The 113463-nt window shown below is 70.4% G+C and carries 109 protein-coding genes, 1 tRNA gene and 1 pseudogene (2 of these 111 only partly in view); 64 read left to right on the forward strand and 47 right to left on the reverse strand.

Going from position 1 to position 113463, the window contains the following annotated elements; translation table 11 throughout:
* The 10 genes from V5E28_RS17435 to V5E28_RS17480 form a co-directional block, all read left to right on the forward strand.
* Window positions 1-235, forward strand: the end of a protein-coding gene (locus tag V5E28_RS17435) for a Ppx/GppA phosphatase family protein (protein WP_336207972.1). 710 nt of this gene lie to the left of the window's left edge; the window shows 235 of its 945 coding nt (coding positions 711-945); the start codon falls outside the window, past its left edge; the stop codon is at window positions 233-235.
* 175 nt (window positions 236-410) lie between these two features.
* Window positions 411-1826, forward strand: coding sequence for a hypothetical protein (locus V5E28_RS17440; RefSeq protein ID WP_336207973.1), 1416 nt, complete (start codon window positions 411-413; stop codon window positions 1824-1826).
* Window positions 1827-1925: 99 nt separating this feature from the next.
* The gene (locus V5E28_RS17445; RefSeq protein WP_336207974.1) at window positions 1926-2720 is read left to right on the forward strand and encodes a uracil-DNA glycosylase; all 795 of its coding nucleotides are present in this window, start codon (window positions 1926-1928) and stop codon (window positions 2718-2720) included.
* A gap of 96 nt (window positions 2721-2816) precedes the next feature.
* Window positions 2817-4133 carry an NAD(P)/FAD-dependent oxidoreductase gene (locus tag V5E28_RS17450; RefSeq protein ID WP_336207975.1) on the forward strand — a complete coding sequence of 439 codons (1317 nt, stop codon included), beginning with the start codon at window positions 2817-2819 and terminating at the stop codon, window positions 4131-4133.
* 83 nt (window positions 4134-4216) lie between these two features.
* Window positions 4217-4729 (forward strand): glycine cleavage system protein R, encoded by a 513-nt coding sequence (locus tag V5E28_RS17455; RefSeq protein WP_336207976.1) that lies wholly within the window; start codon window positions 4217-4219, stop codon window positions 4727-4729.
* Between the two features lie 84 nt (window positions 4730-4813).
* Complete coding sequence (locus V5E28_RS17460; RefSeq protein ID WP_336207977.1) at window positions 4814-5350, forward strand: peptide deformylase; 537 nt, start codon at window positions 4814-4816, stop codon at window positions 5348-5350.
* Window positions 5351-5399: 49 nt separating this feature from the next.
* Window positions 5400-5472, forward strand: a tRNA-Leu gene (locus V5E28_RS17465).
* A gap of 172 nt (window positions 5473-5644) precedes the next feature.
* Complete coding sequence (locus V5E28_RS17470) at window positions 5645-6433, forward strand: Bax inhibitor-1/YccA family protein (protein WP_336207978.1); 789 nt, start codon at window positions 5645-5647, stop codon at window positions 6431-6433.
* Between the two features lie 164 nt (window positions 6434-6597).
* Window positions 6598-6831 (forward strand): DUF4287 domain-containing protein, encoded by a 234-nt coding sequence (locus tag V5E28_RS17475; protein ID WP_336207979.1) that lies wholly within the window; start codon window positions 6598-6600, stop codon window positions 6829-6831.
* 108 nt (window positions 6832-6939) lie between these two features.
* Entirely contained in the window at window positions 6940-7350 is a 411-nt protein-coding gene (locus tag V5E28_RS17480) for a PPOX class F420-dependent oxidoreductase (RefSeq protein ID WP_336207980.1), read from the forward strand.
* Window positions 7351-7413: 63 nt separating this feature from the next.
* On the opposite strand, the gene V5E28_RS17485 is transcribed toward V5E28_RS17480, so the two are convergent.
* The 3 genes from V5E28_RS17485 to V5E28_RS17495 all read right to left on the reverse strand — a co-directional run bounded on the left by V5E28_RS17485 (window position 7414) and on the right by V5E28_RS17495 (window position 11116).
* Window positions 7414-8631, reverse strand: a complete 1218-nt coding sequence (locus V5E28_RS17485; protein ID WP_336207981.1) for an acetyl-CoA C-acetyltransferase — start codon at window positions 8629-8631, stop codon at window positions 7414-7416.
* A 99-nt stretch (window positions 8632-8730) separates the two neighbouring features.
* A complete protein-coding gene (locus tag V5E28_RS17490) occupies window positions 8731-10071 on the reverse strand; it encodes an outer membrane protein assembly factor BamB family protein (RefSeq protein ID WP_336207982.1) in 1341 nt (446 codons plus the stop codon).
* A 61-nt stretch (window positions 10072-10132) separates the two neighbouring features.
* Entirely contained in the window at window positions 10133-11116 is a 984-nt protein-coding gene (locus V5E28_RS17495; RefSeq protein ID WP_336207983.1) for an SGNH/GDSL hydrolase family protein, read from the reverse strand.
* Window positions 11117-11240: 124 nt separating this feature from the next.
* On the opposite strand from V5E28_RS17495, the gene V5E28_RS17500 reads away from it, so the two are divergent.
* Entirely contained in the window at window positions 11241-12611 is a 1371-nt protein-coding gene (locus tag V5E28_RS17500) for a cystathionine beta-synthase (RefSeq protein WP_336207984.1), read from the forward strand.
* Window positions 12612-12796: 185 nt separating this feature from the next.
* On the opposite strand, the gene V5E28_RS17505 is transcribed toward V5E28_RS17500, so the two are convergent.
* Window positions 12797-13936, reverse strand: coding sequence for a sensor histidine kinase (locus tag V5E28_RS17505; RefSeq protein ID WP_336207985.1), 1140 nt, complete (start codon window positions 13934-13936; stop codon window positions 12797-12799).
* Between the two features lie 137 nt (window positions 13937-14073).
* Here V5E28_RS17505 and V5E28_RS17510 point away from each other — a divergent pair, with 137 nt between their 5' ends.
* Together V5E28_RS17510 and V5E28_RS17515 are read left to right on the forward strand one after the other, a co-directional pair.
* Entirely contained in the window at window positions 14074-14280 is a 207-nt protein-coding gene (locus tag V5E28_RS17510; RefSeq protein WP_336207986.1) for a hypothetical protein, read from the forward strand.
* Between the two features lie 102 nt (window positions 14281-14382).
* Window positions 14383-15522 carry a cystathionine gamma-synthase gene (locus V5E28_RS17515; RefSeq protein ID WP_336207987.1) on the forward strand — a complete coding sequence of 380 codons (1140 nt, stop codon included), beginning with the start codon at window positions 14383-14385 and terminating at the stop codon, window positions 15520-15522.
* Here the strand turns inward: V5E28_RS17515 and V5E28_RS17520 are convergent.
* Window positions 15519-15950, reverse strand: a complete 432-nt coding sequence (locus V5E28_RS17520) for a hypothetical protein (protein ID WP_336207988.1) — start codon at window positions 15948-15950, stop codon at window positions 15519-15521. The genes V5E28_RS17515 and V5E28_RS17520 overlap by 4 nt on opposite strands.
* Window positions 15951-15959: 9 nt before the next feature.
* A complete protein-coding gene (locus V5E28_RS17525; RefSeq protein WP_336207989.1) occupies window positions 15960-16082 on the reverse strand; it encodes a hypothetical protein in 123 nt (40 codons plus the stop codon).
* 140 nt (window positions 16083-16222) lie between these two features.
* Between V5E28_RS17525 and V5E28_RS17530 the strand changes: the two genes are divergently transcribed.
* Complete coding sequence (locus V5E28_RS17530) at window positions 16223-16645, forward strand: DUF6292 family protein (protein ID WP_336207990.1); 423 nt, start codon at window positions 16223-16225, stop codon at window positions 16643-16645.
* Window positions 16646-16661: 16 nt separating this feature from the next.
* On the opposite strand, the gene V5E28_RS17535 is transcribed toward V5E28_RS17530, so the two are convergent.
* From V5E28_RS17535 to V5E28_RS17545, 3 genes are all read right to left on the reverse strand, one after another.
* Window positions 16662-18629, reverse strand: a complete 1968-nt coding sequence (locus tag V5E28_RS17535) for a vWA domain-containing protein (RefSeq protein ID WP_336207991.1) — start codon at window positions 18627-18629, stop codon at window positions 16662-16664.
* Window positions 18630-18656: 27 nt separating this feature from the next.
* Window positions 18657-19400, reverse strand: a complete 744-nt coding sequence (locus V5E28_RS17540; protein WP_336207992.1) for a hypothetical protein — start codon at window positions 19398-19400, stop codon at window positions 18657-18659.
* Window positions 19401-19463: 63 nt separating this feature from the next.
* Window positions 19464-20885, reverse strand: a complete 1422-nt coding sequence (locus tag V5E28_RS17545) for a sigma 54-interacting transcriptional regulator (RefSeq protein ID WP_336208191.1) — start codon at window positions 20883-20885, stop codon at window positions 19464-19466.
* A 140-nt stretch (window positions 20886-21025) separates the two neighbouring features.
* Here V5E28_RS17545 and V5E28_RS17550 point away from each other — a divergent pair, with 140 nt between their 5' ends.
* Window positions 21026-22204: an FIST signal transduction protein gene (locus V5E28_RS17550; protein ID WP_336208192.1), complete on the forward strand. Its 1179-nt coding sequence runs from the start codon at window positions 21026-21028 to the stop codon at window positions 22202-22204.
* Window positions 22201-23157: an ROK family protein gene (locus V5E28_RS17555; protein ID WP_336207993.1), complete on the forward strand. Its 957-nt coding sequence runs from the start codon at window positions 22201-22203 to the stop codon at window positions 23155-23157. The genes V5E28_RS17550 and V5E28_RS17555 overlap by 4 nt, the downstream gene beginning before the upstream one ends.
* Before the next feature lie 8 nt (window positions 23158-23165).
* Here the strand turns inward: V5E28_RS17555 and V5E28_RS17560 are convergent, their stop codons facing one another.
* Both V5E28_RS17560 and hppD read right to left on the reverse strand, forming a co-directional pair.
* A complete protein-coding gene (locus tag V5E28_RS17560) occupies window positions 23166-24572 on the reverse strand; it encodes a M1 family metallopeptidase (protein ID WP_336207994.1) in 1407 nt (468 codons plus the stop codon).
* Window positions 24573-24645: 73 nt separating this feature from the next.
* A complete protein-coding gene (gene hppD / locus V5E28_RS17565; RefSeq protein WP_336207995.1) occupies window positions 24646-25755 on the reverse strand; it encodes a 4-hydroxyphenylpyruvate dioxygenase in 1110 nt (369 codons plus the stop codon).
* A 103-nt stretch (window positions 25756-25858) separates the two neighbouring features.
* On the opposite strand from hppD, the gene V5E28_RS17570 reads away from it, so the two are divergent.
* On the forward strand, window positions 25859-26344 hold the full coding sequence (locus V5E28_RS17570; protein WP_336207996.1) for an Lrp/AsnC family transcriptional regulator: 486 nt from the start codon (window positions 25859-25861) through the stop codon (window positions 26342-26344).
* Between the two features lie 100 nt (window positions 26345-26444).
* Window positions 26445-28547, forward strand: coding sequence for a transglycosylase domain-containing protein (locus V5E28_RS17575; protein ID WP_336207997.1), 2103 nt, complete (start codon window positions 26445-26447; stop codon window positions 28545-28547).
* Here V5E28_RS17575 and V5E28_RS17580 read toward each other — a convergent pair.
* The gene (locus V5E28_RS17580; protein WP_336207998.1) at window positions 28533-30503 is read right to left on the reverse strand and encodes a thioredoxin domain-containing protein; all 1971 of its coding nucleotides are present in this window, start codon (window positions 30501-30503) and stop codon (window positions 28533-28535) included. The genes V5E28_RS17575 and V5E28_RS17580 overlap by 15 nt on opposite strands.
* An 80-nt stretch (window positions 30504-30583) precedes the next feature.
* Between V5E28_RS17580 and V5E28_RS17585 the strand changes: the two genes are divergently transcribed.
* Window positions 30584-31735, forward strand: a complete 1152-nt coding sequence (locus V5E28_RS17585; RefSeq protein WP_336207999.1) for a hypothetical protein — start codon at window positions 30584-30586, stop codon at window positions 31733-31735.
* Here V5E28_RS17585 and V5E28_RS17590 read toward each other — a convergent pair.
* Genes V5E28_RS17590 through mca form a run of 3 tightly spaced genes read right to left on the reverse strand, consistent with a single transcriptional unit; the run spans window position 31721 to window position 33107 of the window.
* Complete coding sequence (locus V5E28_RS17590; protein ID WP_336208000.1) at window positions 31721-32014, reverse strand: GNAT family N-acetyltransferase; 294 nt, start codon at window positions 32012-32014, stop codon at window positions 31721-31723. The two genes, V5E28_RS17585 and V5E28_RS17590, sit on opposite strands and share 15 nt — an antisense overlap.
* Window positions 32004-32180 carry a hypothetical protein gene (locus V5E28_RS17595; RefSeq protein ID WP_336208001.1) on the reverse strand — a complete coding sequence of 59 codons (177 nt, stop codon included), beginning with the start codon at window positions 32178-32180 and terminating at the stop codon, window positions 32004-32006. The genes V5E28_RS17590 and V5E28_RS17595 overlap by 11 nt, the downstream gene beginning before the upstream one ends.
* A 42-nt stretch (window positions 32181-32222) precedes the next feature.
* Complete coding sequence (mca, locus tag V5E28_RS17600) at window positions 32223-33107, reverse strand: mycothiol conjugate amidase Mca (protein WP_336208002.1); 885 nt, start codon at window positions 33105-33107, stop codon at window positions 32223-32225.
* Between the two features lie 135 nt (window positions 33108-33242).
* On the opposite strand from mca, the gene V5E28_RS17605 reads away from it, so the two are divergent.
* From V5E28_RS17605 to V5E28_RS17625, 5 genes are all read left to right on the forward strand, one after another.
* Window positions 33243-33659 carry a DUF4307 domain-containing protein gene (locus tag V5E28_RS17605; protein WP_336208003.1) on the forward strand — a complete coding sequence of 139 codons (417 nt, stop codon included), beginning with the start codon at window positions 33243-33245 and terminating at the stop codon, window positions 33657-33659.
* Between the two features lie 107 nt (window positions 33660-33766).
* Window positions 33767-34267, forward strand: coding sequence for a transcription elongation factor GreA (gene greA, locus V5E28_RS17610; RefSeq protein ID WP_336208004.1), 501 nt, complete (start codon window positions 33767-33769; stop codon window positions 34265-34267).
* 134 nt (window positions 34268-34401) lie between these two features.
* Window positions 34402-35520 carry a C40 family peptidase gene (locus V5E28_RS17615; RefSeq protein WP_336208005.1) on the forward strand — a complete coding sequence of 373 codons (1119 nt, stop codon included), beginning with the start codon at window positions 34402-34404 and terminating at the stop codon, window positions 35518-35520.
* A gap of 67 nt (window positions 35521-35587) precedes the next feature.
* A complete protein-coding gene (locus V5E28_RS17620; protein ID WP_336208006.1) occupies window positions 35588-36109 on the forward strand; it encodes a hypothetical protein in 522 nt (173 codons plus the stop codon).
* Window positions 36110-36356: 247 nt separating this feature from the next.
* Window positions 36357-38150: a phosphoenolpyruvate carboxykinase (GTP) gene (locus tag V5E28_RS17625; RefSeq protein WP_336208007.1), complete on the forward strand. Its 1794-nt coding sequence runs from the start codon at window positions 36357-36359 to the stop codon at window positions 38148-38150.
* Window positions 38151-38276: 126 nt separating this feature from the next.
* Here V5E28_RS17625 and V5E28_RS17630 read toward each other — a convergent pair whose 3' ends face one another.
* Window positions 38277-38489: a hypothetical protein gene (locus V5E28_RS17630; protein ID WP_336208008.1), complete on the reverse strand. Its 213-nt coding sequence runs from the start codon at window positions 38487-38489 to the stop codon at window positions 38277-38279.
* A gap of 53 nt (window positions 38490-38542) precedes the next feature.
* On the opposite strand from V5E28_RS17630, the pseudogene V5E28_RS17635 reads away from it, so the two are divergent.
* The 5 genes and pseudogenes from V5E28_RS17635 to V5E28_RS17655 all read left to right on the forward strand — a co-directional run bounded on the left by V5E28_RS17635 (window position 38543) and on the right by V5E28_RS17655 (window position 42862).
* Window positions 38543-39096, forward strand: a pseudogene (locus tag V5E28_RS17635) (multinuclear nonheme iron-dependent oxidase).
* Window positions 39093-39932, forward strand: a complete 840-nt coding sequence (locus tag V5E28_RS17640) for an amidohydrolase family protein (protein ID WP_336208009.1) — start codon at window positions 39093-39095, stop codon at window positions 39930-39932. Before V5E28_RS17635 ends, V5E28_RS17640 begins: the two are co-directional and overlap by 4 nt.
* Window positions 39933-39960: 28 nt before the next feature.
* Window positions 39961-40518, forward strand: a complete 558-nt coding sequence (locus V5E28_RS17645; RefSeq protein ID WP_336208010.1) for a hypothetical protein — start codon at window positions 39961-39963, stop codon at window positions 40516-40518.
* 55 nt (window positions 40519-40573) lie between these two features.
* Window positions 40574-41335, forward strand: coding sequence for an isoprenyl transferase (locus tag V5E28_RS17650; protein ID WP_336208011.1), 762 nt, complete (start codon window positions 40574-40576; stop codon window positions 41333-41335).
* A gap of 207 nt (window positions 41336-41542) precedes the next feature.
* On the forward strand, window positions 41543-42862 hold the full coding sequence (locus tag V5E28_RS17655; RefSeq protein ID WP_336208012.1) for a PhoH family protein: 1320 nt from the start codon (window positions 41543-41545) through the stop codon (window positions 42860-42862).
* A 1-nt stretch (window position 42863) separates the two neighbouring features.
* Here the strand turns inward: V5E28_RS17655 and V5E28_RS17660 are convergent, their stop codons facing one another.
* From V5E28_RS17660 to V5E28_RS17670, 3 genes are read right to left on the reverse strand one after another with little or no spacing between them, the layout of a single operon-like run.
* On the reverse strand, window positions 42864-43361 hold the full coding sequence (locus V5E28_RS17660) for a hypothetical protein (protein WP_336208013.1): 498 nt from the start codon (window positions 43359-43361) through the stop codon (window positions 42864-42866).
* Complete coding sequence (locus V5E28_RS17665) at window positions 43358-44770, reverse strand: HAMP domain-containing sensor histidine kinase (RefSeq protein ID WP_336208014.1); 1413 nt, start codon at window positions 44768-44770, stop codon at window positions 43358-43360. Before V5E28_RS17665 ends, V5E28_RS17660 begins: the two co-directional genes overlap by 4 nt.
* Complete coding sequence (locus V5E28_RS17670; protein WP_336208015.1) at window positions 44767-45441, reverse strand: response regulator transcription factor; 675 nt, start codon at window positions 45439-45441, stop codon at window positions 44767-44769. Before V5E28_RS17670 ends, V5E28_RS17665 begins: the two co-directional genes overlap by 4 nt.
* 285 nt (window positions 45442-45726) lie before the next feature.
* On the opposite strand from V5E28_RS17670, the gene V5E28_RS17675 reads away from it, so the two are divergent.
* Together V5E28_RS17675 and V5E28_RS17680 are read left to right on the forward strand one after the other, a co-directional pair.
* Window positions 45727-46419, forward strand: a complete 693-nt coding sequence (locus V5E28_RS17675; RefSeq protein WP_336208016.1) for a lytic transglycosylase domain-containing protein — start codon at window positions 45727-45729, stop codon at window positions 46417-46419.
* Between the two features lie 70 nt (window positions 46420-46489).
* Window positions 46490-48487, forward strand: coding sequence for a glycosyltransferase family 2 protein (locus V5E28_RS17680; RefSeq protein WP_336208017.1), 1998 nt, complete (start codon window positions 46490-46492; stop codon window positions 48485-48487).
* Here the strand turns inward: V5E28_RS17680 and V5E28_RS17685 are convergent.
* From V5E28_RS17685 to V5E28_RS17705, 5 genes are read right to left on the reverse strand one after another with little or no spacing between them, the layout of a single operon-like run.
* On the reverse strand, window positions 48477-49625 hold the full coding sequence (locus tag V5E28_RS17685; protein ID WP_336208018.1) for an alpha/beta hydrolase family protein: 1149 nt from the start codon (window positions 49623-49625) through the stop codon (window positions 48477-48479). The two genes, V5E28_RS17680 and V5E28_RS17685, sit on opposite strands and share 11 nt — an antisense overlap.
* The gene (locus V5E28_RS17690) at window positions 49622-50620 is read right to left on the reverse strand and encodes an alpha/beta fold hydrolase (protein WP_336208019.1); all 999 of its coding nucleotides are present in this window, start codon (window positions 50618-50620) and stop codon (window positions 49622-49624) included. Before V5E28_RS17690 ends, V5E28_RS17685 begins: the two co-directional genes overlap by 4 nt.
* Window positions 50617-51888 (reverse strand): MFS transporter, encoded by a 1272-nt coding sequence (locus V5E28_RS17695; protein ID WP_336208020.1) that lies wholly within the window; start codon window positions 51886-51888, stop codon window positions 50617-50619. Before V5E28_RS17695 ends, V5E28_RS17690 begins: the two co-directional genes overlap by 4 nt.
* A gap of 54 nt (window positions 51889-51942) precedes the next feature.
* On the reverse strand, window positions 51943-53778 hold the full coding sequence (locus V5E28_RS17700) for a helix-turn-helix domain-containing protein (RefSeq protein WP_336208021.1): 1836 nt from the start codon (window positions 53776-53778) through the stop codon (window positions 51943-51945).
* Window positions 53778-54530 (reverse strand): 3-hydroxybutyrate dehydrogenase, encoded by a 753-nt coding sequence (locus V5E28_RS17705; protein ID WP_336208022.1) that lies wholly within the window; start codon window positions 54528-54530, stop codon window positions 53778-53780. The genes V5E28_RS17700 and V5E28_RS17705 overlap by 1 nt, the downstream gene beginning before the upstream one ends.
* 268 nt (window positions 54531-54798) lie before the next feature.
* Here V5E28_RS17705 and trpD point away from each other — a divergent pair, with 268 nt between their 5' ends.
* Entirely contained in the window at window positions 54799-55845 is a 1047-nt protein-coding gene (trpD, locus tag V5E28_RS17710; RefSeq protein WP_336208023.1) for an anthranilate phosphoribosyltransferase, read from the forward strand.
* Between the two features lie 15 nt (window positions 55846-55860).
* On the opposite strand, the gene V5E28_RS17715 is transcribed toward trpD, so the two are convergent.
* From V5E28_RS17715 to V5E28_RS17725, 3 genes are read right to left on the reverse strand one after another with little or no spacing between them, the layout of a single operon-like run.
* Complete coding sequence (locus V5E28_RS17715) at window positions 55861-57249, reverse strand: class II fumarate hydratase (RefSeq protein ID WP_336208024.1); 1389 nt, start codon at window positions 57247-57249, stop codon at window positions 55861-55863.
* A gap of 60 nt (window positions 57250-57309) precedes the next feature.
* Window positions 57310-59028, reverse strand: coding sequence for a serine/threonine-protein kinase (locus tag V5E28_RS17720; protein WP_336208025.1), 1719 nt, complete (start codon window positions 59026-59028; stop codon window positions 57310-57312).
* Window positions 59029-59063: 35 nt separating this feature from the next.
* Window positions 59064-60173 (reverse strand): serine/threonine-protein kinase, encoded by a 1110-nt coding sequence (locus V5E28_RS17725; protein ID WP_336208026.1) that lies wholly within the window; start codon window positions 60171-60173, stop codon window positions 59064-59066.
* Window positions 60174-60779: 606 nt separating this feature from the next.
* Here V5E28_RS17725 and V5E28_RS17730 point away from each other — a divergent pair.
* A complete protein-coding gene (locus V5E28_RS17730) occupies window positions 60780-60968 on the forward strand; it encodes a DUF5999 family protein (protein WP_336208027.1) in 189 nt (62 codons plus the stop codon).
* Entirely contained in the window at window positions 60965-61471 is a 507-nt protein-coding gene (locus V5E28_RS17735; RefSeq protein WP_336208028.1) for a GNAT family N-acetyltransferase, read from the forward strand. Before V5E28_RS17730 ends, V5E28_RS17735 begins: the two co-directional genes overlap by 4 nt.
* A gap of 4 nt (window positions 61472-61475) precedes the next feature.
* Here V5E28_RS17735 and V5E28_RS17740 read toward each other — a convergent pair whose 3' ends face one another.
* On the reverse strand, window positions 61476-63128 hold the full coding sequence (locus tag V5E28_RS17740) for a fumarate hydratase (RefSeq protein ID WP_336208029.1): 1653 nt from the start codon (window positions 63126-63128) through the stop codon (window positions 61476-61478).
* 86 nt (window positions 63129-63214) lie between these two features.
* Window positions 63215-64189, reverse strand: a complete 975-nt coding sequence (locus V5E28_RS17745; protein WP_336208030.1) for a DMT family transporter — start codon at window positions 64187-64189, stop codon at window positions 63215-63217.
* A 68-nt stretch (window positions 64190-64257) separates the two neighbouring features.
* Between V5E28_RS17745 and pdxR the strand changes: the two genes are divergently transcribed.
* Window positions 64258-65637, forward strand: a complete 1380-nt coding sequence (gene pdxR / locus V5E28_RS17750; protein ID WP_336208031.1) for a MocR-like pyridoxine biosynthesis transcription factor PdxR — start codon at window positions 64258-64260, stop codon at window positions 65635-65637.
* Window positions 65638-65686: 49 nt separating this feature from the next.
* Window positions 65687-66634: a Gfo/Idh/MocA family protein gene (locus V5E28_RS17755; protein WP_336208032.1), complete on the forward strand. Its 948-nt coding sequence runs from the start codon at window positions 65687-65689 to the stop codon at window positions 66632-66634.
* Window positions 66635-66647: 13 nt separating this feature from the next.
* Here V5E28_RS17755 and V5E28_RS17760 read toward each other — a convergent pair whose 3' ends face one another.
* Complete coding sequence (locus tag V5E28_RS17760; RefSeq protein WP_336208033.1) at window positions 66648-67817, reverse strand: MFS transporter; 1170 nt, start codon at window positions 67815-67817, stop codon at window positions 66648-66650.
* An 86-nt stretch (window positions 67818-67903) separates the two neighbouring features.
* Window positions 67904-68593 (reverse strand): DUF998 domain-containing protein, encoded by a 690-nt coding sequence (locus V5E28_RS17765; protein ID WP_336208034.1) that lies wholly within the window; start codon window positions 68591-68593, stop codon window positions 67904-67906.
* A gap of 100 nt (window positions 68594-68693) precedes the next feature.
* Here V5E28_RS17765 and V5E28_RS17770 point away from each other — a divergent pair, with 100 nt between their 5' ends.
* Window positions 68694-69239, forward strand: a complete 546-nt coding sequence (locus tag V5E28_RS17770; RefSeq protein WP_336208035.1) for a TetR/AcrR family transcriptional regulator — start codon at window positions 68694-68696, stop codon at window positions 69237-69239.
* Window positions 69240-69318: 79 nt separating this feature from the next.
* On the forward strand, window positions 69319-69954 hold the full coding sequence (locus tag V5E28_RS17775) for a DUF1707 SHOCT-like domain-containing protein (protein WP_336208036.1): 636 nt from the start codon (window positions 69319-69321) through the stop codon (window positions 69952-69954).
* 3 nt (window positions 69955-69957) lie between these two features.
* On the opposite strand, the gene glpX is transcribed toward V5E28_RS17775, so the two are convergent.
* Complete coding sequence (gene glpX, locus V5E28_RS17780) at window positions 69958-70992, reverse strand: class II fructose-bisphosphatase (protein ID WP_336208037.1); 1035 nt, start codon at window positions 70990-70992, stop codon at window positions 69958-69960.
* Between the two features lie 80 nt (window positions 70993-71072).
* Between glpX and V5E28_RS17785 the strand changes: the two genes are divergently transcribed.
* Genes V5E28_RS17785 through V5E28_RS17795 form a run of 3 tightly spaced genes read left to right on the forward strand, consistent with a single transcriptional unit; the run spans window position 71073 to window position 72514 of the window.
* Window positions 71073-71684: a TetR/AcrR family transcriptional regulator gene (locus tag V5E28_RS17785; protein WP_336208038.1), complete on the forward strand. Its 612-nt coding sequence runs from the start codon at window positions 71073-71075 to the stop codon at window positions 71682-71684.
* 11 nt (window positions 71685-71695) lie between these two features.
* Window positions 71696-72232, forward strand: a complete 537-nt coding sequence (locus V5E28_RS17790; protein WP_336208039.1) for a DUF4245 domain-containing protein — start codon at window positions 71696-71698, stop codon at window positions 72230-72232.
* A 48-nt stretch (window positions 72233-72280) separates the two neighbouring features.
* Complete coding sequence (locus V5E28_RS17795) at window positions 72281-72514, forward strand: exodeoxyribonuclease VII small subunit (RefSeq protein WP_336208040.1); 234 nt, start codon at window positions 72281-72283, stop codon at window positions 72512-72514.
* Between the two features lie 15 nt (window positions 72515-72529).
* On the opposite strand, the gene V5E28_RS17800 is transcribed toward V5E28_RS17795, so the two are convergent.
* On the reverse strand, window positions 72530-72937 hold the full coding sequence (locus tag V5E28_RS17800) for a nitroreductase family deazaflavin-dependent oxidoreductase (RefSeq protein WP_336208041.1): 408 nt from the start codon (window positions 72935-72937) through the stop codon (window positions 72530-72532).
* A gap of 85 nt (window positions 72938-73022) precedes the next feature.
* On the opposite strand from V5E28_RS17800, the gene V5E28_RS17805 reads away from it, so the two are divergent.
* On the forward strand, window positions 73023-73625 hold the full coding sequence (locus V5E28_RS17805; protein WP_336208042.1) for a TetR/AcrR family transcriptional regulator: 603 nt from the start codon (window positions 73023-73025) through the stop codon (window positions 73623-73625).
* A 39-nt stretch (window positions 73626-73664) separates the two neighbouring features.
* On the opposite strand, the gene xseA is transcribed toward V5E28_RS17805, so the two are convergent.
* Window positions 73665-74924: an exodeoxyribonuclease VII large subunit gene (gene xseA / locus V5E28_RS17810; RefSeq protein ID WP_336208043.1), complete on the reverse strand. Its 1260-nt coding sequence runs from the start codon at window positions 74922-74924 to the stop codon at window positions 73665-73667.
* A 26-nt stretch (window positions 74925-74950) separates the two neighbouring features.
* The gene (locus tag V5E28_RS17815; protein ID WP_336208044.1) at window positions 74951-75928 is read right to left on the reverse strand and encodes a hypothetical protein; all 978 of its coding nucleotides are present in this window, start codon (window positions 75926-75928) and stop codon (window positions 74951-74953) included.
* Window positions 75929-76029: 101 nt separating this feature from the next.
* Between V5E28_RS17815 and V5E28_RS17820 the strand changes: the two genes are divergently transcribed.
* Window positions 76030-76995 carry a 4-hydroxy-3-methylbut-2-enyl diphosphate reductase gene (locus V5E28_RS17820; protein WP_336208045.1) on the forward strand — a complete coding sequence of 322 codons (966 nt, stop codon included), beginning with the start codon at window positions 76030-76032 and terminating at the stop codon, window positions 76993-76995.
* A gap of 4 nt (window positions 76996-76999) precedes the next feature.
* Here V5E28_RS17820 and V5E28_RS17825 read toward each other — a convergent pair whose 3' ends face one another.
* The gene (locus V5E28_RS17825; RefSeq protein ID WP_336208046.1) at window positions 77000-77509 is read right to left on the reverse strand and encodes a DUF6542 domain-containing protein; all 510 of its coding nucleotides are present in this window, start codon (window positions 77507-77509) and stop codon (window positions 77000-77002) included.
* A gap of 14 nt (window positions 77510-77523) precedes the next feature.
* Complete coding sequence (locus V5E28_RS17830; RefSeq protein ID WP_336208047.1) at window positions 77524-78780, reverse strand: DNA recombination protein RmuC; 1257 nt, start codon at window positions 78778-78780, stop codon at window positions 77524-77526.
* A 111-nt stretch (window positions 78781-78891) separates the two neighbouring features.
* Between V5E28_RS17830 and ychF the strand changes: the two genes are divergently transcribed.
* The 13 genes from ychF to V5E28_RS17895 all read left to right on the forward strand — a co-directional run bounded on the left by ychF (window position 78892) and on the right by V5E28_RS17895 (window position 95637).
* Window positions 78892-79968 (forward strand): redox-regulated ATPase YchF, encoded by a 1077-nt coding sequence (gene ychF / locus V5E28_RS17835; RefSeq protein WP_336208048.1) that lies wholly within the window; start codon window positions 78892-78894, stop codon window positions 79966-79968.
* A gap of 41 nt (window positions 79969-80009) precedes the next feature.
* Window positions 80010-80738, forward strand: a complete 729-nt coding sequence (locus V5E28_RS17840) for a class I SAM-dependent methyltransferase (RefSeq protein WP_336208049.1) — start codon at window positions 80010-80012, stop codon at window positions 80736-80738.
* Window positions 80739-80864: 126 nt separating this feature from the next.
* Window positions 80865-81164 (forward strand): hypothetical protein, encoded by a 300-nt coding sequence (locus V5E28_RS17845; protein ID WP_336208050.1) that lies wholly within the window; start codon window positions 80865-80867, stop codon window positions 81162-81164.
* A 663-nt stretch (window positions 81165-81827) separates the two neighbouring features.
* Window positions 81828-82550: a conjugal transfer protein gene (locus tag V5E28_RS17850; protein WP_336208051.1), complete on the forward strand. Its 723-nt coding sequence runs from the start codon at window positions 81828-81830 to the stop codon at window positions 82548-82550.
* Between the two features lie 61 nt (window positions 82551-82611).
* A complete protein-coding gene (locus V5E28_RS17855) occupies window positions 82612-82878 on the forward strand; it encodes a hypothetical protein (RefSeq protein WP_336208193.1) in 267 nt (88 codons plus the stop codon).
* A 54-nt stretch (window positions 82879-82932) separates the two neighbouring features.
* A complete protein-coding gene (locus tag V5E28_RS17860) occupies window positions 82933-85839 on the forward strand; it encodes a TcpE family conjugal transfer membrane protein (protein ID WP_336208052.1) in 2907 nt (968 codons plus the stop codon).
* A 47-nt stretch (window positions 85840-85886) separates the two neighbouring features.
* Window positions 85887-88361 carry an ATP-binding protein gene (locus V5E28_RS17865; RefSeq protein WP_336208053.1) on the forward strand — a complete coding sequence of 825 codons (2475 nt, stop codon included), beginning with the start codon at window positions 85887-85889 and terminating at the stop codon, window positions 88359-88361.
* Complete coding sequence (locus tag V5E28_RS17870) at window positions 88358-90670, forward strand: type IV secretion system protein (protein WP_336208054.1); 2313 nt, start codon at window positions 88358-88360, stop codon at window positions 90668-90670. Before V5E28_RS17865 ends, V5E28_RS17870 begins: the two co-directional genes overlap by 4 nt.
* Window positions 90671-90672: 2 nt before the next feature.
* Window positions 90673-91299 carry a hypothetical protein gene (locus tag V5E28_RS17875; protein WP_336208055.1) on the forward strand — a complete coding sequence of 209 codons (627 nt, stop codon included), beginning with the start codon at window positions 90673-90675 and terminating at the stop codon, window positions 91297-91299.
* Window positions 91296-92387 carry a C40 family peptidase gene (locus V5E28_RS17880; protein ID WP_336208056.1) on the forward strand — a complete coding sequence of 364 codons (1092 nt, stop codon included), beginning with the start codon at window positions 91296-91298 and terminating at the stop codon, window positions 92385-92387. The genes V5E28_RS17875 and V5E28_RS17880 overlap by 4 nt, the downstream gene beginning before the upstream one ends.
* Window positions 92388-92780 (forward strand): (deoxy)nucleoside triphosphate pyrophosphohydrolase, encoded by a 393-nt coding sequence (locus V5E28_RS17885; RefSeq protein WP_336208057.1) that lies wholly within the window; start codon window positions 92388-92390, stop codon window positions 92778-92780.
* Window positions 92781-92845: 65 nt separating this feature from the next.
* On the forward strand, window positions 92846-94300 hold the full coding sequence (locus V5E28_RS17890) for a hypothetical protein (protein WP_336208058.1): 1455 nt from the start codon (window positions 92846-92848) through the stop codon (window positions 94298-94300).
* A 74-nt stretch (window positions 94301-94374) separates the two neighbouring features.
* Entirely contained in the window at window positions 94375-95637 is a 1263-nt protein-coding gene (locus V5E28_RS17895; RefSeq protein WP_336208059.1) for a hypothetical protein, read from the forward strand.
* A gap of 54 nt (window positions 95638-95691) precedes the next feature.
* On the opposite strand, the gene V5E28_RS17900 is transcribed toward V5E28_RS17895, so the two are convergent.
* From V5E28_RS17900 to V5E28_RS17930, 7 genes are all read right to left on the reverse strand, one after another.
* Window positions 95692-96444 carry a succinate dehydrogenase/fumarate reductase iron-sulfur subunit gene (locus tag V5E28_RS17900; protein ID WP_336208060.1) on the reverse strand — a complete coding sequence of 251 codons (753 nt, stop codon included), beginning with the start codon at window positions 96442-96444 and terminating at the stop codon, window positions 95692-95694.
* The gene (locus V5E28_RS17905) at window positions 96441-98330 is read right to left on the reverse strand and encodes a fumarate reductase/succinate dehydrogenase flavoprotein subunit (protein WP_336208061.1); all 1890 of its coding nucleotides are present in this window, start codon (window positions 98328-98330) and stop codon (window positions 96441-96443) included. The genes V5E28_RS17900 and V5E28_RS17905 overlap by 4 nt, the downstream gene beginning before the upstream one ends.
* 12 nt (window positions 98331-98342) lie before the next feature.
* Window positions 98343-99128 carry a hypothetical protein gene (locus tag V5E28_RS17910; protein ID WP_336208062.1) on the reverse strand — a complete coding sequence of 262 codons (786 nt, stop codon included), beginning with the start codon at window positions 99126-99128 and terminating at the stop codon, window positions 98343-98345.
* 195 nt (window positions 99129-99323) lie between these two features.
* Window positions 99324-99773, reverse strand: a complete 450-nt coding sequence (locus tag V5E28_RS17915; protein WP_336208063.1) for a response regulator — start codon at window positions 99771-99773, stop codon at window positions 99324-99326.
* Window positions 99766-100911, reverse strand: a complete 1146-nt coding sequence (locus V5E28_RS17920; protein WP_336208064.1) for a sensor histidine kinase — start codon at window positions 100909-100911, stop codon at window positions 99766-99768. The genes V5E28_RS17915 and V5E28_RS17920 overlap by 8 nt, the downstream gene beginning before the upstream one ends.
* Window positions 100908-102044 carry a PP2C family protein-serine/threonine phosphatase gene (locus V5E28_RS17925; protein WP_336208065.1) on the reverse strand — a complete coding sequence of 379 codons (1137 nt, stop codon included), beginning with the start codon at window positions 102042-102044 and terminating at the stop codon, window positions 100908-100910. Before V5E28_RS17925 ends, V5E28_RS17920 begins: the two co-directional genes overlap by 4 nt.
* A gap of 37 nt (window positions 102045-102081) precedes the next feature.
* Entirely contained in the window at window positions 102082-103011 is a 930-nt protein-coding gene (locus tag V5E28_RS17930; protein ID WP_336208066.1) for a LysR family transcriptional regulator, read from the reverse strand.
* Between the two features lie 134 nt (window positions 103012-103145).
* On the opposite strand from V5E28_RS17930, the gene V5E28_RS17935 reads away from it, so the two are divergent.
* The 3 genes from V5E28_RS17935 to V5E28_RS17945 are packed head-to-tail and all read left to right on the forward strand — an operon-like array spanning window position 103146 to window position 106560.
* On the forward strand, window positions 103146-103901 hold the full coding sequence (locus V5E28_RS17935; protein WP_336208067.1) for a succinate dehydrogenase cytochrome b subunit: 756 nt from the start codon (window positions 103146-103148) through the stop codon (window positions 103899-103901).
* Window positions 103898-105823, forward strand: a complete 1926-nt coding sequence (locus tag V5E28_RS17940) for a fumarate reductase/succinate dehydrogenase flavoprotein subunit (protein WP_336208068.1) — start codon at window positions 103898-103900, stop codon at window positions 105821-105823. The genes V5E28_RS17935 and V5E28_RS17940 overlap by 4 nt, the downstream gene beginning before the upstream one ends.
* Window positions 105820-106560, forward strand: coding sequence for a succinate dehydrogenase/fumarate reductase iron-sulfur subunit (locus V5E28_RS17945; RefSeq protein ID WP_336208069.1), 741 nt, complete (start codon window positions 105820-105822; stop codon window positions 106558-106560). Before V5E28_RS17940 ends, V5E28_RS17945 begins: the two co-directional genes overlap by 4 nt.
* Before the next feature lie 92 nt (window positions 106561-106652).
* On the opposite strand, the gene V5E28_RS17950 is transcribed toward V5E28_RS17945, so the two are convergent.
* Complete coding sequence (locus V5E28_RS17950) at window positions 106653-107306, reverse strand: TetR/AcrR family transcriptional regulator (protein ID WP_336208070.1); 654 nt, start codon at window positions 107304-107306, stop codon at window positions 106653-106655.
* Between the two features lie 140 nt (window positions 107307-107446).
* On the opposite strand from V5E28_RS17950, the gene V5E28_RS17955 reads away from it, so the two are divergent.
* Genes V5E28_RS17955 through V5E28_RS17965 form a run of 3 tightly spaced genes read left to right on the forward strand, consistent with a single transcriptional unit; the run spans window position 107447 to window position 110100 of the window.
* Window positions 107447-108628: an NAD(P)/FAD-dependent oxidoreductase gene (locus tag V5E28_RS17955; protein WP_336208071.1), complete on the forward strand. Its 1182-nt coding sequence runs from the start codon at window positions 107447-107449 to the stop codon at window positions 108626-108628.
* A gap of 34 nt (window positions 108629-108662) precedes the next feature.
* Window positions 108663-109877 carry a cytochrome P450 gene (locus V5E28_RS17960; RefSeq protein ID WP_336208072.1) on the forward strand — a complete coding sequence of 405 codons (1215 nt, stop codon included), beginning with the start codon at window positions 108663-108665 and terminating at the stop codon, window positions 109875-109877.
* A 25-nt stretch (window positions 109878-109902) separates the two neighbouring features.
* Entirely contained in the window at window positions 109903-110100 is a 198-nt protein-coding gene (locus V5E28_RS17965) for a ferredoxin (RefSeq protein WP_336208073.1), read from the forward strand.
* Between the two features lie 60 nt (window positions 110101-110160).
* Here the strand turns inward: V5E28_RS17965 and V5E28_RS17970 are convergent, their stop codons facing one another.
* Window positions 110161-111339, reverse strand: a complete 1179-nt coding sequence (locus tag V5E28_RS17970) for a DUF418 domain-containing protein (protein ID WP_336208074.1) — start codon at window positions 111337-111339, stop codon at window positions 110161-110163.
* An 83-nt stretch (window positions 111340-111422) separates the two neighbouring features.
* Here V5E28_RS17970 and V5E28_RS17975 point away from each other — a divergent pair, with 83 nt between their 5' ends.
* A complete protein-coding gene (locus tag V5E28_RS17975) occupies window positions 111423-112031 on the forward strand; it encodes a TetR/AcrR family transcriptional regulator (protein ID WP_336208075.1) in 609 nt (202 codons plus the stop codon).
* A gap of 192 nt (window positions 112032-112223) precedes the next feature.
* Window positions 112224-112634 carry a VOC family protein gene (locus V5E28_RS17980; protein WP_336208076.1) on the forward strand — a complete coding sequence of 137 codons (411 nt, stop codon included), beginning with the start codon at window positions 112224-112226 and terminating at the stop codon, window positions 112632-112634.
* Between the two features lie 82 nt (window positions 112635-112716).
* On the opposite strand, the gene V5E28_RS17985 is transcribed toward V5E28_RS17980, so the two are convergent.
* A protein-coding gene (locus V5E28_RS17985) for an alpha/beta hydrolase family protein (protein ID WP_442945828.1) crosses the window boundary here: on the reverse strand, window positions 112717-113463 show its 3' portion. It continues 132 nt past the right edge of the window; 747 of the gene's 879 nt are visible here — the last part of the coding sequence; the start codon falls outside the window, past its right edge; it ends in the stop codon at window positions 112717-112719.

A 113463-nucleotide genomic window follows, 5' to 3' on the forward strand; every position in this document is an offset into this window, starting at 1 on the left:
GGAGCGGATCCATCACACCCGGCTCACGGCCGAGCAGGTGCACGAGGTGACGCGCCGGCTGCTATCGATGACGCATGGTGAGCGGGCGGCCGTGCCGGTCATGCATCCGGGGCGAGTCGACGTGATCGGGGTCGGCGCGCTGATCCTGGATCGCATCGTGCGGCGTTTCGCGTTTCCGCAGGTCGTTGTGAGCGAACACGATATTTTGGACGGAATTGCGTGGTCTAAGGCCTAGATAAGTAGCAAAAGTGGGACATATATCGTCCTGTTCCGTGTTGAGTGTGCAATCTGTTCTGTGCTTTAGTGAGCGTGCATTACGGGGGCTTTGCCATATTGTTGGACACAGATGATGTCGGCGTGGCAACCGTTCCCGTGTGCTCGTCCTCCCTCACGGAACGGAGCATCCTCCCATGAAGTCCTCTGCTTTAGCACGGAAGGCGGCGGCGTTCGGCGCCTCCACCGCCGTGCTGGCCGGTCTGGTCGCCGGGCTGGTGGCCAGCCCCGCCCAGGCGGCCACGGCCGCGACGGCCTCGGGGGCCACGGTCGCCGCCGGGTCCAAGGTCCAGCCGAAGGTGTCGGTCTCCACACCGAAGGCTTCGACCCGCGACTACCAGGGATCCTGTCCGGTCGACGTCACGTTCTCGGCGACGGTCAAGGTCAAGCTCAAGGGCAAGACCACGCTCGCGTACCGGTGGCTGCACGGTGACGGGTCCAAGAGCAAGGTCAAGACCGTCAAGGTCAAGGGCAACGGCACCAAGTCCGTCAAGGTGAGCGAGAAGGCCACCTTCAAGGGCGACGTCAAGGGCTGGCAGGCTCTGCAGGTCCTCGGCCCGCGCAAGGTGACCTCCAAGAAGGGCTACTTCTCGGTCTCCTGCCTCAAGCTCGACGCTCCCAAGAAGCACGTACGGGTCTCGGCCCGTGCCTGGGCGAGCCCGTCCAGCTACGTGGGCGCCTGCACCCCCGGCACCAAGATCGACGTGAACGGCCTGATCAAGGTCAGCCGTCCGTCGTGGGTCCGCTACCGCTGGGTCGTCAACGGCCGCGTGGTGGACTACGGCAAGGTCAAGGTGTGGAGCTCGCGCAAGGTCGGCATCGACATCTCGGCCCGTCACAGCCAGCGTGGCTCGGCGTACCTCGAGGTTCTGAGCCCTGACCACACCACGTCCAACCGGGCCTACTACAAGGTCTGGTGCAAGGACACCACGCCGCCGCCCGCTCCGGCTGTGAAGGTCTCCGTCACCGACCTGGTGACGGCCACCAACCACGACGGCTGCAAGGTCGGCGCGCACGCCAACATCAACCTCACCGGCGCCGCCAGCGTCCAGTGGACCTGGTCCGTCAACGGCCAGTCCGTCCTCAAGGGCCAGAGCTCCTTCGGCGGCAGCGGCTCCAAGAACGTCACGCTCCCCGAGCGGGTGCTGACGGGTGCCGCGAAGAGCGGTGGCAAGATCACGCTGTCGGTCTTCGGGCCGAAGAACAGCGACTCGATCACGCAGTCCTACGCCGCGTGTGAAGAGGTCAAGCCCTCCGTCGAGGTCTCCGGCGCCGCCGTGACCGCGGCCAAGGGCGATGTCTGCCCGGCCGGCACGCTGTCCGGCTCGGCCACTGTCACGGCCAAGGGCGGCTTCAAGGGTCAGGCCGTGTGGACCTACGAGGGTGTGCACCTGGCCGGCGTCTCGATCGGGGACGGCGCCAACACGGTCTCCTTCCAAGGTAAGGCGTTCAACGAACTCACCAAGGACGGCGTGACGGAGCTGAAGATCTTCAGCACCGACGGAAAGGTCCTGGAGACGGTCGCGGCCGCCTTCAAGGCCCCCTGCGCCTAGCAGCCGTAAGCGGTCCTGAACCGGGTGGCGCCTGGCGCCACCCGGTTTCCGTTTTCCACGGTGGTCACCGCGGTGCGCGGATCGGGCACGATCGGTGTCATGAGTTTCGTACCTCCTGGCACGGGCTGGCCGGACGACCCCGCGACCGCCGACACCCCGGTCGCCCACGATCCGGCCGACGTGCGCCGGTTGGCCGCCTCCAGTGACACCCTCGCGGAGCTCACGGCCAGGCAGTCGGTCTGCCGCGCCTGCCCGCGCCTGGTTGCCTGGCGCGAGGACGTGGCGGAGGCCAAGCGGCGCGCGTTCGCCGACGAGACCTACTGGGGACGGCCCGTCGCCGGGTGGGGCGACGAGCGCCCCCGCATCCTGATCGCAGGGCTGGCCCCGGCCGCCCACGGGGGCAACAGGACCGGGCGGATCTTCACCGGCGACCGGAGCGGCGACTGGCTGTTCGCCTCGCTGTACCGCACCGGTCTGGCCGCGCGGGAGACGAGCACGTACGCGGGAGACGGGCAGCGGCTGATCGGCGCCCGGATGCTGGCGTCGGTGCGCTGCGCGCCGCCCGCGAACAAGCCGCTGCCGGAGGAGAGGAACGCCTGCCTGCCGTGGATGGCGCGCGAGATCGAGCTGGTGGCGCCCACCGTGCGGGTGATCGTGGCGCTCGGCGGCTACGCCTGGCAGGCCGTGTGGCCGGCGCTCAGGGACGCCGGTTACGCCCTGCCGCGCAGCAGGCCGCCGTTCGGGCACGGGGCAGAGGCCCTGGTGCGGCATCGTGACGTGCCGGTGACCCTGCTGGGCTGCTATCACCCCAGCCAGCAGAACACCTTCACCGGCAGGGTCACCGCCGCGATGCTGGACGGCATCTTCGCGAGGGCCTGCGAGCTCTCAGTGTGATGCGTTGCATTGTCTGGGCATTGGCTTTCTGAGGGACGGAGACGTACGCTTGTGAATGCTTTCACAAGCATTTTCCACGAGGGATGGGGCCTCAGGATGAACCAGCACATTTTGATCGTAGGCGGCGGCTACGTCGGCCTCTACACGGCATTGCGCCTGCAGCGCAAGCTCCACAGCGAGCTGCGCAGTGGCCAGGTGCGCATCACGATCATCGATCCCCAGTCCTACATGACCTACCAGCCGTTCCTGCCGGAGGCCGCCGCGGGCAACCTCTCGCCCCGGCACCTGGTGGCCCCGCTCCGGCGGATCCTCCCCAAGGTGCAGATCCTCAACGGCAGGGTGACCAAGGTGAACCACGCCGGGCGCACCGTCACCCTCCAGCCCGCCGAGGGGGCGCCACGTGAAGTCTCCTACGACGTGATCGTCATGGCGGCCGGCTCCATCTCCCGCACGCTGCCGATCCCCGGACTGACTGACATCGGCATCGGCTTCAAGACCGTGGGCGAGGCCATCGCGCTGCGCAACCGCGTGCTGCACCTGCTCGACGTGGCCGAGTCGACCGAGGACCCGGAGGTGCGCCGCAGGGCGCTCACCTTCGTCGTGGTCGGCGCGGGCTTCGCGGGCGTCGAGGCGCTGGCCGAGCTGGAGGACATGGCCAAGCACTCCACCCGCTACTACCGCAACATCAAGCCGTCCGACATCCGCTGGGTGCTGGTCGAGGCCACCAACCGGGTGCTGCCCGAGGTTGGCCCCGAGATGGGCAAGTGGACGCTGGAGCAGCTCCGCGAGCGCGGCATCGAGGTGAAGCTGGACACCCGGCTCGAATCGTGCGTGGACGGTCACGTGGTGCTCTCCGACGGCTCGGAGTTCGACGCGGAGACGCTGGTGTGGACCGCGGGCGTCAAGCCCAGCCCGGTCGTCGCCGACAGCGACCTGCCGCTCGACGAGCGCGGCCGGCTCAAGGCCACGACCACGCTCGCCCTCGCGGGCACCCGCGACGCCTTCGCCGCCGGTGACGCCGCAGGGGTGCCCGACGTGACGAACCCGGGCCAGTACTGCGCGCCCAACGCCCAGCACGCGGTCCGCCAGGCCAAGGTGCTGGCCGACAACATCATCCGGCACCTGCGCGGCCAGCAACTGGTCGATTACCGGCACAAGTATGTCGGATCGGTCGCCGGTCTCGGCCTGCATCAGGGCGTCGCCAATGTCTACGGCGTCAAGCTTCGCGGATTCCCTGCGTGGTTCATGCACCGCACCTACCATCTGTCGCGGGTGCCGACGCTGAACCGCAAGGTCCGCGTCGTCGTCGACTGGACCCTGGCCCTGTTCTTCAAGCGGGAGACGATCTCGCTGGGAGAGATGGAGCATCCCCGCGACGGGTTCAGGGCCGCCGTCGAGACGACGCGCCGCTAACCCCGCGCGACCGCAGCGCCCCGGCGATCTCTATCGCGCCGGGGCGTTCGGCACCCACGGAACCGACAGAAGGGGATCCACGGGTGGGGCTATCAGCGGTGACCGTGCTCGGCGTCGACAGGCCCGGCGTGATCGCCGCGGTCACCGGGTCGCTCGCCGACTGCGGGGCGAACATACAGGACTCGACGATGACGTTGCTCGGCGGCCACGTCGCGATGATGCTGCTGGTCTCGGGCGACCTGAGCGCCGACGAGCTGATGAAACAGCTCTGCACGCCCGATCTGGTGGTGATGGCCTCCGCGGTCGAGGTGCGCCGCTACTTCCGCGGCCAGAGCGACGGCCTCGGCTACGTCCTGACCGTGCACGGACCGGACCGGCCGGGCATCATCTCCGCGATCAGCGCCGTGCTGGCCGCCGACGGCGGCAACATCACCGGGATGAGCACCCGCCTCACCGGCCGCCTCTACGTTCTCATCGCCGACGTCGAGCTGCCCGAGGACGTGGACGTGGCCGCGCTCATGCGCAGGCTGGCGGCCGTCGGGGCCGGTCTCGACTCCGAGATCACCTTCCGCCCTGTCGAGCCCGACCTGCTCTGAGCCCTTGGCGGACCACCGACACCATCAGGAGATCGACGTGCGCTTCCTCCCCGCCGCCAAGACCGCTACGCCGCGGACGGCCCGGTGAACGGCCCGGTGAACGGCCCGCTCGGGACGGTGCGCGAGGTCCTCGGCGCCCCCAACCCCGTCCTGTCCTCGCCGGCCGAGCAGGTGGACCCCACCGCCCCCGAGGTCGTGGCCGCCGCGGCCGATCTCCTCGCCACACTCCGCCGCGAGCCCGCCAGGACCGGCCTGGCAGCCCCCCAGATCGGCCTGAGCTGGCGCCTGATCGCCTTCGACGTCGGTCGCCACCCCCGGAGCCGGTCGTGGGCCGGAGAGCTCGTTGTGGTCAATCCTCGCCTCACGGAGGCCTCGCGCTGGGACGGCGGGCGCGAGGGGTGCGCGTCGGTGGCGGGCCTCATGGCGGACGTACGGCGCGCTTCGCGTATCACCGTACATGGGCGTTTGCCAGGAAGCGGGAAGCCCGTCACCATCGAAGCCGATGCTTTCGAAGCCAGGTGTATTCAGCACCAACTGGACCATCTGGACGGCGTACTCTTCCTGGACAGAGTGTCTGGAGCCCTATCACTTCACCGCAGACTTCACAGTTGTGACGCCTGATGCGAAGTTGTGCTCCTCGGAAGCATGGTCCGTTTCGTATGATTGCGGCGCCCCCGTAGCCCAATGGCAGAGGCAAACCCCTTAAAAGGGTTGCGGTGCGGGTTCGAATCCCGCCGGGGGCACCGGCCTTCTACCATCGGAAATGCGGCAAAATTTGGCCTGGCGGGCCCCGGGAACTTCCCCGAGGGTGATGTTCGTTGACCTCCCGGCTGAAGTCTCGTAAGTACATAGATCTGAGCGCGAGTTGACCTAGGTGACGTCCGGTCCCGTAGGCTCGGCGCACAGGAGGCAGCGATGCAGAGCAAGAACCCCGTTTTCAGCAGGTCACGCCAGTCCGCGGGCTGGGGCGCGCCGGCGCCGACGCCTGACCAACTGCAGAACATGTACGACAGCCCGTCGTACGCCCCCCCGACCCGGCCGGCCTTCCGCGCGATGACGATCGACGACGTGGTGGTGCGCGGCTTCATCACGTTGGGCACCCTCGTCGCGGCGGCGGCCGCGGCCTGGTATTTCGAGGTGCCGGTCGGCGTGGCCGTCGGCGCGGCCATCGTCGCGCTGATCCTGGGCCTGATCGCGTCGTTCAAGATGAGCACCAACCCGGTGCTGATCCTGGCCTACGCCGCCTTCGAGGGAGTCTTCCTCGGCGCGCTCAGCAGCGCGTTCGAAGCCAGGATCGGCGGCATCGTGATCCAGGCGGTCCTGGGCACGGCCATGGCCTTCGGCGGAGTCCTGGCCGTCTACACACTGCGGATAGTCCGCGTCACGCCCAAGATGGTCAAGTTCGTCATCGCCGCGGCGGTCGCGGCGCTCGGCCTGATCCTGGTCAACCTCCTGGCCGGCTTCTTCAACGAGGGCGGGCTGGGCCTTCGCGAGGCCGGCACGCTGGGCTACCTCTTCAGCGCCGCGATGATCCTCCTCGGCTGCTTCTTCCTGCTGCTCGACTTCGACTCGATCGAGCAGGGTGTCAAGCAGGGCGCTCCGGACAAGTTCGCCTGGCAGTGCGCCTTCGGGCTCACGCTGAGCCTGGTGTGGATCTACATCGAGATCCTGCGCCTCGTCAGCTACTTCACCAGTAGCGACTGACACACCGCCACACGAAGGCAGGGCCCCGCCGGTTTCGGCGGGGCCCTGCCTTTGTGCTACCGGAAATCTACCTGCCGTAACGAAACGATCTCGACTTGAGGCCTTGTCATTCCGCAACTCGTGTTGCAGTGTCAAGCAAAGGACCTTAATCCGTGGAGGTGCCCATGTCCTTGAACCACTCACCGGAGACGCAGACGAAGCTCATCGCAAGGGTCCCGACCATAACGGGACGCGAACTCCCCGAGTGGTTCCTCGCCATCGACAACGGCCCGTCATTCCTGAGATGCGACGAGCGGGCCAACTGGCTCGCCGACGAGCACGGGCTGACCCACGGCTACGCCGCCGCGATCGTGCACGAACACGAGCGGTTCCGCCGTAACCGCATGGGCTTCATCTAGGCCCACCGCAACTTCGCGCCCGTGCCGTCCGGTGCGGGCGCGCAGTCATGACCGCTCCCGCCCGGCGCGTTCTCGCACACACGGATCCGAACGCGCGATCATCGGTGCATGGACCTAGACAAGGCACGTGACTTCCTCACCCGGCACCATCGCGCCATCCTGCTGACCGAGCACCCCGACGGCCGTCCCCAGATGTCGCCGGTGGTGGCAGGCGTGGACGACGAGGGCCGCATCGTCGTCAGCACCCGGGAGACGGCGGCCAAGACGCACAACGTCCGCAGAAACCCCCAGGTGGCCGTCTGCGCCTTCACCGACGACTTCTACGGCGGCTGGATCCAGGTGGAGGGCAACGCCGAGATCGTCTCGCTCCCGGAGGCCATGGAGCAGCTGGTCGACTACTACCGCCAGGTGTCCGGCGAGCACCCGGACTGGGACGACTACCGGGCCGCGATGGTGCGCGACCGCCGCGTCGTCCTCCGCATCACCCCGCACCGCGCCGGCCCCGACCGCCACGGCTGACCCACAGCACGGCAGAGCCGGCCAGGCGTACGGCGAAGGCCCGGCCGGCTCGTGAAGGTGTGGTCAGCTGATGCGCTCGATGATCATCGCCATGCCCTGGCCGCCGCCCACGCACATCGTCTCCAGGCCGATGCTCTTGTCGTGGTGCTGCAGGCTGTTGATCAGGGTGGAGGTGATGCGCGCGCCCGTCATGCCGAACGGGTGGCCGACCGCGATGGCGCCACCGTTGACGTTCAGCCTGTCGAGGTCGATGCCGAGGTCCTGGTAGGAGGGGATCACCTGGGCGGCGAACGCCTCGTTGATCTCGACGAGGTCGATGTCCTCGATCGCCATCCCGGCGCGGGCAAGCGCCTGCTTGCTCGCCTCCACCGGGCCGAGGCCCATGATCTCGGGCGACAGGCCGGTGACGCCGGTCGAGACGATCCGGGCCAGCGGCGTGATGCCCAGCTCCGCGGCCTTGACGTCACTCATGATGACGACCGCAGCGGCGCCGTCGTTGAGCGCGCAGCAGTTGCCGGCCGTCACGGTGCCGTCGGGCCGGAAGACCGGGTTGAGCGAGGCGACCTTCTCGTAGGTGGTGCCGGCGCGCGGCCCGTCGTCCTTGCTGACCACGGTGCCGTCGGGCAGCGTGACCGGCGTGATGTCCTTCTGCCAGAAGCCGTCGGCCAGCGCCTTCTCGGCCAGGTTCTGGGAGCGGACGCCGAACTCGTCCTGCTCCCTGCGGCTGATCCCCTTGATCTGGGCGAGGTTCTCGGCCGTCTGGCCCATCGCGATGTAGACGTCGGGCACCGCGTCGTCCTCGCGCGGGTCGTGCCAGGTCTTGCCGCCCTCCGCGTAGGACTTGCTCGTGGACCTGGCCTCGCGGAAGGCCGGGTTCATCGTGTCGGGCCAGGCGTCGGAGCTGCCCTTGGCGAACCGGGACACGGTCTCGACCCCGGCCGACACGAACACGTCGCCCTCGCCGGCCCTGATCGCGTGGAACGCCATCCTGGTGGTCTGCAGTGACGACGAGCAGTAGCGGGTGACCGTGGTGCCGGGCACGTCGTCCAGGCCCAGCATCACCGCCACCACGCGGGCCATGTTGAAGCCCTGCTCGCCGCCGGGCAGGCCGCAGCCCAGCATGAGGTCGTCGATTGTGTGCGGATCGAGCTGGGGCACCTTGGCCAGCGCCGCCTGGATCATCTGCACGGTCAGGTCGTCGGGACGGATCTCCTTGAGCGACCCCTTGCCGGCTCGGCCAATGGGCGAGCGGGCGGTGGCGACGATGACTGCCTCGGGCATGGCCCCTCCTTTGTCAGCACAGTACTAGAACTATATTCCAATATCCCTTCTGTCATCACGTCCCCCCCTCACTCTTTTCGGCGTGCGGATGTGGGCGCTTCAGCCGTACATGCCCGGAGCTGTGGCGGTGCGGTCATTGGTGGCGTGGACGGCGCCCTTCTCGTCGCGCCACAGTCGCCAGCCGTTCTGGCTGCCCGTGAACCACGACGGCGGGGTGGCGGCGTCGGCGATCCGCTTGCCGGTGGCGAGGTCGTACTCGCAGATGGCGGCGGTCGAGTAGAAGCCGGGAGCCTGGCCGCGCAGCGGGAGAGGCTTGGGATCCGTCACGCAGAAGGACCAGCCTCGCTGGTCCTCGACCGGCACCGGCTTGCCGGTGACCAGGTCGAACGCGGTGCCCTTGTGGCCGTGCTTGAGGAAGCCGAGCTTGTCCATGCGGCTGGGGAAGGCGAGCCACCATCCGGAGCCGGGGACGTCGGCGGCGGTGATCTGGCCGACCACTCGGCCGCTCTCGGAGTCGAGCCTGGCGAAGCCGCCGTAGGCGCCCTGCTGGTCGACGGGGCGCACGACGGGGGCGAAGCCGGGGCTGCCGCTGGGGTAGACGCGCACGACCGAGGGGCGCATCCAGTTGATCGTGCCGTCGCTGATCTTGATCGAGAAGAGGCCGAAGGTGGAGACCTTCTTGGTCTGCGGGTTGGTGTAGGGGGCGACGTAGCCGATGAGGTTGTCACCGGTGGCGCCGAAGGCCCAGCCGCCCGACATGTCGATGCCGGGGCCGAGAGCCTGCTCGATGGGCTGTTGCCACTGGAGCTTGCCGGTCTTGAGGTCGTAGGACTCGATCATCGGGTTCGCGGCCAGGCGCAGCATGAGGACCCGCTCGGAGTCGGACGACTCGACCTCGGCGATGCCCGGCAGCTTCCACTTGAGCTTGCCGGTGTCGGGGTCGAGCACGACGACGCGGGCGCCCGACGTGGCGGTGTGCTCGGACAGGCAGACGTACGGGCCGCAGCGCTGGGGGCCGAAGGTCGAGTGGATCGGCCTGGTCCACTTCTGCTTTCCGGTGCGGGCGTCGCGGGCCACGAGGGTGGCGTTCCACCGGCCCTTCTTGGCCGGGTCGAGGGCGACGATCGTGGCTCCCGTGGCCGTCTCGACGATGGCGGGAGCCGAGACGCCCATGCCGGGGAGCCTGCCCGCCATCGTGGCAGGGTGGGCCCAGAGCTTTCTGCCGCCGGCGAGATCGAGCGAGACGGTCTCCAGGGTGCCGTCGGGCTTCATGGAGGTGGTGGTCATCACTCCGCCGGCCGTCGCCATGCGGCTGACGGCATTGATCTCGGAGTTGTGCCAGGTCGGGTAGTTGGCGGTGGCTGCGTCGCTGTTGGAACAGCCGGCCAGGGCCAGGGTCCCGGCAAGGGCGAGAGCCGGTTTCGCGAAAGGCCGGAGCACGGGCAATTCACTCCAAAGTGGGGACGACGAGTGACGGCTCCAGCTCGGAGGGTGACCGGGGTCAGGCGTCGTTAAGCCCTTCCCCGAGCCGCCGGCGGAACAACGTCGCCCACTTGCCGTGGATGCCGGTCGCCCGTCCGTCGACCCGGCTCGCGGAAACCTCGGTGCCGGGCTCCTCCGCGGCCGTGGCCGCCGCAAGGTAGATCGGTTGCAGTCCTTCGCCGCGCGCGGGTCGCGGCTCGGGCCACAACCCCAACGCAGCGCATACAGAAGGTAGCACCGCGTAAGCGGCCTGTGCGTAGCCTCGGTCAGATGGATGGAAACGATCCGGTCCGAACATCTCGCCCGGGTTTGTGTGGAATTCGGGGCCCAGGAGGTCGGCGAACGCCACCGTACGGCCACCCGCGTCGACCACCGCGACCGTCTGCGCGGCGGCGATCTGGCGGCTCCAGCGCCGGGCCACCCAGCGCAGCGGCTGGGCGATGGGCCGGACCGTGCCGAGGTCGGGGCAGGTGCCGACGACCACCTCGGCGCCCACCTCGCGCAGCCGCCGCACCGCCTTGATCAGGTGCCGCACGGCGGTGGCGGGCGCGGTCTGGGTGATGACGTCGTTGGCGCCGACGAAGATGACGGCCACGTCCGGCCGCATCAGCAGCGCGGCGTCCACCTGCTCGTCCAGCTCGGCCGAGGGCGCGCCCGACTTGCCGACGACGCACAGCCGCACCGGGCGTTCGGCGACCGCGGCGAGCCCGTTGGCGAGCAACACGCCCGGCGTCCTGGCGGGATCGGACATGCCGAGCCCGACGGACAGGGAGTCGCCCAGCATGGTCAGTGTCATCGGCTCGCCCGGGAAGTCGCCGTAGACGCCGTCGGCGGCGGGGCCGTCCAGTCCGTGCGGGCGTCCGATGGTCTTCCGCGCCAGCAGGCTCTCGGCGATCAGCAGTCCGTATGCGGTGACTCCGAGTGCCGTGAGGCCGCCCCCGCCCAGCGCGGCGGCAGTGGCGATCCTTCGTGCGGCCCGCGCCATGCCCGCTGCCCAGACCACGTGTGTTCCCCCAACCGAACTCGGCGGTAGCGTTTGCATGAAACTAGCCGAGCGCCTGCCACCCGTACGGGATCTCGGCCTCGGACTAGCTGATCAAGCTTTGGTAAAGAAGGTGAACACCTCGGTGCGCGTTTATGATTCCCTGGTCGAGCTGATGGGCAACACCCCACTCGTCCGGTTGCACAAGGTTTCGGCGGGAGTGCCCGCTCAGGTGCTCGCCAAGGTCGAGTACTTCAACCCGGGCGGGTCGGTCAAGGACCGCATCGCCGTCCGCATGATCGACGCCGCCGAGGCGTCGGGCGAGCTGCGGCCCGGCGGTGTCATCGTCGAGCCGACGTCCGGCAACACCGGCGTCGGCCTGGCCATCGTGGCCCAGCAGCGGGGCTACAAGTGCCTGTTCGTGGTGCCAGACAAGGTCGCCCAGGACAAGATCTCGGTGCTGCGCGCGTACGGCGCCGAAGTGGTGGTCTGCCCGACCGCGGTCTCGCCCGACCACCCGGACTCCTACTACTCCGTCTCCGACCGGCTGGCCCGCGAGGTCCCGAACGCCTGGAAGCCGGACCAGTATTCCAACGTCAACAACCCCGACTCCCACTACTTCTCGACGGGGCCCGAGATCTGGGAGCACACCGAGGGCAGGATCACCCACTTCGTCGCGGGCATCGGCACCGGTGGCACGATCAGCGGCATCGGCCGCTACCTCAAGGAGGTCTCCGACGGTCGCGTGAAGATCATCGGCGCGGACCCGGAGGGCTCCGTCTATTCGGGCGGCTCCGGCAGGCCGTACCTGGTGGAAGGGGTCGGCGAGGACATCTGGCCGGCCACCTACGACACCAAGATCTGCGACGAGATCATCGCGGTGTCCGACAAGGACTCCTTCAACATGACCCGCAGGCTCGCCCGCGAGGAGGGGCTGCTGGTCGGCGGCTCCTGCGGGATGGCCGTGGTCGCGGCGCTCCAGGTGGCCGCCGGGGCGGGGCCGGACGACGTGGTCGTGGTGCTGCTGCCCGACGGCGGCCGGGGCTACCTGTCGAAGATCTTCAACGACGACTGGATGGCCGACTACGGCTTCCTGACCACCTCCTCGGATGAGGGCCTGGTGCGCGACGTGCTCGCCCGTAAGGGGGAGGGGCTGCCGAAGTTCGTGCACGCGCACCCGCACGAGTCGGTGGGCACGGCGATCTCGATCATGCGCGAATACTCGGTGTCCCAGCTTCCGGTGATGAAGGAGGAGCCGCCGGTGATGGCGGCCGAGGTGGTCGGCTCGATCGTCGAGCGCGACCTCCTCGACGCCCTCTACCACGGCAAGCTCTCCTCCGACGACCTGATCTCGCAGCACATGTCGTCGCCCCTGCCGATGATCGGCAGCGGTGAGCCGGTGTCCATGGCGGTCGAGGCCCTGGAGAAGGCGGACGCCGCGGTCGTGCTGGAAGACGGCAAGCCCGCCGGGCTGCTCACCCGGCAGGACCTGCTCGCCTTCCTGGCCAACCACTAGGTTCCTGATCGAGTCGATCACGGTGCCGAGCCCCTCCCCGTGGCGCGCTCGGACAGCCTGCGCGGCGGCACCGTGGTCTCAGTTCCCGCGGCCTGCGCGCCGGGACGGGGCCCGGCCAGGGTGATCGCCTCTCTGGGGAGGCGGCGTTCCGGCGGGCCTATGCAGGGAGGCGGCGTGGGGAGGGGTCAGGTGAGGCGGAACTCGGCGCGGACCTCCCAGGCGCCTTCGTGCGTGGGGCCGGCGTCGAGATGGCCGCCGAGCGCCTCCACCCGCTCCGCCATGCCGACGAGGCCGAAGCCGCCGCCGAGGCGGGCGAGCCGGGGGTCGGCGGCTGAGTCGTAGTTGCGCACCCGCAGCACCACGGCGGTGTCGTGGCGCCGCAGGTCGGCCTCGATCCAGCCGGTGTGCGGGGCGTGCTTGCGGACGTTGGTGAGCGCCTCCAGCAGCACCCGGTGCAGGGTCGTCAACACCTCCGGGGCGAGCGTGTGGTCGTCGAGGCCCTGCCCGATCTCGAACGCCACCTTCGGCCCCTCCACGGAGAACCGTTCGGTCAGCAGTCGCAGGTCGCCGAGCGAGGTGCCGGGTGTGCGGGCGGCCTCGTCGGCTCTCAGCACGGTGACCATGCGGCGCATCGAGGTCAGTGCCTCGCTCCCGGCCGTGGCGATGGCGTCGAGCGCGGGCACCACTGCTGCCGGGCTGGTCTCGGCGACGGTCCGGGCCGCCTGGGCCTGCACGACGATGCCGGTGATGTGGTGGGCCACCAGGTCGTGCAGCTCCCTGGCCAGTTCCAGGCGTTCGGCGCGCCGTACGGAATGGACGGCCTCGTTGCGGCGCTCCTGCTGGAAACGGAGGTAGCCGCCGGCTCCGGCGACCGTGGACCACGCGACGAAGAGCACGAACGAGTAGGCGAGCGCCTCGCCCGCCGAGGCGCGGGCCAGTGCTTCGGTCATGAGGACGATGAGCCCGCCGCAGGCCATGATCGCCGCGTTCCTGACCGGTTCGACGTGGCGGAGCACGCCGAGGATCAGGATGAGCAGCGCGCCCGTCTCGGCCGCTCCCGGCATGCCGGAGACGTCGGTGGCCGCCATGATCAGCGAGGTGATCATGGAGAGGCCGGACATGATGCCGAACGTCTCCGCCCGGTACCGGCGGCGCAGCACCACGGCCGCGATGCCGGCGATCCCGCAACCGAACACGAGGAACTGGAGCCCGCCGGCGCCCACGGCGACGGCGAGGTCGGCCAGGAGCATCATGCCGAGCCAGCCGAGCATCGCGAACTCGCTCAGCCGGCCGATCCAGTAGGCGACGCTCTTGGAATCCCGCACGGCACCGAGCCTAAGCCGCAAGTCGGATAGGTCGTATCGACCATTCGGCCGATCGGGGAGGCGGCGGACCCGTCCTTCAGCCGAGGCGGGACCGGGGGCGCCGCGCCCATCCTGGAAGGGCCGGAAGGGGGCAAACGATGGTGGTCATCGGATTCGTACTGCTGGGTGTCGGGCTGGTCATCGGGGTGCTGCTGGCGCTGACCGACCCCGTCCTGCTCTCGCGCATCAACGGTGAGCGCGCGGAGGGCGCCAGCGGGCGCCACATTCACGCGGACGTCGTACGGCTGCCGCGCGGCAGGGGCGAAGACCGCGAGGCGCCCGCGAAGGAGCCCACGGCGGCGTGAAGCCGGCTCGCGCGCGAGCCTGACGGGCACTGCCGGGGGCGGTGCCCGGCCCGGGGCCCGCCGGGGGAACGGACCCCGGGCCGCGTCCGTTACCGTGGCGGTATGACGAATGGTTTCGAAACCCTGGCGATCCACGCAGGTCAGGAGCCCGATCCTGTGACCGGCGCGGTGGTGCCGCCGATATATGCCACGTCCACCTACAAGCAGGACGGCGTGGGTGGCCTGCGTTCGGGATACGAATACAGCCGCTCGGCCAATCCCACGAGGACCGCGCTCGAAGAGGCGCTGGCCGCGGTGGAGGGCGGGGCGCGCGGGCTGGCGTTCGCCTCGGGGCTGGCCGCCGAGGACACCCTGCTCCGTGCGCTGTGCAAGCCCCAGGATCACGTCGTCATCCCCAACGATGCCTACGGTGGCACCTACAGGCTCTTCGCCAAGGTGCACCAGCGCTGGGACCTGCACTTCGACCCGGTGCCGCTCGGCGACCTGGACGCGGTGGCGTCGGCGCTGACGCAGAAGACGAAGATCATCTGGGTCGAGACGCCCACCAACCCGCTGCTCGGCATCGCCGACATCGCGGCCCTGGCCCAGCTCGCGCACGAGAACGGCTCGCTGCTGGTCGTCGACAACACCTTCGCCTCGCCGTACCTCCAGCAGCCGCTCGCGCTCGGCGCGGACGTCGTGGTGCACTCGACGACCAAGTACGTCGGCGGCCATTCCGACGTGGTCGGCGGCGCGCTGGTCGCGGCCGACAAGGGGCTCGGCGACGAGCTCGCCTACCACCAGAACGCGATGGGCGCGGTGGCCGGGCCGTTCGACGCGTGGCTGACGCTGCGCGGGCTCAAGACGCTGGGCGTGCGCATGGACCGCCACTGCGACAACGCCGAGCGGGTCGTCGACCTGCTGCTCGCGCACCCGCGTGTGACCCAGGTGCTCTATCCGGGGCTGGGCGAGCACGCCGGGCACGAGGTGGCCGCCAAGCAGATGAAGAGGTTCGGCGGCATGGTGTCGTTCCGGGTGGCCGGAGGCGAGGCCGAGGCCGTCGAGGTGTGCAACAGGACCTCGCTGTTCACGCTGGGCGAGTCGCTCGGTGGCGTCGAGTCGCTCATCGAGCACCCGGGCAGGATGACGCACGCCTCCGCGGCGGGCTCGCCGCTGGAGGTTCCCGGTGACCTGGTGCGGCTGTCGGTCGGCATCGAGACGGTCGACGACCTGCTCACCGACCTGACGCGGGCGCTCGGCTAGTCAGGCCACACCATCAGGAAGAGGATCGCCAGCCAGATCACCGCCAGCAGCCCGCTGATGGCGGCGATCCGGCCGGTCTGCATCTTCGCGTCGTCGCCCTTCTCCTCGCTCTGAAGGGCGAGGAGAGCGCCGCGCAGGTCGCGATCGATGATGAAGAGCAGCACGACGGCGACGATGAAGAGCGTCATCGACGCCGTCATGTTCCACCGGCCGAGAACTCCGCCGCCCATGACCACGCCGAGCACCACTCCGAACACGAGCACGCCCAGCGACGCGACTCCGTAGATCCTGGTGGTGCGCTGGATGTTCTGCACCACGGGCACGTTGTCGTTGCGGATGGCGCGCGGCGCGGCCATGGTGGCGGCGGTCAGCGGTCCGATCGTGAAGACGGCGAAGCCGATGTGCAGCCAGAGAAACAGGTTCGACATGGGCTGAGACTAGTCCCCGGCGATCTCGACCGGGGACTCGACACTCTCTTTACTGTCAGGGGAGCAGCGCATGATCAGCTCCGTGGCGACGATGGCGAGGACCATCAGCGAAATCAGGACGATGGCGATCATAAGGCACCCCTCCTTCCCCGTGTCGGGCGGAAATACCGTCCGTAATGACTAGACGCATGTGCATCGGCATAAGTTCGTCGCGGGTATCGTTGTTCTCCGCTGGTCTTTCCTTACTTTCTGGGCACAAGGAGGTGCCGTCCGTGGCCATCAGGCACGTCGAGCCGTATACCGATGAGTGGCTGCAGCAGCCGGTCTGCTACGTGCGGCTAGTCGTCGAGCTGCTCGGAGCCGAGGCCGCCGACTGGTGGGAGGGCCCCTGCGATCCGCGTGAGGCGACGGTCCGCCTGGCGGACGGCGCCGCGCTGGTGTGGGACGAGGAGAGCGGGTGGCGGCTGGGCCGCTTCGGCTCCGGGGGGCCCGGCGAGCACACCGAGCTGACCGGGGTCCGCTATCTGGGCGGTGGGCTGCTGCCCAGGCCGGAGCGGGTGCCCGCGGCGCTGGCCGACGCCCGCGCGGGCGTGGGCGCCAGCAGCGCGTGGCGACCCTGCTATCGATCCCACCGCAACTGCCGTGACGGCTTCGACGTCGCGCTCGACTTCTACACCCGCTTCATCGACGCCTGACCGCCGTCGCGGCAGGTCAGCGTGCCCGGCGCACGCGCAGGAAGTCGCTCACCACATACTCGCCCAGCCGGTCCGCGCTGGGGGAGAAGACGCGCCCTCCGTTGCGCCGCGCCACCTCGTCCACGAACTCCTTGAGCCGGTCGTCGCCGGCCAGCATGAAGATGTTGATCGTGGCGCGGCGGCGGGTCATCTTGTCCACTTCGGCCAGCGTCAGCTCAAGCGTCTCCGATGACGGCGGCCATTCGAAGGCCGAGCGCCCGTTGCGCATCAGGTGGGCGGTGGGCTCTCCGTCGGTGACCACGAGCACCACCGGCTCGAAGTCGGGGTGGCGGTCCAGGTGGCGGCCCGCGATCAGCAGCGCGTGGTGCAGGTTGGTGCCCTGCACCATGTCCCAGTCGAGGCCGGCGAGCTCGTCCGGCTGCAGGACCCGCGCGTAGTTGGAGAAGCCGATGATCTGTACGGCGTCCTGCGGGAACTTCGAGGCCACCAGCGCCTGCAGGGCCAGCGCCGTCTGCTTGGCCGCGGCCCAGGTGCCGCGCAGGGCCATCGAGTAGGACAGGTCCACCAGCAGGCAGATGGCCGCCGCGCTGCGCCGCTCGGTCTCGGCCACCTCGAAGTCGTCCACGGACAGGCGTACGGACGCGCCCTGACCGGGAGCGGTGCGCAGGCCGCCGCCGCGCACGCCGTTGACCAGGGTGCGGACCACGTCGATCGGCTGCTCGTCGCCGAAGCGCCAGGGGCGCGAGGAGCCGGTTAGCTCGCCTGCCGAGCCCGCGTCGTGCTGGTCGTGGTCGCCGCGCCGACCGGCGTCCAGGGACGAGAACACCCGGCGCAGCGCGGTCTCGCCGAGCCGTCGCACGGCCTTGGGGGTGAGCTCCAGCTTGCCGCGGCGGCGAAGCAGGTAGCCCTGCTCCTCCAGCTCCCGCTCGATCCGCTTGAGCCCTTCCAGGTCGTCGACCGCCGAGCGGCCGAGGGCGCGGCGGACCGCGGCCTCGTCGATGTCGTCGAGCCTGGCCCCGGGGTAGTCCTGACGCAGCGCGCTCTCCAGCTGGGAGAGGTCGGCCAGCTCCTCCAGGGCGGTGACCGCGTCGCCCATGCCGAGCGGCTCCTCGCCCGTCATCCGCTCGCTGGAGTCCCACGCGAGGTCGGGGCGGCGCGCGGCGAGGGCCTCGCCGAGCCGGCGCATCTGGTCGGAGAGTCCGGCCTGGTCGAGGGTCTGGTTGATCAGGTTGCCGAGCTCCTCGCGCTGGCGCGGGGTCATCGAGGCGAGCATGCGCTGTGTGGCGGCGGCGCGGCGGGCCAGGACGTCGACGAGCTCGTTGAGGTTCCGCGGCTTCTCCGGAAACAGGTCCCCATATTTCGCCATGAAAGCGTCGAAATCGGCTTGTTGGTGCTCGCCGCGGGCGTCCTTGTCCAGCATGTCGTTCAGATCCGACATCATCTGGCGGACCCGCTCCATCGCCTCCGGATCCGGATCGGCCAGCGCGTCGCGCAGCCCCTTGAACTGGCTGTCGAGCACCTCCCGCCGCAGCAGGTCACGCAGCTCCTGGAAGGTCTGCCTGGCCGCGGCGGAGCGCCATTCGTAGGGGGTCAGCTGCTGGATGGCGCTGGCGGTGTCGTCCGGCACGGCGTCGAGCTCGGCCTCGCGCAGGCGGGCGTCGTCGGACGGGTCCGGGAACAGCTCGGCGCGCTCCTGCCCGATGGCCTTGTCCAGCAGCGCCCGCGCCTGCTCCAGGGTGCCGTCGAGCCGGCCGCGTTCGCGCAACTCCCGGCGGCGCCGCCGTACCTCTCTGAGCATGTCGTCCAGACCCCGGCGGTCCTGCGCGCCCGGCAGCCCGCGCTTGAGCAGGTCGCGCAGGGCGTGCACGGGCGTGGAACCGGACAGGATGGCGTCGCCCATCTCGTCGAGGGCCGCACGCACGTCGTACGGCGGGGCAAGGGGGTCCGGGCCATCGTGGAACTCGCCATAGCGGTAGGCCGTCACGAACCCACGCTAACCCGAGTTGCACCGCTATGCGTCCCCGAACACCTCCCACACCTGGAACACCTGGCCGCTGCCGGGCTGATAGTCGATCTGCACCAGCACCGGATGCTTGAGCTTCTTCAGCGCCCCGGTGAAGTCGGCCGCCTGGCAGTCCTTCCTGCCCAGACCGTTCCTGTCCGCGTTGACGGGCCTGCCGCTGAGCCAGCCGGAGTCGCAGCGGGCCGTCACGCGGCTGAAGGACAGCACGTGCGTGTAGCCGAGCTTGCTGGTCTTTCCGCCTCTGGTGAACAGGACCGTCCGGTCGTCGACCCGCTTGACCGTGCCGCGTACGACGCTGAGTTTCGGGGCCTCGGTCAGGAACTCGCTGACCTGGACGGCCTTGCCGCCCGAGTAGTGGACGCGGACGGGGACCGGGCCGCGCAGCAGAGTGGCGGCCAGGTCGCCGGGCTCGCAGACGGTCTTGCCGAAGCCCTTGCGGTCCACCGCGACCCGGCCCTCGGTCTCCTTCAGGTCGCAGGCGGTCGTGACGCGGCGGTAGGCGGCCCCGGAGTAGTCGAGCTTCAGCTCCTTGGCCTTGGGGATGGCCTTGAGCCGGTAGAGCAGGTAGCCGGACCTCCGTACGAGCGTGGCCGACCGCGGCAGCACGCGGAGCCGGTCCGCGCCGTCGGACCAGGCGTAGCCGTACACGACGGTCGTGGCCGTCGCCCCGGCGGGCACGGCGAGCCCGCACAGGGCAAGGGCGGCGGTGGTGGCGCAGGCAAGCAGGCGCATGGGCGGTCTCCCCCCGACGAAGCGATCAGTCGACCACTATGACGCGCGAGACCGCCCCGATGTTCACGTCCGGTAGACGGCGACTCCGTCGAGGTCGTCCTTCGACAGCCGGCGCATGAGGTAGAGGCCCTCCAGGGTGAACTCCAGCGCCGCCGCCGCGTGGCCGGGGGACTCCTCGCCCGCGCCCATGCCCAGCCTGGACATGATCTTGGCCAGGCCGTTGACCGGACCGATCCGGTGCAGCAGCTCCCCGGCGGGGATCAGCTCGCCCGACTCCACCTGGTTGCCCTCGGCGAACTTGTCGGTGAGCGGTGACAGGTCCATCCCGCCCAGCCGGCTCCTGAACGTCTCGGCGGTGGCCCGGCGCAGGAGGTGGGCCAGGATCTCGGTCTCCCTGCCCTCCTCGCTGACCTCGAACTCCACCTTGCCGCGCAGGCTGTGGACGACCGTGGCCAGGTCGCACACCCGGGCCACCGCATGGTCCTCACCGGTGATCGCCGCCCTGCGCACGGCCGAGGCCGAGGCGGTCTCGGCGGCCGCGATCGAGAAGCGTGCCGACACGCCGGAGCGGGCGTCGACGGCCGTGGACTCGCGGACCAGCCGGGTGAACCTGGCGATCGCCTCGATCAGGTGCTCGGGGATGTCGGCCCCGATGTCCGGCATGGACTCCTGCCGGATGAGCGTGAGCTCGTCCTCGATCGTGAGCGGGTAGTGGGTGCGGATCTCGGCGCCGAACCGGTCCTTCAACGGCGTGATGATCCGGCCCCTGTTGGTGTAGTCCTCGGGGTTGGCGCTGGCGATGAGCAGGATGTCGAGCGGCAGCCGCAGGTTGTAGCCGCGCACCTGGATGTCGCGCTCCTCCAGCACGTTGAGCAGCGAGACCTGGATGCGCTCGGCCAGGTCGGGCAGCTCGTTGACGGAGAAGACGCCCCGGTTGGTGCGCGGGACCAGGCCGTAGTGCACGGTCTCCGGGTCGCCGAGCGTGCGTCCCTCGGCGATCTTGATCGGGTCGATGTCGCCGATCAGGTCGCCCACGGAGGTGTCGGGGGTGGCGAGCTTCTCGCCGTAGCGCTCGTCACGGTGCTTCCACGCCACGGGGAGCTCATCGCCCAGCTCGCGCGCCAGTGCCAGGCAGCGACTGCAGGCAGGGGCGAACGGATGGTCGTTGATCTCGCAGCCCTCGACGACCGGAGTCCACTCGTCGAGTAGGCCGGTCACCGTGCGGATGAGCCGGGTCTTGCCCTGGCCGCGCTCACCGAGCAGGACCAGGTCGTGCCCGGCGAGCAGGGCACGTTCGAGATGGGGCAGGACGGAGTCGTCGAAGCCCACGATGCCTGGAAAACGGGGCTCGCCCGCTCGGAGCTTGGCCAGCAGGTTTTCGCGGACCTCGGCTTTGACGGTGCGATGAACGTGGCCGCTCTCTCGCAACTCGCGAAGAATACGAGGCTGATGCACGGGATCGAGACTACGTCCCCCGCGGGCCATGCGGGGAGAGTTTCGCATCTGGCGGAGATTTCGGATCTTGACTATTGCGGGACGGTTCGTGTGCGTGCTTGTCCCTTTAGTGGGGAGAATCGGGCCTAGGGAACTTGGACCTGCCGAGGGAGGCGAGAGGCGTGGCACTGATGACGAGCCGCTTCGCTGACGGCCTCGCCGTGGATTCCGACCTGGTGACAGCTGCGGAGAGGGCCGTCGGCCAGGCGCTGGCGAGGCTCAGCGGTCAAGCCGACCTGGTCTGCTTCTTCATCTGCGGTGACGATCCGGATGACGTCGCCAGAGCCGGCGAGCGCGCGATGAGGCTGGCGCCCGAGGCACAGGTGATCGGTTGCAGCGCCACCGGAGTGATCGGGGACGGGCAGGGGGTGGAGCTGACGCCCGCCGTGAGCGCCTGGGCGGCCACCCTCGAAGGGGCGGAGATCACCACGTTCGCGCTGGAGACGCTGACCGCCGAGGACAGGTTCGTGGTCGTCGGGCTGCCCGAGCGCGGCGTCGACGACCATGTGGCGATCATCCTGGCGGACCCCTACTCCTTCCCGACGGACGCCTTCGTCGAACGGTCCGTGGAGGTGCTCGGCGACCTGCCGCTGATCGGCGGGCTGGCCAACGGGCTGCAGGGCCGCGGGTCCGTCCGGCTGTTCGCCGACGGCGAGGTGTACACCGAGGGCGCCATCGGCGTGCTGATCAGCGGCGCCGTGCGGGTGAGCACCGTGGTCAGCCAGGGTTGCCGCCCGATCGGACCCAGCATGGTCGTCACCCGCTGCGAGGAGAACCTGCTGCTGGAGCTGGCCGGGCAGCCCGCGCTGTCCCGCCTGGAGGACATCGTCAGCGAGCTCGACGAGGACGACCGCGAACTGGTGGCCGCCGGCCTGCAGATCGGCGTGGCCATGGACGAGTACGCCGAACGCCACGAACGCGGCGACTTCCTGATCAGAGGAGTGATCGGGATCGACCCCGAACGCGAGGCCGTGGCCATCGGCGACATCGTGGACGTCGGCCGGACCGTGCGTTTCCAGGTGCGCGACGCCGCCACCGCCGACGAGGACCTCTACGACCTGCTGGACGCGCACCGGGAGGAGCTCGGCAGGGTCGACGGCGCGCTGCTGTTCTCGTGCAACGGCAGGGGCTCGGCGATGTTCGGCACCGCCGACCACGACCCCGTCGCGCTGCGCGACACGCTGGGCCCCATCGGCATGGCCGGCTTCTTCGCCGCCGGCGAGGTCGGCCCGGTCGCCGGTCACAACCACGTGCACGGCTTCACCGCCTCCGTGCTGGTCTTCTCCTCCGGCTCGGCGGGCGGCGAGTGATCCTCGCGATCGACGTCGGCGGCACCAAGATGGCCGCCGCCCTGGTGGACGCGGACGGCATCCCGCAGCGGGCCGCGCGCGTCGCCACCCCGCTGGACGCGGACGCCGAGACGCTGTGGAAGACCCTCGCCGACCTGGTCGAGCCCCTCTGCGGCGGGGTCGACGGCGTGGGGGTGGGCTGCGGCGGGCCGATGACGTGGCCGGACGGTGAGGTGTCACCGCTCAACATCCCCGGCTGGCGCGGCTTCCCGCTGCGCGCCAGGCTGGCGGCCCGCTTTCCCGGCATTCCTGTACGGATACACAACGACGCCGTCTGCGTGGCCGTGGCCGAGCACTGGCAGGGCGCCGGCCGGGGCAGCGCCGACATGCTCGGCATGGTGGTCTCGACCGGGGTGGGCGGTGGGCTCATCCTCGGTGGGCGCCTGATCAACGGCGGCACCGGCAACGCCGGGCACATCGGACACGTGGTGGTGGCGCCCGACGGTGGGCCGCCGTGCGGATGCGGCGGCCACGGCTGCCTGGAGGCGGTCGCCAGGGGGCCGGCGCTCGCCGCGTGGGCGCTGGCGCATGGGTGGACGCCGAACTCGGCGGGGCCGGATGGGCGGGCGGAGCCGTACCGGGAGGATCGGGCGGTCACCGGACGCGCGCTGGCCGCCGACGCGCTGGCGGGCGACGAGGTGGCCGTGGCCGCGATGCGGCGGGCCGGGCGAGCGCTGGGTATCGCGATCGCGTCCGCCACCCACCTGTGCGACCTGGACCTCGTGACGATCGGCGGCGGCCTGTCGCAGGCCGGCGAGCCGCTCTTCGGGCCGCTGGAGGAGGCGCTGCGCGAGCACGCCCGGATGGACTTCGCCCGCCGTGTCAAGGTGACGCCCGCCTCCCTGGGGCAGGAGGCCGGGCTGGTCGGCGCGGCCGCGCTGATCCTGGCCGCGGAGAGCTACCAGGCGCCGTAGCGCCTCGGTCAGATCGTGGGGCGCCTGGGCTGGAAGAGCCAGGCGTCGAAGAGCGAGTCGAGCTGCTTGCCCGACAGGCGCTCGGCCAGTGCGACGAACTCCTCCGTGGTGACGGTGCCGTACTGGTGCTCGCCGGCCCAGGTCTTGAGCACCTTGAAGAAGGTCTCGTCCCCGATGGCCTCGCGCAGGGCGTGCAGGGTCATGGCGCCCCGCCCGTAGACCGACTCGTTGAACAGGTCGCCGGGCTGGGCGCGGCCCGGTGGGTATTTCCAGATCGGGTCGGTCGCCTGGCGCGCGTAGAAGGTCTGGAAGAGGGCGTCGGCGGTGTTGGTGCCCTCGTGCTCGGCCCAGAGCCACTCGGCGTAGGTGGCGAAGCCCTCGTTGAGCCACAGGTCCCGCCAGCGCTTGATGCTCAGGCTGTTGCCGAACCACTGGTGAGCCAGCTCGTGGGCGATGATGTCGTCGTCGGGGTCGAATCCGCCGTAGAGGGGCTTGGTCTGGTTCTCGAGCGCGTAACCGGCGGAGAAGTCGTCGACCACGCCGCCCGTGGAGGAGAACGGGTAGGGGCCGAACACGGTCCCCCAGTAGTCGGTGATCTCGCCGGAGACCTCGTAGAGCCTGTCGAGCGAGTCGTTGAACTTGGGGTCGACCGCCGCCAGGTTGCGGATGCCGTCCGGGGTCCTGCCCTGCCGCAGCTGGAACTTGCCGACCGTGGCCGTCGCCAGGTAGGTGGTCATCGGGTGCGCCTCGCGCCACCTGAAGGTGGTCCTGCCGTCCACGGTCTCCGGCTTGCCGGTCAGCTCGCCGTTGGCCAGCGCGGTGACGCCTTCGGGCACGGTGATCTCGAAGTCGAAGGTGGCCTTGTCGGCGGGGTGGTCGTTGCCGGGGAACCAGGTCTTGGCGCCGTTGGGCTCGCAGGCCACGAACGCGCCGTCCGGAGTCGGGATGAAGCCGTAGCTGCCGAGGTTGGAGGAATTCTGGATCGGCTCGGGCACGCCGGAGTAGGTGACCTTGACGGTGAAGGCCGCCCCCTGACGCAGCGGCGTGGCAGGGGCGACGGTCAGCTCGTGCTCCTCGCGGGAGAACGTGGCGGCCGCTCCGTCGACGGAGATCCCGCTCACCTCGAACCCCTTGAGGTCGAGGTTGAACCGCTTCAGCGCCTGCTTGGCCGTGGCCTTGATCGTCGCCACGCCGTCGAGGCGCTTGCCGGAAGGGGTGTAGCCGAGCTTGAGCGAATAATGGGAGACGTCGTAGCCGCCGTTGCCGTCGAGGGGGAAGTCCGGATCGCCGATGCCTGGCGCCCCCACCTGGGCGGAGAGCCGCTCAGCCGGGCGGGCCGCCCCGCTGGACGGCCCGCAGGCGATCATGCTCAGCAGCGCGGCCAGCGCGGCGGCCTGCCGGTTGGTGGACCTCATCTGCGGCCAGTCTCCCTTCGGTGCGTGACCGCAAGCCTACGCCGAGTCAGGCGGCCGGGGAGACGCTCCGGCTTCAGAGGTTGCCCCGACGCTCCTGCTCGCGCTCGATGGCCTCGAACAGCGCCTTGAAGTTGCCCTTGCCGAACCCGAGCGAGCCGTGCCGCTCGATGAGCTCGAAGAAGACCGTGGGCCTGTCCTGAACCGGCTTGGTGAAGATCTGCAGCAGGTAGCCGTCCTCGTCCCGGTCGACGAGGATCTTGCGCTTCTTCAGTTCCTCGATCGGCGCCCGCACGTTGCCGATGCGGCCGCGCAGCTCGGGATCGTCGTAGTAGGAGTCAGGCGTGTCGAGGAACTCCACGCCGGCCGCGCGCATGTGGTCGACCGTGGTCAGGATGTCGTTGGTGGCCAGCGCGATGTGCTGCACGCCGGGCCCGCCGTAGAACTCCAGATACTCGTCGATCTGCGACTTCCTGCGGCTGACGGCCGGCTCGTTCAGCGGGAACTTGACCTTGCGGGTGCCGTCGGCCACGACCTTGGACATCAGCGCCGAGTATTCCGTGGCGATGTCGTCACCGACGAACTCCGCCATGTTCGTGAAGCCCATGACGGTGCGGTAGAAGTCCACCCACTCGTCCATCTTGCCGAGCTCGACGTTGCCGACGCAGTGGTCGACGGCCTGGAACAGCCGCCCGTTCTTGGTGGCGGGCGGGGCGACGAGCGGCTCGGCGGGCACGTAGCCGGGCAGGTAGGCGCCGCCGTAGTTGGACCTGTCGACGAGCGTGTGGCGCGTCTCGCCGTAGGTGGCGATCGCCGCGAGCACCACCTTCCCGTGCTCGTCCTCCATCGTGTACGGCTCCGCCAGGCCACGGGCGCCGTTGGCGACGGCGTGCTGGTAGGCGGCCTCCACGTCCGGAACCTCCAGGGCCAGGTCGATCACCCCGTCGCCGTGCTCGGCCACATGCCGGGCCATCTCGGCGCCGGGCCTGATCGAGGCCCGGAGCTCGAACCTGGCGCTGCCCGAGGTGAGCACGTAGGCGACCTCGTCGCGGCTGCCGTTCTCCGGCCCCCGGTAGGCCACCAGCTTCATGCCGAACGCCGTCGAGTAGTAGTGGGCCGCCTGCTTGGCGTTGCCCACGGCGAACACCACGGCATCCATCCCGTTCACCGGAAAGACATCACTCATGCTGCCAACTGTCGTTTTACCTGGACGAGTTGTGCAAGAGTGACTTCAAGCGGTGGACAATATGCCCACCCCTGAAGCGAAGTCGCCGGAGAATCTGTACACCATGACGATCGATGAGCTGGACGCCCGGTTGGTCGCGCTGCTGTCCGCCGAGCCGAGACTCGGGGTGCTGGAGTGCTCACGCAGACTCGGTGTGGCCCGCGGCACCGTCCAGGCGAGGCTGGACAGGCTGACCGCCAGGGGGGTCATCACCGGCTTCGGCCCGGACATCTCGACCGAGGCGCTCGGCTACGACGTCACCGCGTTCGTCATGATGGAGATCCGGCAGGTCGCCGGGCATGACCCGGTCGCGGATAGACTGGCGCTCATCCCTGAGGTGCTGGAGGTGCACACCATCACCGGTGGCAGCGATCTGCTGTGCCGGGTGGTGGCCCGGACCAACGCCGATCTGCAGAGGGTTATCGACCAGATCGTGGACGTTCAGGGCGTGCTCAGGACTTCTTCGATCATCGCCCTGGATACCCCGGTTCCATACCGAGTCCTGCCGTTGGTCGCCGATGTCCCTCGCCGCGGAGTGCGCGGGTCGTAGCATCGGCAGAGGGACGATGCACCGTTATCGATCGTTTACCCTTGGACGTTCGCCCAGATGACGGGGGGTCGGACAGACGTGATCGGGTGGTGGTGACGGCATGCGGAAGCGCCGAGTGCTCCGTGTTCTGCTGATTGTTTTCGGCTCGGGGTTCCTCGTGCTGGCCGCGCTCTTCGGCGTCGCCTGGACGATGACCCCCATTCCGGACAGCACCCAGAAGGACGCCACGGCACAGGGTTCGGTCATCTATTACCGCGACGGCAAGAGCGTCATCGCCCGGCAGGGCGTCGACCGCCGCAACGTCGAGCTGGCCAGGGTGCCCGAGCATGTCCGCGACGCCGTGATCGCGGCGGAGAACCGCTCGTTCTACGAGGACAGCGGCGTCTCGGCCAAGGGCACCACGCGCGCCGTGTGGTCCACGCTCACCGGCCAGCAGCTCCAGGGCGGCTCGACCATCACCCAGCAGCTCGTCCGCAACTACTACAGCGGCCTGAGCCAGGAACGCTCCGTCACCCGCAAGATCAAAGAGATCATGATCTCGATCAAGGTCGACCAGTCCAAGTCCAAGGACTGGGTGCTGGAGCAGTATCTCAACACCATCTATTTCGGCCGCGGCGCCAACGGGGTCCAGGCTGCGGCCCAGGCCTACTTCGGCAAGGACGTCGACGAGCTCAGCGCCTCAGAAGGCGCCTATCTCGCCGCGGTCATCCAGCAGCCCAGCCGCTTCGCCGACCCCAAGGGCGCAGACCTCGACGCGGCCAAGGCCCGCTGGCAGTCGGTCGTCCAGGCCATGGCGCAGACCGGCGGGCTCACCGCCGAAGAGGCCGCCGCGCTGAAGTTCCCCGAGCTCACCGCGCCCAGAAAGCCGTTCCAGCTCAAGGGGCAGGCCCAGTACATGCTGGAGCAGGTGACCGCGGAGCTCAACCGGCGCGGCTACACCGACGAGGACATCAACGGCGGCGGCCTCAAGATCGTCACCACCTTCGACAAGAAGCTCATGGAGGCGGCCGAGCGCGCCGTCAAGGACACGTTGCCTGAGTCCACCCCCACGAAGGTGCGCACCGGCCTGGCGGCGGTCGACCCGGCCAGCGGCGAGGTCATCGCCTTCTACGGCGGCAGCCCCAGCCGGTCCAAGTACGACAACGCCTTCTCCGCCAAGGTGATGGCCGGCTCCACGTTCAAGCCCTACACGCTGGCCGCCGCGCTGGACAACGGCTTCGACCTGTCCACCAGGGTGAACGGCAACTCCCCGATGCGGGTGGCCTCCGACCCGGCCAACCCCATCCCCAACGACAGCGGCCGCTCCTACGGCCGGATCAACCTCGTGGGCGCCACCCAGAACTCCGTCAACACCGCCTTCGTGGACCTGGCCCAGAAGGTGGGCGCCGACAAGGTGGCCGCCACCGCCGAGGCCATGGGCATCCCGGCCGGGCAGCTCGAGCCGCATGTGCAGGCCGCCACCTTCCCGCTCGGCGTGGCCTCCGTGAGCGCCGTGCAGAACGCCTCCGGCTTCTCCACCCTCGCCAACGGCGGCGTCCACATGGAGGCGCACGTGATCAAGCGCGTCACCGGCGCCGACGGCAAGAAGAACACGATCGAGCCGGTGGCCACGCAGGCAGTCGCCAAGCAGGCGGCGGCGGACGCCACCTATGCGATGCAGCAGGTCGTGCAGTACGGCACGGGCACCGCGGCCCGGCTCTACGACCGTCCCGTGGCGGGCAAGACGGGCACCACGGACGACTCCAGGTCGGTCTGGTTCAACGGCTTCACGCCGCAGCTCGCCGTCGCCGTGAACATGTTCCGCGACGACAACAAGACGGTCGACATCCCCGGTTACGGCGTGCAGTTCGGCGGTCAGCTGCCCGCCCAGGTCTGGCGGGCGTTCATGACCGAGGCCATGCGGGGCGAGCCGGTCGAGGAGTTCCCCGAGCCGTCGAGCCTCGGCTACGAGCCCGACTACGCGGAGCCGGAGCGCGACTACGACCAGCGCGACGAGATGCCCACCCGCCAGCCGGACGACTGGCAGGACGCCCCGGACCCCGACGTGACCGAGCCCCCGGTCACCGAGCCCTCCGACGAGCCGAACCCCGTCGAGGAGGAGCGGGAGGTGCCCGAGCAGGACGCGGGGCTGCCGACCGAGGCCCCCGCGGTGCCTACGGGCCGGCTCGACGACGGCGCGGGCCGCCCCTCACCGTTCGGCTAGCTGCGCCCGCAGGTCTTCAGGGCTGGTGACGGGCATCCGGCAGGTGAAGCCCCGGCACACGTACGCTGCCGGCGCCCCGGCGATCCGCTCCCGCCCCTGCAGCAGCGGCGGGACCTCTCCGGACGCGGAAGCGGGGTCCCCGGCGCCCAGCGCCACCACCAGGCCGGGCACGTCCGCGAGGTAGGCCTCCCGGTGCAGGATCGCGGTGCGCGGGTCGTCGGGCGGCCCGACGACGGCCACCTCGACCGGCCCGTCGAGCGCCGCCCGCGCCACCGCCAGCCCCCACCCGGCGAAGCGGGCGTGCTTGGCCGCCAGCACCGAGACCGTGCCGAGCGCGCCGTGCGCCGCCTCCCGGTGCCGGCTGGAGCCGGTCAGCGCCGCGTACGACAGCAGCGCCCCCGCCGCGGCGTACTGCCCCGACGGGGTGGCGTTGTCCGTGGGATCCTGCGGCCGCTGGAACAGCCGCTCGGCGTCGTCGGCGGTGTCGTAGAAGCCGCCGGTCCCGTCGCCGAAGCGGCGGAGCACGGTGTCCAGCAGCCTGCCCGCCAGGCGGAACCAGCGCGTCTCCCCGGTCGCCCCGTACAGCGCGATCAGCCCTTCGGCCAGGTTCGCGTAGTCCTCGAGCACTCCGGCGTTCGCGCCCGCCCGGCCGTCGCGCGAGGTCCGCAGCAGCCTGTCCTCGTCCACGTGCACCTCGTCGAGCAGCACCGCGGCAGCTGTGGCCGCCTCCACGAGGTCGGGCCGATCGAACGCCATGCCGGTCTCGGCCAGGGCCGCGATGGCGAGCCCGGTCCACCCGGCCACCACCTTGTCGTCGCGCCCGGGCCGTACCCGGTGCTCTCTGGCGGCGAGCAGCCGCGTGCGCACGCTCTCCAGTCGCGCCGGGTCGTCCGGGTCGCGCAGGAGCTGCAGCACCGACGTGCCGTGCTCGAACGTGCCGGTCACCTCGAAGACCTCGGCCGCCCACCGCCCGTCGTCGTCGCCGAGCACCTCGCGCAGCTGCTCAGGCGTCCAGACGTAGAAGCGCCCCTCCTCGCCCTCGCTGTCGGCGTCCAGCGCCGAGGCGAACCCGCCCTCGGGCGTCCGCATCTCGCGCAGCAGCCAGTCTGCGGTCTCCAGCGCGATCCGCCGTGCCAGCGGCCCTCCGCCGGCCTTCCACCAGTGCGTGTAGACCCGTAGCAGCAGCGCGTTGTCGTACAGCATCTTCTCGAAGTGCGGCACCACCCAGCCCGCGTCCACGCTGTAGCGGGCGAAGCCGCCGCCGAGCTGGTCGTAGAGGCCGCCCCTGGCCATCGCATCGAGGGTCCTGCCGCTCATCTCGCGCTCGCCGGACCGCAGCAGGAACTCCAGCGCCATGGACGGCGGGAACTTCGGCGCCCGGCCGAACCCGCCGCGTTCCGGATCGAACGACTCGCGCAGGTTGCGCACGGCCAGCTCCAGCGTCTGCGCGGTGGGCTGCGGCCCGCTGGGCAGCGTGGTGCCGGTGCCGAGCGCCTCCACCACCTTCGAGCCCTGCTCCAGCACGGCCGCCCTGTCGTTGGTCCACGCGCTGGACAGGCCCGTCAGCAGCCGCTGGAACTGGGGACGCGGGAAGTAGGTGCCGCAGTAGAACGGATGCCCCTCGGGGGTGGCGAACACGGTCATCGGCCAGCCGCCCTGCTGGGTCATGGCCTGGGTGGCGCTCATGTAGACGGCGTCCACGTCCGGGCGTTCCTCGCGGTCCACCTTGATGTTGACGAAGTGGTCGTTCATCAGCCGGGCGGTGTCCGGGTCCTCGAAGCTCTCGTGGGCCATCACGTGACACCAGTGGCACGCCGAATAGCCCACGCTGATCAGCAGCGGCACGTCGCGGCGGCGGGCCTCGGCGAACGCCTCCTCGCCCCACGGGTGCCAGTCGACGGGATTGCCCGCGTGCTGCAGCAGATATGGGCTCGTCGCATCCTGCAACCGGTTCATCACTTCACCTTAGACGCCGGGCCGTCTCCGCCCGGCGCCCAGGTGTCGCCGCCGGGCGGCGGGGGCGTAGGTTACGGATCGTGGATCTCGACTACGTCTGCGCGCACGCCGGCCGCCCCGCCGCCTCTCTGACCCGCAGGGACGTCGCGCGCGCGTTGCTCGCCGTGCCTTCGGGGGTGGCGCTCGTGGCGCTGCCCGACCTGCGGCGGGCGCTGATGGCCGCGGGCAACCCGCTGTCGTTGCCGTTCTGGGAGTCGGCCAGGACGACGCTCGGCTCCATCGAGTCGGGCGCCGCCACGGTCGGCGACGTGCAGCGCTGGGTGGAGTCGACGGGGAGCGAGCCGATCCTGATGACGCCGAGCTACTTCGTGTGGCCGGAGGAGGACGAGCGCGGGCCGGTGGCGGGGGAGATGTTCGACCTGCTCGTCGCCTATCTGGAGGAGCGGGTGCGCTCGGGGGAGATCGACCCCGACGCGCTGGCCACCGGTGACCACGGGGTCCGCCGCGCCTACGAGGAGCTGCAGGAACGCTGGCTCAGCACGCCGCTGCCGGACGGGCGGGTGCCCGGCTTCGCGGTCAGCGACGAGCAGGACGAGGAGCTGTTCGCGGCCTGGGACGAGGAAGAGGCGCTGGCGCTGTCGGAGCTGCACCGGATCATGGGCGAGCTGGGCAAGAAGCCGGAGCTGCCCGCCGCCGACCTCGTGCGGGCCGGCGCGCGGCTGCGTGAGCTGCTGGACCGGCCCGGCTTCCCGGCCAACGTGCTGCGTGCCTGCGCGGGGTTCGACGAGCAGCCGATGCCGGACGACGACATGGAGCTCTGGCTGGCGGTGGCGGCGGGGATCGCCGGGCCTGTCTCCGACCTGTCGGAGGAGACGGACCTGCTGGAGGAGTTCGCGGACCTCGACGGCGAGCTCAGCGACGAGGACACGGTGCTGGCCAACCTGTGCGCCATCCAGCACGCGGACTGGCTGGCGGCGGTGGCCGCCCTGGTGAGGCTGGGCCCCGGGGTGCTCGCCTCGCCCGAGAGGATCGCCCGGCTGATCTCGGAGTCGGAGGACATCGACGCCTACGACGAGACGCCCGACGACCTGGACGCCACCGAGGTGCTGTTCGGGCCGGTGGTGAGCCTGTGGGCGCGGCTCGGCATCGTCGACGAGGACGGCGTGCTCACCCCGCTGGGCTGGTGGGGCCTGCCCGCGGCGCTGGAGCGCGCCTGGTCAGCCGCCGACTGATTCGTCGACCAGATCCTTGTAGGCGGGATGGCGCTCGATGTAGGACGCCACGTAGGGGCAGAGCGGCACGACCCGCAGCCCGGCGTCGCGGCCGGCGTCGAGGGCGTGCTTGACCAGCTTGCCGGCCAGCCCCTGTCCCTCCATCTCGGGCAGGACCTCGGTGTGGGTGAACACGATCTTCGTGGGCATCAGGCGATAGTCGGCGAATCCGGCGACCTTGCCGTCCACGAGAATCTCGAACCGGCTCTCCGCTGAGTTGTCGGCCACTTCAATCGGCATCTGTTCGGCTTTCCTGCTTGTCCACGTCGGCCTCGTGCGGCACTTCGATCCTGGCGATCTGCTTGTTCATCGACTTGATCAGAAGGTACAGGGCCACGCCGATGAGGGCCACCACGGTGAAGCCGAGCAGACCCGGGCTCACGTCACCTGCTGCTAGAACTGTCACCCTTTCAGTCTGCCACCTGGGGGCGGTGCCCCGCCCGTCGGCTCAGTGGCAGGCCGGGGAGGTCTCTTCGGCGTGGATCCCGGCGAACAGGTCCTCCTCCGGCAGCTCGGTGTCGACCAGCGAGCGTGCCAGGTGGTAGTCCTCGGTCGGCCAGATCTCCTGCTGCAGCTCGCGCGGGCAGCCGAACCAGAAGCCGTCCGGGTCCACCTGGGTGGCGTGGGCGAGCAGCGCCTCGTCGCGGAGCTGGAAGTAGTCGGCGCAGGGCACCCGCGTGGTCACCGGCCACTTGGCGGGCCGGTCCTCCCAGCGGGAGATCCAGTCGGCGTAGGGGGAGCCGAGGCCACGCTCGGTCATCGCCTCGTGCAGCGCCTCGAACCGCTCCTTGGTGAAGCCCATCTGGTAGTAGAGCTTCAGCGGCTGCCACGGGTCGCCGGTGCCGGGGTAGCGGTCGGGGTCGCCCGCGGCCTCGAACGCCTCCACCGAGACCCGGTTGGTCATGATGTGGTCGGGGTGCGGGTAGCCGCCGTCGTCGTCATAGGTGATGATCACATGAGGCCTGAACTCGCGGACCGCGGCGACCAGCGGGGCCGAGGCGTCCTCGAGCTTCTGCAGGGCGAAGCAGCCCTCGGGCAGCTCCTCCTCCTCGTTCTCCGGCAGCCCGGAGTCGATGAAACCCATGAAACGCTGCTGCACGCCGAGGATCTCGCGCGCCCGGTCCATCTCGGCCCTGCGCACCTCGCCGATGTTCGCCACGATCTCGGGACGGTCCATCTTCGGGTTGAGCACGGAGCCTCGCTCGCCGCCGGTCAGCGTGCACACCAACACATCCACGCCTTCACGGACATAACGCGCCATCGTCGCAGCGCCCTTGCTCGACTCGTCGTCGGGGTGGGCGTGGACGGCCATCAGCCTCAGCGGTGCACTCACGGGCTCGATGTCTCCTCAGTAGGGACCGATCACTTGCCCTGACAGGTTAGTTTCTGCTGGGCGGTCGCGAGGGCGTGGCCCCCGCAGGCGACAATTGTCTCGGATAACGCTCAGGGAGTGCAGGGAGATTCCGCCATGGCCACCAGAGATGTCGAGAACGGGCCCGTTCTCGGCACACCCGACGACTTTCCGGACCGTCCCCAGCGAGGCGGCCGGCTCGTCGTGCACGTCGTGATCGGCGTGCTCGTGGCCATCATCGCAGGTGGATGGGGTTATGTGATGTGGTCGATGACGGGCAGCGGCACCGGCGCGGCGGCGCAGGTGGTGTCGTTCGACGTCGGCCCGGCCCAAGCCGAGATCACCTTCACGGTCAGCAAGCCGTCGGACCGGGCGGCGGTCTGCCGTCTCAGGGCCACGGACGTCGGCCACGCAGAAGTCGGCAGCAAGGAAGTAAGAATTCCGGCTGGTGAGGGTAGTAAGCAGCTCAAGGAACGCCTGGACACCAGTGCTCAGGCCACGTCCGTTCACGTCCAGTACTGCAATCTCGTATAGTGAGACATTTGGGGAAGCGTTCGGGCGGTGGGCTTGTTAGCCTGTCGCAATTCAACCGCATGCAACCTTCAGTGATCTCAGGGCCCCCTAGCTAGCAAGGAGAACCCGTGGCCGACTCTCGCGATGAGAACGTCACATGGCTGACGCAGGAGGCGTACGACCGCCTGAAGGCCGAGTACGAATATCTCTCGGGGCCCGGGCGCGTCGACATCGCCAAGAAGATCGAGGCCGCCCGCGAAGAGGGCGACCTCAAGGAGAACGGCGGCTACCACGCGGCCAAGGACGAGCAGGGCAAGATGGAGGCCCGGATCTTCCACCTCCGGCAGATCCTGGACAGCGCGCAGGTGGGCGAGGCCCCCAAGACCGAGGGAGTGGTCGGCCCCGGCATGACGGTGACCATCCGCTTCGTCGGCGACGACGACGAGGTGACGTTCCTGCTCGCCTCCCGCGAGGAGAGCGGCGCTCCGATCGACGTCTACTCGCCGAGATCCCCGCTCGGAGCGGCGATCAACGGCAAGAAGATCGGTGAGAAGGCGACCTACAGCATGCCCAACGGTCGTCAGAACACCGTCGAGATCCTCGAGGCTGTGCCGTACATCGGCAACTGACCCCCGAAGAGACGCACCGCCGGGCCCACGCAGGCCCGGCGGAGCTTTCGCGTTCCTCCGGCATCCGCCAGGACCTCGGCTTCCTGGTCCGCACCAGGAGACGGCGTGACGTCCGCAGGCTGATCCCGTTCATCGTGGTGACGCTGGTCGCGGTGCTGACCGCCGACGTGCTGCTGCTCGTGGAGATCAGGCGGCCGGCCGAGCCGGCCCTCTCGAACGCCGTACGGGTCCGCCCGGCGCCGCAGCAGAGCCTGATGGCGCAGTCCAAGACGGTGCAGCCGGTGGCGCCGCTCGACGGCCTGCGCAAGCCCAACCTCTTCGTGGTGACGCGCAGGCACTTCACCCAGGCGCACTTACAGAAGATCGCCCGTCTGCCCGGGGTGCGCGCGCTGGAGCTCGCCGACGCCGCCAGCATCACGCTCGACGGCAAGCGGGTGCAGACGCTCGCGGTGGATCCCTCGTCCTTCCGCGCCTACACGCCGAAGGTGACGGCCGCCTCCGACGCGCTGTGGAGCAATGTGGCGGCCGGCGACGTCGCCGTCTCGTTCGTGCTGGGCAACGACGGTGGACTGGCGCTGCACAGCAAGGTGAGCGGGCCGGCCGGGCCGCTGCGGATCGGCGCCTACGCCACCACGGGTTTCGGCGCGGTGGACGCGGTCGTGTCCAAGCAGACCGGGCGCGCGCTCGGCCTGCCGCGTGACAACGCGCTGATCATCAGCGCCCCCAAGGCCAACTCGGCCAAACTGCGCGACAAGCTGGTCAAGCTGCTGCCGAAGGGCACCCAGACGGCCATGGTCAACCCGGTGCTGCCCGCGCCGCAGACCGGCAGGCAGAGCTGGCCGACCGGCTCCTTCATGTCCGGCGCGCAACTCACGACGGCTCTGCAGGCCGCCGTCTCCAAGCTCGGCAGGCCGTACGTGTGGGGCGCCGAGGGGCCGACCACCTTCGACTGCTCGGGGCTGGTCCAGTGGGCCTACGCCCAGGCCGGAGTGCGCATGCCGCGCGTGACGCACCAGCAGTGGGTGACCGGCCCGCAGGTGTCGCTCGACCAGGCGCAGCCCGGCGACCTGCTGTTCTGGCGCAACGATCCCACCAACCCGGCCTACATCTCGCATGTGGCCATCTACTGGGGCAACGGCAAGATGCTGCACGCCCCCCGCACCGGTGACGTGGTCAAGATCGCCCCGGTGAACCGGCGCAACCTGGCCGGAGTGGTCAGGGTGAGCCCGCAGGCCGCCGCCAGGGTCCGCTGAATCCTCCGTACGAGAACGTCTCGGTATGACGCGTGCTTTTGGCACGCTGCTATGTAATGTTAATTACATGGCAAGCGATGAGGTCACTGTGCAGATACGCGGCTGGTTCACCGGGCGGCTTCCCGAGGGCTGGTTCACCGGCGCACCCCAGGTCACGAGGGACCGCGAGGAGATCGCGGTGGTCGGCGCGCTGCCCGAGCCGCCGGCCGGCGTGGAGGAGACCGAGCGGGCCGCCCTCATCGACGGGCTGATCGGCCGCTTCAGGGAAGAGACGCGGGAGCGGCGCATCGAGATCGCCAAGGAGGCCGAGCGCAGGTTCCGCCAGAAGGTCTCGTGGGGCGTCACGTGCGGTGACGAGACTGTGATGTTCACCACACTGTCCGTGCCCGTCATGACCAGGTTGCGGCAGTCCGAGCGGCAGGTCCTGGACACGCTGGTGGCCGCGGGAGTGGCGCGCAGCCGCAGCGACGCGCTCGCCTGGTGCGTGCGCCTGGTGGGCCGCAACACCGACACCTGGCTGGGCGAATTGCGAGACGCCCTCCAGCACGTGGACCGGGTTCGCTCCGCCGGCCCGGACCTTCATTCTTGAGAGTACGCAGCGAAAACGCGGCGCCGAATGGACTAAACCATTCGGCGCATTGGTTTAGACCAGCCGCATTGGCCTAAACCAATGCGCGGATGCGTTTCTTTAAAACGTGTTCCGGTGGGTAGGCTCCCCCAATCGTCAAGGCCGCTGCCTGCGGCGACACCCAGGTCAGAGGTCTACGCCAATTGGCTTTCGGGTGCCGTCGTCGTTAATGATGAGCAGGCCCTGAGAGAGTGGAGGAGCCGCAGCCGTGTCCGTTTCCGTAGAAGTTCCCGCCCCGACCACCAATGCGGAATTGGTCGCGTGGGTGAACGAGATAGCAGCCCTTGCCGAGCCGGACCGGATCGAGTGGTGCGACGGTTCGGAGGAGGAGTGGACGCGCCTGACCAACCTCCTCGTGGACCAGGGCACCTTCACGCGCCTGGCCAAGCGTCCCAACAGCTTCTACGCCACCTCCGACCCGACCGACGTGGCCAGGGTCGAGGACCGTACCTTCATCTGCTCCGAGCGCGAGCAGGACGCGGGGCCGACCAACAACTGGATCGCGCCCACCGAGATGCGCAGGACCCTCGGCGGGCTCTTCGAGGGCTGCATGCGCGGCCGCACCATGTACGTGGTGCCGTTCTGCATGGGGCCGCTCGGCGGTGAGATCTCGCAGCTCGGTGTGGAGATCACAGACTCGCCTTACGTCGTGGCGTCGATGCGCATCATGACCAGGATGGGCGATCGGGCACTGCGCCTGATCGAGGAGCGCGGCGAGTTCGTCAAGGCGGTCCACAGCGTCGGCGCGCCGCTGCAGCCCGGCGAGCAGGACGTGCCGTGGCCGTGCAGCTCGACCAAGTACATCAGCCACTTCCCCGAGACCCGTGAGATCTGGTCCTACGGCTCCGGCTACGGCGGCAACGCCCTGCTCGGCAAGAAGTGCTACGCCCTGCGCATCGCCAGCGTGATGGCCCGTGACGAGGGCTGGCTGGCCGAGCACATGCTCATCCTGAAGCTGACGCCTCCGTCAGGGGAGACCCGCTACATCGCGGCCGCCTTCCCCAGCGCGTGCGGCAAGACCAACCTGGCCATGCTCCAGCCGACCATCCCCGGCTGGAAGGTCGAGACGGTCGGCGACGACATCGCCTGGATGCGCTTCGGCGACGACGGCCGCCTCTACGCCATCAACCCGGAGGCCGGCTTCTTCGGCGTGGCGCCCGGCACCGGCGAGGTGACCAACGCCAACGCGGTCAAGACGCTCTGGGGCAACAGCATCTTCACCAACGTCGCGCTCACCGACGACGGCGACGTGTGGTGGGAGGGCCTGACCGACGAGCCGCCCGCGCACCTGACCGACTGGAAGGGCCGCTCGTGGACTCCTGACAGCGACGAGCCCGCGGCTCACCCGAACGCCCGTTTCACCACTCCCGCCTCCCAGTGTCCGACCATCGCCCCCGAATGGCAGGACCCCAAGGGCGTGCCCATCTCGGCGATCCTGTTCGGCGGCCGCCGCGCCACCGCCGTGCCTCTCGTCACCGAGTCGCTGAGCTGGGAGCACGGCGTCTTCCTCGGAGCCAACGTCGCCTCCGAGAAGACCGCCGCCGCCGAGGGCAAGGTCGGCGAGCTGCGCCACGACCCCTTCGCCATGCTGCCGTTCTGCGGCTACAACATGGGCGACTACTTCGGCCACTGGCTGAAGATCGGCCGCCGCAGGGGCGCCAAGCTGCCGCGCATCTACTACGTGAACTGGTTCCGCAAGAACGCCGACGGAAAGTTCATCTGGCCCGGCTTCGGCGAGAACAGCCGCGTGCTCAAGTGGATCGTGGACCGCCTCAACGGAGAGGCCAAGGCCGTGCCCACCCCGATCGGGCTGCTCCCGGACTCGCTCGACACCGAGGGGCTCGACCTGCCCGAGGAGGACCTGCGCACGCTGCTGACCGTCGACCGCGAGGTGTGGCGCGAGGAGGCGGCGCTGATCCCGGCCCACTTCGACAAGTTCGGCACGCACCTGCCCAAGGAGCTGTGGGAGGAGCACAACGCGCTGCTGGACCGCCTCGGCTGACCGATAGGCGCTCGACACGGCGCCGGCCGTCCTCGTGACGGCCGGCGCCGTTCGCGTCTCACGGCGCGCCGTCGGCTGAGGAACTTCCGCCGGGTGCCGGCCGTCCGATGGTCAGGAGAAGAGGATTCAAGGGGGCTCCATGGAAGCTTCGCCATTCATCTTCGTGGTGGCCGTCTGCGGGCTCCTGGCTGCGGGAGTCTGGACGACGGCCAGATCCATCAGGCGAGGCCGCGACCAGGCGGGGGCGTCCCACCGCCTGGGCACGAGCTGGCCCTCCTGGCCGGCGGCCAGGAGCGCCCGCCCGGCGGGGATGCGGGCGAAGGAGGCCCGCCAGGTCATCGGCGCCGGCCCGCGCGCAGGACGCCCTACCGGTCCCGCTGGCGCTGGAGAACGTGGCCGCCCTCTTCGGCTGGCCGGAGGACGAACTGACGGACGCCCAGTTCCTGGCCGAGCTGGTCGACCGCACCGGAGTCCTCCTGCTCATCGACGTCGCCAACCTCTACACCAGGTGAACCTCGGCCTGCCCGCCGTCGCCGCCCTGGACGCGCTGCCGCTGTCACGGCTGGCGTACGTGCACGTCGCCGGAGGCCAGGAGCACGGCGGCATCTGGCACGAGACGCACACCGCCTCAGTCCCGGAGCCGGTGCTCGACATCCTCTCCGAGCTGTGCGCCCGCACCACCCCGCCGGGGGTGCTCCTGGAATGGGACGACGACTGCCCGAGCGACGCGGCCCTCGCCACGGAGCTCTCCCGGGTGGCGACCGCGGCCATGACCGCCGGCGCGGATCCCGGCCAGGACGACCGCCCCGGAGCGCTCCGGGGACGACGTGGAGGCCGCCCGGCGGCGGCTGGCCGCGGCGCAGGAGCGGCTGGTCGCCGCCCTGGTCGCCGGTGCGGAGCCGGCGTCTTGCTCCGTCTGCGGAAACATCCTAGGTTCTGCGTGTGATTGTCGACGCGCACCAGCATTTCTGGAATCTTGAGACCGGCGACTACCCCTGGCTGACCCCCGACTTCGGAGTCCTCCACCGGACCTACGCGCCTCAGGATCTGGCTCCCGAGCTGGCCGCGGCAGGGGTGGACGGCACGGTGCTGGTGCAGGCGGCCGACTCCTTCGCGGAGACCGACGCGATGCTGGCGCACGCGGACGCGCACGACTTCATCGCCGGGGTGGTCGGATGGATTCCGCTCACCGATCCCGAAGGGGCGGCCGAGGCCGTCGGCCGCTACCGGGGACGTCCGAAGTTCGTCGGCGTCCGCCACCTGATCCACGAGGAGCCCGACCCCGACTGGCTGATCCGGGACGGAGTGCTGGACTCGCTGGGCGTGCTCGCGGAGGCGGGGCTCACGTTCGACGTCGTCTCGCTGCTGCCCCGGCACCTGGAGCACGTCGTCACGCTGGCCACGCGCCATCCCACCCTCAAGATCGTCATCGATCACCTGTCCAAGCCCCGGATCAAGGACCGCGAGTGGGAGCCCTGGGCCACGGGGCTCGCCGCCGCCGCCGCGTTGCCGAACGTGTACGCGAAGGTCTCCGGGCTGGTCACGGAGGCAGACCACGAGCGGTGGACGGTCGAGGACCTGCGCCCCTATGTCGAGTACGCCGTCGACCGGTTCGGCCCCGACCGGCTGATGTTCGGCAGCGACTGGCCGGTGGCCCTGCTGGCCGCCGACTATCAGACGGTGTGGCAGGTCACCCACGCACTGCTCGGCGGCACCGACACCGAGCAGGTGCTCGGCGGCACCGCCGTCCGCTGCTACGGGCTGACGGCGCCGCAGGTTTAGCCACCTTTCGGGGGGAACGCTCATCTGCGTGGGAGGACTGCGCTGCGTCGACGGCTCTTACCTGAGCGTGACGCCTGTGGCATGCACCGACAGCCTCGGCCGGCCGTACGAGATCACGCTGGAATTGTGCCGCGACGGCGTGCCCTACGGGACCGTCGGCGAGCGGTGCGGCTGGCTGCTGGCGCGGCTGGCGCGCGGTGTGGAAGCGGCGCGCGCGGGCCCCGGGCAGGCCGGGCGCTGGCCGGATCCCGATGACCGGTTCCCGGAGGAGGAGGCCGGCAGCGAGCTGTTCGCGTTCCGGTATGACACCAGGTGGGGGGTGGTCGCCGGTGGCGAGCTCCGCTGTCAGCTGCGTACCCTCCCCCTCTGGGTGCCCCGCGACGGAACGCGCGGCGAGTGGCGGCTGACCCGCAGGGCCTATGTGGAGGCCTGGGGGACGAGCGGGCTGGGCACCCGGGCGGTGCTCACGTCGGCGGAGCTGGTCGGGTTCGTGCGCAGTCTCGTGGCCGAGGCCGAAGGCTGCCTGAGCGGCAAAGATCCGGCGGGCAATCCTGTTGTGGACACGGGCACGGGCGAAACGCGGTGATAATGGCCTGTTAGGTCAGCCGACCTGAGGCACTGCAGCGCTGGGGAGGGACTCCGTGGGCCTGCGCGATCTGGTCTACCGGGTGTACGAACGCCGGTTGGAGGCCAAGCTGTCCAAGGACAGCATTCCCCGGCATGTCGGGGTCATCATCGACGGCAACCGCCGCTGGGCGAGAGCCATGGGGATGCGGGACGTCGCCACTGGTCACCGCAAGGGCGCCGACAAGATCTCCGAGCTGCTCACGTGGTGCCGCGAGACCGGGGTCGAGGTGGTCACGGTCTGGATGCTGTCCAACGACAACCTCAACCGGCCCAGCGAGGAGCTGGAGCCGCTGCTGGGGATCATCGAGGACGTCACCCAGGAGCTCGTGGACCAGGGATGGCGGATCAGTCCGGTAGGGGCGCTTGACCTGCTTCCCGACAGGACGGCGAATGTCCTGAAAAATGCAAAAGAAGTCACATCACACCGTCCCGGCCTGATTGTGAACGTTGCAGTTGGGTATGGAGGAAGGCGTGAGATTGCCGATGCGGTGCGCTCACTCCTGCAGGAGCATGCGAGCAAGGGCGCGAGCATCGAGGACCTCGTCGAGGTGCTCGATGTCGAACATATCGCGGAGCATCTCTACACCCGTGGCCAGCCCGACCCGGATCTTCTCATCCGGACCTCGGGCGAGCAGCGTCTATCGGGCTTCATGTTGTGGCAGAGCGCTCACTCCGAGTTCTACTTCCACGAGGCTTACTGGCCCGACTTCCGCAGGGTGGATTTCCTGCGGGCGCTGCGTGACTACGCTGCGAGACACCGACGTTACGGTTCCTAACGGGACATCTGGGTATCCAGGACGTAACGTTGGAAGTGTCCGGTCACAGACCGAACACTCCGGAGAGGTCCCGCCTTTGCGCCAACACATGCCGAGGGGGGCCGGAACCCGGCACCGCCGGCACGTCGCGGTCGGGGATGCGGGTCCGGTCCGATTCCCGCCTCGTCTGCAGGGTGCCCGATCGCCTGGGCGCCCGGGGGAGAACGTGTGGCAGTGTCCTCGAGCAACCCTTCGACCCACCCCGCCAAGCGCACGTATGTGCTGGACACCTCGGTCCTGCTCGCCGACCCGGCGGCAATGACCCGCTTCGCGGAGCACGACGTCGTCCTTCCGATCGTCGTGATCACGGAGCTGGAGGGAAAGCGGCACCATCCCGAGCTGGGTTATTTCGCAAGAAAGGCCCTGCGCTACCTCGACGACCTGCGCGTTGAGTACGGCAGGCTGGACGAGCCGATGCCGACAGGGGACGGCACGATCAGGGTTGAGCTCAACCACAGCGATCCATCCATCCTGCCCGTCGGGTTCCGCCTGGGCGACAACGACACGCGCATCCTCACCGTGGCCCGCTCGCTGGCCGCGGAGGGTTGCGACGTCGTGCTCGTCTCCAAGGACCTGCCGATGCGGGTCAAGGCGGCCTCGATCGGCCTGGCGGCGGAGGAATACCGCGCCGAGCTGGTGATCGAGTCCGGCTGGACCGGGATGGCCGAGGTCCAGGTGACCGCGGAGGACGTCGAGACGCTCTTCGACGCGGGCTCGACCGATCTGGAGGAGGCCAGGGACCTGCCGGCGCACACCGGCCTGCGGTTGCTGTCCGCCAAGGGGTCGGCACTCGGACGGGTGCAGCCGGACAAGTCGGTGCGGTTGGTCCGCGGCGATCGCGAGGTGTTCGGCCTGCACGGCCGCTCCGCCGAGCAGCGGATCGCGCTCGACCTGCTCATGGACCCGGAGATCGGCATCGTCTCGCTCGGCGGCCGGGCCGGCACGGGCAAGTCCGCCCTGGCCCTCTGCGCGGGCCTGGAGGCGGTCCTGGAGCGCCGCCAGCACCGCAAGGTGGTCGTCTTCCGCCCCCTGTACGCCGTCGGCGGTCAGGAGCTCGGCTACCTGCCGGGCAGCGAGGGCGAGAAGATGGGCCCGTGGGCGCAGGCGGTCTACGACACGCTCAGCGCCGTCACCACGCCCGAGGTGATCGAGGAGGTGCTCGACCGCGGGATGCTGGAGGTGCTCCCGCTCACGCACATCCGCGGCCGGTCGCTGCACGACGCCTTCGTGATCGTGGACGAGGCGCAGTCGCTGGAGCGCGGGGTGCTGCTGACCGTGCTCAGCCGCATCGGGGCCAACTCGCGGGTGGTGCTCACCCACGACATCGCCCAGCGTGACAACCTGCGGGTCGGGCGGCACGACGGCGTGGTGGCCGTGGTGGAGAAGCTGAAGGGGCATCCGCTGTTCGCGCACGTCACGCTGACGAGGTCGGAGCGCTCGCCGATCGCCGCGCTGGTGACGGAGATGCTGGAGGACATCACCATCTAGGTCATTTGTGCTCGCCGCACGCGATCCGCCTCTCCGTGGTGGGGGGGCGGTCCGCGTACTTGCGGACGATCTTGACCTCCTCGACCGACGCGTCCTGCAGGGCGGTGCAGACGATCTGCGCCTTGGCGAGCACGCTCAGCGTGCCGTCGCCTCTGATGAACACGGTGAGCGTCGAGGTTCTGGGCAGCTTGACCTCGTCGCGCGGGATGGGGTTGAGCGAGTCCTCGATCCCCTCCAGGGCGAAGCCGCGCAGCGCGGTGTCCCGATCGCCGAGCGCCTGGGTGGAGGCCGCGAAGAGGGCTGTGAGCAGGCTGCTCACAGAGTCGGAGTCCACGTCGGCGGGCTCCAGCGTGAGCTCGCCGTCCTTGAGCAGATAAATGGTCTTGGACGGAGGCGGGACCTCGACGACGGGCGACCCGGCTCTGTCCACCACGTCGGTGGGCGAGATGCCGCAGGCCGCCGCCAGAAGCAGCGTGGCGAGCGCGAGAGAGCGTCTCATGCGTGCGGGAGCCAGACCGTGAAGAGCGTGCCGGGATTCTGCTCCCGTACGGAGATCGTGCCGCCGTGCAGCTGCGCGTTGGCGCGCGCGATCGCGAGCCCCAGGCCGCTGCCCTGGCTGCGGGTGCGGCCCGCACCCGCCTTGAAGAAGCGGTCGAAGACGTGTGGCATCGCCTCCGGCGGGATGCCCTTGCCGTGGTCGCGCACCTTCACCTCCAGGCCGTTCTGCGTGGCCCTCGCGTTGACCATCACCGGAGCCGCCCCGTGCTTGAGAGCGTTGCCGACGAGGTTGGCCACGATGACGTCGAACCTGCGCGGGTCCAGGCTGACGGTGAGGCTGCGGGAGGCGTTGACCCGGACCTCCTCGCTCCAGCCCCGCACTTCCAGACAGTCCTGAATCGCGTCCGCCACGTTCACCGGCTCCAGGTTGAGCGTGGCCGTGCCCGCGTCGAAGCGGCTGATCTCGATGAGGTGCTCGACCAGCTCGCGCAGCCGCTCGATCTCGCTCAGCACGAGCCGCACGGCCTCGGCGGGCGCCTGCGGCAGCCGGTTGGCCTCCTCCGAGAGCATGTCCGCCACCGCCGTCATCGCGGTGAGCGGGGTGCGCAGCTCGTGCGAGACGTCGGCGACGAACCTGCGTGACATCGCCTCCAGCGAGCGCAGCTCGGACACGCTCAGCTCCAGTGCCGCCGCCGCGTCGTTGAACCGGGCGGTGAGCTCGGCGAGCTCGTCGTGCCCGTGGACGGGCAGACGGGTGTCCAGACGGCCCTGGCCGAGCGCCTGAGCGGCCGCGCTGAGCCGCCTGACCGGCAGCAGCACCCTGCGCGCCGACAGCACCGCCACCACCAGGGCGATCAGCACGATGGCCGCGCCGCCCTGGGTCAGCCTGACCCGCAGTGTGGCCAGCTGGCTCTCATCGTCGCGCATCGGGAAGAAGACGAACGCCCGTAGCCCGGTGGCCTCCGGCGTCTCTCCGTTCTCGCGGTAGACCTGGGCGCCGACGATGAGCCAGAGCTCGCTGTGCACGACCTTGCGCTGGGTGACGATGTTCCGCTTGGATCTGCCGTACAGCTCGTTGGGCACGTCGCGCATGGTCATCGGGCCGTCGGCGTGCGCCAGGCCGCTGTACTCCAGCACGACGCTGCGGCCGGGGCCGTCGAGCGACTGGGCCAGGATGGACAGCTCCCTGGCGCCGGCCGCGGCCTCGCCCGGCCGGAGTTTGCCGATGGGGAAGCTGATCCGGTTGAGCTCCCTGGTCACCAGGTCGACGGCGGAGTCCTCGGCCCGCTTGATCAGCGCCGCCTTGGCCAGCTCGAACCCGATGGTGGCGACGAGGACCGAGGCGGTGACGGCGACGAGGGTGAAGGTGAAGACCAGGCGCGCACGGAACCCGGTGGGCAGCCGGATCACGGAGGGCTGAACCGGTAGCCGAACCCCCGCACGGTGTGGATGAACACCGGCTCGGCGGGCCTCGGCTCGATCTTCGCCCTCACCCGCTGCACGCACGCGTCCACCAGGCGGGAGTCCGCGACGTGGGTGTGGTCCCAGACCGCGCGCAGCAGGTAGCGCCGGTTGAGCACCTGGCCGGGATGGCGCACCAGCTCCAGCAGCAGCCGCAGCTCGGTGGGCGTCAGGTGGATCTCCTTGTTGGCCAGCGTGACCTTGAGCGCGCCTCTGTCGATCACCAGGTCGCCGAACCCGATGCGGTCGGAGGCGGCGGACTCGGCCCTGCGCAGGATGGCGCGGATGCGGGCGTCCAGCACGCGCGGCTCGACGGGCTTGACCACGTAGTCGTCGGCGCCCGCCTCCAGGCCGACCACCACGTCCAGGTCGTCGCCCCGCGCGGTGAGGAGGATCACGGGAAGCTGGTCGATCTTGCGGATGCGGCGGCACACCTCGACGCCGTCGATGCCGGGCAGCATGACGTCGAGGATGACGATCTCGGGCCGGCGCGAGCGGATGTGGTCGAGTGCCTCCTCGCCCGTCACGTAGGACGTGACGGAGTGTCCCTGCCTGGTCAGCGCCAGCTCCAGGGCCATGCGCACGGAGGGGTCGTCTTCGACGAGAAGGATGCCTGCCACGCGCACATTATTAGTCCATGTCGCGTATATCCGTGTTGTGTCATGAAACTGTGACGTGCTGTAGATGTAGCCCCGAAATCCTTGCGGGAGCCTGAATACGGTCCTCCCTTCGGTGACGGGCGCCCGAAGGGCGGACCGCCCCAGTGTGACCAAAATCACATCTGTCGGGAAAGGGCGGGCTAACCTGCCGGTTAGCCAATGGAAGGCAAAGCGAATACCGCGTATCGGTTGCGGACCACCCCCCAGGACAGGGCAAGCTCATGGACCGTGAGCCATGGTCCGAAGTTGAGTGAGCGCCCCGCGCAGAGAGCCTCGCGCTCGTCACGCCGGCGCTCGCGGCTGACCCCGAAGCGGGTAGTGATCATCGGCCTGTCCGCCGTGATCGTCTTCGGCGGTGGCGGCTTCGTCGCCTACCGCGCGATCGACAACGCCAACACCCCGCCGCCGGACGTGCTGTCGCTGGAGGACCTCGGCAGGCTCGCCGGTGGTGAGTTCGGCACGCCCGACCCGAAGACCGACGCGCTCAAGGAGGCCGCGATCCAGGCCCACAAGGCCGACGAGCTGAAGGCGGCGCGCGACGGCAAGGAAAGCCTCGACGTGATCGAGGTGAAGAAGAAGGGGCCCGGCGGCGACGGCTTCCCCCCGGCCAACTTCCCGCCCGGCAGCGACCCGTCACCGGGCAGCAACAAGGCCACGGCCAAGAACATGCTCTCCTCCTTCGGCTTCGGCGAGGACCAGTGGGGCTGCCTGGAGAAGCTCTGGATGAAGGAGAGCGGCTGGAACGAGCGGGCGATGAACCGCTACTCCGGCGCCTACGGCATCCCGCAGTCCCTGCCGGGCACCAAGATGGCCAGCGCGGGCGCCGACTGGCAGACCAACGCCGCCACCCAGATCAAGTGGGGGCTCGGCTACATCAAGGGCCGCTACGGCACCCCCTGTGGAGCGTGGGGACACTCCCAGGCCAGGGGATGGTATTAACAGGTCAGCTTTCCTTCTGTAATCGGCAAGCCGTCGCGCCCGTCCATGTATGACCACGCACGCTGGCCGCATGGGTGTGAAGGTCAGTGTGATCGTCAATGTCCACAACCCGGGGGAATCCGCCGACGCGTGCATTCGCTCCACGCTGGAGCAGACCCTCCCGGCGGACGACTATGAAGTGATCTTCGTCGACGACGGGTCCACCGACGGGATCGCGGAACGGCTCGACACCGTCGCGGCCGTCCGGCGGAACGTGCGGGTGCTGCACCTGCCGCACACGGGATCACCGATGCGCGGGCGCAACGTCGGCCTGGCCTCAGCCAGGGGCGACTACGTCTACCTGCTCGGCCAGCACGACAGGCTGGAGCGGGAGGCGCTCGAGCGGATGCACGAGCGGGCCGTGGAGACCGACGCTGACGTGCTCGTCGGCCGCCTGGTGCGCGACGGCGGCGCGCCGATGACCGCCTTCGACCGCAGCAAGGCCCGCGCCGACATCCTGCGCGACCGGCTGCTCAATCTGCTCACGCCGCACAAGCTCTACCGCCGCGCCTTCCTCGAGGAGCACGAGCTCGGCTTCGCCGTGCCCGGCGGGCCCATCGCCGAGCAGGCCTTCGCGGTGCGGGCCTACCTGCAGGCCAAGGTCATCGCCGTGCTGGCCGAACACGTCTGCTGTCACCTCGGCCGGCGCGAGGACATCGAGGAGAACCCGCGCACCGCCGTCCGGGAGCTGCGGGCGCTGCTCGGCGACATCGACGCCTACGTCGGGGAGGGCCGCCAGCGCGACCGCATGTACGCCTACTGGTTCCGCTCCGCTGTGCTGCGCCCGTTCCTGACGGCTACGTTCGCCGGCTCCTCCATCGACCGGGGCGCGTACTTCCGCGTGATCCAGGACCTGGTGGGCGAGCGCTTCCCTGAGCGGCTCGACCGCTACCTGCCCGTCCAGCTCAGGGCCGTGGCCGCGCTGATCCGCGAGGGGCGGCTGGATCAGCTCGTCATGCTGGCCAACTCCTCCAGACGGTCCGGGCTCCGCGCCGACCTGACCGAGGTCCGCTGGGACGCGCACGTCCTGGTCCTCGGGGTGGCCGTCGAGGTGCTGGCCGGGGATGGCAGGCCCGACAGGTTCCGCACGGACGGCGACCGCCTGTTCTGGAAGCCGCCGCGTGCGATCGACGCCAAGCTGCTGCCGGACAGCGTCACCGACATCACCGACGCCGTGGAACGCGCCCGCATCGAGGTCTACGTGCGTCATGCGGAGACCGGAGAGGTCCACTTCCTGCCCGTGGCCTACCAGGTCGAGCAGGTGCCTGACGGCCGCCGTCACGTCCGCGTGCGGGTCATCGGCGAGGCCCGGGTCGACGTGATCGCCGCCGCCCAGGGAGAGCCGCTCAGGCCCGGCCAGTGGGAGGTGCACGTGCGCATGTTCGGCGGCGCGTACCAGGCCAGGAGCCGGGTGCGGAGGCAGGACGGCCCGCTCAACTGCCTCGGCGTGCTGGCCCAGCGGCCCAGGATGCGGCTGGTGGTGCCGTGCTGGACGGACGCCGGCGAGCTCGGCCTGGCCGTCGAGCCGCGCTCCTTCACCGAGTCGATCGCTCTGGTGTCACCCGGTGTGAGCGCCAAGCTGGTCGACGAGCACCTGTTCGTCGTGCTGCCCGTGCCGTACGTGCCGCCGAGCGGCGGGCCGCCGCTGGAGCTGGTGCTGCGCGGCGCCGGGCGGCGGCCCCGCGAGGTGTCGGCGCCCGCGCTGGTCGAGGCCGGAGTCCCCGGCAGGCTCGCGGGCCAGCTCGTGGCCAAGGTGCCGGTCAAGCGGCGGATGCCGGGCCGCGACGCCCTCGGCCCAGGCGCCTGGCTGCCGTCGCTGCGCAGCACGGAGGAGGAGATCGGGCTGCGCTTCGCGCTGGAGATGCGCAGAGGGAAGGTCTCGGTGCGCCAGAGCTCGGCGGTCACCCCGCAGGGGCGCTCTCCCATGGGCCGCGACACCGCGCTGCACCGCCTGGGCCGCCGCCTGCCCGGCGCGCGGCACCTGGTGCGGCTGGCGCGCGCGGGCAGGCACCGCTACCTCAAGGAGTGACCCACTCCTCCAGCTCGGCGAAGGAGTCCCTGAAGACCGGCAGCATCGCCACCAGCCTGTCCGGGTAGGCGTCGACCAGGCTGTCCAGGTGGTTGCCGCCCTCGACGCGGTGATAGCGGAAGGGGCGGCGCGGGCCGACCATCTCGGCGTACACGTCCGAGGAACGCGAGATGGGCAGCAGCGTGTCGAGCGTGCCGTGGATGGTGATCAGCGGCTTGGTGATCCTCCCGGTCAGCGCGATCTTCGCCACGGCCGCGTACGGCCTGCGCTCGTCGTAGTCGTAGTCCGCCGGGGCTCCCGCGTAGGCCGGGTCGAGCTCCTTCTGGTAGAGCTGCTGGGTGAGCTCCCAGTAGTACTGCCGGTGGAACGGCCACAGGAACTCCGAGCCCTCGGCGAAGCCCGCCGCGCGGACGCCTGCCGGGTCCGGATACGCCTTGAGCGCCTCCGGCAGGTAGTTCAGCAGGTTGTCGCCCTTGAGCCGCCAGAGGGTGCCCTCCCAGTCCAGGCCGCCGTCGTAGAGCCAGCCGCGGTTCTCCAGCTGCCACCTGACCAGGTAGCCGCCGTTGGAGATGCCCGCCATGAACGTACGCGCGGGCCGCTTGCCGTACCTCTGCCTGACTACCGCCTTGGCGGCGACCGTGAGCTGGGTGACGCGGTGGTTCCACTCGGCGATGGCGTCGCCCGGGCGCCGGCCGTCGGTGTGGAAGTCCACGCCGGTGTTGCCCTTGTCGGTGGAGGCGAACGCGTAGCCCTTGGACAGCACCCAGTCGGAGATCGTGAAGTCGTTGGCGTACTGCTCGCGGTTGCCGGGGGTGCCGGTGACGACCAGACCGCCGTTCCACTTCTCCGGCAGCCTGATGACGAACTGGGAGTCGTGGTTCCAGCCGTGGCTGGTGTTGGTGGCCGAGGTGTCGGGGAAGTAGCCGTCGAGCTGGATGCCGGGCACGCCGGTGGGGTTGACCGTGCCGGCCGGGTGGAGGCCGGCCCAGTCGGCGGGGTCGGTGTGGCCGGTCGACGCCGTGCCCGCCGTGGTGAGGTCGTCGAGCCTGGCGCTGACCGTGTGCTCGGCCCCGGGCACCGTGAGCTGCTGCGGTCCCGGCACGAGCAGGCTCGCCACCAGGCTGAGTGCGACGATCATGGCGCCTCCAAGAGATGGCCGGCCAGCAGGCGCTGGAACTCGGCGGGGTGCTCCAGGTGCGGGCTGTGCCCGCAGTCGTCCAGCACGACCTCGCGGTAGCGGCCGTAGCGCTCCAGCGCCGCCCTGGTCTGGGTCACCATGGGCTGGGCGGGCGTGCCGGGGGAGCCCGGGACGACGCCGAGCGCGCCGAGGTGGGCCAGGTCGAACGGCGAGGCGTCCGAGACGATCTGGTCGTCGGCGCCCCTGATCCACAGGATGGGCGGCTTCGGATCGATCTCGTGCAGATCGTCCACGCGGAAGTTGGTCGGCGCCATGGCGTTGAGCACGCCGTGCTTGCCGGGAGCCACGTTGGGCCACGCCGCCGAGGACACGGCGTCGCCCGGGTAGTTGGCCTCGCCGACGCGGGTGGTGAGCATCGAGCGGATGTAGAAGTCCTCGTCGGGGACGGGGTTCTTGACGTACGAGGCGCGGAAGACGGAGCGCGGCGAGGTGGGGGCCTCGTCCGACATGTCGCCTGCCTTGAGCCGGGCCACGAAGTCGGGGTTGACCGCACCGGCGCCGGCTCCGGTGCCGTCGGGATGGGTGAGCAGGCCGTCCGGGCCCTGCGTGCCGCCGAAGCCGTACGGGGAGACCGGGTTGACCAGGGTTAGGCTCCTGACGGCGGCGGGGTGGTCGCGCAGGAACTGGAGCACGACGCCGCCGCCCATGCTCCAGCCGACCAGGTGCAGCGGGGCCAGGCCGAGCACGTCGACGAGCTCGGCCAGGTCGTCGGAGAAGTCGCGCGCGCCTCTGGTGGCGTCGACGGGCGCGGGGTCGGTCTCGCCGAAGCCGCGCAGGTCCACCGCCAGCGGGCGCAGGCCGCCGGGCAGCGCGGCCATGGTGTCGCGCCAGAAGGCGCTGGAGGAGATGTTGCCGTGCACGAACAGCACCGGCTCGCCGGTCCTGCCCTCGACGGTCATGACGTGCTGGGTGAGCCTGGGGGTGGTGACCTTCACGCTCGGATCCTCTCGGCCAGGTCGCGGCCCTGGGTCTCCTTGGCGGCGTAGACCGCGATCAGGGTGATGACCGACGCCGCGGCCAGGTAGACGGAGATCGGCACGCTGCTGCCGAAGTCCCGCAGCAGCGTCACCGCGATGATCGGGGCCAGTGCCCCGGCCACGATCGCCGACAGCTGGGCGCCGATCGACACTCCGGTGTACCTCATCCTGGTGCCGAACAGCTCGGAGAAGAAGGCCGCCTGCGGTCCGTACATCATGCCGTGGAACAGCAGCCCGACGGTGACCGCGAGGGTGATGGCGAGGAAGTTGCCGGTGTCGATGAGCGGGAAGAACGCGAAGATCCACACCCCGGCCCCGGCCGCGCCGGCCAGATAGATCGGGCGACGGCCGATCCGGTCGGACAGCGCGCCCCACATGGGGATCGTGACGAAGTGGATGGCCGAGCTGATGAGCACGGCGTTGAGCACGGTCGAGTTGTCGATGCCGGTGGTCTTGGCGTAGGTGATGACGAAGACGGTGATGAGGTAGAAGGAGATGTTCTCCGCCATCCGGGCGCCGATCGCGGTGATCACGTCGCGCCAGTGGTGGCGCAGCACGCCGACGATCGGCGGCGCCTTCTCCGGCTCGGCCTGCTGGAAGACCGGCGACTCGGTGATCGTGAGCCGGATCCAGAGCCCGATGAAGACCAGGACGCCCGACAGCAGGAACGGCACCCGCCAGCCCCACGCCAGGAACGCCTCGTCCGACTGCCAGGCGGCCAGCGCCGCCAGCACGCCGGTGGCCAGCAGGTTGCCGCCGGGGGCGCCCGCCTGCGGCCAGGAGGCCCAGAAGCCGCGGCGGCTCGCCTCGCCGTGCTCGGAGACGATCAGCACGGCGCCGCCCCACTCGCCGCCCAGGGCGAACCCCTGCACCAGCCGGAGCGTGGTGAGCAGGATCGGCGCGGCGGCGCCCACCCCTTCATAGGTGGGCAGGCAGCCGATGAGGAACGTGGCGGCGCCCATCAGCAGGAGGCTGACGACGAGCAGCGACTTGCGGCCGAAGCGGTCGCCGAAGTGGCCGAAGATCAGCCCGCCGAGCGGGCGGGCGACGAAGCCGACGGCGTAGGTGAGGAACGCCAGCAGCGTTCCGGTGAGCGGGTCGGAGTCGGGGAAGAAGAGCTGGTTGAACACGAGTGCGGCTGCCGAGCCGTACAGGAAGAAGTCATACCACTCGATGGTGGTGCCGATCAGGCTAGCGCCGACGATCTTCTTGATGGAAGTGGCCATGCCGTCACGCTAGGGAGTGACCGGCGTCACTCATATGGGGGCGGCACCCACACTCTATTCGGAGGTTGTGTGGCCCAGCCGGTGCAGGCGGAGCGCGAGCTGGATCTCCAGCGCCCGCTCGGGCTCCTGCCAGCCGTCACCGAGCAGCTTGCCGATCCTGTCGAGGCGTTGCGTGACGGTGTTGACGTGGATGTGCATGGTCTCGGCCGTGCGTGACGGCGAGCCTCCGCAGCCGAAGTACGCGGCCAGCGTCCCGGCCAGCGCGGTGCCCCGTCGGCTGTCGTAGTCGATGACCGGGCCGAGCACCGAGCCGACGAAGCCGTGCACGTCGTGGCCCTCGCCGATGAGCAGGCCGACGAAGCCCAGCTCGGCGGCGCTCGCGCCGTCGCCCGCCCGGCCGAGCGCGATGAGTGCCTCCGCGCAGCGCCGCGCCTCGCGGTAGGCGGCGGCCACGTCGCCGGCCTGCGACGCGCCCGCCGTGGCCGGGGCGTGCAGCGACGCGCTCAGCTCTGCGGCGACCCGCTGCGCGAGGTGTCCGGCGTTCGCGCCCGGCAGCAGCAGCACCACCTCACCGGCCCGGCCGGCGGCCAGCCCGTGCCGGACGGCCGCCTCCGAAGAGGCCCAGAACGCGGCCCGCTCGCGCTGCCCGTCGTGCCTGACCACCACCACGACGTGCGGCGCGGACAGGTCGACGCCCAGCCTGCGCGCCCGGTCGTGCAGGCCGGGCGAGTCCGGCCGGGAGATCAGGTCGTCGAGCAGCTCGCCGCGTACCCGTCCCTCGGCCTCCGCGACGCTCCTGCGGAACAGCAGCAACAGCGCGCACACCAGCGCGGCCCGCTCCAGGATGCGCTCGTCGGCGTCGTCGCTGCGCAGGACCAGCGTGCAGAGCGGCTCCCCGCCGACGTCCACCGACGCGATCCGCAGGTCTCCCTTGCGCACCGTACGGCCCAGCGCTCTGGAGGCCTGGGCGGCCTCGAACACGCCGGCGTCCAGCTCGCCCGCGTCGCCGGTGAGCGGCCTGCCGAGGTCGTCGAGGACGGCCAGCGACCCGCCGAGCACGTCCGTCACGACGGCGGCCACGTCCTCGATGCCGCCGCCCCGCAGCACCAGCGAGGTCATCCGGTCATGGGCCGTCGCGGCCCGCTCCACCGCCTCCGCGTGCTCCCTGGCGGTGCGGTGCGCCTGGGAGAGCTCCTCCAGCGCGTTTCTGGTCTCCTGCAGCAGCCTGGCGTTGTCGAGCGCCACGGCGGCGTGCGCCGCCAGGCTCGCCAGCAGCGACACCTCCTCCTGCGCGAACGGCCTGGCGCTGCGGTTGGCGGCGAACAGCACGCCGATCACCCGCTGGCCCAGCCGCAGCGGCACGCCGAGGATCGCGACCAGGCCCTCCTCGGTGACGGCCTCGTCGATGTCGTTCTTGTGACGAAACCGCGCGTCGTCGAAGTAGTCGGCCGTCGAGTACGGCACCGCCGTCTGCGCCACCAACCCGCCGAGTCCCGCCCCCATGGCCAGCCTGAGCGCCCTGAACTTGGCCGAGATCGAGCCGTCGGTCACCCGCATGTACGTGTCGCCGCGGGCGGGGTCGTGCAGCGTGAGGTAGGCGGTGTCGGTGGCCAGCAGTTGCCGGGCCCGGTGCACGATCGCCTCCAGCACCGCGTCCACGTCGCGCAGCGCCGACAGGTCGCCCGCGGTGTCGTAGAGGGCCGACAGTTCGGCCTCGCGCCTGGCCCTGCGCCTCAGCAGAGCCCGCACCTTGAGCGCCTCGACCTTGGCGCGCTCCAGCTCCTCGACGGTCGCCGGGTCGGCCCCGGCGGCCCTGGCCTCGATGATGGGCCCCTCGAACTCGACCGCCGAGGCCTCCCTGGCGAGCAGTTCGAGGAAGCGCCTGACCACTATCGAGCCGTCCAGCCGCCGTCGACGGGCAGGGACACGCCGGTGATGAACGAGCCGCTGGGCCCGCACAGGTAGGCGACCAGCTCGGCCACCTCCTCGGGCTCGATCAGCCGCTTGATCGCCGCCGGCTCCAGCATGATGTCCTCGACGACCTCGTCCGCACCGATGCCGTGCATCCTGGCCTGGTCCGCGATCTGCCCCTCGACCAGGGCCGTCCGCACATAGGCGGGGCACACGCAGGTGGAGGTCACGCCGTGCGGGGCTCCTTCGAGCGCCAGGGTCTTGGAGAACCCCTCCAGCGCGTGCTTCGCCGTCGTATAAGCCGACTTGTACGGCGAGGCACGCAGTCCGTGCACGGAGGAGATGTTGACGATCCGTCCCCAGCGCCTGGCGTACATCCCCGGCAGCACCCGCCGCGCGATCAGGAACGGAGCCTCCACCATGACCCTGAGCATGGTGGAGAAGACCTCTGGCGGGAACTCCTCGATCGGTGCGACATGCTGGAATCCGGCATTGTTCACCACGATGTCCACCGGCTCGTCCGGCAGTCCGTCGGCGAACCCGGGCGCGCTCAGATCGGTCACCACGGCCAGGCCGCCGATCTCCGCCGCCACCTTCTCCGCCGGCTCGCCCTGCCGGTCGACCACCAGCACCCTGGCCCCGGCCGCGGCCAGCCGCCGGGCGCACGCCGCCCCGATGCCGCCCCCGGCCCCCGTCACCAGCGCAGTACGCCCAGTCAGCTCCTTCGCCATGCATTCGACCCTAGGCGCTGGCCGGCCCGGGTCGCATGGCTGCGAACGACATAGATCAGTGACGAGCTATGTGTGCCCGGCTCCTGGAAGGGGAATCTCCCAGAGCTGCTAGCGTATGAGGCATGACCGCGTATCCGTCCTTCTGGTGGCCCGCCCTCTAGGCGGTCCCACCAGCGCGCATACGCATTCTGGCCGCCTCGACGAGGCGGCCGCCGGCATCACCAGGGACGCCCCCGTCGAGCACACTCGACACACGAAAGGGCGTCACATGACCGGCACGACCACCTGGGCCGCACTGCTCGCCACCCTCATCGGCCGCGAGCACCTCACCTCCGGTCAGGCCGCCTGGGCCATGTCCCAGATCATGTCGGGCACCGCGACGGACGCCCAGATCGCCGCCTTCGCCATCGCCATGCGAGCCAAGGGCGAGACCGTCGCCGAGGTCGCGGGCCTGGCCGACGGCCTGCTCGCGGGCACCTCCGCGATCAGGATCCCCGGCGACACCGTCGACCTCGTCGGCACCGGCGGCGACCGCGCCAACACCGTCAACATCTCCACCATGGCCGCCATCGTCGCCGCCGCGGCCGGCGCCAAGGTCGTCAAGCACGGCGGCCGAGCCGCCTCGTCCACCACCGGCGCCGCCGACGTCCTGGAAGAGCTCGGCATCGCCATCGAGCTGCCACCGGCCGCCGTGGCCCGGGTCGCCGAGGAGGTGGGCATCACCTTCTGCTTCGCCCCGACCTTCCATCCGGCGCTCAGGCACGCCTCCCGCGCCCGGCGCGAGCTCGGCGTCCCCACCGTCTTCAACTTCCTGGCCCCGCTCACCAATCCGGCACTCCCCGGGGCCCAGGCGGTCGGCGTCTACCACGAGACCATGGCAGCCGTCATCGCGGGCGTCCTGGCGGACCGCGGCGCCTCCGCCCTGGTCTTCAGAGGCGACGACGGCCTGGACGAGCTCACCACGTCAGGCCCGTCCACCATCTACGTGGTCCGCCGCGGCACGGCCGAGCGGACCCGCTTCGACCCCGCCGATCTCGGCATCGCCTACTGCGACCCGGCGGCGCTCCGGGGCGGCGACGCACCCCACAACGCCGCCGTGGCCCGCGCCGTCCTGGCGGGCGAGACCGGCCCGGTCAGGGACATCGTCCTGCTCAACGCCGCCGCCGCCCTGGTGGCCGCGAACGGCGCCCCGCCCCCCGACGCCCTCACCGCGGCCCTGGCCCAGGCCTACAAGCAGGCGGCCGAAGCCGTGGACACGGGCACCGCCACGGCGCTCCTGGCCCGCTGGATCACCGCCACCCAGCGGGCCCGCTGACCGGACCGGCGCCTGTCAGGAGGGGCGGCTCATCGACAGGACGTCGAGCAGGGCGTCGAGCTGCTCCTCGGTCAGGGTGCCGTTTCTGATGTGGCCGCGTTCGATGACCACCTCGCGGATGGTCTTGCGCTCGGCCAGAGCCTGCTTGGCGATCTTGGCGGCCTCCTCGTAGCCGACGTGCCGGTTGAGCGGCGTCACGATGGACGGGGAGGATTCGGCGTACTCGCGCATCCGCTCCACGTTCGCCGTGATGCCCATGACGCAGCGGTCGGCGAGCAGGCGCGAGACGTTCGCCAGCAGGCGGACGGACTCCAGGATGTTGCGCGCGATGATCGGGAGCTGGACGTTCAGCTCGAAGCTGCCCGAGGCGCCGGCGAAGGTGATGGCGGCGTCGTTGCCGATGACCTGGGCCGCGACCATGGCGGTGGCCTCGGGGATGACCGGGTTGACCTTGCCGGGCATGATCGACGAGCCCGGCTGCAGGTCCGGGAGGTTGATCTCGCCGAGGCCGGCTCGGGGGCCCGAGCCCATCCAGCGCAGATCGTTGGCGATCTTGTTGAGGGAGACGGCCACCACCTTGAGCTGGCCCGAGAGCTCGACGATGGAGTCCTGGGCGCTCTGGGCCTCGAAGTGGTCCATCGCCTCGCGGAAGCCGATGCCGGTCGCCTCCCGCAACTTGGTGATCGCCAGCTCGGCGAAGCCCGGCGGGGTGTTGATGCCGGTGCCCACCGCGGTCCCACCCAGGGGGAGCTCCAGCACGTGCCCGAGCGCGCTCTTGACGCGCACCGTGCCGTGCTCCACCTGGGTGGCGTAGCCGCCGAACTCCTGGCCGAGCGTCACCGGCGTGGCGTCCATCAGGTGCGTCCGCCCGGACTTCACCACATCCTGGAACTGCAGCTCCTTGGTGCGCAGCGACGTCGCCAGGTGCTCCAGCGAGGGGAGCAGGTGGTAGCTCACCTCGGTCGCCGCCGCCACGTGGATCGAGGTCGGGAAGACGTCGTTGGACGACTGCGAGGCGTTCACGTGGTCGTTCGGGTGGACCGGGCGGCCCAGCCGCTCCTCGGCGAGGGACGCGATGACCTCGTTGGCGTTCATGTTGGAGGAGGTGCCGGAGCCGGTCTGGAAGACGTCGACCGGGAAGTGGGCGTCGTGCTCGTTCTCGGCGACGTCGGCCGCCGCCTGGGCGATCGCCTCCGCCATGTCCTTGTCGATCACCCCCAGCTCGCCGTTGGCCTCCGCGGCCACCGCCTTGATCAAGCCGAGCGCGGCGATGTGGGACGGCTCCAGAGCCCGTCCCGAGATCGGGAAGTTCTCCACTGCCCGCTGGGTCTGCGCGCGCCACCTGGCGCCTGCCGGGACGCGGACCTCGCCCATCGAGTCATGTTCGATACGGAACTCGCTCATGACTCCCAGTCTGGCTCACGCATGGCCGATCAGCTCGGCGGGCGGCGCCACGAAAGGCGGTCAGCCCGAGAGCAGCGCCACGATGAGGATGGCGATCACCACGGCCGCCGCGGCGGCCACGGCCATGAGGACCAGCATCCCGTTGCGGTTGCCGCTGGAACGCTGCTCCGGCTGGCCGGCGATGGCGAACAGGTCGGTGCCCAGCCCGTGGGAGTCGGGCCGCTCCGGCTGCTGGCCCATCGGGTGCGGTCCCTGCTGGTAGGGCATCTGCTGCGGCCCGGGCTGGTGCGGCATCGGGCCCGGCCGGCCGTGCTGCATGGGCTGCTGGGGCGGCGCGGGCGGGTAGACCTGCAGGCCGGGGGAGCCGTTCTGCGGTCTCGACTGGTGGATGCGGGTGGTGGTGATGGCGCTCTCGTCACCCGGACGGGGCTGGCCCTGCGGGGGAGCACCCTGCTGAGGGGCGTCGTGGGAAGGCGGCAGCGGCGACTTCGGGCGCTTCAGGCTGATGGTCCGCTCCGGATCCACCGCGCCGGCAGAGGCGCCGGCAGGCTGTCCGGGTACGGGGCCCGTACCCGGAGGTTGCGCACCCGGAGCAGGCGCGGGGCCGGGAGTGGGCACAGTGCCGGGACCCAGTCCGGCGGCTTGGCCATGACCGGCCGCGAGAGGCCGGGCGGGATCGCGCTGAGGGCCGGAGGGCCCCTGCGGCGACTGCTGGCCGGGCGAAGCGCTGGGCTGGGCGGGGCGGGGCGGCCGGCCCGCAGGTCCGCCAGGCCCGGCCGGGCCTGGCGGATGGCCCTGCACGCCTCCGGAGTGCCCGGGGCCGCCTCCAGGCAGACCCGGTGCGCCGGCTCGCGGGCCCGGGGCGGGGGCCGGGGGTCCTGGCACGGCGGGCGGATTCGGCACGGGGCCCTCCTGGTCGGTCAAGGCCTCGGCCGTGATCACCGGCATCTCGCTGGTCGGCGTGTCGGCGACCATCCTGAGCATGGTCTCCGCCTTGGCGGCGTTGAGCCGCTGCTTGTAGTTCTTGTTCAGCAGCCCCTCCAGCACCGGGCGCAACTGCCCCGCCTGGGTGGGCGCGTCGGCGCTCTCGCTCAGGAGCGCCGCGAGCGTCTCCGCGATCGTGGACCGCTCGTAGGCGGGCCGCCCCTCGACGGCGAAGTAGAGGGTCGCCCCGAGAGACCAGATGTCGGACTCCGGCCCGGTGTACTCGCCCCTGGCACGTTCCGGGGCGGTGTAGCCGGGGGAGCCGATGACCATGCCGGTCTTGGTGAGTCTGGGATCGCCCTCGGCCTTGGCGATGCCGAAGTCGGTGAGCACCACCCGCCCGGTCTCGGTGATGAGCACGTTGCCCGGCTTGACGTCGCGGTGGGTGATGCTCTGGGCGTGCGCGGCGCGCAGCGCGCCGAGCAGGTCGACGCCGATCTCCGCCACCAGCCGGGGCGGCAGCGGGCCCTCCTCGTCGATCACCTGCTCCAGCGAGCGGGCCTCGATGAGCTCCATGATGATCCACGGACTGTTGTCGTGGATGAGCACGTCGTGGATGGCGGCGACGGCCGGATGGCTGATGCGTGCGGCGAGACGTCCTTCGCGGACCATGCGCTCACGCAGCTCGGCTCGCTGCTCCTCGGTCAGCCCGGGATCCTGGCGGATCTCCTTGACCGCCACCTCGCGCCCGAGGGCACGGTCGCGGGCGCGCCAGACGGTGCCCATGGTGCCCCGGCCGAGGGGCGAGATGAGCTCGTAGCGCTCCGCCAGCAGGCGTGTCTGGTGTTCCGGCATGAGAAGAAGATATCGATTCTCGCTTGGGAAGTGCTTTACCCTCGCTTGCGAAGTTCTCTTGGCCAGAACCGCCGAGGAAGACACAACTTTATCACCGTCGCTTTGAAACGGGCATAAGCGGACGGAGTTGGCCTCGGTTCGACCCGCTTCCTGTGAACTCCTTCACCTGGTCTGCGCTCCAGCCGCTGCGCGGGCACGGTCAGCGCCGCCATCGTGGCCTCGGCTCTGTGCAGCCCTCGATGCGAGGGCCTGCGTGTGAAAGACGGTCCCGCCGGCACCACCGCCGGTCGCGGCGGCTTGCGCGGGGTCAGCGGCTCCTCCGCCGAGCCGCCCGCCGCCACCCGGGCGAGCATCAGCGAGGCGCGCACGGAGTCGAGCCGGGTCTGCGGGTCGATGCGCAGCAGCGCGTCCAGCACCGGCGCGAGCGGTCCCGCCTTGCTCATCGGGATCGGCTCGCCGCTGGTCAACGCCGCCAGGGCGGCCGCCGCCGTACGCCGGCCGTGCAGGCCCCTGCCCTCGACGGCGGTGTAGAGGGTCGCGCCGAGCGACCACAGGTCGCCGGCGGGGCTGGCCTTCGAGCCGAGCACCCGCTCTGGAGCGATGTAACCGGCGGACCCCAGCACGATGCCCGCCTGGGTGATGGAGACGTCACCTTCGAGTGCGGCGAGCCCGAAGTCGGTGAGGACCGCGCGGTCCTCGGTCACCAGCACGTTGCTGGGCTTGACGTCGCGGTGCAGGATGCCCTTGGCGTGCACGGCGCGCAGCGCTCCGAGGATCTGCCGGCCGATCTCGGCGGCCTTGCGAGGGTGGAGCGGTCCCTCCTCCTGGATGAGCTGCTCCAGCGACTTGGCTCGGAGCAGCTCCATCACGATCCACGGCCGGTCGTCCTCGGTGACCACGTCGAAGACGGTGATGACGGAGGGGTGCGCGACCATCGCGGTCGCCCTGCCCTCGCGCTCGGTGCGGGCGCACAGCTCAGCGCGCAGCTCCTCGTCGAGGACGGTCGGCAGCCGGACCTCCTTGACGGCCACCTCGCGGTTGAGCAGCTCGTCGTGCGCCCGCCAAACGGTGCCCATGCCGCCGCGTCCGACCGGCTCCACCAGCCGGTAGCGCGCGGCGAGAAGGTAACCGGAGGGCGCACGCATGCCTGGCAGCTTACCTATTTGTGTAAACCCACCAGTAGAGGCGGGGCCGATAAATTGTTGCGAATCGAAGTCAACTGGTCTGACTGGTCACGTCAGCCCCGCTCGGTGCCAGGCCCGGCGAGGGGCTCCGGTGTGTCGTCGGAGCTCCTGTGCCGGGAGCCCCGCCGGCGCCGCCGTCGCGAGGCCGTACGGCAGGCCGGTCCCGCAGGCGACGGCGTCCTTGCGGGCTGACCGGATCGCATTCCCGCAGGTCGCCCGTCCGTCCCCTCGGCACGCGGAAAGTAGTTGGCAGGCTTCCTGAAAGGAACTTTAACGGCCGTCAGCAAGTTGTAAGGCTGTGGTAAGGGGGCGGGGGCATGGTGGATCTATCGGGAATGAATGCTCATGAAGCGACCGAAAACTGTCGGTGCCGGTCGTCAGAATGAGGAGATACGCCCGAGGTTGGACCGCAACTGAAAACCATCGAGGACGTGATGAAGATGCGCCAGATCCAGGTTCGCCACCGGCCGCGCAAGCCGAAGGCGACCGAGCTGGACCTTCGCACGCCATCAGGGCGACAGCTGCCCTACTAAGATCAATCCAGGAGCGCCATCTGAGAGGTGCACGATGTGCAGTCACCACCCCGTATGTCCCAGTGCCGAATCACTCGACCGTGAGGCTGCGCACGTGATCCGTGCCCACCCCGACCAGGGCTGGAGCCTGCTCTGCAACGGCGTCGTGCTGTTCGAGGACACCGGCCTGTTGCTTCCCGACGGCCAGACCGTCGCGCCGCACCGCATGCCCGTGGCCGCGTGAGCGGCGGCTGGACCACCCGGTCAGAGACCGAAGCGGACACCCCCGCGATCCGCACGGTGATCCTCGCGGCGTTTCCCACGCCGTTCGAGGCCGACCTGGTCGACGCGCTCCGCGAGGACCCCGCCTGGCTGCCCGAGCTCTCCGTCGTGGCCGAGCGCGACGGGGTCCTGGCCGGGTACGCGCTGCTCACCCGGTGCCACGTCGACGCGGCACCGGCGCTGGCCCTCGCCCCCTGTGCCGTGCTGCCGGATCACCAGCGCCTGGGCGCCGGCTCGGCGGCGATCCGAGCCGGCCTCGACAAGGCCCGCGAGCTGGGCGAGAGCCTCGTGCTCGTGCTCGGCCACGCTGACTACTACCCGAGGTTCGGCTTCGCGCCGGCCTCCCGGCTCGGCATCCGGGCCCCGTTCGAGGTGCCCGACGAGGCGATGATGGCCCTGGTGCTCGACGGCTCCCGGCCGGTGCCGAGCGGCACGATCGCCTACCCGGCACCCTTCGGCGTCTGATCCGTCAACGCCGGCCGATGCTGAGCACCGGCCCCGTGCTGTCGGTGAAGAAGTCCTCGCCCTTGTCGTCGACCACGATGAACGCGGGGAAGTCCACCACCTCGATCTTCCACACCGCCTCCATGCCGAGCTCGGGGTATTCGAGCACCTCGACCTTCTTGATGCAGTCCTGCGCCAGCCTGGCGGCGGGACCGCCGATGGAGCCCAGGTAGAAGCCGCCGTGCTGCCGGCACGCCTCGGTGACCTGCTTGGACCTGTTGCCCTTGGCCAGCATCACCATGGAGCCGCCCGCGGCCTGGAAGCGCGAGACGTAGGAGTCCATCCGGCCCGCCGTCGTCGGGCCGAACGAGCCGGAGGCGTAGCCCTCGGGCGTCTTGGCCGGGCCCGCGTAGTAGACGGCGTGGTCCTTGAGGTACTGCGGCATCTCGCCGCCGTCGTCGAGCAGCTCACCGATCTTGGCGTGCGCGATGTCCCTGGCCACCACCAATGGGCCGGTCAGCGACAGGCGGGTCTTGACCGGATACTTCGACAGCTCCGCAAGGATCTCCGGCATCGGGCGGTTGAGGTCGATGGAGACCACGTCGTCCGACAGGTGCTCGTCGGTGGTCTCGGGCAGGAAGCGCGCCGGGTCGGTCTCCAGCTTCTCCAGGAAGACGCCCTCGGGCGTGATCTTGGCCAGGGCCTGGCGGTCGGCCGAGCAGGAGACGGCGATGGCCACCGGGCAGGAGGCGCCGTGCCGCGGCAGCCGGATGACGCGCACGTCGTGACAGAAGTACTTGCCGCCGAACTGGGCGCCGATGCCGAGCTTCTGGGTCAGCTCGAAGACCTTGGCCTCCAGCTCCAGATCGCGGAAGCCGTGCCCGGACGCCGATCCCTCGGTGGGGATCGAGTCGAGGTAGCGGGCGCTGGCGTACTTGGCCGTCTTGAGGGCGTACTCCGCAGACGTGCCGCCCACGACCACGGCGAGGTGGTACGGCGGGCAGGCGGCGGTGCCGAGCGAGCGGATCTTCTCCTCCAGGAAGGCCATCATCCGCTTCTCGTTCAGGACAGCCTTGGTCTCCTGGTAGAGGAAGGACTTGTTGGCCGATCCGCCGCCCTTGGCCATGAAGAGCAGCTTGTACTCGTCCGGGTGGCCGTGCGGGTCCTCGGCATAGAGCTCGACCTGGGCGGGCAGGTTGCTGCCGGTGTTCTTCTCCTCCCACATGGTCAGCGGCGCCATCTGCGAGTAGCGCAGGTTGAGGCTGGTGTAGGCGTCGTACACGCCGCGCGAGACGTGCTCGGCGTCGCGGCCGTCGGTCAGCACATGGCGGCCGCGCTTGCCCATGACGATCGCGGTGCCGGTGTCCTGGCACATGGGCAGCACGCCGCCGGCCGAGATCGAGGCGTTCTTGAGCAGGTCGAGCGCGACGAACCGGTCGTTGCCGCTGGACTCGGGGTCGTCGACGATCTTGCGGAGCTGGGCGAGGTGCGACGGGCGAAGGAAGTGGGAAATATCGTGAATCGCCGCCTCGGTGAGCTGCCGCAGCGCCTCCGGCTCCACCTCCAGGAACGTGCGCCCCGCCGCTTCGACCGTCCGCACCCCCTCCGATGTGATCAGCCGATATTCCGTGTCATCGGCACCCAAGGGCAGTAGGTCGGTGTAGTCGAAGTCCGCCATCGTCATCCTTTCGATCCGGTGCAAAAGATTACGCGTCCGCGCGTCCTCTCCGCCCGTGGGGGCTGATGGCCGTTCATTTTTTACGGCTACGCGCGGGAGGGCCCAGCCTCCGTACGTGGCCGGGCTCTGTCCAGGGGAACGGTTCCGGGGTTCACGGGGCCGGGCGCCGTCACGTGCGCCCGTTCAGCCGCCTGGTCGGTGATGTGCGGGCCGTCGGGGCGCCGCCGGGTGGCGCCGAGGCCCACGAGGATGCCCGCGATGACCAGGGCCGCCCCCAGGACGTCGTAGGCGCTCGGGGTGGCGATGCCGAGCACCAGGCCCGTGACCATGGCGCCCACCGGGATGAGGCCAGCGAACAGGCCCGCCCGTCCCGGCCCCAGTTTGGGCAGCGAGGTGTACCAGAGGAGGAATGCCACCACGGTCACCACCACCGCGAGGTAGGCGAAGCCCAGGACCTCCGCGAGTGTGGGCACCCTGAGCATGGCCGTGCCCTCTTTGACCAGGCCGATGCCGGCGAGGATGGGTGCGGCCAGGACGGTGGAGTAGGTGGAGACCCGGATCGCGCCCAGTTTGGGGAGCAGGGGCAGGGCCAGGAGGGAGAAGGCGACCTCGCCCACCAGGGCGCCCAGGGCCCACAGGAGGCCGGGGAGGTTGCCGCTGCCCAGGCCGGTGGCGAGGGTGGCCCCCGCGACCACCACCGTGGCGCCCACGAGCAGGCGGGGGGCCGGTCGGCCGCCCGCCAGGGCCAGCGCCAGCGGGACGGTGCCCAGCACGGTGCCCACCAGGACGGGGCCGGCGGCGCGGGCGGACTCGACCACGCAGACGTTGAAGATCGCCAGACCGATCAGGGCGAGGGCGCCGAGCAGCAGCCACTCGCGGGGCCTCAGGCGGACGAAGCGCAGGCCGAGCGTCCTGGTCACGGCGAGCAGGACGGCGGCGGCCAGCAGATAGCGCACCGCCTGGCCGCCGTATACGGGATAGTCCTTGACCAGGCCCGACACCCCGGCCAGCGTCCCTACGCAGAACATCGCGGTGGCGGCTCCGGCGAATCCGTTTCTCATGTGATGGAGACTATGGAGACAATGGTCCGTACAAACAGTCCAATGACCCGCGATAAACCAGGACCAATATGGCTGACCTCCATGTAGCGATAAATCGTGAAAAAGGTGGGATCGCCGGGCAGGTCGCGGCCGAGCTGCGCGAATCCATCCGCCACGGCCGCCTCGCCCCAGGCACCCGCCTGCCCGCCAGCCGGGACCTCGCCGCCGACCTCCAGGTCTCGCGCGGCGTGGTGGTGGAGGCGTACGAGCAACTGGTCGCCGAGGGGTTCCTCGTCTCGCGCGTGGGCTCCGGCACCCAGGTGGCCCAGGTCACCGCCCCGCGCCCCCACGCCCCGGCGGGAGGCGTGGAGCAGCACGCCCCCTACTACGGCCACCGCCCCACCTCTCCTGATCTCGGCCTCTTCCCGAGGGAGCGCTGGCTGGCCTCGGTCAAGCACGTCCTCGCCACCATGCCGGGTGACGCCCTCGACTACGGCGACCCGGGCGGTGTGCCCGAGCTGCGCGAGGAGCTCGCCGGATACCTCAGGCGGGTGCGGGCGGCCGACGTGCGGCCGGAGAACGTGGTGATCGTCGGCGGCGTCGCCCAGGGCCTCAGCCTGATCCTGCACGTGCTGGCCCGCCACAGGCGCCAGCTGCTCGCCGTGGAGGACCCCACGAGCCACCGCCAGACGCCGCTGCTCCGCCGGGCGGGCGCCGACCTGGTGCCGATCCCGGTGGACGGCCAGGGGATGGACGTCGAGCGGCTGCGCGCTCAGCATGCCGACGCGGCCCTGCTCACCCCGGCCCACCAGTACCCGACGGGCGTGGTGCTGTCCCCGGCGCGCCGGGCCGCGCTCATGGAGTGGGCCCGCGAGGGTGATCGGACGATCCTGGAGGACGACTACGACGCCGAGTTCCGCTTCGACCGCGATCCTGTCGGCTGCCTGCAGGGGCTCGCGCCCGACCGGGTGATCCTCTCCGGCAGCGTCAGCAAGGCGCTCGCGCCGGGGCTCCGGCTCGGCTGGGTGGTCGCCCCCGCCCACCTCGCCGAAGCCGTCCGGCGCGCGCGGGGCGAGCTGGACCTGGGCTCTCCGGTGATCGAGCAGTACGCGCTGGCCCACTTCCTGCGCACCGGCGGCTACGACAAGCACCTGCGCCGCATGCGCAGGGAGTATCGCCGCCGCAGGGACGCCCTGGTCGGCGCCCTGGCCGAGCACCTGCCGGGGGTCCGGGTGCGGGGGATCGAGGCGGGGCTGCACGTCTATCTCGACCTGCCTGAGGGCTGGGACGAGAGCCGGGTGGCAGCGGCGGCCCTGGATCTGGGCCTGGCCGCGGAGCCGATCGGCATCATGCGCTCAGCCGCGGGCCCGCCCGCCGTCGTGGTCGGTTTCGCCCGGCTGCCCGCGCGCAGGGCCGCAGAGGCCGTACAAGGCTTGAAGGTCAGAATGTCTGGACAAAGCATTGACTGAGTGAGACCGGCTCGCTTAGAAAGAAGGCCCCGCCGGAGTTGGAGGCGCCATGCGTGTGGGACTGCTGGGCCTGGGCAGGATCGGCGCGTTCCACGCCGCGACCCTGGCCGCGCATCCGCTGGTGGAGGACCTGATCGTGGCCGATCCCGTGCGCTCCTCGCCGCACGGCCGCCCGGGCGACCCGTTCGAGGCGGACGCCGTGGTCATCGCCACCCCGACCAGCACGCACGCCGAGCTCCTCATCGAGGCCTGCCGGCGCGGCATCCCGGCCTTCTGCGAGAAGCCGGTGGCCGGCGGAGTCAAGGAGACGATCGAGGTGCTGGAGGCCGCCCGGGGCAACCGGGTGCAGATCGGCTTCCAGCGCAGGTTCGACGCCGGTTACGCGGCCGCCGCCGAGGCCCTGCGCGCCGGCGAGCTGGGCGAGCTGCACCGCGTCCACCTGATCACCGCCGACCCCGCCCCGCCCCCCGCCGCCTACATTCCGCTGTCCGGCGGCATCTTCCGCGACTGCCACATCCACGACTTCGACATCCTGCGCTGGGTGACCGGCCGCGAGGTGGTGTCGGTCTACGCGACGGGCGCGAACCGGGGCGCCGCCTTCTTCGCCGAGGCCGGCGACGTCGACACCAGCGCCGCCCTGCTGACGCTCGACGACGGCACGCTCGCCACCGTGCAGGGCTCCCGCTACAACGGCGCGGGCTACGACGTCCGCATGGAGCTCGCGGGCACCGAAGGCACCAGGGCTGTCGGCCTCGGCCCGCGCGCGCCGCTGTCCTCGACCGAGGGGCTGCAGCCGGACCAGGAGCCGTGGCCGGACTTCGTCGCCCGGTTCGCAGACGCCTACGCGGCCGAGATCGACGCCTTCCTGCGCAGCTCGGCCAGCCTGTGCCCGATCGAGGACGCCCTGGCCGCGCTGTACGTCGCCGAGGCGGCGGAGCTGTCGCGCAGCCAGGGCCGTCCCGTCGAGATCGCGGAGGTGCGGCAGGGCGGGAGCTGACCGCCGCACGAGGTCATGGCGTCATGTCCGGGGCCTTGACCGAGGGGGCGAAGCCCTTGGCAAGCACCACGATCCCGGCGGCCAGCACCAGTGGCGCGACGAACCCGATCCGCATGTCGCCCGCGTCGGCGATCGCGCCCACCAGGCCGGAGCCGACGATGAAGCCGACGTAGTTGAACAGGTTGACCCTGGCGATGGCGACACCGGTGCCCGCCGGGTCGAGCCTGCCCGCCGCGGAGAACGACTGCGGCGCCACCACGGCCAGACCCACGCCGGTCAGCCCGAACGCCACGATGGCCAGCGGCTGGCTGGGGGCGGCGACGATGCCGAGGAAGCCGAGCGTGGCGATCGCGCCGCCGAGCCTGACGACGGTGGCCGGGCCGTACCTCCTGACCGCCAGGTCGCCGCCGAGCCTGACCAGCAGCGTGGTCGCCTGGTAGGCGGCGTAGGCCAGGGGGATCACCCTGGCGTCCGCCGACAGGACGTCCTGCATGAAGACCGTGCTGAAGTTCGACACCGCGGCGTCCCCGACGTACAGGAAGCCCATCGCCAGGCAGAGCGGGATGATCGGCCGCCAGGGGAACCGGCCGGTGGCGACCTCCACGGTGGTCTCCACCTTCTCCTCCGCCACCGTGTACAGCCTCGGACCGGCGAAGAGGGAGCCCGCCACGGCCACGACCATCGGGATCGCCATGACGGCCTCCAGCGGCAGGTCTTCGCCGGCCGCGGCCACCCAGAGCGCTCCGGCCAGGCTGAGCACGCTCCACAGGCAGTGGAAGCCGTTCAGCACGGCCCGGTCGTACCTGCGCTCCACGGCCACGCCCTGCATGTTCATGCCCGCGTCCACCGCGCCTACGGCCAGCCCGAACAGCAGCAGCACCGGCACGAGCAGCTGGACGTTCGGGGCCAGCCCGGCGAGCACCACGGCGACGGCCACCGCGGGCTGGGCCAGGCGCAGCAGCAGCTTGCTGCCCAGGCGGGCGGCGAACGAGCCGGCGGCCACGCTGCCGACCCCGGCGAAGACCGGCACGATGAGCAGGAGCGCCGTGAGCGCCCCGGTGCTGAGCTGGTGTTTGTCCTGCAGGTGCGCGACCTGGGTGAGCAGCGCGGCGAAGGACAGGCCCTGCACCGCGAAGACGACGAACGTGGCCAGGCGGGCTTGGCGATCACGCGGGGACGGCACGGCGGCCTCCTGATCGGGGGGGAATCAAACGTGAGGCTGGGTCAGGTTAGTCCGTGCGCCACGCGTACCACCAGCACGAGATCGTCTCAGACAGTAGGAATGCGTCGACCGTCCTCGGCGTCCCCTACAGGGGAGGACAGAGGGCCTTCCTGCGCCTGCGCCAGCCGCTGCCCGGCCGCCCACACGCCGAGCGCCGTCAGCGCCGCGACCTCGATGGCCGCGAGCCCGCGTTCGACCAGGCCGAGCGGCATCACCTGCCACCACGACAGCCCGCTGCGCGCGCCGACCGTCACCAGGGCGGCCATGCCCAGCACGAACAGCACCGAGAGCAGCCCGAACGCGAAGGCCGCCAGCGACGCCGCGCCCCGCTCCACGCGGCGCCACGGCCGGGCGATGATCAGCGCGGCCAGCGGGAGGCTGAGGAAGGCGACGACGCTGCCCGCCCGGTGGATGCTGCCGCTGAGACTGGGCCCCACAGACCAGTCGTGCTTGGGGAAGTAGGCCGTCACGAGCAGCCCGGCGCTCCACGCCATCAGTGCCAGGGTGCCGACGATCCCGGCCAGCCGCCTGCGTGCCAGCGAGACGCCGATGGCCGCCGAACCCGCCGCCAGCAGCGCGACGCCCAGCCCGAAGAGCCATCCCCCCTCCCGCAGGCCGTGCTCGCTGATGGTGCGCCGAAACGGGTCCATCTCGTCGAGTGCGGCCAGGTCCAGGCCGATGATCACGGTGACGCCGGCGCCCACGGCGCCCAGTCCCCAGCGTGCCGCCCGATGCACGACCACCCCTCTCGCCGATCCTCCTGCCGCCTTCAACGGCCGCGAACCCCGGTGGATTCCGGGAATTAAACGAGGCATGGTGTCTTGTAAGGTGGGCGCCATGGCAGGCAGACCGCGCAGCGAGGTGGCCAGGCACGCGATCCTGCGCGCCGCCCTGGAGCTGTGCGTGCGCGACGGGTACGCCGCCGTCACGCTCAAGGGCATCGCCGAGGCGGCGGGCACCGGGCGGCAGACCCTCTACCGGTGGTGGCCGACCAAGGCCCAGGTGCTGCTCGAAGCCGTGGCCGAAGCGGTCGGCACCCAGCCGCCGACGCCGCCGGACAGCGGCGACCCGCAGGAGGACCTGGTGGTCTTCCTGCGCGAGACGTTCGCGCTCGCCCACGGCTCCGCCGGGCGGGTGGTCGTCGGGCTGATGCTCGACGCCCAGAGCGACCCCGCCCTCGCCGCCGAGCTCGACGCCAGGCTGCTCTCCCCGCGCCGGCGGGCCCTGCGCGGCGTCCTGGAGCGCGGCGCGCCGGACGTGGACCCCGAGCTCGCGGTGGACGTCGCCTTCGGCGTGATGTGCTACCGCCTGCTCAACCGGCACGCGGAGGTGGACGCCGCGCTGGCCGAGGACGTCGCCGCCCTGATCGTCCCGATCCGCTGAGACCACCGCCTGCTAGGGGGAGCGTTCCGGTTTCCTGGGGGATATTGTCTGAAGTGTGAATGAACGCCCTGGATCCTGGTTGCCGCGTCTGCAGGAAGTCGGGGAGCGGCTGGCGGAAGAGTGGACGTCGGCCCGCCGCGGCGCCCAGAACGGCTCCCCGGACGGCTCCCCCCAGCCGCACGAGCTGCGAGCCTCCGACGCCGACCGCGAGCGCATCGCCCAGGTGCTCCAGGACGCCCACGCCGACGGCCGTCTCATGCTGGACGAGCTCGAGGAGCGGCTCACGATCGTCTACTCGGCCCGCACGCTCGGCGAGCTAGCCCACGTCACCGCCGACCTGCTGCCCGCCGAAGAGCAGCCGCTCAACCTCGACGGCAGGCCCGTCTCCGCGATCTTCAAGAAGGAGCAGCGCGGCGGTCGCTGGGTGGTGCCCGCCGAGCTGACCGTGACGGCCATGTTCGGCACCACCAAGCTCGACCTGCGCGACGCGATCCTGCAGAACCGGCGGATCATCATCAACGCCACCCTGGTCTTCGGCGGGCTGGAGATCCACGTGCCCGAAGGGCTCGAGGTCATCCGCGTCACCAAGGACAAGACCGCCCGCCTCACCAAGCAGCCGACCGAGCCGGGAGCGCCCGTGGTCGAGGTGCGCACCACGAACTTCGCCGGCGAGGTCAAGGTCAAGGAACCACCCCGGCGCAAGCGCCGCCGCTGACCCTCACCCCGCGGTGTCGAAGTTGATCGCGCTGTAGGCGCGCAGCTTCCACAGCTGGTGCTCGCTCTCGACCTTGCGGATCGTGCCCGAACGCCCGCGCATCACCAGCGACTGCGTCATCGCCACCCCGCCCCGGTAACGCACACCTTCCATCAGCTCGCCCTTGGTGATGCCCGTCGCCGCGAAGAACACGTCGTCGGACCTGACCAGGTCGTTCGTGGTCAGCACCTGGCCGAGGTCGTGCCCGGCGTCGATGGCCTTGTGGCGCTCGGCGTCGTCGCGCGGCCACAGCTTGCCCTGGATGACGCCGCCCAGGCACTTGAGCGCGCAGGCCGCGATGATGCCCTCGGGCGTGCCGCCGATGCCCAGCATCAGGTCGATGCCGGTGCCGCCACGCGCGGCCATGATCGCGCCCGCCACGTCGCCGTCGGTGATGAACTTGATCCGGGCCCCGGTCTCTCTGATCTCCTTGACCAGCCGCTCGTGCCTGGGCCGGTCGAGCACGACCACCGTGACGTCGGAGGGCGAGCAGTGCTTGGCCTTGGCGACGGCGTTGATGTTCGTCGCGACGGGCGCCTCGATGTCCACCACTTCGGCCGCCTCCGGCCCGGTGACCAGCTTCTCCATGTAGAACACGGCAGACGGGTCGTACATCGACCCGCGCTCGCTCATCGCGATCACCGAGACCGCGTCGGGCATGCCGAGCGCCGTCAGCCTGGTGCCGTCGATCGGGTCCACCGCGACGTCGCACTCCGGACCGCTGCCGTCGCCGACCCGCTCGCCGTTGAACAGCATCGGGGCGTGATCCTTCTCGCCCTCGCCGATGACCACCACACCGTTCATGGACACCGTGTTGATCAGCTGGCGCATCGCGTTGACGGCGGCGCCGTCAGCGCCGTTCTTGTCGCCTCGTCCCACCCAGCGAGCCGCCGCCATCGCCGCCGCCTCCGTGACCCGGACGAGCTCCAGGGCGAGGTTGCGGTCGGGTGCGCGCTCGCCCGTGGCCAGCGCGGGGGGTACGGACGTCTGATCGGACATGATGAGAGGCCTCCTAGGAACGACTACCTCGATCGTAGTTGTCCCTGTATCCCCGGTCAGCGGAGGATAATGTGCCACTCATGAGCAGCGATGTGGAACAGCCGGTGACAGCGCGCACCTCCGAGCGTGGTGCGGCCACGCGCACGGCGCTCCTCAAGGCTGCCAGGGACGTCTTCGTCTCCAGAGGCTTCGCCGAGGCGGGCGTGACGGACGTGGTGGCCAGGGCCGACGCCAGCGTCGGCAGCCTCTACCACCACTTCGCGGGCAAGGCGGACCTCTACCTGACCTTGTTCGAGGAGTTTCAGGCCAGGCAGACGCAGCGCACCAAGCAGGCCGCCCGCGAGGCCCGCAACTCCGGCGAGAGCGACCCCATGCGGGTCTTCATCAGCGCCGCCCGCGCCTACCTCGAAGGCTGCCTCGCCGAGCGTGAGCTCGCCGCGCTGTTCCTGCGTGGCGACGGCCCGCCCGGCTTCGAGGTCGTCATGCGCGACCGGCTGCGCACCTGGGCCAGGCGCAACGCCACCCTCTTCGACGACGACCAGAACGCCCTGGCCGTGGTCATCACCGGCGCCCTGGCCGCCGCCGTCACCGAGGTCGTCCAGTCGGGCGATCGCGAGCTGGCCGAGGACGTGCTCACCATCATCGGCCAGATCCGTCCGGCCACTTCGGCGAGCGGCACCACCAACGGGTAACCTCGCCAAGTGTGCGACGGTTCACCGAAGGTTTCTACGGCTACGCGGTAGCCCTGTTCGTCTGCCTCGCGGCGGCTGGGCTGTTCCTGCTCATCACGCCGCAGAGCAGCGGGGAGCACATCCCCAAGCGCGACTACTCCATCACGGTCGCCAACTTCGGCCGTACGGTGCCATACCAGGTGTGGGCCCCCGTCAAGGACCCAGTGGGCTGGGTCCCCAACAGCAACAGGATCGCCAAGGGCGAGAACGGCGCCCAGGTTCTCCACCTCGGCTACGCCACCGCCAAGCGGGAGCACGCGATGATCATCCAGAGCGACGAGAAGCCTCCGGCGGGCTTCGCCAACCGGATGGCCAACTCCGACAAGGCCGTCGGCACCCAGCAGGTCAACGGCCAGCCCTGGGAGCGGCGCTGGCGCGAGGACAAGAACCAGCGAACCCTGGTCCGCACCCTGCCTGACGTCACGGTGGTGGTCACCGGCACGGCGGACTGGCCCGAGCTGGCCGAGATCGCCGCCACCCTCCAGCAGCGCCCCAAGCCGACCGCCTGACGGTGGGCCTGGCCGCGCCTGTCGGCCGGTGACTCTATGGTGGTGCGCGTGGCAGACGAGAAGGCACCCTCATACGAGCAGGCCCGCGAGGAGCTGACCGAGGTGGTGCGCCGCCTCGAGACCGGCGGGCTCACGCTGGAGCAGTCGATCGAGCTGTGGGAGCGGGGCGAGAAGCTGGCCGCGATCTGCGAGGAGTGGCTCCAGGGCGCTCGGGTCAAGCTTGCCGCCGCCATGGCGCGCAGGTCCGACCCCACCGCCGCCGCGGACGACGCCCCCTTCTAGCCGGCGCGCGAGCCGTCAGGCGCGGTGCAGGGCCACGACGGGGATGCGGCGCGTGGTCTTCGCCTCATACTCCGCGAATGTCGCGGCGCGCTCCACTATGCGCGCATACAGCCTGTCGCGCTCCTCGCCCTCGATGAAGCTCGCCGTCACCTCGAAGGTCTCCGTGCCGATCTCGGCGGTGGCCTCGGGCTTGGCGACGAGGTTGTGATACCAGGCGGGGTGGTGGTCGGCTCCCGCGTTGGAGGCGATGACGATGTAGCGGTCGCCGTCCTCGAAGTACATCACCGGGCTGGTGGTGCGGTTGCCCGACTTGGCGCCGGTCGTGGTGAGCAGGACCAGGGTGGCCCCTTCGAAGTAACCGCCGACCACGCCCTTGTTGGCGCGGAACTCCTCGATGATCTGCTGGTTGAAGTCGTTGGGCATGGCATGCTCCTTAATCGGAGAAGTCTCCGTCTAACCGCCGAGACTAACCGGAGATTCCTCCGGTTGCAAAGGCTATGCTCGGCGTGTGCGTCAACAGTTGCCGATCGTCGGGCAGCCGCAGCCGGAGCGCGCTGATGCCGCTCGAAACCGGCAGAAGATCATCGATGTCGCCGCCCGCATGATCGAGTCCAGAGGCGCCGACCAGCTCTCCCTCGACGAGGTGGCCCGCGAGGCATGCGTGGGCGTGGGCACCGTCTATCGCCGCTTCGGCGACCGGGCCGGGCTGGTGTTCGCGCTCATCGACGAGCGCGAACGCCGGTTTCAGCAGGCCTTCCTGAGCGGCCCCCCGCCGGTCGGCCCGGGGGCGGCACCGGCCGAGCGCGTCAGGGCGTTCCTCGCCGCGCTCGTGGACCGCATCGTCGACCAGCAGGACCTCTTCCTGCTGCTGGAGCTCGGCTCGCCGAAGGCCAAGTACAGCGGGCCGTACCGGATCCACCACACCCACCTGGCCACCCTGCTCGCCCAGGTCAGGCCGGAGGCCGACCCCCGGTTCCTGGCCGACGCCCTGCTCGCTCCGCTCACCGCCCACATGATCAGCTATCAGCGCGAGGAGCGCGGCCTGACCGTCGAGGCCATCAAGGCCGGCGTCGACGACCTCGCCCAGGCGCTCACGCGCCCGAGCGGGTGAGCGGATCGGTTTTCCCCGCGCGGGGAGCCGGCCCTGAGATCAGGAGGTCTTCGCGGGGCCCTCGGGCTTCTTGCGAGCTTTGCGGGGTTTGTCGTCGGCCGGCTCGACGCGGACGGTCAGACGGTCGTCGGGAAGCCGGACGGTGAGCAGGGCGCCAGGAGAGACGTCCTTGGCCAGGCGGACCACCTCGCCCGACGGGTGCTGGACGATGGCGTAGCCGCGCTCCAGCGTGGCCGCCGGAGACAGGGCGACGAGCCGGGCGCGGATGTGCGTCAGGTCGTCGCCGGCCCGCTCCAGCGAGCTCGTCAGCGACCGCCTGGCCCGCTCGCGCATGGCGTCGACCTGCTCGGCCCGCCTCTCCAGCTCACGCACCGGGTCGGCCAGCGACGGGCGGGAGCGGACCGAGGTGAGCCACGACATCTCGCGGTCGAGCCAGCCGCTCACCACCCTGCGGCCCCGGTCGCGGAGCTGGCGCACCAGCGCGAGCTGCTCCCCGACGTCGGGGACGACCTTCTTGGCGGCGTCCGTGGGGGTGGAGGCGCGCAGGTCGGCCACCAGGTCGAGCAGCGGGCTGTCCTGCTCGTGGCCGATCGCGCTCACCACGGGGGTGCGGCAGGCGGCCACCGAGCGGACGAGCGTCTCGTCGGAGAACGGCAGCAGGTCTTCGAGCGAGCCGCCGCCGCGGGCGATCACGATGACCTCGACAGAGGAGTCGGCGTCGAGCTTGGCCAGCGCCTCGGTGACCTCGCCCACCGCGTAGGGGCCCTGGACGGCCACCTCCTCGACCTTGAACCGCACGGCCGGCCAGCGGCGCCTGGCATTCTCCAGCACGTCGCGCTCCGCGGCCGAGTCGCGCCCGCAGATCAGTCCCACCGTGCCGGGCAGGAACGGCAGCCGCCGCTTCCTGTCGGTGTTGAACAGCCCCTCGGCCGCCAGCAACTGGCGCAGCCGCTCCAGCCGGGCCAGCAACTCGCCCACGCCGATGGGGCGGATCTCCAGGGCGGTGAACGCGAACGAACCCCTGTTGACCCAGAAGTCCGGTTTGACGTGCACCACCACCCTGGCGCCGTCGGCGGGGCGCGGCACGGTCGCCTCGTAGACGCCGCGCGGAGCGGTGACCCGGGCCGACACGTTGGCCACCGGGTCGCGCAGGGTCAGGAAGACTGTGCCCCCGCGCGCGCTCAGGTCCGTGATCTGGCCTTCGACCCAGACCGTCCCGAGCTTGCCGATCCAGCCGCCCACCATCTGCAGGACGGTGCGGACCGGCAGCGGTGACTCGGGCGTGGTCTTCGAGGTCATGGCGGAAGACTACGGTGCCGCGGTGACTATTCCCCCGCCTGCAGCTTGGCCAGGCGGTTCTCAAACATGCGCACGACGTCGGGGCGGGCGGTCGTGGCCTGCTCGAAGGCGAGCATCGCGCCGATCTGCTCGGCGGACTTGCCGCGCATCCTGGCGCGCAGCGAGGCGACGGTCAGCTCCGAGTAGCCCGGCAGCGGCTCGGCCAGACCCGTCACGGCGGTGGCGGCCTGCTTGGCGTCGTCCTCCTCGGCCGGGACGGCCTCGACGGCCTCCGCCAGCTTGGCGGCCTTCGGCTTGGCGGTCCTCGGCTTGGCGGCCCTGGTCGCCTTCGCCTTGGCGGCCTTCGGCTTCTCCGCGGCGGCCGGCTCGGGCTCGGTCATGGTGATGGGCTTGGCGACGGCGGGCTCAGGAGCGAGCGTGGGAGCCGCGCTGGCGGCGGGAGGCTCGGGCGCGGCCACGGGGGCGGACGAGGCGGCGGGAGGCTCCGGAGCGGCCACAGGGGCTGACGAGGCGGCGGGAGGCTCGGAAACGCCGGAGGACGCGGGCGTGGAGCCGGTGACCTCGGTCTTGGCCTCGGTCTTGGCGGTGGGCCCGGCGGTGGGCCCGGCGGTGGGCTCGGTCGCGGGCTCCGGGACCGGCTTGGCGGCGGGGCTGAAGATGACCGGGTCCGGCTTGGTCCTGGCCGTGCCGTTGGGCTCGGCGGCGCTGGGGCGGGGGGCGAAGATGACCGGCTCCTTGCGCGCCGGCTTGTCCTCCTCGGCGGTCGCGGCCAGTTGCTCGGCGGCCGAGGGGCGGGAGTCGTACTCCTGCTCCTTCTTCTCCTCCTCCTTGGCGCCCAGTCCCTTGATCGAGTTCTTGACGCGGTCGACCAGCAGAAGTGCCTGGCCCGCCGCGCTGAGCGTGGTCTGGACGACGAGGAGCGGGAGGCCGCGCGCCTTGCCCTTCATCTCGTCCTTGTCGGTGACGGTCTTGGTGATGTTGCGTATCACGTCGCTGAGGGACATGTACGTCTCCCTGGGAGGTCAGTATTGGACGGCCAGTCTGGCAAACGGCGGGCAACCACGCACGCGCGGGCCTGGTGGCCGCTCCACGTAGCATAAGAAGTATGGAGCCCCAGACTGCTACTTCCCGCCGAGTCCTCGTAGCCAGGCCCCGTGGCTACTGTGCCGGAGTCGATCGAGCCGTCGTAGCGGTCGAGAAGGCCCTGGAGCAGTACGGCGCGCCTGTTTACGTGCGTAAGCAGATCGTCCACAACACCCACGTGGTCAAGACCCTCGAAGCCAAGGGCGCCATCTTCGTCGAGGAGACGGAGGAGGTGCCCGAGGGGGAGATCGTGGTCTTCTCCGCCCACGGCGTCTCGCCCGCCGTGCACGGTGAGGCCGAGCGGCGCAAGCTGCGCACCATCGACGCCACCTGCCCGCTGGTGACGAAGGTGCACAACGAGGCCAAGAGGTTCGCCAACCAGGACTACGACATCCTGCTCATCGGCCACGAGGGGCACGAGGAGGTCGAGGGCACCTCCGGCGAGGCGCCCGAGCACATCCAGCTCGTCGACGGCCTCGACTCGGTGGACCGCATCCAGGTGCGCGACCCCAAGAGGCTGGTCTGGCTGTCGCAGACCACGCTGTCGGTCGACGAGACCACCGAGACGGTCGCCCGGCTCAAGGAGCGCTTCCCCACGCTGATCGACCCGCCCAGCGACGACATCTGCTACGCCACCCAGAACCGCCAGACGGCCGTCAAGGAGATCGCGGCGCAGTCCCAGCTCGTGATCGTGGTCGGCTCCGAGAACTCCTCCAACTCCAAGCGGCTGGTGGAGGTCGCCAAGGACTACGGCGCGGACGCCTCCTACCTCGTCGACAACGCCACCTTCATCAGGGACGAGTGGCTCGACGGCATCACCACGGTCGGCGTGACGAGCGGCGCCTCGGTGCCGGAGGAGCTGGTCGAGGAGGTGCTCGCGCGGCTGGCCCAGCACGGGTTCGGCGACGTGGAGGAGGTCGAGCCGGTGCAGGAGAGCGTGCGGTTCGCGCTGCCCCACGAGCTCCGCAAGGACCTGCGAGCTTCCTGAGCGGCTAGTCCTCGGTGCGCGGGGTGCCGTAGAGCTTGGGCTCGAAGTAGCCCTCGGGCTCCGGGACGAACGGCTGGCGCGGGCGCGGCGCCTCCGCGCCCGCCCGCAGCTCCTCACGCAGCTCACGGACGTTGTCGCGCAGCCCCCGGCCCCACGCCACGCCGAGCACGACGGCCGACCCGGCGAACAGCCAGGGGGCCCCGCTCGACAGCGAGCCGTAGAGGCCGAGTGCCAGCGACTGCACGATGCCGACCGAGCTGAGCGCCCGCCCGAGCTCGACGAAGAGCGTCGCGACGAAGAACACCAGCGGCGGCGTTACCACCAGCGACAGCAGCTCGCGCCGGTTGACCAGCATCACGCTCAGCAGGCACGCGGCCACGAACGCCAGGCCGATCAGCACCGGCATGTCCAACAGGGCGGCCAGGACATAGCCGGCGAGTGTGGCGAGCAGCGTGAGCGCGATGGCGCCGCGGGCGGTCAGCCTGACGGCCGATCGCTTGCCTTTTCCGGACATTGGCCCCGCCCCCCTTACTGCGACCCGTTGGCCAACTTACCGTTCGCGTGCGAAATGAGAGACGTGGTTTCCAGCAGTTCGGGAGAGGCCAGCGGCCTGGGCAGGCCGTCGAGCATCTCGGGGGAGTCGAGCTCGCCGTCCACTACGCCCAGATCGTGCAGTTTTCGCGCGGTGACCAGGACGCGGCTCTCCAGAGAGCCGACCGACTTGTTGTACGCCTCCACGGTACGCGTGAGCGCCCTGCCGAGCGACTCCACGTTCCGGCCCAGCGAGGACAGCCTTTCGTACAGCTCCTTGCCGAGCTCGAACACCGCCCTGGCGTTCTCGCTCAGTGCCGCCTGCTGCCAGGCGTAGTGCGCGGTGCGCAGCATCGTGATCAGCGTGGTCGGGGTGGCGATGTGCACCCGCCGGATCATCGCGTACTCCAGCAGGCCCGGATCCCTCTCCAGCGCGGGCGCCAGGAACGCCTCACCGGGGATGAACAGGACGACGAACTCCGGCGACGGGTTGAACCCCTGCCAGTAGGCCTTCGCGGCGAGCTTGTCGATGTGCTCGCGGACATGCCTGGCGTGCGCGTCGAGCCGCACCGAGGCCAGCGACTCGTCGGCGGCCTCGGCGGCCTCCAGGTAGGCGGCCAGCGAGACCTTGGAGTCGACCACGATGTTCTTGCCGCCGGCCAGCCGCACCACCATGTCGGGCCGCTGGGCGCCCTCGGTCACCTGCTCGTCGAAGTCGCAGTGGCGCTGCATCCCGGCGATCTCGGCGACCCTGCGCAGTTGCATCTCGCCCCAGCGCCCGCGCGCCTCGGGCCGTTGCAGCGCCCGCACCAGAGCGGTGGTCTGCGCACGCAGCTGCTCGTGGCTGTGCCGGACGAAGTCCATCTGCTGGGCCAGTTCGGCGCGGGCGGCGCGCTGGCCCGACTCGGTGTCGCGCAGCTGCGCCTCGACCCGCGCCAGCGCGTCCTTCAGCGGCTCGACCAGGTGCTCGACCGCCTGCTTGCGCTGCTCCAGGTCGCCGCTCGCCTCCGCCCGGCTGGCCGCCAGCCGGGTCTCCGCCAGCTCCAGGAAACGCACGTTGTTGACGTCGAGCGCCCGCGTGGACAGGGCCTGGAAGCGCTCGGCGAGCTGCTCCTCGACGTAGACGAGCTTCTCGGCGGAGGATCTGGCCCGGGCGTCGGCCTCGGCCATTCGCACCGCCGCTCTCGTCCTGGCCACCAGGAATCCGATGGCCAAACCGATGAGCAGACCGATGAGAAGCGAGACGACATCCATCCCAGCGATGATTGCAGGACATCGCGCCCGGATCCCGCCCCGACACGCCTCGCCCGCCCGCGTTCGCCGCCGTATCCGGCCGCCTCGCGCGAGCAAGTAAACTCGCTGGACGTGAGCCTCTCAATCGGCATCGTCGGCCTGCCCAACGTCGGTAAGTCCACGCTGTTCAACGCGCTGACCAAGACGGGCAACGCCCTCGCCGCGAACTACCCGTTCGCCACCATCGAGCCCAACGTGGGCATCGTGGGAGTGCCCGACGAGCGGCTCCCCAAGCTGGCCGAGATCTTCGCATCTGCGAAGATCCTGCCCGCCAAGGTGGAGTTCGTCGACATCGCGGGCCTGGTCAAGGGCGCTTCCGAGGGGCAGGGCAGGGGCAACCAGTTCCTCGCCAACATTCGCGACACCGACGCGATCTGCCAGGTGATCCGGGTCTTCACCGACCCCGACGTCACGCACGTCGACGGCGAGATCTCCCCCAAGCGCGACATCGAGACGATCAACACCGAGTTGATCATGGCGGACCTGCAGACGGTCGAGAAGGCCATCCCGCGCCTGCAGAAGGAGTCGCGCCACAACAAGGACAAGAAGGCCGCCCTGGAGGCGGCCGAGGCCGCGCTCAAGGTCCTGGAGACCGGCAAGACCATCTTCGAGAGCGGGCTCGACGGCGCCGAGCTGCGCGAGCTCCACCTGCTGACGGCCAAGCCGTTCCTCTACGTGTTCAACCTCGACGCCGACGAGCTGGTCGACGAGGGCCTGCGGGCCCAGCTGTCGACCCTGGTCGCGCCCGCCGAGGCCGTATTCCTCGACGCCAAGATCGAGTCGGAGCTGGTGGAGCTCGACGACGAGGAGGCGCTGGAGCTGCTGCAGTCGGTAGGCCAGCAGGAGTCCGGCCTCTCGCAGCTGGCCAGGGTCGGCTTCGAGACGCTCGGCCTGCAGACCTACCTGACGGCCGGGCCCAAGGAGAGCAGGGCCTGGACGATCCGCAAGGGCGCCACCGCGCCGGAGGCGGCCGGGGTGATCCACACCGACTTCCAGCGCGGCTTCATCAAGGCGGAGGTCGTCTCCTTCGAGGATCTGATGGAGGCCGGCTCGATCGCCAACGCCCGCTCGGCCGGCAAGGCCCGCATCGAGGGCAAGGACTACGTCATGCGCGACGGCGACGTGGTGGAGTTCCGCTTCAACGTGTGAGCGCGCACCGCCCCCGCGGCTGGTGACCTAGCGTGGGGCCCATGCCCGACCCGATCTTCGCGGACCGCCGGCTGGCCCGGATCTACGATCCGCTCGACCCCGACCGCGGTGACCTCGACGCCTATGCCGCGATCGTCGCCGAGTTCGGCGCGCGCAGCGTTCTCGACGTGGGGTGCGGCACCGGCTCCTTCGCCTGCGTGCTGGCGGCGCGCGGCGTCGAGGTCGTCGGTGTGGATCCGGCCGAGGCCTCGCTCGAGGTCGCGCGGGGCAAGCCCGGCGCGGAGCGGGTGCGGTGGATCCTGGGTGACGCCACCACGCTGCCGCCGATGCGGGCGGACCTGGCCACCATGACCGGCAACGTGGCGCAGGTCTTCCTCACCGACGAGGACTGGACCGCCACCCTGCGCGGGATCCGGGCGTGCCTGCGGCCGGAGGGCGTCCTGGTCTTCGAGACCCGCGACCCGGCCCGCCGGGCCTGGCAGGAGTGGGACCGCCGGCAGACGCTGTCCACCACCGACATCCCGGGCGTCGGGGCCGTGGAGACGTGGTGCGAGGTGCTGGACGTGTCCGAGCCGCTCGTCACCTTCCGCTGGACGTACGTGTTCGCGCGGGACGGCGCGGTCGTCACGTCGGACTCGACGCTCCGCTTCCGCGGCCGGGACGAGGTCGAGCGGTCCTTGCGGCGTTCGGGCTTCCGCGTGGAGGACGTACGCGACGCCCCGGATCGCCCCGGGCGCGAGTTCGTCTTCGTGGCTCGCCCGGTTCTCTGAGGCTGCCGGCCTTCCGGAGAGCTGCTGTCGCTAAACGTCTGATTGCGGGACAACTGCCGCGTCAACCACTTCGGGTCGCCGCGCGTCGAATCGTCACGGCGTTCACGCTGACTCGGGAGGCCCCTCATGATCCGCCGCATCATCCAGAAACGACGCTCGGAGCCCAGGCTCGCGGGCATCAGCCTCGAAGAGGAGCTCGCTCTGCTGCGGGTGGAGCTCATGTACGGCCTGCGCGTCAATCGTGAGGCCTACCTGCGCAGGAAGGTGGACGAGCGGGAGGAGCTCGCCACGCACCTGCGGGCCCGTGACACCACCACCATGCTGGCGGAGTTGCGAGGGACGCTGGAGCGGGCGGTGCAGCCGACGGTGGTGGATCTGCACAGCAGGAGGCGGCCGGTCGGCAACCAGGATCCCGAGCCCGCCTGACCGAGAGCCGTCCGGACGTGCCGCCTGCCCGCTATCGGGCAGGCGGCCGTTCCCATCTTCGGGCGTGTCGTCGCAGGTCAGCGAGGCCTGGCGCGATGAGGACAGCAATCCGTGGCCGCCGCGCTATGCGAATTTAGGTCTCTGGCCTGGTCAAATGCCCATTCGACAGGGAACCCTCACAAGTTGGCACGCTGATGCGTTCATGCGCACTTGGTTTGCCCCCGGACGGCGATGCCTGCAGCATGGTCATAGCTTTCCTGGAACAATGGCGGAGACCGGATAAGGTGACTGCTTCACCACGGATGATGGGGATCGGCAACGGACGACACCGCGCCAGCCGGGGGGATTGGCGCGAGCGGAGGCGTGATGGCTCGTAGGTCAACCGTCCAGCACGGTCCTCGGATCGCTGGCGACCCCGAGCTTTCCGTACGCCATGACACAGCCGACTTCGACGCGCCGCGCCCGCGCCGGCCGCGGCGTGGTGGTTGGTCGGGCGGCGGCGGGCGTTGGTTGGTGTGGACCGGCCGCATCATTCTCTGGGCGCTTATCGTAGTTATCGTGGTTAATGGGATCCGTGCCCCATTTGAGCGGTTTACCGGGCAAAACACTGCCGCTCCCAATGAGGCCGCGCAGCCGGACAACGGGTTCCCGACCGATCGGGGGATGGCATTCGCCGCCCAGTTCGCCGGGGTTTACCTGAATTTCAGCCCGGAAGACGCCGTGAGCAGATCAGGCAAGCTCGCGGCATTCGTGGCCGACGACATGGATCAGCAGCTCGGCTGGGACGGCAACGGCAAGCTGGGCGCCGTCGCGATCCAGCCGTACGACATCGAGGTCGCCGACGCCGCCAACGCCGTCGTCACGGTCGCCTTCCAGTCGGGCACCCGCAGGTTCCACCTGTCCGTGCCCGTCTACTACTCGGGTGACGAGGGCGGCAGGAGATTCGTCGTCTCGGGCTGGCCCGCGATCCTGCCCGCGCCCGCGCCCGCCGAGCTGCCGCAGGTCGCGGAGCCGGAGAGCGACGACGCGGCGGCGACCGAGCTCAAGCCGCAACTGGAGGGCTTCTTCCGCAACTACGCCTCCGGCAACACCGCGGAGTTGCAGCGCTACGTCACCGCCGGCACGAGCCTGCCGAGCTTCGCCGGCGCCTTCACCTTCGCAGAGCTCAAGAGCGTCGTGGTGCCTGTGGGGGGCGCCACCCGAGAGATCCAGGCGGTCGTGGTGTGGGTCGTGCCGAACGGCGCGACGCCGTCGGCCGAACCCGAGACCACCGACCCGGGTGCGGGAGCCGGCCGCCTCCAGCAGGCCTATCGCCTCACTGTCGAGAAGCAGGGCGACAAATGGTATGTCGACGACATCCGCGGTGCCGGTCGGGCCGTTGGGTAGACGCACGACCGCACTGCTGATCGGCATCCCCCCAGGAGGACAAGAAGTGATCTTGAAAACGATATTGCTCAACCTGATCGAACTGACGCCGACACCCGCACCCACAGGCGTCAACACCGAAGGGCTCGCCAACTTCCTGCGCGCCTTCTTCGCCCCGCTCTTCCTCGTCGTCGTCTCCGTGGTCGCGCTGTTCTTCCTCTTCACGCGCGAGATCACGCGATTCGTGCAGTTCCTCATCCTGGCCGTGGCCATCGGCGTGATCTTCTACGTTCCCAACATCATCGAGGTGACGGCGAAGGCGATCGCGGGAGCCCTGGGCATCCAGTAAGGGTTGAGACCGCTCCATGGCGGTCATGAACGAGCGGGTGGAGAGGAGGACCGCGTGGACCTGCCCACGTATACGAACATCTGGCGTATCGAGAAGCGGCTCTACAAGCTGTACGACCTACGGTTGCCCATGCCGCTGCCCATCGTCTGGATCGGCGTGTTCGTCGGCGTCGTCGTGCCGTGGTCGCTCCTGCTCTGGCTGATCGGCGTGCCGATGGAGATGCCGTGGCACGTGCTCTTCCTCGTCCCGCCCGGGATCGTGACGTGGCTGTCCACGCGTCCCGTGATCGAGGGCAAACGGCTCACCGAGCTGCTGGAGTCCCAGCTCCGCTACCTGGGGCAGCCGCGGGCCTGGTATCGCCTCGCGCCGCAGTCCGAGCCCGAGACGATCACCTTCTCAGGCCGTGTCTGGCGCGTCTCTCCCGCGCGGGTCCGCGTCAAGTCGCCGCGCAAGGCCCGCCAGACCCAGCGCAAGCGCTCCGCCGAGCGCGCCACCGGCCCGCGCCAGGTCCGCCCCGCCGTGGCGGCCGCCGCTGCCGCCGCCGCACAGGCGCCGGTCGCCGGCCAGACGTCTCCCCGCACAGGCTGGGGCTCCCGCACCCGCCAGGGCGCCGCCCCGGCCCTGTCCGGCACCGCCCTCGCCCTGCCGCCGCCGCGGCCGGAGCCTGTACGCGACACGCCGGCCGAGCTGAGGCTGGTCCGCGACACGCCGGTGGACGTCCGCACCGGGCGGGATGGCGTGCGGGCGGGTCGCGGTGCGCGGGATGACGCCCCGGCCGGACGCGACGCCCATGGCGAGGTGCGAGACGCGCCCGCCGCCACCGGCCGCGCGGATGCTCCCGTCGGCGCGGTGAGAGAGACGCGGGACGTGCCTGCTGAGGTGCGGAGCGAGCGTGACGAGGCCCGGGACGTGCCTGCTGAGGTGCGGAGCGAGCGTGACGAGGTCCGGGACGTGCCTGCTGCGGCGGGCGAGGCCGGGGCGGCGCGCAGGGCACGCCCGGCTGCGACGGGCAAGCCGATGGACACGGAGGCTCTGCGGAGGCTGCGCAGGCTCGCCGCGAGCGCTGACGGGCCGCCGCCGTCCGACGCTTCGGCCTCACCGGCCCGTGAGGACGGCCCTGCCGCGGAGGAGTACGGCCGGGAGGACGAGGTCGCCAGAAACCAGCACAGGAAGGGACAGCCGCCCAGGCTGGGCCCCGCGCTGCTGCTGCCGGAGGCTCAGCGGGGCTGGTCGCCGCTGAGCCCGGACTCCAAGCCGGTGACGCTGTCCCGCCCGCTGCGAGGCAAGGGCCCGGAGCAGGAGTCGCCCGCGCTGCCGGTCCGGCACGACGCGGCCCTCCCACCGGCCGCTCACCGCGACGACGACGTTCCCGCTCGGCACCACGAAGACCCGACTCGGCTCGAAGGAGAGCGAGGCCCTTCGGATACCCAGAGGCCCGCTGAAGGGGCCACGCGCTCTCAGGAGGGCGACGAGGACCGCGCTCGTCCGGCGCGGGACGAGGAAGCCGGGCATGCGCCGACGGGCCAGGAGGCCGCGCCCGCCTCCCCCCGGCGCCCGGCGGAGCACGAGCGGCCTGCGGCGAGCCGGCGGTCGGCGACAGATGAGCCGAGCCCGCGGTCCGCGAGGGATGAGCCGTCGGCGACGCGCGAGCCGTCGGCGCGGCGCGGGACATCCGCGGAGCGGCACGAGCCCGTACAGCGTCTGCACGCGGTAGAGCGCCAACAGCCCGACGAGCCTCGCGCAGTCGAGCCCAGCGCAGTCGAGCCCCGCACCGTCGAAGCCCAGTCCGAGCGCCCATCTGTCGAGCGTCCGTCCGTTGAGCGTCAAACCGTCGAGCCCAGCGCCGTCGAAGCCCCGGCCGAGCGGCCCGCCGTCGAGCGGCCGGCCGCCGAGCGTTCGTCCGTCGAGCCCGTCTCCGCTGAGCGCCCGCAGGTGTCTGAGCGGTGGGAGGGGGCGGCCGGGGGGCATGCCGTGCCGGTGCCGAGGGCTGGGGAGCGGGAAGGGCGGGTGCGGAGGGTCGAGTCCGTCGTGGGCCGGGACTCCGGCGGGTGGCGGCGGATCGCTCAGGTGGTCGTCGGCGGCAGCGGGGTGCGGACCGACGGCTCGGAGATCGACGAGGCCAGGGCCAGAGGGGTGTTCAGCGGCAGCCGCAGGGTCGTGGTGCTGGGATGCACGGGCGGCGCCGGGCAGAGCACGACGGCGTTGATGCTGGGCCACACCTTCGCCAGATATCGCGACGACAGGGTGGTGGCCGTCGACGCGGGCACCGGCGGCGGCAGCCTGACCAGCCGGATCGAGCCGGAGACCCCCGAGACGCTGACGTCGTTGCTGGCGGGGCTGCACGGGGTGAGCGGCTATCTGACGATGCGCGGCTTCACCACCCGCACGGCGACCGGCCTGGAGGTTGTCGGGGCCGACAGCGACGCGGAGGCCGAGCTGCGACTGGCCGACCGTACCCTCTTCTCGGACCGTCGGCTGGGCGAGGCCCTGAGCCTGCTCGACCGGCATTACAAGCTGACCGTCATCGATCCGGCCGCGGCGCTGGCGGCGCGCGTGCTGCCGTACGCCGACCAGCTCGTCCTCGTGGTCCCCGCGAGCGAGGAGGCGCCGGAGGCGGTGGCGATGACGTACGAGTGGCTGGACGGCCACGGCTGCGCGGACCTGCGGCGGCGGGCGGTCATGGTGGTCAATGGGGTGAGCAGGCGTTCGATGGCGGACGTCGAGCAGGCGGAGGCGGTGGCCAGCGGCAGGTGCCGGGCCATCGTCCGGGTCCCCTGGGAGGACGACCTGGCGCCGGGCGGCGCCGACGTCGTCGATCCGGGGCAGTTGCGCGCGGCCGGGCGGCGGGCGTACCTCGCTCTCGCCGGGGTCGTGGTCGCAGGCTTCGCGGCACAGCAGGTCCGACCGAGCGAAGAGGAGTTGGCGAGTGACCCCCCGGGCACGAGAATCGGTGAGCGATAAGTGAACATGCGAGCAGGTATGGCCAGTTCATGCGCCGAGGGGGCGGCATGAGCAGGGCGTCCCGAGCGCATCAGCGCCTGGCGGTCCGCTATTTCGACGACCGCATCCTGCTCACAGACACCTCCGCATGGGCGTACTTCCGCCTGCCCACGGTCAGCTACGAGTTCGTCACGCCGGAGGAGCGCGAGTCGCTGGCCACCAACATCACGATCGCGCTCGCGGCGATCAGGATGCCTGACGCCGAGGTTCATCTGAGGGTGGCGCATCGCGCCTATCCGGCGGCGGAATGGGCGATGGCGCTCAACTCCACCTCCGACGAGGGGCCGGGCTGGCGCGACTATCTGGAGGAGATGTACCGGCACGTCTGGGCGAAGGACTTCTGGTCCAAGGAGGTCTACCTCGGGGTGCGGCTCGGCCCGCGCGGCAAGCAGCTCGGCAGCGGGGTGCTCTCGCAGCTGTTCGGCTTCTACCAGCGGACGGAGAAGGCGCTCGGCCTCGATGACGACCACGTGCCCGAGGGCGAGATCGTCAGATGGACGGAGCAGGCCGAACGGCTGGGCAGGGCACTCGCCTCCAGCGCCCTCTACGCCCGCCACGCCACCTCCGTCGAGGTGGCGTGGTTGTTCCAGCACGCGGCGGCGGGCGCGCTCGCGGACGCGCCGCCCTCGGCCAGTCCGAAGCGGCGCTGGGGCAAGGGCGAGATCGAGGCGCTGGTGGAGGGAGAGATTCACAACGGCAGGTCGCTGCTGCGGATCGTGCAGCCGCAGGGTGACTCCTACGTCGCGCACCTGTCGTACGCCCGCTTCCCCGATCTCATGCCGTTCCCGGACGGCGAGCCGTGGATGCACTTCTCCGACCAGTTGCCCTTCCCCGTGGAGGTCTCGTCGCGGATGCGGCTGATCCCGCCGGTGAAGGCGTCGAGGGATGTGGCGCGCAAGCTGGCGCACGCCCGCGACATGGACATCCACATCCGCGAGGCCGGCGCCGAGGCGCCTCTCGCGCTGGCCGAGCAGATCGACGCGGCCCGCATGCTGGAGCACGGCATCACCAAGGAGCGGCTGCCCTTCGTGTACGGGTGGCACCGGCTGATCGTGTCTGCCCCGACGGAGGACATCTGTGTGCAGCGCGTGGAGGCGGTCGTCGAGCACTACCGCGACATGGGCATCGACGTGGTGAACTCGACGGGCGACCAGTTCTCGCTGTTCCGCGAGGCACTGCCGGGCGAGAAGGTGAGCGTCAACGCCTACGCCCAGCGCCAGCCGCTGCGCACGATCGCCGGCGGCATGGCGACTGCCACCGTGGACCTCGGCGACCGGCTGGAGGAGGGCGGCGAGGGCTGGCTGGGTCCCTACATCGGCGAGACCGTGGGCAGGGCTCGCAGCATCGTGCACTTCGACCCGCTGCTCGCGGCCGGCCGCAACCGCCCGACCGCCATCGCGATCACCGGCGAGCCGGGCGGCGGCAAGACCACGCTCGCGCTGCTGATGATCTATCAGATGGCGCTGCGTGGGGTCACGGTCGCGGTGATCGACCCCAAGGGCGACGCCGAGTCGCTGGTGCAGCTCCTGCAGAAGCGCGAGCGCAAGGCGCGGATCATCCCGCTCGGCTCGGCCGCGCCGGGGCTGCTGGACCCGTTCTCGTTCGGCGACGACATCGCGGCCAAGAAGACCATGGCCACCGAGACGTTGCGGCTGCTGCTGCCGAGGATGTCGGAGGAGCGCGAGTCGGCGATGATCCAGGCGGTGGCGGCGGTGTCGAACGGCCCCGATCCCTCGCTCGGCAAGGTCGTCGACCATCTGGAGCAGACCGAGGACGCCGCCTCGAAGAACCTGGGCGCGGTGCTGCGCTCGATGTCGGAGATGCACCTGGCCAGGCTCTGTTTCGACCCGTCGGGCGGCGACCAGATCGACTCCGAGGGGTGGACGACCGTGTTCACGCTGGGCGGCCTGACGCTGCCCGACGTGGCCACGACCAGGGACGACTACTCCTACGAGCAGCGGCTGTCCGTGGCCCTGCTCTATCTGGTCTCCCAGTTCGCCCGGCGGCTGATGAACGGGCTCGACCGGCGCGCGCCCAAGGCGATCTTCCTGGACGAGGCGTGGGCGATCACGTCCACGCCCGAGGGCGCCAAGCTGGTGCCCGAGGTCAGCCGGATGGGCCGCTCCCGCAACACCGCACTCGTGCTGGTCTCCCAGAACGCGGGCGACCTGCTGAACGAGCAGGTGACCAACTGCCTGTCGTCCGTCTTCGCCTTCCGGTCCACCGAACGCGTGGAGGTAGACCACGTCATGTCGCTGCTCGGGGTCGAACCGTCAGAGGAGCACAAGGCCGTCCTGCGCTCGCTCGGCAACGGTGAATGCATTTTCCGCGATCTGGATGGCAGGGCCGGACGTATCGGAGTAGACCTGATCTCTGAGGAGCTTCTCCGCTGGCTCGACACGAACCCGACACACGACAAACCCGACGGCAGCGGGCATGATCTTCAAGGGGGAGTGGGCAGGGCGCAGGAGGTGCGGTCATGAGGATCCGACTACCCAGGCGGTTGGCTCTTGCCCTGGTGGTGCTGCTGGGCGTGCTGGTGGTGCCGATCGTGGTGGGCAGCCTGTCGCCCGCCGCGGCCGCGCCCTGTGACCTGTCGGGTGAGCTCGCGCCCGAGGTGATCGGCAGCGGGACCGACGGCATGATGCAGCCGCCGGTGCCGGAGGGCGGCGTGCAGCCGCCCACCACCAACTACGGCGAGTTCGGCATGAGCGGCCAGTTCTGGCACACGCACGAGCTCGGCTGCTCCGACATCGCCGCGGTCCTCGGCAACTCGTGGGCCAACACGATCTTCCTGTGGGCCAAGGCGATCGACCGGCTCACGATCACCACCTACCAGGCCGCCGCCACCGAGGGACCGCTCCAGTCGATCAAGGACGTCGTCGACGACATCGTCACGAACCTGTCGCAGGCCATGTACTGGCCCTACCTGCAGCCGGTGGTGATCCTCGGCGCGATCTGGCTGGCGTGGTACGGCCTGATCCGCAAGCGGGCCACCACCACCGCCGAGGGCGTCATCTGGATGGTGCTCGCCGTCACGGTGGCGACCTGGTTCCTCAGCCGGCCGCAGGACTTCACCGGCCTCGGCAAGATCGTCACGGACAAGACCGGCGAGGTGGTCAACTCCGCCTTCTCCGGCCTCCCCGGCGCGGGCGGAGCCTCCTGCCTGCCGCCGCCGGGCGAGACGAACCCCCAGGTCAAGGCCGGCGGCTACGGGCAGAACGGCACGCCGGGCGTCGACCAGAACGCCGACGCCCTGTGGTCCACGCTGGTGTGCAAGCCGTGGCTGATGGGCCAGTTCGGCACCGCGGACCCCAACCAGCCCATCGTCCGCGACTTCGGCCGCACGATGCTGGAGACCCAGTCCATACCGGCGGCGACGGCGGGCCAGCCGGCCCCGGACGTGGGCGCGCACCAGGCGAAGTACGCCGAGATCGCCGACAAGCTCAGGAACGACTCGCGGTACTTCATCTTCTCCGGCCGGGACTGGACGAGCAGGCTCGGCGTGTCGATCGGCGCCCTCATCGCGGCCATGGTCGCGGGGGTGCTCATCTTCCTGGTGGCGGTCTCGCTGCTGGTGCTCAAGGTGGGCTTCCTGCTGCTGCTGATACTCGGGCCGGTGTTCCTGCTGATCGGCGTGCATCCCGGCAGCGGGCGGATCATCGCGATGCGCTGGGTGGAGATGCTGATCGGCACGCTGCTCAGGCAGGCCGTGCTCGCGCTCGTGCTCGGCGTGCTCGTGTACGGCTACGCGCTGATCATTTCCACGGCGATGCCGTGGGGGTTGCAGATCCTGTTCATGGCGCTGCTGACGATCGCGGTCTTCTTCTACCGGCGGCCGTTCCAGCACCTGTTCGCGTCGATGAACGGTCACACGCTCACCACCCGCATGCTCGGCGACGCGGCGAGCTCGCCGGTGCTGGAGCGGGCGTCGAACGTGCTGCCGCCGGTCGCCTCGGCCAGGATCGGGCGCTGGGGAGCGCGTAAGGCCGAGCCCATCATCCACGCGGCGGCGGGCGGCATGGCCGGGGGCGCGGCCTCCACCGTCGCCCAGGGCAGGGCCAGGGGTGAGGAGTCGGAGGGCGCGACGGCGACATCGGGCGTCAGGGTGCCCGCGCCTCTCGACACCGATCAGCAGGGCGCCAAGGCGGCCGGCAGGCAGGCGCCCGCGCCGCGCAAGGGCGACGCGCCGCCGCTCAACCTGGGCGGCACGCCGACCCGCAGCCGTGGCCCGGCACCTTCCACGGGGCCGCGTGGCGGCGGCGCCTCTTCGGGCGGCACGGCGAGTGGGTCGGGCGGGGGAGGCTGGTTCGGCGGCCGCTCGGGTGGCGGCTGGGCCCCGCGTGGCGGCTCGGGCGGCTCGCGGGCCTCCAGCGGTTCGGCAGGCTCGGGCGGCCCGCGATCCGGCGGCTCGGGCGGCTCACGCTCGGGCGGCTCCCGCTTCGGCGGATCCGGCGGATCCGGCGGCTCGGGTGGCTCACGGTCCGGCGGGTCCCGGTTCAGCGGGTCCGGCGGGTCCGGCGGGTCGCGGCGCTCCCGCTGGAGCGACTCCGGGTCCAACGGCTCGTCCCGCGGCTCGTCGGGTCGCGACTCCTCGGGCGGCGGCATGTTCGGCAGGAACCCCGACGGGCGCATCTTCGGCGGCGGCGGGTCCGGAGGAGGCGGCATGTTCGGCGGCTCCTCGGACTCCGACAGGCGTGGCTCCGAGCCGCCACCGCTGTGGGGCAGCTCCCGCAAGGATGAGCCCTCCGTACCCTTCTGGCTCAACCCGTCCAATCCGGACAAGGACTGATCATGGCGCAGCCAGGTGACAGGCGAGGGGTCGCCTTCGCCGCCATCGTGGTGATCATCGCAGCAGTGGGGCTCTATCTGATGCTGTGGCCGGACGCGGAGGAGCCGGCCGCCGAACGGGCGCCTTCCACCCGCACCACGAGCACGCCCGTCATCGCGAGCACGCCGGTGGCCACGGCCAGCGACGTGCCGTTCGACGTCTACTCGTACCTGCCGATGTCGAAGGAGCAGCTCGCAGCGGCCGCGGATCTGGCGGAGCGGTTCACCGTCGAGTACGGGACGTTCCGCCACGACGAGGATCCGGCCGTCTACGTGGCCAGGGTGAAGAAGTACACCACGGCCGAACTGGGCAACATCCTCGCCAGGACCCAGACCTCCCCCGGCACGGTGGAGCGCAACCGCAGCGACGAGGTCGTCTCCACGGCGACGGCCGAGGTGAAGGAGATCCGGCAGATCGAGAAGTCCTCCATCGTGTTCGTGGTCGCCGGCACGCAGCAGCTCGCCACGAAGAGCGGCACCACCCAGCTGGCGGAGCAGTACGCGGTCACGGTCAGCCAGCTCGGCTCCGACTGGCGCGTCTTCGACCTGCGGCCCGCCGGTGAAGGTCAGGAGGGGGACCGCGAGGAGTGAACGTCTCCCGCCCCCGCGTCGTCCTGGCGGCCGTCGTCGCCGGGATGCTCCTGCTGGTCCTGATCATCATGTCGCCGATGATGATGACCTCGATCCCCTCCTTCATCGGCAGCGGCGGCGAGCAGCCGGACTGCACCGACGACGGCACTCGGGTGCAGGAGGCCTCCGACTCGGCCGCCGCCGACATCCCGGCCGAATACCTGGAGCTCTACCGGCAGCACGGCGAGAAGATCGGCGTCCAGTGGAGCATCCTCGCCGCCGTCGGCAAGCGCGAGACGAACCACGGCCGCTCCGACCTGCCGGGCGTGAAGAGCGGCACCAACTACGCCGGGGCGGCCGGGCCGATGCAGTTCCTGATCAGCACCTGGGGAGGCCAGGCCAGGATCCCGATGTCTTCGACGTTCAACGGCTACGCCTCCGACGGCGACGGTGACGGGATCGGCGACGTCTACAACCCCGCCGACGCGATCCTGGGCGCCGCCAAGATGCTCAAGCGCAACGGCGCCCCCGAAAACGTGCGGCGGGCGCTGTTCGTCTACAACCGGGCCTGGTGGTACGTGGACCAGGTCGAGGAGATCGCCAAGGGATACGCCAAGTCCGGTGAGGTGGAGGTGCCACCGGAGGCGGACGACGCGTGCGACGAGCCGCTGGTGGACGCCGCGCCCAGCGAGGTGGTGGCGAAGATCCTCGCCTACGCGCTGGACCAGCGCGGCAAGCCGTACGTGTGGGGTGGCACCGGACCGGACTCGTTCGACTGCTCGGGCATCGTGTTCGCCGCCTACCGGGCCGCGGGGCTGTCGATCCCGCGCACGACGTTCGGGCAGTGGCCGTTCGGGTTAAAGATCGAGCAGGGCGCCGAGCAGCCGGGGGATCTGGTGTTCTTCAACCTGGGGCCAGGAACTTCCCCCACCAATCCCGGGCATGTGGGGATGGTCGTGTCGAAGGGGAAGATGGTGGAGGCGCGCTGCCGCCTGTGCGGGCCGATCAAGGTGACGAGCTACCAGACCAGGGACAAGATCGTGGGCTTCACCCGGCCGCTGCAGAACCCTGAGGTGCTCGCTCAGTTGGAGAAACTGGAGAATGCCTAAATGACAGTGACCGTGGTCGCCGCGGTGATCGTCGATGACGGCGGTCGGGTGCTCGCCGCGCAACGAGCGGAGCCGCCGGCGCTGGTGGGGGGTTGGGAGTTTCCCGGCGGGAAGGTCGATCCGGGCGAGGGCGAGATCGAGGCACTGGTGCGGGAGTGCCGCGAGGAGCTCGGGGTGGAGGTCGCGGTCGGGGAGCGGGTCGGCGGTGACTGGCCGCTGAGCGCGGGATACGTGCTGCGGGTCTGGCTCGCCACGGTGGCTTCCGGGACGCCGGAGGCCAAGGAGCATCTGGCGTTGCGGTGGCTGGAGCCGGGCGAGTATTACGACGTGGCGTGGCTGGGGGCCGACCTGCCGGTCATGGAGGCTGTGGAGAAATTGCTCGCCCAGGGTTGAATGGTCGCTCTGTGTGACATAACGATTACTACGGGTAATCTGTTGTGTTGAGGGAGGCGGCTTTCATGAATCGGGGCTGGATCGTGAGCGGAGCTCTGATTCTGGCGACGGCGCCGGCCGTGCCCGCGGCGGCGGACGAGGTGTCCATGGTGCTCGACCGGGTGGACGATCCCGGCGGCCGGCAGCAGCCGATCAGGACCGGTGACGTGCTGCGCTACCGGGTGCGGTTCGACGGGACGGCGCGAGAGGCCCGGCTCGCCGTGGCGGCGTCGCCGGTCCACGCGCTCACTTCCGTGACCTGCGCGCCGCCTCCTCGCCTGAGACAACCGGCCAGCGCGTATCCGGCCGAGCCGGCACCCGCGTCCACCTCTGGGGCGGTGCCGCTCGCTGACACGCGGGTCCCGGCGCCGATGGTGGCTTCGCAGCCGCCGGTCGCCCAGGCGGCTCCGGAGCGCGCGGCGGGATTCGCGGGCGGAGCGGGTGATGACGGGGCGCGGGCCGCGCGCATGCTGGCGGCCAAGGCGCTCGCCGCCACGGCGGTCCCGGGCTCGGGTGAGGTGGCCGTTACCGGTGCCAGGACGTGCGTGCTGGGCGGCTTCTCCGGCAAGCGGGCCGTGGACGTGGTGCTCACCGTGCCGCAAGGGGCCGGCGAGGTGGCGCTCGCCGCCGTGGCCGAGATGCGCACGGGCGACGGGGAAGGGCTGACGACCATGAAGGACTCCACCGGCATGCCGGTGAAGGGCTCGGCGGGCACGGCGCCGAACGCCTCCGCGGGTTTCGGCGGGCCCGCGGTGCGCGTGGACGCGAACGCCGAGGCGGACCAGGCCCGAACCGCGCGCCAGCAGGTCGGGGAGCCCGGAACCGCCCAGCCCGTGCGGCTGGCCGGCAAGGCCCAGCTCGTACGGCAGCCTGGCGAGACCGCGGTCGCAGGGCGGCCCGGGAAGACGGCAACAGCAGGACAGCCCGGGAAGAGCGCGGTCGCAGGGCAGCCAGGAAAGACGGGGGTGACGCGGCAGCCCGGGACGACCGCAGTCGCAGGGCAGCCTGGGAAGGCCGCAGTCGTGCGACAGCCCGAGGCCGTGGGGCAGGTCGGGCAGGCGGCCAGTCCCCAGGCCGTGGGGCAGGTCAGCGCGGCCGAAGCCCTGCTGCGGGCCGCGCGGAACGCGGGGACGGCCGGCGATCTGATGGGGAGTCCCGGCCTCGGAGGAGCTCCCGAAGTCGCCCCCCAAGAGCAAGGTGACCCTCGGCTGGAGTTGCCGGCCGTTCCCACCGCCGCCGTCGCGGCCGCGACGGCCGCCCCGGCGCCATCCGCCGCCCCCGTGTCCTGGGACGCTCAGGGGGCGCCGCTGCCTCGGACCGTGCCGGTGCCGCAGGTGCGGCTGCGGGCCGCTGAGGTGACGAATCCGCTGGCCGGCGCCCGGGGCATGCCCGTGGTGGCCGGGGGGATCGCGGTGTTGCTGGGAGGGCTGTGGGTAATCAGCAGAACACACCGCGCACGTGCGCGTAGAAAGGTGTTCTAAATCGGTCTTTACTGTTACTTTTACCCGACTAGTATTCCCTTGACCATGGTTACGGGACTGCGCGGAGGGCACCGGTGGCACGTACGCGAGCGACGGCCGTGTCCGCGATGGTGCTTGCCCTGGGGCTGGCCGGCATCGGCGTCACCCCGTTCATCGGCCAGAGCGCGATAGCCTCGGCCTCCGCCTTCGATCCACCGGTCGAGCCGTGCGACGTCGGCGATGAATGCCAGACCGCGCCGGAGACCACGATCACGGTCACGACCACGCCGCCTCCCACCACCGAGCCGGAGTCGCCGGAGACGACGATCACCAAGACCGTCACGGCCACTCCGACGAGGAAGACCCAGGCTCCCAAGCCCACGGTGACGAAGACGACACAGGCGCCCGAGCCGCCGCCGACCACGCAGAGCGCGGACCCGCCGCAGCCGCTGCCGACGCAGAGCGTGGAGGTGCCGAGCACCTCCTCGACCCCCGAGGACTCGTCCGTCGTGCTGCCCTCCGTGGCCGGCACCGACACGCCGACGCCTCCGGCCGAGACCGAGGCGCAGTCCTCGGAGAGCGACGAGATCCCGCTCGAGATGCGCAACGCGGCTCCGGAGTTCGACCAGCGGACGCTGACTCAGCAGCTCAGCATCCCGGCGCTGATCCTGGTGCTGCTCGCGCTCTTCGCCGTGCTCATCTTCGAGGGGCGGCTGCGCCGCATGGCCCACGCCGCTGCGATCCGCAAGGCGGGTCCGCAGGCCGGTCGTCTCGATCCGCACGGCTATCCGGCCGGCCCCGGCTACGCCACGGCCGCCATGCCGGCGCCCGGCTACCCGGGTGGTACGGCGTACGCGCCGATCATCAGCTTCGTCCCGGTGCAGACCTATCCGGGAGGCCAGGTCCAGTACGGCGCGGTCTACCAGGACCCGAGCTATCAGGACCCGAGCTATCAGCAGGACCCGGGCATGTACGGCCAGCCGGGGCACGCTCCCGAGCAGCCGCCCGCGGCCCAGCCGGAGCCCGTGGTCCTGCAGCCGGACCAGTTCGACTCCTTCAGCCACCAGCCCTCACCCGAGGGGGAGGCGTACCGCTCTCCCTTCGAGCCGGTGATCCCGGCGGAACCGCCGCCCACCGACATCCCGCCCGGCGGCGCGAACCCGTACGAGGACTCACCGGAGTACCCGCTGCCCGCCGCCTCGGCCGCCGAGCCGGGCGACTCCGAGCCGTGGGGAGGCGGGTTGCCGCTTCCGGGTCACGAGCCCGAAGGCCTGGACCCGGTTCAGGATGAGACGACGGTCGTCCAGCCGCTGCCTCCCGCCAAGTCCAGGCGAGGGTTCGGGCGCCGCAGGAAGTAGTCCCGGACACGCCACGTGGCGGGACCCGAAGGCCCCGCCACGTCGTCCTCGCTCTTACTTCGCGCGCTTGAAGATCTTGTTGCCCAGCCACACCAGCGGGTCGTACTTCCGGTCGACGACGCGCTCCTTCATCGGGATCAGCGCGTTGTCGGTGATCTTGATGTGCTCGGGGCAGACCTCGGTGCAGCACTTGGTGATGTTGCAGTGGCCGAGGCCGTGGTCCTCCTGGGCCGACTCCTTGCGGTCCGCCACGTCGTACGGGTGCATGTCCAGCTCGGCGATCCGCATGAGGAAGCGGGGGCCGGAGAAGGCCGCCTTGTTCTCCTCGTGGTCGCGGATGACGTGGCAGACGTTGTTGCACATGAAGCACTCGATGCACTTGCGGAACTCCTGGGACCGCTCGACATCGACCTGCTGCATCCGGTATTCGCCGGGCCGCACGCCCTCCGGGGGCGTGAAGGAGGGCACCTCCCTGGCCTTCTGGTAGTTGTACGAGACGTCGGTGACCAGGTCCTTGATGACGGGGAAGGTCCGCATCGGGGTGACCGTGATGGTCTCTTCCTCCTCGAAGGTGGACATCCGGGTCATGCAGCCCAGCCGCGGCTTGCCGTTGATCTCCATGGAGCAGGAGCCGCACTTGCCCGCCTTGCAGTTCCAGCGGACGGCCAGGTCGGGGGCCTGGGTGGCCTGGAGGCGGTGGATGATGTCGAGGACGACCTCGCCCTCGTTCACCTCGACGGTGAAGTCTTCGAGCTTGCCCTCGCCGCCCTCACCGCGCCAGACTTTGAACTTTGCCTTGTAGCTCATGACTTCGCGATCCTGTCGAACTCGGCGATCTCTTCCTCGGTGAGGTACTTGGTCAGCTCGTCCCTGTCGAACAGCGTGATCAGGTCGTCGCGCATCGTGGGCTGGGCCTCTTCCTCGACCGTGATCGAGGAGCCGTCCCCGGTGGTGCAGGCGAGCAGCTTGCGGCGCCATTCGGGGCGCATGCCGGGGAAGTCGTCGCGGGTGTGCCCGCCGCGGCTCTCCTGGCGCAGCAGCGCGGCGCGGGCCACGCACTCCGACACGAGGACCATGTTGCGCAGGTCGAGCGCCAGGTGCCAGCCCGGGTTGTAGATGCGCGACCCGGCCGCGCCGACGAGCCGGACGCGCTCCTTGAGCTTCTCCACGACCTCCAGCGCCTCCGACACCTCCTCGGCCTTGCGGATGATGCCGACGAGCTCGTTCATCGTCCGCTGGAGCTCCTGGTGCACCTCGTACGGGTTCTCGCCGGAGCGTTCGAGCGGCGCCTCGGCCTCCTCGCGGGCGGCGTCCACCTGGGTCTGGGCCACCTTGGGCCGGGCCGGGAGCGCGTCGATGTAGGCCGCCGCGCCCGCGCCCGCCCGCCGGCCGAACACCAGCAGGTCCGACAGCGAGTTGCCGCCCAGGCGGTTGGAGCCGTGCATGCCGCCGGAGACCTCGCCCGCCGCGAACAGCCCGGGCACGGAGGCGGCGCCGGAGTCGGCGTCCACCTCGACGCCGCCCATGATGTAGTGGCAGGTCGGGCCCACCTGCATGGGCTCGGCGGTGATGTCGACGTCGGCCAGTTCCTTGAACTGGTGGTGCATCGACGGCAGCCGCCGCTTGATCTCCTCGGCGGGCAGCCGGGTGGAGACGTCGAGGTAGACGCCACCCTGGGGCGAGCCCCGGCCGGCCTTCACCTCGGCGTTGATGGCGCGGGCCACCTCGTCACGCGGCAGCAGCTCCGGCGGACGGCGGTTGTTGGCCTGGTCGGTGTACCAGCGGTCGCCCTCCTCCTCGGTGGTGGCGTACTTGTCCTTGAACACCTCGGGGATGTACTTGAACATGAACCGCTCGCCCTCGGAGTTGCGCAGCACGCCGCCGTCGCCGCGCACCGACTCCGTGACGAGGATGCCGCGCACCGAAGGCGGCCACACCATCCCGGTCGGGTGAAACTGGATGAACTCCATGTTGATCAGCTTGGCGCCGGCCAGCAGGGCCAGGGCGTGGCCGTCTCCGGTGTACTCCCAGGAGTTGGAGGTCACCACGTAGGACTTGCCGATGCCGCCGGTGGCGAGGACCACGGCCGGGGCGTCGAAGAGCACGTAGTTTCCGGTCTCCCGCCAGTAGCCGAAGCCGCCGGAGATCCGGTCGCCGTCCTTGAGCAGGCGCGTGACCGTACATTCCTGGAAGACCTTGATGTAGGCCTCGTAGTCGCCGTGCGTCTCGTAGTCCTCCTGCTGCAGCGCGACCACGCGCTGCTGCAGGGTACGGATCAGCTCCAGGCCGGTGCGGTCGCCGACGTGGGCGAGGCGCGGATACTCGTGGCCGCCGAAGTTGCGCTGGCTGATCTTGCCGTCCTTGGTGCGGTCGAAGAGCGCACCCCAGGCCTCCAGCTCCCAGACCCGGTCCGGGGCCTCCTTGGCGTGCAGCTCGGCCATCCGCCAGTTGTTCAGGAACTTGCCGCCCCGCATGGTGTCGCGGAAGTGCACCATCCAGTTGTCGTCGGAGTTGACGTTGCCCATCGCGGCCGCGGCGCCGCCTTCGGCCATGACCGTGTGGGCCTTGCCGAACAGCGACTTGCAGACGATCGCGGTGCGCTTGCCCTGCTGGCGGGCCTCGATGGCGGCTCGCAGCCCGGCGCCTCCAGCACCGATGACGACGACGTCGTATTCGTGACGCTCGATTTCCACTTGAGATGATCCTTACGCGTACGGGAAGGCGATGATGCCCTTGGCCACCAGGCGGACATAGAGGTCGGCGCCCATGACGGAGAACATCGAGGCCCACGCGAGGGGCTGGTGCTTGGCGTTGAGCTTGGAGACGAACGTCCAGGCCCGGTAGCGGAGCGGATGGCGGGAGAAGTGGTTGAGCCGGCCCGCGGTGATGTGGCGGCATGAGTGGCAGCCGAAGGTGTAACCGAGGATCAGCACGGCGTTGAGCAGCAGGATCCAGGTGCCGAGGCCGACCGGCTTGTGGATCAGCGCCAGGATCGCGTCGTAGGTCAGGACGCCGCCGATGATGATCGCGAAATAGAAGAAGTAGCGGTGGACGTTCTGAACGATCAGCGGGAAGCGCGTCTCACCGGTGTACTTGCCGTGCGGCTCCTGCACCGCGCACGCGGGCGGCGACAGCCAGAAGGAGCGGTAATAGGACTTGCGGTAGTAATAGCACGTCAGCCGGAACCCGCCGGGCAGGCCGAGGATGAGCAGCCCCGGCGGCAGCGTGTACCAGTCACCGAACGGCGCCCAGCCCAGGAACCGGGCTCCCTCGGGACACGAGGTCGCCAGGCACGGCGAGGAGAACGGGGCGATGTACGGGTCGACGAAGTAGCTGGTGTCGAAGATCGCCCACACGCCGTAGACAAGGAATGAGCTGAGCCCGAGGAACGTCAGCAGCGGGGCGAGCCACCATCGGTCGGTGCGCAGCGTGCGCACCTTGACTTGGGCACGCTGCCTTCTCACTGGTGAGTCGGGCGTCGTCTGGGTCATCGCGGACCTCTCCACCTCCCGCGGACCCCGCACGCCTGGGGTCCGGGTCGTTCGTTTCTGGCGCGCATGCGGTCGGCGCGTGAGCCGTACCGGCGCGCGTTGGTGTGGGATACGTTACGACGACCGCATACGGATTTGTGAGGAGCGTCACTCACTTTTTCCAGGACCCGCTGTGATTCCTGTCACGTACCCCCGTCAGGGACGCTGCCCCTGGTGAGGCAATTTCACCACAGTCACGAAAAAGTTATCAATTTGACGGACAACCCTTATGAACTGCGTGAAGTCCACCGGTTTAGCGACATACGCGTTGGCGTGTAGCCGATAGCTGTGCAGGATGTCCTCCTCCGCCTCGGAGGTCGTCAGGATCACCACCGGGATCGTCCGCAGCTCGCCGTCGGCCTTGACCTCGCTGAGCACCTCCAGGCCGCTCATCCTCGGCAGGTTGAGGTCGAGCATGATGAGATCGGGCCGCGGTGCGCCGCTGTACTCGCCCTCGCACCGCAGGAACGCCATCGCCTGCTCGCCGTCGTTGACCACGTGCAGGCGGTTGCTCACCTTGTTGAGCTCGAAGGCCTCCCTGGTGAGCAGGATGTCGCCCTGGTCGTCCTCCACGAGGAGCACTTCGATGGGCCGCCAGTCAGTCACGGTCGTCTCCTGCCGCGGGTAGCGTCCAGCGGAACGTCGTGCCCTGGCTCTCGCCGTCACCGTCCAGCCAGAGCCGCCCGCCGTGATACTCGACGATCTTGCGGCAGAGGGCGAGCCCGATACCGGTGCCCGGATAGACGTCGCGCGGGTGCAGCCGCTGGAAGATGAGGAAGATCCGGTCAGCGTACTTCGGCGCGACCCCGATCCCGTTGTCGGAGCAGCTGAACTCCCACATCTCACCGGACCGGGTGGCGCTGATGTGGACGCGGGGCGGCAGCTCGGAGCGGAACTTGACGGCGTTCTCGACCAGGTTCTGGAAGAGCTGGGTGAGCTGGATCCGGTTGCCCATGACCTGGGGCAGCTCGTCCGCGGTGACGGTGGCCTCCGCGTCCTCGATCGCCGCAGACAGGTTCTCCAGCGCCGCGTCCAGTGCGGGCCGGGTCTTCACGGCGGTGCGCCCGCTGGTGACCCGGCCGACCCGGGAGAAGTCGAGCAGGTCGTTGATCAGCAGCTGCATCCGCTTGGCGCCGTCGACCGCGTAGTAGATGTACTGCTTGGCGCGGTCGTCGAGCCGGTCTCCGTAGCGCTGTTCGAGCATCTGGGTGAAGCTGGCGACCTTGCGCAGCGGCTCCTGCAGGTCGTGGCTGGCCACGTAGGCGAACTGCTCCAGCTCGGAGTTGGAGCGGCGCAGCTCGTCGGCCTGGTCCGCGGCGGTGCGCCAGGCGGTCAGGATGCGCCGGCGCATGGAGTCGAGGTGGCTCGACAGCTCCGCCAGCTCCGCCGGCCTCTCGACGCCCAGCCGGTGGTCGAAGTCGCCGGCGGCGACGGTGCGGACCTGGTCGGTGAGCTGGGCGATGGGTTTGAGCACCGCGAAGTGGACGATGAACCCCAGCCCCACTCCGGCGGCCAGGAGCACCAGGAACAGCACCCACAGCGCCACGTTCAGCATGCCGATCTGCTCGGCGACCTCGGGTTTGGGAGTGAGGTCCCGGACATCGGCCATCATCTTCATGATGACCGCCGCCCCTGCCAGGAACGCCACCGTGGTGACCGCGCCGGTGAAGACGAACCAGCGGGCCACCGGAAGCTTGCCGATCCCGGTGGGCGGCTTGGCCGGAGGAAGTGGATTGATGCTCATGGGGCGCTCCTGCTCACGAGCACCGCGGCGAGGTCGTCGCTCAGTGTGCCCACATGCCTGATGAGGCGGTCGAGGTCGATGACACCGTGCCGTTTGACGAGGTTGAGCAGCCCGTCGACGCCGAGCAGTTCCCGGCCCTCGCCCACCGCCGCCTCGATCAGGCCGTCGGTGTAGAGCATCATCGACCAGCGCTCTCCCAGCGGCACGTCGATGGCCGACCATTCGATGTCGGGGAAGATGCCGAGCGGTGGCCCGGACGGCCCGCCGGTGAGGACCTCGACGACGCCGTCACGCACCAGCACCGGCGGCGGGTGGCCGACCACGCGCATCCTGGCGTGGCAGAGGTCCGGCGAGATCGTCGCCATGCAGAGCGTGGTGAAGATCTCCGGCGCCCTGCGCTCGGCCCGCAGCAGCGTGTCCAGCGTGCGCAGCAGCAGGTCCCCGGTCTGACCGGCGAGCACCAGCGTGCGCCAGGCGATGCGCAGGGCAACCCCGAGCGCGGCCTCGTCGGGGCCGTGCCCGCAGACGTCGCCGACCACGATGTGCACGGCACCGTCGGGGGTCTGCACGGTGTCCAGGAAGTCGCCGGCGAGCCGGGAGCCCTGCGTCCCGGGCAGGTAGCGCGTCATGTGCTCCAGCCCGTCGGTGTGCAGCAGGGGGACGGGCAGCAGGCCGTTCTCCAGGCGGGCGTTCTCCTTGGCCGTCAGCTCGGCCTCGACCAGCCGGAGCTGCGCGAGGTCCGCCCGCTTGCGCTCCATCGCGTAGCGGACCGATCTGGCCAGTAAGCGCGCGTCGACGTCCTGTTTCACCAGATAGTCCTGGGCTCCCGCCTGCACGGCGGCCACCCCGACGTGCACGTCGCGCAGCCCGGTGAGCACGAGCACCGCCGCGTGCGGGGCCGCCGCCAGCACATGCTCCAGCGCCTCCAGGCCGGTGGCGTCGGGCAGCGAGAGGTCGACGAGCACGCACTGGATCTGCGGGGTCAGCTTGGCCTTGGTCTCCTCCAAAGTCCGCGCCCAGGTGATCTTCGGGGGCGCCTCGGCCTGTTTGAGCAGCTCTTCGACGAGGAACGCGTCACCGTCGTCGTCCTCGACGAGGAGCAACGTCAGCGTTTCGGAAAGGGTTGCCGTCACACGCGCCTCTTCCGACAGTTGGACGGGCCGTTCGTGCTCATTCTGCGATGAGTTCAACCCCTTGCGGAAGCGTTCCGTCTCGTCCGGCTTCGACCACGAAACTCAGGAGGGTCGCCCGGAACGCCTGCGCGGCCCGGGTCGGCTCCACGTCCCTGCGGTGCGCCAGCGCGATCGTCCGGCTCAGCCCCGGTGGGGCCAGCGGTGTGCCGGCCAGCCCGGGACGGCCGTCGAGCACCATCGAGGGCACCACGGCCACGCCCAGCCCGGCCTCCACGAAGCGCAGCACCGCGTCCATCTCGCCGCCCTCCACCGCGAATCTCGGCTCGAACCCGGCCTGCCGGCACGCCGCCAGCGTCGCCTCCCGCAGGTCGTAGCCACGCCTGAACATCACCATCGGCCGGCCGCGCAGGTCGTCGATGCGCAGGTACGGCTTGCGTACGCGCTCGTGGGAGGGCGAGACCACCACGAGGTTCTCGCGCAGGACCTCTTCGGTGATCAGGGAGGGGTCGTCGTGCTGCAGCGGCATGATGATCAGCGACAGGTCGAGCTGGCCGCGGGCCAGCGCCCGCACCAGGTCACGCGAGCCGCCCTCCTCCACCAGCAGGCCGATGCCCGGATAGGCGTGGTTGAAGCGGGCCAGCGCGTCGGCCAGCAGCCCGGCGCACAGCGACGGCGTGGCCCCCAGCCGCACCCTGCCCCTGCGCAGCCCGGCGAGCTCGGCGACCTCCTGCCTGGCGGTGTCGGCGTCGGCCAGCATGCGGCGGGCGAGCGGAAGCAGCGCCTCGCCCGCCGGGGTGAGCGTGACGTTGCCGCGGGCGCGCGAGAACAGCGGGGCGCCGAGCTCGGTCTCCAGCGCCTTGATCTGCTTGCTGAGCGAGGGCTGGGCGACCCGCATCCGCTCGGCCGCGTGGGTGAAGTGCCTGCTCTCCGCCACCGCGACGAAGTAAGCCAACTGCTGGAGCTGCATGTGATTTTCCTCGCACCGGCTGACCCGTCCGCTTTACGTCGGCCGTACAAACCAGACATCATAGCCGCAGGCTATGGAAACCAGGCCCGTCATGACTTGGACGGATCATGGCTGGATACCTAGCGTCAGAAAACGTGACAGCCACGATAGAGCGCGGGGCCGCTACGGCACCCGTCACCTCCCCCAAGAGCGACAAGCCCGCGAAACGGAAGAAGCCGGGCGGCTTCCTGACGTCGTCGAACGGCAAGAAAGTCGTCATGGCCGTCACCGGTGCCGTGATGGTGCTCTTCCTCCTCGGCCACATGCTGGGCAACCTCAAGATCTTCGTGAGCAAGGAGTCGTTCAACGACTACGCCCACGCGCTGCGCACGTTGCTGGAGCCGCTCGCGCCGTACCGGACGCTGCTGACGATCGTGGAGATCGTGCTCGTCGTCTCGGTCGTGCTGCACATGTGGGCCGCGATCTCGCTGGCGCGCCGCGCCCACTCCGCCAGGCCGGTGAAGTATGTGGCGAAGAAGTCGCAGGCCAGCGGCTACGCGACGCACATCATGCGGTTCGGCGGCCTCACGATCGTGCTGTTCCTGGTCTGGCACCTGCTGGACCTGACCTTCGGTGTCGTCAATCCGAAGGGCTTCGACTCCTCGCCCGCGGACCGGATGGTCGCCGGGTTCGACGCGTCGCGCTGGTGGGTGACGCTGCTCTACATCGTGGCCGTCGTCATGGTCGGCCTGCACCTGCGGCACGGCGTATGGAGCGCCTTCCAGACGCTCGGCTGGGCCAACCGCGACCGGAACAGGGCACTGCGCCTGGGCGCCGCGGCGGTGTCCGCCGTCCTGGTCGTCGGCTTCCTCGCCCCGCCTCTCGCCATCACGTTCGGAGTGGTCAAGTGAAGTACACCGAGGGTTCGGAGATCCGGGACGCCAAGGCTCCCGAGGGCCCGATCGAGGACCGGTGGGAGAAGCGGAAGTTCACCGCCAAGCTGGTCAACCCGGCCAACAAGCGCAAGCTCAACGTGATCGTGGTCGGCACCGGCCTGGCCGGCGGGTCCGCCGCGGCGACGCTCGGCGAGCTGGGCTACAACGTCAAGTCGTTCTGCTATCAGGACACGCCCCGGCGCGCGCACTCCATCGCCGCGCAGGGCGGGATCAACGCGGCCAAGAACTATCGCGGTGACGGCGACTCCATCTACCGGCTCTTCTACGACACCGTCAAGGGCGGCGACTTCCGCGCCCGCGAGTCGAACGTCTACCGGCTGGCCCAGGTCTCGGTGAACATCATCGACCAGGCCGTCGCCCAGGGCGTGCCGTTCGCCCGCGAGTACGGCGGCCTGCTCGACACCCGCTCGTTCGGCGGCGCCCAGGTGTCGCGGACGTTCTACGCCCGCGGCCAGACGGGCCAGCAGCTCCTGCTCGGGGCCTATCAGGCGCTGGAGCGGCAGGTCGCGGCCGGGACCGTGGAGATGTTCACCCGGCACGAGATGCTCGACCTGATCGTCGCCGACGGCCGGGCGCGCGGCGTCATCGTGCGCGACATGGTGACCGGCGAGATCGAGCGGCACGTGGCCGACGCGGTCGTGCTGGCCACCGGCGGCTACGGCAACGTGTTCTTCCTGTCCACGAACGCCAAGGGGTGCAACACGACGGCGATCTGGCGGGCTCACGAGCGCGGCGCGTACTTCGCCAACCCCTGCTACACCCAGATCCACCCGACCTGCATCCCGGTCTCGGGCGAGTACCAGTCGAAGCTGACGCTGATGTCGGAGTCGCTGCGCAACGACGGCCGCGTCTGGGTGCCGCTGCGCAAGGACGACGCGCGCGCGCCGGGCGACATCCCCGAGGACGAGCGCGACTACTACCTTGAGCGGATCTATCCGGCCTTCGGTAACCTCGTCCCTCGGGACATCGCCTCCCGCGCCGCCAAGAACGTCTGCGACGAGGGCCGCGGCGTCGGCCCCGGCGGCCTCGGCGTCTACCTCGACTTCCGCGACGCGATCGGCCGGCTCGGCCGCGACGCCGTGGAGAAGAAGTACGGCAACCTCTTCGAGATGTACGAGCGCATCACCGGCGAGAACCCCTACGACGTGCCGATGCGCATCTACCCGGCCGTCCACTACACGATGGGCGGCCTGTGGGTGGACTACGACCTGCAGTCCACGATCCCCGGCCTGTTCGTGATCGGCGAGGCCAACTTCTCCGACCACGGCGCCAACCGCCTCGGCGCCTCCGCGCTGATGCAGGGCCTGGCCGACGGCTACTTCGTGCTGCCCACCACGCTCGGCGACTACCTGGCCGCCGGGCCGTTCGGCGAGGTCGACGAGGAGGCCGTCGCCGAGGCCGAGGCCAAGGTGCAGTCGAGGATCGAGCGGCTGCTCGCGGTGAACGGCAACCGCACCCCCGACTCCTTCCACCGGGAGCTCGGCCGGCTCATGTGGGACTACTGCGGCATGGAGCGCACCGAGGAGTCGCTGCGCAAGGCGCTGGAGCGCATCCCCGAGCTGCGCGCCGAGTTCTGGGAGAACGTCAAGGTCTCCGGCACCAACGAGGAGCTGAACCAGGTGCTGGAGAAGGCCGGCCGGGTGGCCGACTTCTTCGACCTGGCCGAGCTCATGTGCCTGGACGCGCTGGTGCGCTCGGAGTCGTGCGGCGGCCACTTCCGCGCCGAGTCGCAGGACGCGGACGGCGAGGCCCTGCGTGACGACGAGCACTTCGCCCACGTCTCGGCCTGGGAGCACTCGCCGTCCGGCGAGCCCGTGCTGCACAAGGAAGCGCTCGAGTACGAGTACGTCAAGATGACCCAGCGGAGTTACAAGTGAACCTGACCCTCAAGGTCTGGCGGCAGAGCGGCCCCACCGACTCCGGACGGATGGCGACCTATCGGGTTGAAGATGTGTCGCCCGACATGTCCTTCCTGGAGATGCTCGACGTGCTGAACGAGCGCCTCATCCTCGAAGGCGACGACCCGATCGCCTTCGACCACGACTGCCGCGAAGGCATCTGCGGCATGTGCGGCATGGTCATCAACGGTGTCGCCCACGGCGAGCAGCGGGCCACCACCACCTGCCAGCTGCACATGCGCCACTTCGAGGACAACGCCACCATCACCATCGAGCCCTGGCGTGCCGCGCCGTTCCCGGTGGTCAAGGACCTGGTCGTGGACCGCAGCGCGTTCGACCGCATCATCCAGGCGGGCGGCTTCGTCTCGGTCCCGGCCGGATCGGCGCCCGACGCGCACAGCATCCCGGTGCGCAAGGAGGACGCCGACTCGGCCTTCGACGCGGCCACCTGCATCGGCTGCGGGGCCTGCGTGGCGGCCTGCCCCAACGGATCCGCCTCGCTGTTCACCGCGGCCAAGATCACCCATCTCAGCCTGCTGCCCCAGGGCCAGCCGGAACGCCTGACCCGCGCCAAGGCCATGGTGGACCAGATGGACGCCGAGGGCTTCGGCGGCTGCACGAACACCGGCGAGTGCACGGCCGTCTGCCCCAAGGGCATCCCGCTGGACACGATCGCCCAGATGAACAGCGACTACCTCAAGGCCAACGCCAAGTAGTCCACCACCCCGAGGGCCGTACCTTTCCGGTACGGCCCTCTTCGCGTTCCCGCGGCGACTCGGGCTCGGTGTGGGGTTTCCGAGGTCACCGATCAGGTCGCGTGGTCCGGGGCGCGGGCGCCGGCGTCGAGACGGTAGAGCGCGCTGAAGAGCGGCCAGGTCAGGGCGGCCATCTCGGCAGGGGACCGCGGGCATCCACGTTGCAGCCAGTCGGTGGCGACGCCCAGGAGAGCCCCGGCGGTGAACGCGGCGGGGACGTCGTGCGGAACGTCGGGCGGCGGGCCGCCGTACTGCGGGAGTTCGCCTTCGGCGGCGGCCTGGCGCAGGCGGTCGTGTATGGCGGCGGTGCTGCGGCGGCGGATGTGGTCGGCGACGTGCGCGCTGCCCTGCGGTCCCAGCAGGCTGCGATAGAGCCCGGCGTGCTCGGCGAGGCTGGCGAAGAAGGCCTGGAGCGACTCGGTCGCCTCCGGCTCGATGTTCCCCGCGTCCAGGTTCTGCGTGGGCAGTGACTGGACCAAGTTGTCGATCATCGCGGTGCAGGCTGCCTCGGCCAGCTCGTGGACGTCCCGGTAGTGGTCGTAGAAGGCCGTGCGGCTCACACCGGCGCGCTCGGCGACATCGGACACGCTGATCCGGGACAGGTCCTGCTCCTCCACGAGCTGGATGAGCGCGCGTGCCAGCGCTTCGCGAGTGCGGCGTACGCGCCGGTCGCCCGAGGGGGAGGTGCTGCGTCTGGTCGTGGCCACGGCTGCCAGTGTACCTTCTGCCTACACTTGTCAGTTATCTTGCAGATGTAAGGTAATGTGGCTTTTCGGGACGAGTGAAGGGAACACCTCATGCGGATACGCGCAGGCCAGGACGTCGTTCTCCAGCCGGGCGCCGCCTCGTGACCTCGCCCGGCGACGTCCTGATCGTCGGCGCTTCGGCCGCCGGGCTGAGCACGGCGGAGGCGCTGCGGCGGCTCGGTCACCAGGGCGGCCTCACGCTGCTGGACGCCGAGCCTCACCTGCCCTACGACCGGCCACCACTGTCGAAGCAGGTCCTCGCGGGGGCCTGGGAGCCGGCCCGCGCCCAGCTTCGCGACCAGGCGCGGCTGGACGCCCTGGGCGCCGATCTCCTACGGGGCGAGCCCGCCACCGCGCTGGACCCGGCGGCGCGCACGGTCACCACCGCCTCCGGCCGCGTGCTGCACGGCGACACCCTGGTCATCGCCACCGGCATGACGCCCCGCAGGCTGCCCGGCCAGGACGGCAGGGCGGGCGTGCACGTGCTGCGCGGCCTGGACGACGCTCTCACCCTGCGCTCTCACCTGACCGCCGCCGGACGGCTCGTCGTCGTGGGCGAGGGCGTGCTGGGCGCGGAGATCGCCGCCACCGCCCGCACCATGGGCCTGGACGTCACCCTCGCCGGGATGGGACACGTTCTCCTGGGCGACCAGCTCGGCGACGCGGTCGGCGCGATGCTCGGCCGGATGCACGCCGAGCGCGGCGTCCGGCTGCGGCTCGGCGCCGCGGTCGACAGCCTGACGGAGACCGGTGGACGGGTCACGGGGGTACGCCTGGCCACCGGCGAGCTCCTGCCCGCCGACGCGGTCGTGGTGGCCATCGGATGCCGCCCGGCGACCGGCTGGCTGGAGGGCAGCGGCCTGGCCGTGGGCGACGGGGTGGAGTGCGACTCGCGCTGCCGCGCCGCCGAGGGCGTCTACGCCGTCGGGGACGTCGCCTCGTTCGAGCACGAAGGGCTCGGCCGGCGGCTGCGCCTGGAGAACCGCACCAACGCCACCGAACAGGCCCAGGTGGTGGCGGCCAACATCCTCGGCGCCGACCGCCCGTACACCCCGGTCCCCTACTTCTGGACCGACCAGTACGACGTCAAGATCCAGGCCTACGGCGTGCCGTCGCCGGCGGCCGAGCTGAGCATCGCCGAGGGTGACCCCGCACAGCACCGCTTCGCCGCCGTCTACCGCGAGAGCGGCCGGATCACCGGCGTCCTCGGCTGGAACATGCCCAAGCAGGCTCGCCTGCTGAGGCAGCGGAGCCTGGGCCTCCAGCCCCTCACGTCCGCGTAAGCAGTACGACCTTCTATGCGCAAGGAGATGCCGCATGAGTGTCAATGAGCAGGTACTGAGCTACCCGATCCCCAACGACGCGGCCCTCGCACCGCCCGCGGAGTGGGCCGAGCTGCGCGGCACGTGCCCGGTGGCACACGTGAAGCTGCCGAGCGGCGACCAGGCGTCGCTGCTGACCCGGTACGAGGACGTCAAGCAGGTGCTGGCCGACCCGCGCTTCACCCGCCAGCTCACCGCGCCCGACGCGGCCAGGTTGACGAGCGACGACGGCGGCGGGGTGTTCTCCAGCGAGATGGCCTCGATCATCCCCGACTCCGGCGACGAGCACCAGCACTGGCGGCGCCTGGTCGGCAAGTGGTTCACCGCCAAGCGCATGGCCGCCCTGCGACCCACGATGGCCCGGCTCGCCGAGGAACTCATCGACGACATGGTCGAGCGCGGCGCGCCGGGCGACCTCAAGGCGTCCCTGGGCTTCCCGCTCCCGGTGTACGTCATCTGCGACATGCTCGGCGTGCCCGCCGATGACCGGGACCGGTTCTCGTACTGGTCCGACACCCTGCTCAACCTCACCCGCTACGGTCAGGCCGAGATCGAGGCCGCCCAGACCGCGTTCTTCCAGTACATGTCCGACCACCTCGCCGCCAAGCGCGCCGAACCCGGCGAGGACCTGCTGAGCGAGCTGATCGCGGTCGGCGGCCCCGAGGACGGCGGGCTGTCCGACATCCAGATCCTGGTCACCGGCATGGCGCTGCTGGTCGCCGGGCACGAGACCACCGCCAACATGATCGGCAAGATGGTCGCCATGCTGCTGGCCGACCGGACCCGCTGGGAGCGGCTGCTGGCCGACCCGTCGCTGATCCGCACCACGGTGGAGGAGTCGCTGCGCCTCGACGCCAACTCCGGCTTCGGCCTGCCCCGCTATCTGCCCGAGGAGACCGAGGTCAGCGGCACCGCGCTGCCCCGCGGCACCACGGTGATCTGCAGCATGGCCGCCGCCAACCGCGACGAGAGCGCCTTCGAGGCCGCCGCCGAGATGAACCTGAGCCGCAGCCCGAACCCGCACCTGGCGTTCGGCGCCGGGGCGCACTCCTGCCTGGGGCAGGCGCTGGCCCGCACCGAGCTGCAGGTCGTGCTGGAGGTGCTGCTGCGCAAGCTCCCCACCCTGGAGCTGGCCGTGACCGAGGAGGAGCTGGAGCGCGTGGAAGGGCTCGCCGTCGGCGGCCTGCGCACGGTCCCGGTCCGCTGGTGACCCGATAAAAGAGGAGGAATTCGGCATGAAAGTCACCGTCGACGAGGTCAAATGCTGCGGGGCCGGTCAGTGCGTGCTGATCGCGCCGGAGGTGTTCGACCAGAACGAGGACGACGGCATCGTCATCCTGCTGGAGCCCGAGCCGGGCGAGGACCAGCACGCGGCGGTCCGCGAGTCCGCCGCCGTCTGCCCCGCCGCCGCCATCGTGCTGAGCGAGGCGTGAGCAGCGCACGACGCTGGTTCCCGCCGCCGCCGGGTCGCGGCCGGCCGGAGTGCGGGTGAGTCACCGGCGCCCGTAGGTGAGGCGTCGCAGCGCGGCCTCGGCCGGGCCTCTTCGCCCGCCGGGTGCCAGCATCGCGGCGAGCGCCACGGTGGCCAGCCAGGTCACCGTGGCGATGCCGGACGCCGCGGCGTCGCCGACGCGCGTGCCGAGCCCGCCCGCGTACGGCGCGAACACCGCGACGAAGACCGCCGACTGGAGGAGATAGCAGGTAAGCGACCACTGGCCGCACGCGGCGAGGGCCCTGACGGCCGGGCCGGGATACGCGCGCCGCATCCGGCCGGCGACGAGCCCGATGACCGCCGCGTACGCGAGCCCGCCGGCGATGCCCGTCACACTGTGCAGCGCGTACGCGGGCACGGCTACCATGTCCGACGGCGTCCAGACGCGGGTGTCGATCAGCATCAGCGGTATCCCGCCGGCGACGGCCAGCCCCGTGCCCGTGACGGCGATTCGGGAGAGCAGGTCCCGATGTGATCCGGGTTCCTCCAGCAGGCGGCGCCGGGCCGCCCAGATTCCGAACAGGAAGGCCGGCGCCACGCCGGCGGCGAAGTAGGTGGGTGTCATCCCGGCCCACCCGATCAGCCGCATCACCGTCGCCCCGATCGGGTCCGCCATGGCGGCGGGCGTGTCGCCCTTGGGCGCGGAGACGGTGAGCAGCCCGAAGGCGTACAGCACCACGACGTGCAGGACGAGCCCGACGAGGGCGGCCCACAGCACGGCCCGGTCCTCGCGCCGGATGAACCCGACGAGTACGAGCCCGATCAGGCCGTACGCCCCGAGGATGTCCCCGAAGAACAGCAGCAGCGCGTGACAGAAGCCGAACGCCAGCAGCCAGAGGCTCCGGCGGCGGAGCACCTTGCGCACCTGCGGCCAGCCGCTGCCCGTGGCGAGCTGCCGGTTGGCGAGCTGCACCAGGCCGTAGCCGAACAGGGCGGCGAACATGGGCAGCGCCCGCCCGTCCACCAGCAGGATCTGCGCTCCGGCGACCAGCCGGTCGAGGGCGCCGCCGTGGAGGGCGTAGCCGCGGAAGCCCGCCTCGTGGCCTGACAGGTACATGTGCGCGTGCGCCAGCGCGATGAGCAGCAGCATCACCCCGCGCGCCAGATCCGGCGCGAGCGCGCGCTGGGCGACGGGGGTGGCTCCGTGGACGGAAGCCGGTGGTGGTGGGGCGATGGACATGGTTGTCCCCTCGAAATTAGATACATGGCTGTAGCTAATACTCCAAGGTAAACTACAGCTGTGTATCTAAGCAAGGGGGTGGCATGGCCGACCGCAACACCCGGCGGCGCGGCGAGGAGCTGATCAAGGCCATCCACGACGCCGTGCTGGCAGAGGTGCTGGAGGTCGGCGTCGGAAGGCTGACCATGGACGGCATCGGCCGGCGCGCGGCCACGCCCCGCACCACGCTGTACCGCCGCTGGTCCGACCCGATCGAGGTGCTCCTCGACGCCCTCTACCACCAGCACCCCGTCGAGGAGCCGACCACCGGTGCCGATGACCTGCGTGGCGACCTCGTCCGCGCCCTGCGCCTCATGGTCGAGTGGGCCCTCAGCCCGGCGGGCCGCGCGGTGGCCGCCATCCTCACCGACCCCAAGAGCGCCGCGCTGGTGTCCGAGGCGCTCTTCGAGCGGGTCTTCGCCAGCCGGGGCGGCACGTTCACCCACACCGTGCTGCGGCACTACGCCGACCAGGGGCGCTTCCCCGCCGAACTGCTGACCCCGGTCGTGGCCGACATCGGCGAGGCCCTCGTCACCAAGCGCCTGATCGACTCCGGGACACCGCCCAGCGACGACGACCTCGCGGCGATCGTCGACCAGGCGATCCTTCCCGCGATCGGGCTCGGCGCCCGCGGGCCGAAGCGTCCGATCTAGATGTGCGGCACGAGATCTCACCGGGAGGCCCGGCCTAGACCTCCTCGGGAAGGGTGAGCATCTTGTTGAGGATCGGCACCAGCTGCTCCTCCTCGTAGTCCAGGTGGGCCTCCAGCTCGGTGCGCCGTCCAGGACGGTTTGTCGTAGTGGACGGATACGATCTGCGCGGACGTCAAGGAGGGCGGATCGGTGATGAGAGTAGGTCTGACGCTCGACGGCACGAACGTGCCGCGGCTGGCCGAGTTCTGGAAGCTGGCGCTCGGCTACGAGGACGAGCCGCCGCCCCCTCCCTACGCCACCAGGGAAGAGTGGCTGGAGCAGTTCGATCTTCCCGAGGACGACGGCGAAGGGGCATGGCTGCACGACCCCGCCGGCGTGAATCCTCGCCTCTCGATCCTGGAGGTCCCGGAGCCGAAGACGGCCAAGAACCGCGTGCACATCGACATCCGCGTGTCCGGCGAGGGCGACGCGGAGGAGCGGTGGGCCAGGATCGGCGCGAAGGTCGCCGTCCTGTCAGGGGCCGGGGCGACCGTGCTGTGGGAGGATCCCGGCCATCACGTGACCATGGCCGATCCGGAGGGCAACGAGTTCTGCGTCTGCTGAGCGCCTCGTTCCAGCCTCAGGTGGGCGGGCACCGAGACGGCCTCCCGTCCGACGCGGGACGGGAGGCCGTGACACGCTCAGGTCAGGAGTGCGGGCAGGTGTCGCGGTACTCCTCGATGTCGCTGCGGCGCGGCGCCGGGCAGAGGAACCGCTCGTAGCGGGTGTCGTCGTCGACGAACCTCTTCAGCCATGCGACCGCGTACTTGCCGGTCGGGGTGTTGGTCGTCTGCGGGAAGAAGTGGCTCGCGCCGTTGAGCTCCATGTACGCCTTCTCCGACGAGGCGGGGATGCTCTCGTAGAAGGGCTGGGAGTGGGTGGTCACGGAGGCGACCGAGTCGTTCTCGCCGCCGATGATCAGGGTCGGCACGCGTACGCCCGACCAGTTCTTGGTGGCGTTCCACGGCGCCAGCGGGACGGCCGCCTGGAGGCTGGGACGGTCGTCCGCGGCCTCCAGGGAGCCGCCGCCGCCCATCGAGTGGCCTCCCACCGCCAGCCTGGACGGGTCGATGCGGCTGCGGACGGCGGTGGGGCTGTCCTCCACCAGCCAGTCCAGGGCGGCGAGGAGCTGGCGGCCACGGCTGGCGGGCTGGTCGTAGCGGCTGTTGGTCTCGATCCCGATGACCACGAAGCCGTGCGAGGCGATGCGCGGGCCGAGCCAGGAGATGCTGGACCACGAGGCGGTGTAGCCGGGGGAGAGGGCGATCGCGCCGAAGGTGCCCTGGCTGGTGTCGTTGGGGTAGTAGACCTGGCCACCGCCGAACCCGCTCACGCTGAGTGAGGAGATCGACTGGCTGGAGGTGGCGAACGGGCCGCGGCTCGCCTCCAGGAT

Origin of the sequence: Nonomuraea sp. LPB2021202275-12-8, assembly GCF_037044575.1 — a bacterium.
GTDB lineage: Bacteria > Actinomycetota > Actinomycetes > Streptosporangiales > Streptosporangiaceae > Nonomuraea.

Coding starts and splice junctions, on each gene's coding strand:
- V5E28_RS17785 (WP_336208038.1), top strand. CDS start 71,073: ATGAGCAGCGATGTGGAACAGCCGGTGACAGCGCGCACCTCCGAGCGT.
- V5E28_RS17575 (WP_336207997.1), top strand. CDS start 26,445: ATGCGGAAGCGCCGAGTGCTCCGTGTTCTGCTGATTGTTTTCGGCTCG.
- V5E28_RS17620 (WP_336208006.1), top strand. CDS start 35,588: ATGGCAAGCGATGAGGTCACTGTGCAGATACGCGGCTGGTTCACCGGG.
- V5E28_RS17605 (WP_336208003.1), top strand. CDS start 33,243: ATGGCCACCAGAGATGTCGAGAACGGGCCCGTTCTCGGCACACCCGAC.
- V5E28_RS17910 (WP_336208062.1), bottom strand. CDS start 99,128: ATGACCCAGACGACGCCCGACTCACCAGTGAGAAGGCAGCGTGCCCAA.
- V5E28_RS17510 (WP_336207986.1), top strand. CDS start 14,074: ATGGTGGTCATCGGATTCGTACTGCTGGGTGTCGGGCTGGTCATCGGG.
- V5E28_RS17485 (WP_336207981.1), bottom strand. CDS start 8,631: ATGCCCGAGGCAGTCATCGTCGCCACCGCCCGCTCGCCCATTGGCCGA.
- V5E28_RS17970 (WP_336208074.1), bottom strand. CDS start 111,339: ATGTCCATCGCCCCACCACCACCGGCTTCCGTCCACGGAGCCACCCCC.
- V5E28_RS17770 (WP_336208035.1), top strand. CDS start 68,694: ATGGCAGGCAGACCGCGCAGCGAGGTGGCCAGGCACGCGATCCTGCGC.
- V5E28_RS17890 (WP_336208058.1), top strand. CDS start 92,846: ATGAATCGGGGCTGGATCGTGAGCGGAGCTCTGATTCTGGCGACGGCG.
- V5E28_RS17515 (WP_336207987.1), top strand. CDS start 14,383: ATGACGAATGGTTTCGAAACCCTGGCGATCCACGCAGGTCAGGAGCCC.
- V5E28_RS17720 (WP_336208025.1), bottom strand. CDS start 59,028: ATGCCGGAACACCAGACACGCCTGCTGGCGGAGCGCTACGAGCTCATC.
- V5E28_RS17660 (WP_336208013.1), bottom strand. CDS start 43,361: ATGAGACGCTCTCTCGCGCTCGCCACGCTGCTTCTGGCGGCGGCCTGC.
- V5E28_RS17470 (WP_336207978.1), top strand. CDS start 5,645: ATGCAGAGCAAGAACCCCGTTTTCAGCAGGTCACGCCAGTCCGCGGGC.
- V5E28_RS17680 (WP_336208017.1), top strand. CDS start 46,490: ATGGGTGTGAAGGTCAGTGTGATCGTCAATGTCCACAACCCGGGGGAA.
- V5E28_RS17930 (WP_336208066.1), bottom strand. CDS start 103,011: ATGCAGCTCCAGCAGTTGGCTTACTTCGTCGCGGTGGCGGAGAGCAGG.
- V5E28_RS17580 (WP_336207998.1), bottom strand. CDS start 30,503: ATGAACCGGTTGCAGGATGCGACGAGCCCATATCTGCTGCAGCACGCG.
- V5E28_RS17730 (WP_336208027.1), top strand. CDS start 60,780: ATGTGCAGTCACCACCCCGTATGTCCCAGTGCCGAATCACTCGACCGT.
- V5E28_RS17475 (WP_336207979.1), top strand. CDS start 6,598: ATGTCCTTGAACCACTCACCGGAGACGCAGACGAAGCTCATCGCAAGG.
- V5E28_RS17800 (WP_336208041.1), bottom strand. CDS start 72,937: ATGCCCAACGACTTCAACCAGCAGATCATCGAGGAGTTCCGCGCCAAC.
- V5E28_RS17445 (WP_336207974.1), top strand. CDS start 1,926: ATGAGTTTCGTACCTCCTGGCACGGGCTGGCCGGACGACCCCGCGACC.
- V5E28_RS17865 (WP_336208053.1), top strand. CDS start 85,887: ATGAGCAGGGCGTCCCGAGCGCATCAGCGCCTGGCGGTCCGCTATTTC.
- V5E28_RS17570 (WP_336207996.1), top strand. CDS start 25,859: ATGACGATCGATGAGCTGGACGCCCGGTTGGTCGCGCTGCTGTCCGCC.
- V5E28_RS17715 (WP_336208024.1), bottom strand. CDS start 57,249: ATGAGCGAGTTCCGTATCGAACATGACTCGATGGGCGAGGTCCGCGTC.
- V5E28_RS17695 (WP_336208020.1), bottom strand. CDS start 51,888: ATGGCCACTTCCATCAAGAAGATCGTCGGCGCTAGCCTGATCGGCACC.
- V5E28_RS17870 (WP_336208054.1), top strand. CDS start 88,358: ATGAGGATCCGACTACCCAGGCGGTTGGCTCTTGCCCTGGTGGTGCTG.
- V5E28_RS17850 (WP_336208051.1), top strand. CDS start 81,828: ATGGCATTCGCCGCCCAGTTCGCCGGGGTTTACCTGAATTTCAGCCCG.
- V5E28_RS17900 (WP_336208060.1), bottom strand. CDS start 96,444: ATGAGCTACAAGGCAAAGTTCAAAGTCTGGCGCGGTGAGGGCGGCGAG.
- V5E28_RS17590 (WP_336208000.1), bottom strand. CDS start 32,014: ATGCCGATTGAAGTGGCCGACAACTCAGCGGAGAGCCGGTTCGAGATT.
- V5E28_RS17440 (WP_336207973.1), top strand. CDS start 411: ATGAAGTCCTCTGCTTTAGCACGGAAGGCGGCGGCGTTCGGCGCCTCC.
- V5E28_RS17550 (WP_336208192.1), top strand. CDS start 21,026: ATGACGAGCCGCTTCGCTGACGGCCTCGCCGTGGATTCCGACCTGGTG.
- V5E28_RS17685 (WP_336208018.1), bottom strand. CDS start 49,625: ATGATCGTCGCACTCAGCCTGGTGGCGAGCCTGCTCGTGCCGGGACCG.
- V5E28_RS17875 (WP_336208055.1), top strand. CDS start 90,673: ATGGCGCAGCCAGGTGACAGGCGAGGGGTCGCCTTCGCCGCCATCGTG.
- V5E28_RS17815 (WP_336208044.1), bottom strand. CDS start 75,928: ATGTCCCTCAGCGACGTGATACGCAACATCACCAAGACCGTCACCGAC.
- V5E28_RS17525 (WP_336207989.1), bottom strand. CDS start 16,082: ATGATCGCCATCGTCCTGATTTCGCTGATGGTCCTCGCCATCGTCGCC.
- V5E28_RS17545 (WP_336208191.1), bottom strand. CDS start 20,885: ATGGCCCGCGGGGGACGTAGTCTCGATCCCGTGCATCAGCCTCGTATT.
- V5E28_RS17740 (WP_336208029.1), bottom strand. CDS start 63,128: ATGGCGGACTTCGACTACACCGACCTACTGCCCTTGGGTGCCGATGAC.
- V5E28_RS17975 (WP_336208075.1), top strand. CDS start 111,423: ATGGCCGACCGCAACACCCGGCGGCGCGGCGAGGAGCTGATCAAGGCC.
- pdxR (WP_336208031.1), top strand. CDS start 64,258: ATGGCTGACCTCCATGTAGCGATAAATCGTGAAAAAGGTGGGATCGCC.
- trpD (WP_336208023.1), top strand. CDS start 54,799: ATGACCGGCACGACCACCTGGGCCGCACTGCTCGCCACCCTCATCGGC.
- V5E28_RS17825 (WP_336208046.1), bottom strand. CDS start 77,509: ATGTCCGGAAAAGGCAAGCGATCGGCCGTCAGGCTGACCGCCCGCGGC.
- V5E28_RS17840 (WP_336208049.1), top strand. CDS start 80,010: ATGCCCGACCCGATCTTCGCGGACCGCCGGCTGGCCCGGATCTACGAT.
- V5E28_RS17705 (WP_336208022.1), bottom strand. CDS start 54,530: ATGGCGAAGGAGCTGACTGGGCGTACTGCGCTGGTGACGGGGGCCGGG.
- V5E28_RS17885 (WP_336208057.1), top strand. CDS start 92,388: ATGACAGTGACCGTGGTCGCCGCGGTGATCGTCGATGACGGCGGTCGG.
- V5E28_RS17480 (WP_336207980.1), top strand. CDS start 6,940: ATGGACCTAGACAAGGCACGTGACTTCCTCACCCGGCACCATCGCGCC.
- xseA (WP_336208043.1), bottom strand. CDS start 74,924: ATGACCTCGAAGACCACGCCCGAGTCACCGCTGCCGGTCCGCACCGTC.
- V5E28_RS17755 (WP_336208032.1), top strand. CDS start 65,687: ATGCGTGTGGGACTGCTGGGCCTGGGCAGGATCGGCGCGTTCCACGCC.
- V5E28_RS17520 (WP_336207988.1), bottom strand. CDS start 15,950: ATGTCGAACCTGTTTCTCTGGCTGCACATCGGCTTCGCCGTCTTCACG.
- hppD (WP_336207995.1), bottom strand. CDS start 25,755: ATGAGTGATGTCTTTCCGGTGAACGGGATGGATGCCGTGGTGTTCGCC.
- V5E28_RS17745 (WP_336208030.1), bottom strand. CDS start 64,189: ATGAGAAACGGATTCGCCGGAGCCGCCACCGCGATGTTCTGCGTAGGG.
- V5E28_RS17820 (WP_336208045.1), top strand. CDS start 76,030: ATGGAGCCCCAGACTGCTACTTCCCGCCGAGTCCTCGTAGCCAGGCCC.
- glpX (WP_336208037.1), bottom strand. CDS start 70,992: ATGTCCGATCAGACGTCCGTACCCCCCGCGCTGGCCACGGGCGAGCGC.
- V5E28_RS17540 (WP_336207992.1), bottom strand. CDS start 19,400: ATGCGCCTGCTTGCCTGCGCCACCACCGCCGCCCTTGCCCTGTGCGGG.
- V5E28_RS17560 (WP_336207994.1), bottom strand. CDS start 24,572: ATGAGGTCCACCAACCGGCAGGCCGCCGCGCTGGCCGCGCTGCTGAGC.
- V5E28_RS17450 (WP_336207975.1), top strand. CDS start 2,817: ATGAACCAGCACATTTTGATCGTAGGCGGCGGCTACGTCGGCCTCTAC.
- V5E28_RS17980 (WP_336208076.1), top strand. CDS start 112,224: ATGAGAGTAGGTCTGACGCTCGACGGCACGAACGTGCCGCGGCTGGCC.
- V5E28_RS17920 (WP_336208064.1), bottom strand. CDS start 100,911: ATGAGCATCAATCCACTTCCTCCGGCCAAGCCGCCCACCGGGATCGGC.
- V5E28_RS17965 (WP_336208073.1), top strand. CDS start 109,903: ATGAAAGTCACCGTCGACGAGGTCAAATGCTGCGGGGCCGGTCAGTGC.
- V5E28_RS17830 (WP_336208047.1), bottom strand. CDS start 78,780: ATGGATGTCGTCTCGCTTCTCATCGGTCTGCTCATCGGTTTGGCCATC.
- V5E28_RS17845 (WP_336208050.1), top strand. CDS start 80,865: ATGATCCGCCGCATCATCCAGAAACGACGCTCGGAGCCCAGGCTCGCG.
- V5E28_RS17725 (WP_336208026.1), bottom strand. CDS start 60,173: ATGCGTGCGCCCTCCGGTTACCTTCTCGCCGCGCGCTACCGGCTGGTG.
- V5E28_RS17630 (WP_336208008.1), bottom strand. CDS start 38,489: ATGACCTGGCGGGCCTCCTTCGCCCGCATCCCCGCCGGGCGGGCGCTC.
- V5E28_RS17960 (WP_336208072.1), top strand. CDS start 108,663: ATGAGTGTCAATGAGCAGGTACTGAGCTACCCGATCCCCAACGACGCG.